The sequence below is a fragment of the Variovorax sp. YR634 genome, assembly GCF_900106655.1.
Taxonomy (GTDB): Bacteria; Pseudomonadota; Gammaproteobacteria; order Burkholderiales; family Burkholderiaceae_C; genus Variovorax.
In genome coordinates, this window is the sequence record NZ_FNOL01000001.1 from 113,772 (window position 1) to 226,263 (window position 112,492).

At 66.5% G+C, this 112,492-nt stretch carries 104 protein-coding genes (2 of these 104 only partly in view); 58 read left to right on the forward strand and 46 right to left on the reverse strand.

Features of this window, described 5'->3' with window-relative positions:
- The 18 genes from BLV60_RS00515 to gspG form a co-directional block, all read right to left on the reverse strand.
- Positions 1 to 1,018, reverse strand: partial view of an 8-oxoguanine deaminase gene (locus BLV60_RS00515; RefSeq protein WP_093048272.1) — the 5' portion only. It extends 377 nt beyond the left edge of the window; 1,018 of the gene's 1,395 nt are visible here — the first part of the coding sequence; it begins with the start codon at positions 1,016 to 1,018; its stop codon lies off the left edge, out of view.
- Positions 1,019 to 1,038: 20 nt separating this feature from the next.
- Positions 1,039 to 3,297: a phosphocholine-specific phospholipase C gene (locus BLV60_RS00520; RefSeq protein WP_093048275.1), complete on the reverse strand. Its 2,259-nt coding sequence runs from the start codon at positions 3,295 to 3,297 to the stop codon at positions 1,039 to 1,041.
- A gap of 28 nt (positions 3,298 to 3,325) precedes the next feature.
- Complete coding sequence (locus BLV60_RS34270; protein ID WP_176928683.1) at positions 3,326 to 3,499, reverse strand: hypothetical protein; 174 nt, start codon at positions 3,497 to 3,499, stop codon at positions 3,326 to 3,328.
- Between the two features lie 129 nt (positions 3,500 to 3,628).
- The gene (locus BLV60_RS00525; RefSeq protein ID WP_093050274.1) at positions 3,629 to 5,872 is read right to left on the reverse strand and encodes a phosphocholine-specific phospholipase C; all 2,244 of its coding nucleotides are present in this window, start codon (positions 5,870 to 5,872) and stop codon (positions 3,629 to 3,631) included.
- A 108-nt stretch (positions 5,873 to 5,980) separates the two neighbouring features.
- On the reverse strand, positions 5,981 to 8,266 hold the full coding sequence (locus tag BLV60_RS00530; protein ID WP_093048278.1) for a phosphocholine-specific phospholipase C: 2,286 nt from the start codon (positions 8,264 to 8,266) through the stop codon (positions 5,981 to 5,983).
- Positions 8,267 to 8,286: 20 nt separating this feature from the next.
- Positions 8,287 to 8,463, reverse strand: a complete 177-nt coding sequence (locus tag BLV60_RS34275; RefSeq protein ID WP_176928684.1) for a hypothetical protein — start codon at positions 8,461 to 8,463, stop codon at positions 8,287 to 8,289.
- Positions 8,464 to 8,666: 203 nt separating this feature from the next.
- Positions 8,667 to 9,566 carry a 5'-nucleotidase gene (locus tag BLV60_RS00535; RefSeq protein ID WP_056509256.1) on the reverse strand — a complete coding sequence of 300 codons (900 nt, stop codon included), beginning with the start codon at positions 9,564 to 9,566 and terminating at the stop codon, positions 8,667 to 8,669.
- Between the two features lie 124 nt (positions 9,567 to 9,690).
- Positions 9,691 to 10,929, reverse strand: a complete 1,239-nt coding sequence (gene gspF / locus BLV60_RS00540; RefSeq protein WP_093048281.1) for a type II secretion system inner membrane protein GspF — start codon at positions 10,927 to 10,929, stop codon at positions 9,691 to 9,693.
- Between the two features lie 18 nt (positions 10,930 to 10,947).
- Complete coding sequence (locus BLV60_RS00545) at positions 10,948 to 12,339, reverse strand: GspE/PulE family protein (RefSeq protein WP_093048284.1); 1,392 nt, start codon at positions 12,337 to 12,339, stop codon at positions 10,948 to 10,950.
- 16 nt (positions 12,340 to 12,355) lie between these two features.
- Positions 12,356 to 14,656 carry a type II secretion system secretin GspD gene (gene gspD / locus BLV60_RS00550; protein ID WP_093048286.1) on the reverse strand — a complete coding sequence of 767 codons (2,301 nt, stop codon included), beginning with the start codon at positions 14,654 to 14,656 and terminating at the stop codon, positions 12,356 to 12,358.
- Between the two features lie 5 nt (positions 14,657 to 14,661).
- Entirely contained in the window at positions 14,662 to 15,462 is an 801-nt protein-coding gene (gspN, locus tag BLV60_RS00555) for a type II secretion system protein N (RefSeq protein ID WP_093048289.1), read from the reverse strand.
- Between the two features lie 22 nt (positions 15,463 to 15,484).
- Positions 15,485 to 16,033, reverse strand: coding sequence for a type II secretion system protein GspM (gene gspM, locus BLV60_RS00560; RefSeq protein ID WP_093048292.1), 549 nt, complete (start codon positions 16,031 to 16,033; stop codon positions 15,485 to 15,487).
- On the reverse strand, positions 16,030 to 17,241 hold the full coding sequence (gene gspL / locus BLV60_RS00565; protein ID WP_093048295.1) for a type II secretion system protein GspL: 1,212 nt from the start codon (positions 17,239 to 17,241) through the stop codon (positions 16,030 to 16,032). Before gspL ends, gspM begins: the two co-directional genes overlap by 4 nt.
- A gap of 126 nt (positions 17,242 to 17,367) precedes the next feature.
- Complete coding sequence (gspK, locus tag BLV60_RS00570; protein ID WP_093048298.1) at positions 17,368 to 18,354, reverse strand: type II secretion system minor pseudopilin GspK; 987 nt, start codon at positions 18,352 to 18,354, stop codon at positions 17,368 to 17,370.
- The gene (locus BLV60_RS00575) at positions 18,351 to 19,037 is read right to left on the reverse strand and encodes a PulJ/GspJ family protein (RefSeq protein WP_093048300.1); all 687 of its coding nucleotides are present in this window, start codon (positions 19,035 to 19,037) and stop codon (positions 18,351 to 18,353) included. The genes gspK and BLV60_RS00575 overlap by 4 nt, the downstream gene beginning before the upstream one ends.
- Complete coding sequence (gene gspI / locus BLV60_RS00580) at positions 19,037 to 19,420, reverse strand: type II secretion system minor pseudopilin GspI (protein WP_093048303.1); 384 nt, start codon at positions 19,418 to 19,420, stop codon at positions 19,037 to 19,039. The genes BLV60_RS00575 and gspI overlap by 1 nt, the downstream gene beginning before the upstream one ends.
- Entirely contained in the window at positions 19,417 to 19,929 is a 513-nt protein-coding gene (locus BLV60_RS00585) for a prepilin-type N-terminal cleavage/methylation domain-containing protein (protein ID WP_093048305.1), read from the reverse strand. Before BLV60_RS00585 ends, gspI begins: the two co-directional genes overlap by 4 nt.
- Entirely contained in the window at positions 19,904 to 20,344 is a 441-nt protein-coding gene (gspG, locus tag BLV60_RS00590) for a type II secretion system major pseudopilin GspG (RefSeq protein WP_093048308.1), read from the reverse strand. Before gspG ends, BLV60_RS00585 begins: the two co-directional genes overlap by 26 nt.
- 50 nt (positions 20,345 to 20,394) lie before the next feature.
- Here gspG and BLV60_RS00595 point away from each other — a divergent pair, with 50 nt between their 5' ends.
- A complete protein-coding gene (locus BLV60_RS00595; RefSeq protein ID WP_093048311.1) occupies positions 20,395 to 21,027 on the forward strand; it encodes a type II secretion system protein N in 633 nt (210 codons plus the stop codon).
- Between the two features lie 50 nt (positions 21,028 to 21,077).
- Here BLV60_RS00595 and ilvA read toward each other — a convergent pair whose 3' ends face one another.
- Entirely contained in the window at positions 21,078 to 22,688 is a 1,611-nt protein-coding gene (gene ilvA, locus BLV60_RS00600) for a threonine ammonia-lyase, biosynthetic (protein WP_093048314.1), read from the reverse strand.
- 50 nt (positions 22,689 to 22,738) lie between these two features.
- Here ilvA and BLV60_RS00605 point away from each other — a divergent pair, with 50 nt between their 5' ends.
- Complete coding sequence (locus BLV60_RS00605; protein ID WP_093048317.1) at positions 22,739 to 23,869, forward strand: hypothetical protein; 1,131 nt, start codon at positions 22,739 to 22,741, stop codon at positions 23,867 to 23,869.
- 106 nt (positions 23,870 to 23,975) lie between these two features.
- Here the strand turns inward: BLV60_RS00605 and BLV60_RS00610 are convergent, their stop codons facing one another.
- Positions 23,976 to 25,163 carry a porin gene (locus BLV60_RS00610; RefSeq protein ID WP_093048321.1) on the reverse strand — a complete coding sequence of 396 codons (1,188 nt, stop codon included), beginning with the start codon at positions 25,161 to 25,163 and terminating at the stop codon, positions 23,976 to 23,978.
- 271 nt (positions 25,164 to 25,434) lie between these two features.
- Here BLV60_RS00610 and BLV60_RS00615 point away from each other — a divergent pair, with 271 nt between their 5' ends.
- Positions 25,435 to 25,884 carry an OsmC family protein gene (locus BLV60_RS00615; protein WP_007834112.1) on the forward strand — a complete coding sequence of 150 codons (450 nt, stop codon included), beginning with the start codon at positions 25,435 to 25,437 and terminating at the stop codon, positions 25,882 to 25,884.
- Positions 25,885 to 25,894: 10 nt separating this feature from the next.
- Here the strand turns inward: BLV60_RS00615 and coq7 are convergent, their stop codons facing one another.
- On the reverse strand, positions 25,895 to 26,524 hold the full coding sequence (gene coq7 / locus BLV60_RS00620) for a 2-polyprenyl-3-methyl-6-methoxy-1,4-benzoquinone monooxygenase (RefSeq protein ID WP_093048324.1): 630 nt from the start codon (positions 26,522 to 26,524) through the stop codon (positions 25,895 to 25,897).
- Positions 26,525 to 26,806: 282 nt separating this feature from the next.
- On the opposite strand from coq7, the gene BLV60_RS00625 reads away from it, so the two are divergent.
- The 10 genes from BLV60_RS00625 (at position 26,807) to ygiD (ending at position 37,948) form a co-directional block, all read left to right on the forward strand.
- A complete protein-coding gene (locus BLV60_RS00625; protein ID WP_093048327.1) occupies positions 26,807 to 28,069 on the forward strand; it encodes a porin in 1,263 nt (420 codons plus the stop codon).
- Positions 28,070 to 28,245: 176 nt separating this feature from the next.
- Positions 28,246 to 29,226 carry an ABC transporter permease gene (locus BLV60_RS00630; protein WP_093048330.1) on the forward strand — a complete coding sequence of 327 codons (981 nt, stop codon included), beginning with the start codon at positions 28,246 to 28,248 and terminating at the stop codon, positions 29,224 to 29,226.
- A gap of 1 nt (position 29,227) precedes the next feature.
- Entirely contained in the window at positions 29,228 to 30,499 is a 1,272-nt protein-coding gene (locus tag BLV60_RS00635; RefSeq protein WP_093048333.1) for a M20 aminoacylase family protein, read from the forward strand.
- Positions 30,500 to 30,530: 31 nt separating this feature from the next.
- Entirely contained in the window at positions 30,531 to 32,114 is a 1,584-nt protein-coding gene (locus tag BLV60_RS00640) for an ABC transporter substrate-binding protein (protein WP_093048336.1), read from the forward strand.
- 71 nt (positions 32,115 to 32,185) lie between these two features.
- Positions 32,186 to 33,097 (forward strand): ABC transporter permease, encoded by a 912-nt coding sequence (locus BLV60_RS00645; RefSeq protein WP_093048339.1) that lies wholly within the window; start codon positions 32,186 to 32,188, stop codon positions 33,095 to 33,097.
- Between the two features lie 25 nt (positions 33,098 to 33,122).
- On the forward strand, positions 33,123 to 34,193 hold the full coding sequence (locus BLV60_RS00650) for an ABC transporter ATP-binding protein (RefSeq protein ID WP_093048342.1): 1,071 nt from the start codon (positions 33,123 to 33,125) through the stop codon (positions 34,191 to 34,193).
- A complete protein-coding gene (locus BLV60_RS00655; protein WP_093048345.1) occupies positions 34,190 to 35,185 on the forward strand; it encodes an ABC transporter ATP-binding protein in 996 nt (331 codons plus the stop codon). Before BLV60_RS00650 ends, BLV60_RS00655 begins: the two co-directional genes overlap by 4 nt.
- A gap of 94 nt (positions 35,186 to 35,279) precedes the next feature.
- On the forward strand, positions 35,280 to 35,459 hold the full coding sequence (locus BLV60_RS00660; RefSeq protein ID WP_093048348.1) for a DUF3311 domain-containing protein: 180 nt from the start codon (positions 35,280 to 35,282) through the stop codon (positions 35,457 to 35,459).
- The gene (gene mctP, locus BLV60_RS00665) at positions 35,459 to 36,964 is read left to right on the forward strand and encodes a monocarboxylate uptake permease MctP (RefSeq protein ID WP_093050277.1); all 1,506 of its coding nucleotides are present in this window, start codon (positions 35,459 to 35,461) and stop codon (positions 36,962 to 36,964) included. The genes BLV60_RS00660 and mctP overlap by 1 nt, the downstream gene beginning before the upstream one ends.
- 75 nt (positions 36,965 to 37,039) lie before the next feature.
- Positions 37,040 to 37,948 carry a 4,5-DOPA-extradiol-dioxygenase gene (ygiD, locus tag BLV60_RS00670; protein ID WP_093050280.1) on the forward strand — a complete coding sequence of 303 codons (909 nt, stop codon included), beginning with the start codon at positions 37,040 to 37,042 and terminating at the stop codon, positions 37,946 to 37,948.
- 18 nt (positions 37,949 to 37,966) lie between these two features.
- On the opposite strand, the gene zwf is transcribed toward ygiD, so the two are convergent.
- On the reverse strand, positions 37,967 to 39,439 hold the full coding sequence (gene zwf / locus BLV60_RS00675; RefSeq protein WP_093048351.1) for a glucose-6-phosphate dehydrogenase: 1,473 nt from the start codon (positions 39,437 to 39,439) through the stop codon (positions 37,967 to 37,969).
- Between the two features lie 165 nt (positions 39,440 to 39,604).
- Between zwf and BLV60_RS00680 the strand changes: the two genes are divergently transcribed.
- From BLV60_RS00680 to BLV60_RS00695, 4 genes are read left to right on the forward strand one after another with little or no spacing between them, the layout of a single operon-like run.
- Positions 39,605 to 40,618: an ABC transporter substrate-binding protein gene (locus tag BLV60_RS00680; RefSeq protein ID WP_093048353.1), complete on the forward strand. Its 1,014-nt coding sequence runs from the start codon at positions 39,605 to 39,607 to the stop codon at positions 40,616 to 40,618.
- Positions 40,619 to 42,880 (forward strand): ABC transporter permease, encoded by a 2,262-nt coding sequence (locus BLV60_RS00685; protein WP_093048356.1) that lies wholly within the window; start codon positions 40,619 to 40,621, stop codon positions 42,878 to 42,880.
- Positions 42,881 to 42,896: 16 nt separating this feature from the next.
- On the forward strand, positions 42,897 to 43,949 hold the full coding sequence (locus BLV60_RS00690) for an ABC transporter ATP-binding protein (protein WP_093048359.1): 1,053 nt from the start codon (positions 42,897 to 42,899) through the stop codon (positions 43,947 to 43,949).
- A gap of 12 nt (positions 43,950 to 43,961) precedes the next feature.
- Positions 43,962 to 44,624 carry an HAD family hydrolase gene (locus BLV60_RS00695; RefSeq protein WP_093048360.1) on the forward strand — a complete coding sequence of 221 codons (663 nt, stop codon included), beginning with the start codon at positions 43,962 to 43,964 and terminating at the stop codon, positions 44,622 to 44,624.
- Here BLV60_RS00695 and BLV60_RS00700 read toward each other — a convergent pair.
- Positions 44,570 to 45,238, reverse strand: a complete 669-nt coding sequence (locus tag BLV60_RS00700; RefSeq protein ID WP_093048363.1) for a lipocalin family protein — start codon at positions 45,236 to 45,238, stop codon at positions 44,570 to 44,572. The genes BLV60_RS00695 and BLV60_RS00700 overlap by 55 nt on opposite strands.
- A 242-nt stretch (positions 45,239 to 45,480) precedes the next feature.
- On the opposite strand from BLV60_RS00700, the gene tal reads away from it, so the two are divergent.
- The 3 genes from tal (at position 45,481) to BLV60_RS00715 (ending at position 48,465) form a co-directional block, all read left to right on the forward strand.
- The gene (tal, locus tag BLV60_RS00705) at positions 45,481 to 46,437 is read left to right on the forward strand and encodes a transaldolase (RefSeq protein ID WP_093048365.1); all 957 of its coding nucleotides are present in this window, start codon (positions 45,481 to 45,483) and stop codon (positions 46,435 to 46,437) included.
- A 2-nt stretch (positions 46,438 to 46,439) separates the two neighbouring features.
- Positions 46,440 to 47,993, forward strand: coding sequence for a glucose-6-phosphate isomerase (gene pgi, locus BLV60_RS00710; protein WP_093048368.1), 1,554 nt, complete (start codon positions 46,440 to 46,442; stop codon positions 47,991 to 47,993).
- Positions 47,994 to 48,132: 139 nt separating this feature from the next.
- Complete coding sequence (locus BLV60_RS00715; protein WP_093048371.1) at positions 48,133 to 48,465, forward strand: DUF805 domain-containing protein; 333 nt, start codon at positions 48,133 to 48,135, stop codon at positions 48,463 to 48,465.
- Positions 48,466 to 48,520: 55 nt separating this feature from the next.
- Here BLV60_RS00715 and BLV60_RS00720 read toward each other — a convergent pair whose 3' ends face one another.
- Positions 48,521 to 49,582 carry a 4-hydroxythreonine-4-phosphate dehydrogenase PdxA gene (locus BLV60_RS00720; RefSeq protein WP_093048374.1) on the reverse strand — a complete coding sequence of 354 codons (1,062 nt, stop codon included), beginning with the start codon at positions 49,580 to 49,582 and terminating at the stop codon, positions 48,521 to 48,523.
- Positions 49,583 to 49,626: 44 nt separating this feature from the next.
- Entirely contained in the window at positions 49,627 to 50,604 is a 978-nt protein-coding gene (locus BLV60_RS00725) for a Bug family tripartite tricarboxylate transporter substrate binding protein (RefSeq protein WP_093048377.1), read from the reverse strand.
- Between the two features lie 92 nt (positions 50,605 to 50,696).
- On the opposite strand from BLV60_RS00725, the gene BLV60_RS00730 reads away from it, so the two are divergent.
- The 11 genes from BLV60_RS00730 to xylB all read left to right on the forward strand — a co-directional run bounded on the left by BLV60_RS00730 (position 50,697) and on the right by xylB (position 62,419).
- Positions 50,697 to 51,626 carry a LysR family transcriptional regulator gene (locus BLV60_RS00730; RefSeq protein ID WP_176928685.1) on the forward strand — a complete coding sequence of 310 codons (930 nt, stop codon included), beginning with the start codon at positions 50,697 to 50,699 and terminating at the stop codon, positions 51,624 to 51,626.
- Between the two features lie 175 nt (positions 51,627 to 51,801).
- Positions 51,802 to 53,112, forward strand: coding sequence for an ABC transporter substrate-binding protein (locus BLV60_RS00735; RefSeq protein ID WP_093048379.1), 1,311 nt, complete (start codon positions 51,802 to 51,804; stop codon positions 53,110 to 53,112).
- Between the two features lie 147 nt (positions 53,113 to 53,259).
- Positions 53,260 to 54,117, forward strand: a complete 858-nt coding sequence (locus BLV60_RS00740; RefSeq protein WP_093048382.1) for a carbohydrate ABC transporter permease — start codon at positions 53,260 to 53,262, stop codon at positions 54,115 to 54,117.
- Positions 54,118 to 54,130: 13 nt separating this feature from the next.
- Complete coding sequence (locus tag BLV60_RS00745) at positions 54,131 to 54,964, forward strand: carbohydrate ABC transporter permease (RefSeq protein WP_093048385.1); 834 nt, start codon at positions 54,131 to 54,133, stop codon at positions 54,962 to 54,964.
- Between the two features lie 17 nt (positions 54,965 to 54,981).
- Positions 54,982 to 56,022, forward strand: coding sequence for an ABC transporter ATP-binding protein (locus BLV60_RS00750; RefSeq protein ID WP_093048388.1), 1,041 nt, complete (start codon positions 54,982 to 54,984; stop codon positions 56,020 to 56,022).
- 82 nt (positions 56,023 to 56,104) lie between these two features.
- Entirely contained in the window at positions 56,105 to 57,493 is a 1,389-nt protein-coding gene (gene dalD, locus BLV60_RS00755; protein ID WP_093050286.1) for a D-arabinitol 4-dehydrogenase, read from the forward strand.
- On the forward strand, positions 57,490 to 58,281 hold the full coding sequence (locus tag BLV60_RS00760; protein WP_093048391.1) for an L-iditol 2-dehydrogenase: 792 nt from the start codon (positions 57,490 to 57,492) through the stop codon (positions 58,279 to 58,281). The genes dalD and BLV60_RS00760 overlap by 4 nt, the downstream gene beginning before the upstream one ends.
- A gap of 1 nt (position 58,282) precedes the next feature.
- On the forward strand, positions 58,283 to 58,954 hold the full coding sequence (locus BLV60_RS00765) for a transaldolase family protein (RefSeq protein WP_093048394.1): 672 nt from the start codon (positions 58,283 to 58,285) through the stop codon (positions 58,952 to 58,954).
- A 17-nt stretch (positions 58,955 to 58,971) separates the two neighbouring features.
- Positions 58,972 to 59,946 carry a carbohydrate kinase family protein gene (locus BLV60_RS00770; RefSeq protein ID WP_093050289.1) on the forward strand — a complete coding sequence of 325 codons (975 nt, stop codon included), beginning with the start codon at positions 58,972 to 58,974 and terminating at the stop codon, positions 59,944 to 59,946.
- Positions 59,947 to 59,960: 14 nt separating this feature from the next.
- Complete coding sequence (locus BLV60_RS00775; protein WP_093048397.1) at positions 59,961 to 60,917, forward strand: AraC family transcriptional regulator; 957 nt, start codon at positions 59,961 to 59,963, stop codon at positions 60,915 to 60,917.
- Positions 60,918 to 60,946: 29 nt separating this feature from the next.
- Positions 60,947 to 62,419, forward strand: a complete 1,473-nt coding sequence (gene xylB, locus BLV60_RS00780; RefSeq protein ID WP_093048400.1) for a xylulokinase — start codon at positions 60,947 to 60,949, stop codon at positions 62,417 to 62,419.
- A gap of 71 nt (positions 62,420 to 62,490) precedes the next feature.
- Here xylB and groL read toward each other — a convergent pair whose 3' ends face one another.
- The 3 genes from groL to BLV60_RS00795 form a co-directional block, all read right to left on the reverse strand.
- Positions 62,491 to 64,143, reverse strand: coding sequence for a chaperonin GroEL (groL, locus tag BLV60_RS00785; protein WP_093048403.1), 1,653 nt, complete (start codon positions 64,141 to 64,143; stop codon positions 62,491 to 62,493).
- Positions 64,144 to 64,172: 29 nt separating this feature from the next.
- The gene (locus tag BLV60_RS00790; RefSeq protein ID WP_007835162.1) at positions 64,173 to 64,463 is read right to left on the reverse strand and encodes a co-chaperone GroES; all 291 of its coding nucleotides are present in this window, start codon (positions 64,461 to 64,463) and stop codon (positions 64,173 to 64,175) included.
- 177 nt (positions 64,464 to 64,640) lie between these two features.
- Positions 64,641 to 65,591, reverse strand: a complete 951-nt coding sequence (locus BLV60_RS00795; RefSeq protein WP_093048406.1) for a LysR family transcriptional regulator — start codon at positions 65,589 to 65,591, stop codon at positions 64,641 to 64,643.
- 144 nt (positions 65,592 to 65,735) lie between these two features.
- Here BLV60_RS00795 and BLV60_RS00800 point away from each other — a divergent pair, with 144 nt between their 5' ends.
- Positions 65,736 to 66,473, forward strand: a complete 738-nt coding sequence (locus tag BLV60_RS00800) for an SDR family NAD(P)-dependent oxidoreductase (protein WP_093048408.1) — start codon at positions 65,736 to 65,738, stop codon at positions 66,471 to 66,473.
- 41 nt (positions 66,474 to 66,514) lie between these two features.
- Positions 66,515 to 66,754 (forward strand): tautomerase family protein, encoded by a 240-nt coding sequence (locus BLV60_RS00805; protein ID WP_093048411.1) that lies wholly within the window; start codon positions 66,515 to 66,517, stop codon positions 66,752 to 66,754.
- Here BLV60_RS00805 and BLV60_RS00810 read toward each other — a convergent pair.
- From BLV60_RS00810 to BLV60_RS00840, 7 genes are all read right to left on the reverse strand, one after another.
- Positions 66,723 to 68,561 (reverse strand): phospholipase D-like domain-containing protein, encoded by a 1,839-nt coding sequence (locus BLV60_RS00810; RefSeq protein WP_093048413.1) that lies wholly within the window; start codon positions 68,559 to 68,561, stop codon positions 66,723 to 66,725. The two genes, BLV60_RS00805 and BLV60_RS00810, sit on opposite strands and share 32 nt — an antisense overlap.
- 122 nt (positions 68,562 to 68,683) lie before the next feature.
- On the reverse strand, positions 68,684 to 69,682 hold the full coding sequence (locus BLV60_RS00815; protein ID WP_093048416.1) for a Bug family tripartite tricarboxylate transporter substrate binding protein: 999 nt from the start codon (positions 69,680 to 69,682) through the stop codon (positions 68,684 to 68,686).
- A gap of 59 nt (positions 69,683 to 69,741) precedes the next feature.
- Positions 69,742 to 70,098, reverse strand: a complete 357-nt coding sequence (locus BLV60_RS00820) for a cupin domain-containing protein (RefSeq protein WP_093048419.1) — start codon at positions 70,096 to 70,098, stop codon at positions 69,742 to 69,744.
- 20 nt (positions 70,099 to 70,118) lie between these two features.
- Entirely contained in the window at positions 70,119 to 71,126 is a 1,008-nt protein-coding gene (locus BLV60_RS00825) for a quinone oxidoreductase family protein (protein ID WP_176928686.1), read from the reverse strand.
- A 3-nt stretch (positions 71,127 to 71,129) separates the two neighbouring features.
- Complete coding sequence (locus BLV60_RS00830; RefSeq protein WP_093048422.1) at positions 71,130 to 72,017, reverse strand: beta-keto acid cleavage family enzyme; 888 nt, start codon at positions 72,015 to 72,017, stop codon at positions 71,130 to 71,132.
- The gene (locus BLV60_RS00835) at positions 72,014 to 72,778 is read right to left on the reverse strand and encodes an SDR family NAD(P)-dependent oxidoreductase (protein WP_093048424.1); all 765 of its coding nucleotides are present in this window, start codon (positions 72,776 to 72,778) and stop codon (positions 72,014 to 72,016) included. Before BLV60_RS00835 ends, BLV60_RS00830 begins: the two co-directional genes overlap by 4 nt.
- Positions 72,779 to 72,800: 22 nt before the next feature.
- Positions 72,801 to 73,667, reverse strand: a complete 867-nt coding sequence (locus BLV60_RS00840; RefSeq protein WP_093048427.1) for a dioxygenase family protein — start codon at positions 73,665 to 73,667, stop codon at positions 72,801 to 72,803.
- 151 nt (positions 73,668 to 73,818) lie between these two features.
- On the opposite strand from BLV60_RS00840, the gene BLV60_RS00845 reads away from it, so the two are divergent.
- From BLV60_RS00845 to BLV60_RS00855, 3 genes are all read left to right on the forward strand, one after another.
- On the forward strand, positions 73,819 to 74,850 hold the full coding sequence (locus BLV60_RS00845) for a LacI family DNA-binding transcriptional regulator (protein ID WP_093048430.1): 1,032 nt from the start codon (positions 73,819 to 73,821) through the stop codon (positions 74,848 to 74,850).
- Between the two features lie 139 nt (positions 74,851 to 74,989).
- Complete coding sequence (locus tag BLV60_RS00850) at positions 74,990 to 76,732, forward strand: ABC transporter permease (RefSeq protein ID WP_093048433.1); 1,743 nt, start codon at positions 74,990 to 74,992, stop codon at positions 76,730 to 76,732.
- Positions 76,733 to 76,734: 2 nt separating this feature from the next.
- Positions 76,735 to 78,087 (forward strand): ABC transporter ATP-binding protein, encoded by a 1,353-nt coding sequence (locus BLV60_RS00855; protein WP_093048436.1) that lies wholly within the window; start codon positions 76,735 to 76,737, stop codon positions 78,085 to 78,087.
- Positions 78,088 to 78,108: 21 nt separating this feature from the next.
- Here the strand turns inward: BLV60_RS00855 and BLV60_RS00860 are convergent, their stop codons facing one another.
- The 4 genes from BLV60_RS00860 to BLV60_RS00875 are packed head-to-tail and all read right to left on the reverse strand — an operon-like array spanning position 78,109 to position 81,195.
- The gene (locus tag BLV60_RS00860) at positions 78,109 to 78,519 is read right to left on the reverse strand and encodes a DUF3830 family protein (protein WP_093048441.1); all 411 of its coding nucleotides are present in this window, start codon (positions 78,517 to 78,519) and stop codon (positions 78,109 to 78,111) included.
- Between the two features lie 31 nt (positions 78,520 to 78,550).
- On the reverse strand, positions 78,551 to 79,333 hold the full coding sequence (locus tag BLV60_RS00865; RefSeq protein WP_093048444.1) for an amino acid ABC transporter ATP-binding protein: 783 nt from the start codon (positions 79,331 to 79,333) through the stop codon (positions 78,551 to 78,553).
- A 9-nt stretch (positions 79,334 to 79,342) separates the two neighbouring features.
- Entirely contained in the window at positions 79,343 to 80,236 is an 894-nt protein-coding gene (locus tag BLV60_RS00870) for a dihydrodipicolinate synthase family protein (RefSeq protein WP_093048447.1), read from the reverse strand.
- Between the two features lie 20 nt (positions 80,237 to 80,256).
- A complete protein-coding gene (locus tag BLV60_RS00875; RefSeq protein ID WP_176928687.1) occupies positions 80,257 to 81,195 on the reverse strand; it encodes a dihydrodipicolinate synthase family protein in 939 nt (312 codons plus the stop codon).
- A gap of 175 nt (positions 81,196 to 81,370) precedes the next feature.
- On the opposite strand from BLV60_RS00875, the gene BLV60_RS00880 reads away from it, so the two are divergent.
- From BLV60_RS00880 to BLV60_RS00925, 10 genes are all read left to right on the forward strand, one after another.
- The gene (locus BLV60_RS00880) at positions 81,371 to 82,381 is read left to right on the forward strand and encodes a LacI family DNA-binding transcriptional regulator (protein WP_093048453.1); all 1,011 of its coding nucleotides are present in this window, start codon (positions 81,371 to 81,373) and stop codon (positions 82,379 to 82,381) included.
- Between the two features lie 17 nt (positions 82,382 to 82,398).
- Positions 82,399 to 82,785, forward strand: a complete 387-nt coding sequence (locus tag BLV60_RS00885; RefSeq protein ID WP_093048456.1) for a tautomerase family protein — start codon at positions 82,399 to 82,401, stop codon at positions 82,783 to 82,785.
- A 23-nt stretch (positions 82,786 to 82,808) separates the two neighbouring features.
- Positions 82,809 to 83,951: an acyl-CoA dehydrogenase family protein gene (locus tag BLV60_RS00890; RefSeq protein WP_093048458.1), complete on the forward strand. Its 1,143-nt coding sequence runs from the start codon at positions 82,809 to 82,811 to the stop codon at positions 83,949 to 83,951.
- 10 nt (positions 83,952 to 83,961) lie between these two features.
- Positions 83,962 to 85,563: an acyl CoA:acetate/3-ketoacid CoA transferase gene (locus tag BLV60_RS00895; protein ID WP_093048460.1), complete on the forward strand. Its 1,602-nt coding sequence runs from the start codon at positions 83,962 to 83,964 to the stop codon at positions 85,561 to 85,563.
- A complete protein-coding gene (locus BLV60_RS00900) occupies positions 85,560 to 86,021 on the forward strand; it encodes a MaoC family dehydratase (protein WP_093048463.1) in 462 nt (153 codons plus the stop codon). Before BLV60_RS00895 ends, BLV60_RS00900 begins: the two co-directional genes overlap by 4 nt.
- Before the next feature lie 64 nt (positions 86,022 to 86,085).
- On the forward strand, positions 86,086 to 86,922 hold the full coding sequence (locus BLV60_RS00905) for an ABC transporter substrate-binding protein (RefSeq protein ID WP_218132207.1): 837 nt from the start codon (positions 86,086 to 86,088) through the stop codon (positions 86,920 to 86,922).
- A 22-nt stretch (positions 86,923 to 86,944) separates the two neighbouring features.
- Positions 86,945 to 87,625, forward strand: a complete 681-nt coding sequence (locus BLV60_RS00910; protein WP_093048470.1) for an amino acid ABC transporter permease — start codon at positions 86,945 to 86,947, stop codon at positions 87,623 to 87,625.
- Positions 87,626 to 87,643: 18 nt separating this feature from the next.
- Positions 87,644 to 89,071, forward strand: a complete 1,428-nt coding sequence (gene hydA / locus BLV60_RS00915) for a dihydropyrimidinase (RefSeq protein WP_093048473.1) — start codon at positions 87,644 to 87,646, stop codon at positions 89,069 to 89,071.
- A 66-nt stretch (positions 89,072 to 89,137) separates the two neighbouring features.
- A complete protein-coding gene (locus BLV60_RS00920) occupies positions 89,138 to 90,130 on the forward strand; it encodes a zinc-binding alcohol dehydrogenase family protein (protein ID WP_218132208.1) in 993 nt (330 codons plus the stop codon).
- 117 nt (positions 90,131 to 90,247) lie between these two features.
- Positions 90,248 to 90,778 carry an RBBP9/YdeN family alpha/beta hydrolase gene (locus BLV60_RS00925; protein ID WP_093048476.1) on the forward strand — a complete coding sequence of 177 codons (531 nt, stop codon included), beginning with the start codon at positions 90,248 to 90,250 and terminating at the stop codon, positions 90,776 to 90,778.
- A gap of 12 nt (positions 90,779 to 90,790) precedes the next feature.
- On the opposite strand, the gene BLV60_RS00930 is transcribed toward BLV60_RS00925, so the two are convergent.
- Positions 90,791 to 92,392, reverse strand: coding sequence for a phospholipase D family protein (locus tag BLV60_RS00930; protein ID WP_093048479.1), 1,602 nt, complete (start codon positions 92,390 to 92,392; stop codon positions 90,791 to 90,793).
- A gap of 182 nt (positions 92,393 to 92,574) precedes the next feature.
- Between BLV60_RS00930 and BLV60_RS00935 the strand changes: the two genes are divergently transcribed.
- From BLV60_RS00935 to BLV60_RS00950, 4 genes are all read left to right on the forward strand, one after another.
- Positions 92,575 to 94,650 carry a TonB-dependent siderophore receptor gene (locus tag BLV60_RS00935; protein ID WP_256328777.1) on the forward strand — a complete coding sequence of 692 codons (2,076 nt, stop codon included), beginning with the start codon at positions 92,575 to 92,577 and terminating at the stop codon, positions 94,648 to 94,650.
- A gap of 30 nt (positions 94,651 to 94,680) precedes the next feature.
- Complete coding sequence (locus BLV60_RS00940; RefSeq protein WP_093048482.1) at positions 94,681 to 95,871, forward strand: PepSY-associated TM helix domain-containing protein; 1,191 nt, start codon at positions 94,681 to 94,683, stop codon at positions 95,869 to 95,871.
- The gene (locus BLV60_RS00945; protein ID WP_093048485.1) at positions 95,868 to 96,065 is read left to right on the forward strand and encodes a hypothetical protein; all 198 of its coding nucleotides are present in this window, start codon (positions 95,868 to 95,870) and stop codon (positions 96,063 to 96,065) included. The genes BLV60_RS00940 and BLV60_RS00945 overlap by 4 nt, the downstream gene beginning before the upstream one ends.
- Before the next feature lie 63 nt (positions 96,066 to 96,128).
- Positions 96,129 to 98,267 carry a TonB-dependent receptor gene (locus BLV60_RS00950; RefSeq protein WP_093048488.1) on the forward strand — a complete coding sequence of 713 codons (2,139 nt, stop codon included), beginning with the start codon at positions 96,129 to 96,131 and terminating at the stop codon, positions 98,265 to 98,267.
- 21 nt (positions 98,268 to 98,288) lie between these two features.
- Here the strand turns inward: BLV60_RS00950 and metK are convergent, their stop codons facing one another.
- Positions 98,289 to 99,473 carry a methionine adenosyltransferase gene (metK, locus tag BLV60_RS00955; protein ID WP_093050301.1) on the reverse strand — a complete coding sequence of 395 codons (1,185 nt, stop codon included), beginning with the start codon at positions 99,471 to 99,473 and terminating at the stop codon, positions 98,289 to 98,291.
- A 220-nt stretch (positions 99,474 to 99,693) separates the two neighbouring features.
- On the opposite strand from metK, the gene BLV60_RS00960 reads away from it, so the two are divergent.
- Positions 99,694 to 100,584 carry a lysophospholipid acyltransferase family protein gene (locus BLV60_RS00960; RefSeq protein WP_093048491.1) on the forward strand — a complete coding sequence of 297 codons (891 nt, stop codon included), beginning with the start codon at positions 99,694 to 99,696 and terminating at the stop codon, positions 100,582 to 100,584.
- The gene (locus BLV60_RS00965) at positions 100,581 to 101,465 is read left to right on the forward strand and encodes an LpxL/LpxP family acyltransferase (protein ID WP_093048494.1); all 885 of its coding nucleotides are present in this window, start codon (positions 100,581 to 100,583) and stop codon (positions 101,463 to 101,465) included. The genes BLV60_RS00960 and BLV60_RS00965 overlap by 4 nt, the downstream gene beginning before the upstream one ends.
- On the opposite strand, the gene BLV60_RS00970 is transcribed toward BLV60_RS00965, so the two are convergent.
- A complete protein-coding gene (locus BLV60_RS00970) occupies positions 101,459 to 102,373 on the reverse strand; it encodes an alpha/beta fold hydrolase (protein WP_093048499.1) in 915 nt (304 codons plus the stop codon). The two genes, BLV60_RS00965 and BLV60_RS00970, sit on opposite strands and share 7 nt — an antisense overlap.
- Before the next feature lie 85 nt (positions 102,374 to 102,458).
- On the reverse strand, positions 102,459 to 103,208 hold the full coding sequence (yihA, locus tag BLV60_RS00975; RefSeq protein WP_093048504.1) for a ribosome biogenesis GTP-binding protein YihA/YsxC: 750 nt from the start codon (positions 103,206 to 103,208) through the stop codon (positions 102,459 to 102,461).
- 72 nt (positions 103,209 to 103,280) lie between these two features.
- Here yihA and BLV60_RS00980 point away from each other — a divergent pair, with 72 nt between their 5' ends.
- The 5 genes from BLV60_RS00980 (at position 103,281) to BLV60_RS01000 (ending at position 109,398) form a co-directional block, all read left to right on the forward strand.
- Complete coding sequence (locus tag BLV60_RS00980; protein WP_093048506.1) at positions 103,281 to 103,961, forward strand: c-type cytochrome; 681 nt, start codon at positions 103,281 to 103,283, stop codon at positions 103,959 to 103,961.
- 119 nt (positions 103,962 to 104,080) lie between these two features.
- Positions 104,081 to 106,252, forward strand: coding sequence for a cytochrome c biogenesis protein ResB (locus tag BLV60_RS00985; RefSeq protein WP_093048509.1), 2,172 nt, complete (start codon positions 104,081 to 104,083; stop codon positions 106,250 to 106,252).
- Positions 106,249 to 107,565 carry a c-type cytochrome biogenesis protein CcsB gene (gene ccsB / locus BLV60_RS00990; protein WP_093048512.1) on the forward strand — a complete coding sequence of 439 codons (1,317 nt, stop codon included), beginning with the start codon at positions 106,249 to 106,251 and terminating at the stop codon, positions 107,563 to 107,565. Before BLV60_RS00985 ends, ccsB begins: the two co-directional genes overlap by 4 nt.
- A 116-nt stretch (positions 107,566 to 107,681) precedes the next feature.
- Positions 107,682 to 108,704, forward strand: a complete 1,023-nt coding sequence (gene msrP / locus BLV60_RS00995) for a protein-methionine-sulfoxide reductase catalytic subunit MsrP (RefSeq protein ID WP_093048515.1) — start codon at positions 107,682 to 107,684, stop codon at positions 108,702 to 108,704.
- A 28-nt stretch (positions 108,705 to 108,732) separates the two neighbouring features.
- Positions 108,733 to 109,398 carry a protein-methionine-sulfoxide reductase heme-binding subunit MsrQ gene (locus BLV60_RS01000; protein WP_093048518.1) on the forward strand — a complete coding sequence of 222 codons (666 nt, stop codon included), beginning with the start codon at positions 108,733 to 108,735 and terminating at the stop codon, positions 109,396 to 109,398.
- Between the two features lie 10 nt (positions 109,399 to 109,408).
- Here the strand turns inward: BLV60_RS01000 and lysA are convergent, their stop codons facing one another.
- Both lysA and BLV60_RS34580 read right to left on the reverse strand, forming a co-directional pair.
- A complete protein-coding gene (lysA, locus tag BLV60_RS01005) occupies positions 109,409 to 110,683 on the reverse strand; it encodes a diaminopimelate decarboxylase (protein WP_371127343.1) in 1,275 nt (424 codons plus the stop codon).
- A gap of 8 nt (positions 110,684 to 110,691) precedes the next feature.
- Entirely contained in the window at positions 110,692 to 110,982 is a 291-nt protein-coding gene (locus BLV60_RS34580) for an LPS translocon maturation chaperone LptM (RefSeq protein ID WP_093048524.1), read from the reverse strand.
- A gap of 12 nt (positions 110,983 to 110,994) precedes the next feature.
- On the opposite strand from BLV60_RS34580, the gene cyaY reads away from it, so the two are divergent.
- On the forward strand, positions 110,995 to 111,327 hold the full coding sequence (cyaY, locus tag BLV60_RS01015) for an iron donor protein CyaY (protein ID WP_093048527.1): 333 nt from the start codon (positions 110,995 to 110,997) through the stop codon (positions 111,325 to 111,327).
- Between the two features lie 16 nt (positions 111,328 to 111,343).
- Here cyaY and BLV60_RS01020 read toward each other — a convergent pair whose 3' ends face one another.
- Positions 111,344 to 112,492, reverse strand: the final stretch of a protein-coding gene (locus BLV60_RS01020) for a penicillin-binding protein 1A (RefSeq protein ID WP_093048530.1). The gene runs 1,260 nt beyond the window's last position; the window shows 1,149 of its 2,409 coding nt (coding positions 1,261–2,409); its start codon lies beyond the right edge, outside the window; it ends in the stop codon at positions 111,344 to 111,346.

Consider the following 112,492-nt stretch of genomic DNA (forward strand, 5'->3'; position numbering starts at 1 on the left):
CGCCCAGCATGTGCGCGCCGTCGTTCGACGCGCTGCCGTCCACGCCCAGCCCCACGGGCACGCCCGCGCGGCGCATTGCGCCGATGGGCGCGATGCCCGAGGCCAGCCGCATGTTGGAGCAAGGGCAGTGCGCCACGCCGGTGCCGGTGCGGCCGAACAGCGCGATGCCGGCCTCGTCGAGCTTCACGCAGTGCGCGTGCCACACGTCGCGGCCGACCCAGCCGAGGTCTTCGGCGTACTCGGCCGGCGTCATGCCGAACTTCTCGCGCGAATAGGCCACGTCGTTGTCGTTCTCGGCCAGGTGCGTGTGCAGCGACACGCCGCGCTCACGCGCCAGCTCGGCCGAAAGCCGCATCAGGTCGCGCGACACCGAGAACGGAGAACACGGCGCGAGCACGATGCGGCGCATCGAATGGCGCGACGCGTCGTGCCAGCGGCCGATGAGCCGTTCGCTGTCGCGCAGGATGGCTTCTTCGGTCTCTACCACCTCATCGGGCGGCAGGCCGCCTGCGCTGCGGCCCACGCTCATGCTGCCGCGCGCTGCGTGAAAGCGCATGCCCATGGCGTCCGCCGCCTCGATCGAATCGTCGAGCTTCGAGCCGTTGGGAAACAGGTAGAGATGGTCGCTGGTGGTGGTGCAGCCGGAGAGCATCAGCTCGGCCATCGCGGTCTGCGTCGACACGCGGATCATCTCGGGCGTGAGGCGTGCCCACAGCAGGTACAGGTTGGTGAGCCAGCCGAACAGCTCGGCGTCTTGCGCCTCCGGCACGGCGCGGGTGAGGCTCTGGTACATGTGGTGGTGCGTGTTGACCAGGCCCGGCATCACCACATGGCCGTGCATGTCGATGGCCTCGGCCTGGCCGTTGCGCAGGGCGTCGTGATACGCGATGGGAAGGTCGGCCGTGGGGCCTGCCCAGGCCACCGCGGGCCCGTCGCACACCACGGCGCCGTCGGCGATCTCACGCCGGGCGGCGTCCATGGTGAGCAGAACGTCGGCATGTCGAAGAATCATCAGCATGCCGGCATTCTTGCCGGGGCTCAGAGGTCGGGCAAGCCCATGGCCGGATCGCTCACCGTGTGCTTGCCGGTTTCGACGCGGCCGGCGAAGCGGCGGTAGTAGGCTGGATCTGCATCGCAGGTGACGGCGAAGTCGTACCACTGGCCGCTGGCTGCGAGATCCCAGTGCTGGTCGACGCTGGCGCCGCCGTTCACCGTCGCGGTCCACGGCCCGTCTGTACGGTAGGCCTTGGCGACGATGGTGAGCTTGCACGTTGCCTTGCCGTCGTTGCGCATGTTCAGGTAGACATTGCCGTTGGCGATGTCGTAGCACACGCGCACCTCGGGCTGCGCCGCATCGCCCGCGCGCAGCGTGTTGAGGTTGCCCTTGAAGTGACGGTGAAAGCCGTTGGGACCGAGCACCCACAGGTCGTAGAGGCCGGCGTCGTCGGCCATTGCGGCCCAGGTGTCGTCGAGCTTCTTGCCCGCTTCGACCATGTAGCGGCGCGGCAGGCGGTCGAGGTGGCGCTTGTCGTAGACGTGGAACACGGCAGCCGCCTTGCCGGTGTTGAGGAACAGCAACTGCAGCTTGCCGTTGACCACGTCGGCCTTGGCGCTGGTGTGCAGTTCGTACGGCAGGGCGCGCGAGGGGCGCGTGCCGATGGGCTGCTTCGGCAACTGCGGATCGAGCGGCAGCGGCACCTGCGTCAGCGCTTCCTGGTCGAGGCGCAGCTTGTCGGCCTCGGTCCTGTTCTTGCGGCCGGTGAGCGTGGGCAGGGCCTCGCTGTTGGGCGTCGCGAAGTTGAAGGCGCTCGTGAGGTCGCCGCACACGGCGCGGCGGTAGGGCGAGATGTTGGGCTCCTTCACGCCGAAGCGCGCTTCGATGAAGCGCAGCACCGAGGTGTGGTCGAACACCTGTGAGTTGACCCAGCCGCCGCGGCTCCATGGCGAGAGAACGTACAGCGGCACGCGCGGGCCGGGGCCGAACACGCGGCCGTCGGGTGCAGGCTGCGAACTGCTGCCTTCCGGTGGCTGCTGCGTGAAGTACTCGTGTGCCAGGTCGGCATCGGCGAGCGTCGTCTTGCCCGCGGCGGCGCTCCTGGAGTCGATGGGGTTGATCAGCGATGGCGCTGACGGCGACGGCACATGGTCGAAGTAGCCGTCGTTCTCGTCGAAGTTGACCAGCACCACGGTCTTGCTCCAGACCTCCGGCACGGCTGTCAGCGCGTCCAGTATTTCCTGCAGGAACCAGGCGCCTTGCACCGGGCTGGATGGGCCGGGGTGTTCGCAATAGATGGACGGGGCGTTGATCCAGCTCACCTGCGGCAGGCGGCCGGCCTTGATGTCGCTGCGGAACGCATCCAGGTACTCCTCCGGCTTGTTGCCCGGCAAGGTGTTGGCGATGCCCTTGTAGAGCGGGTTGCCCGGGTTGTCGCTGGCGGGGTCGTAGGCGTGATAGGGCGTTGCCTGGCCGCTGTTGGAATAGGGCGCGTTGGGAGCGCCGCCGCTGGAGACCGGGAAAGGGGATGCCCGGTTGGCGCGCCTGAACTGGCGGAAGGCGCCGAGCATGTTGTCGCCCCATTCGTCGGGCATGTTCTGGTAGCAGATCCAGCTCACGCCTGCGTCTTCGAGCCGCTCGGCATAGGTCTTCCACGTGTAGCCGGTGTTCACGGCGGAAGCGCGTCCGTCGAGCCAGTCCCACTCGTTGTTGACGAAGGCAACGTTCTGCGCGGTCGAGCCGTTGGTGCCTGTCAGGTGGAAGGAGCGGTTGGCGTCCGTTCCGGTGTGCATGGCGCAGTGGTAGCTGTCGCAGAGCGTGAAGGCGTTGGCCAGCGAGAACTGGAACGGCACTTCCGCTTCCTTGAAGTAGCCCATGGCTGCGCTGGTCTTGTAGCGCGGCCATTGGGAGAGGCGGCCGCCGTCCCATGCTTCCTGGCTGTCGAGCCACTCGTGCGGCGTGCCGCTCACCCGCTGCGCGTTGCCCTTGGTCTGGTCGAGGTGGTAGGGCAGCACGAGCTTGCCATCGGCATCGCTCTGTTGCCACACGTTGCGCCCGCCCGGCAGCGGAACGGTGAAGCGGTCACCGAAGCCGCGCACGCCCGGCAGCGTGCCGAAGTAGTGGTCGAAGGAGCGGTTTTCCTGCATCAGCACGACGATGTGCTCGACGTCCTGGATGGTGCCGGTCTTGTTGTTGGCCGGAATGGCGAGTGCGCGGCGGATGCTGGGCGGGAAGGCGCTGAGCGAGAGGGCGGCAAGGCCGGTGGTGGCCGTGCCGGTGAGGAATTTGCGGCGTGAATTCATGGGCAGCTTGTTGTGGTTCTTCGGGCGATCAGGGAGCGCAGCGCTTTTCGGGCTTGACGCCCGTATCCGGTGGGGGTGTCGTGGTGTCCGGTGTGGGCAGGCCGGCGAAGCCGCCACCGTCGCTGCCGCCGCATGCGGAGAACGCGCAGGCAATGAAGAGCAGCGCGCACGCGAGATGCGTGCGCGAAGTGATGAATCGCATGGGGAGATCCTCTCGATGTTGTGCGCCGAGGCTAGGAAGCCCGGGTGACATCGAGATGAACCCTTCGATGCCGAGGTGTAAGCGCGCGTTGCGCGCGCTTCACGCCTCGTCATCGATGCATGGCGAGGCTCAGAGGTCGGCCATGCCCATCGCGGGGTCGCTTACCGTGTGCTTGCCGGTTTCCACGCGGCCGGCGAAGCGGCGGTAGTAGGCCGGGTCGGCGTCGCAGGTGACTGCGAAGTCGTACCACTGGCCGCTGTTCGCAAGCTCCCAGTGCTGGTCTACGTTGGCGCCGCCGTTCACGCTCGCAGTCCACGGGCCGTCTGTGCGGTAGGCCTTGGCGGTGATGGTGAACTTGCAAGTCGCCTTGCCGTCGTTGCGCATGTTCAGGTAGACATTGCCGTTGGTGATGTCGTAGCACACGCGTACTTCGGGTGCAGCGTTGCTCGTGCCCAGCGCATTCACATTGCCCTTGAACTGTCGATGGAAGCCGTTGGGACCGAGCACCCACAGGTCATAGAGGCCGTTGTCTCCGGCGGCGGGCGTCCAGGTGTCGTCGAGCGTCTTGCCCGCCTCGACCATGTAGCGGCGCGGCAGGCGATCGAGATGCTTCTTGTCGTACACGTGGAAGACTGCCGCGGCCTTGCCGGTGTTGGCGAACAGCAGCTGCAGCTTGCCGCCGGTCGCGTCGACCTTGGCGCTTGTGTGCAGCTCGTAGGGCAAGGCGCGCGAGGGCCGCGTACCCGTGGCCTGCTGCGGCAATTGCGCGTTGGCCGGCGGCACCACCTGCGGCAGCACGTCCTGGTCGGCGCGGACCTTGTCGGCCTCGGCCTTGGTGCGGCTGCCCGCGAGCACCGGCAGCACCTCGGTGTTGGGCGTCGCGAAGTTGAAGGCGCTCGTGAGATCGCCGCACACCGCGCGGCGGAACGGGCTGATGTTGTCCTCCTTCACGCCGAAGCGCGCCTCGACGAAGCGCAGCACCGAGGTGTGGTCGAACACCTGCGAGTTGACCCAGCCGCCGCGGCTCCACGGCGAGATCACGTACATCGGCACGCGCATGCCGGGGCCGTACACGTTGCCGTCGGGCGTGGGCTGCGCGGTGGGAATGCCGGGCGGCGCGGGGTGCGTGAAGTACTCGTAGCTCATGTCCTGCGCAGGCAGCGTGCTCTTGCCAGCGAGCGTCGATGCATCGGGGTTGGGCGAAGGCGCGGAGGGCGAGGGCACGTGGTCGAAGTAGCCGTCGTTCTCGTCAAAGTTCACGAAGAGCACCGTCTTGCTCCACACCTCGGGCACGGCGGTGAGCGCGTCCAGCACCTGCTGGACGTACCAGGCGCCCTGCACCGGGCTCGACGGGCCGGGGTGCTCGGAGTACACGTCGGGCGGAATCACCCACGACACCTGCGGCAGCCGGCCGTTCTTCACGTCGGCGCGGAACGCATCCATGATCGCACCCGCGTCGAAGGCGGCCTGATCGGCCACCGGCAGCGTGTTGGCCGTGCCCTTGTAGAGCGGGTTGCCCACGTCGTCGCCGGGCGCGTAGGCCGGCGACGCGCCTTGCGGCAGCGAGGTGCTCACCGGCTTGCCCGAAGCTTCGTTCGCCTTGCGGTAGGGCTTGAAGCCCAGCAGCGGGTTGCAGCCATAGTTGTTGGGAATGTTCTGGTAGACCATCCAGCTGACGTTGGCCTCCTGCAACCGCTCGGCGTAGGTCTTCCATTCGTAGCCTTCGGTCGACGGGCCGGTCGAGCTCCAGGCATTGACGTTGTTCACGTAGGCCACGTTGGCGCAGGTGGGGCCGTTGGTGCCGGTCCAGTGGAAGGAGCGGTTGGCGTGCGTGCCGGTGTGCATCGCGCAGTGGTAGTCGTCGCAGATCGTGAAGGCATTGGCCAGCGCGAACTGGAACGGCAATTCGGCTTCCTTCAGGTAGCCCATCGACTGCAGGTAGGGCGTCTTGCCGGCCTTCTTGTAGCGCGGCCACTGGTACATGCGCCCGCCGTCCCAGGCGTTGTGCGCATCGACCCAGGTGTGCGGCGTGCTCGACACGCGCTGGGCGCTGCCCTTCGTGCTGTCGAGGTAGTAGGGCAGCACCACGTTGCCGGCGTCGTCGAGCTGCTGCCAGACCTTGCGGTCAGCAGGAAGCGGAATGGTGAAGCGGTCGCCGAAGCCGCGCACGCCCATGAGCGTGCCGAAGTAGTGGTCGAAGGCGCGGTTCTCCTGCATCAGGATGACGATGTGCTCGACGTCCTTGATGGTGCCCGTGGCGTTGTTGGCCGGTATGGCCAGCGCGCGGCGAATGCTGGGTGGGAACGCGCTGAGCGCGAGGGCGGCGGCGCCCGTGGTGGCGGTGCTGGTGAGAAATTTGCGGCGTGATGTCATGGGTGTGTTGTTGTGGTTCTTCATGGACGGGGTCAGGGGCACAGGCCGTGATGATGAGCGCAGGCACGAGGTGCTTGCGCTCATCCTCTCATCGGAATGTATCGGCGCTCAGAGGTCGGCCATGCCCATGGCCGGGTCGCTCACCGTGTGCTTGCCCGTTTCGACACGGCCTGCGAAGCGGCGGTAGTAGGCCGGATCTGCATCGCACGTGACTGCGAAGTCGTACCACTGGCCGCTGCTCGCAAGCTCCCAGTGCTGGTCGACGCTGGCGCCGCCGTTCACCGTCGCGGTCCATGGGCCATCGTTGCGATAGGCCTTGGCGTTGATGGTGAACCGGCACGCCGTCTTGCCGTCGTTGCGCATGCTCAGGTAGACGTTGCCGTTGGCGATGTCGTAGCACACGCGAACCTCGGGCGTTGCATTGCTGGTGCGCAGTGCGTTGAGGTTGCCCTTGAAGTGGCGATGAAAGCCGTTGGGCCCGAGCACCCACAGGTCGTAGGCGCCGCCGTCATCGGTCATCGCGGCCCAGGTGTCGTCGAGCATCTTGCCGGCCTCGACCATGTAGCGGCGCGGCAGGCGATCGAGATGCAGCTTGTCGTACACATGGAACACGGCCGCGGCCTTGCCGGTGTTGGAGAACAGCAGCTGCAGCTTGCCGTTGACCACGTCGGCCTTGGCGCTGGTGTGCAGTTCGTACGGCAGGGCGCGCGAGGGGCGGGTGCCGGTGGGCTGGCGCGGCAGCGCGGGCGTGGAGGGCAGCGGCACCTGCGCCAGTGCTTCCTGGTCGAGGCGCAACTGATCTGCTTCGGCCTGGGTCTTGCGGCCCGCGAGCGTGGGCAGCACTTCGCTGTTGGGCGTTGCGAAGTTGAAGGCGCTGGTCAGGTCGCCGGCAATCGCGCGGCGGAACGGCGAGATGTTCGTTTCCTTCACGCCGAATCGCGCTTCAAGAAAACGCAGCACCGAGGTGTGGTCGAACACCTGCGAGTTGACCCAGCCGCCGCGGCTCCATGGCGAGATGACGTACATCGGCACGCGCGGGCCGGGGCCGTAGACGCGGCCGTCCGGCTGGGGCACGCCGCTGGGTGTGCCGGGCACCAGCGGGTGGTTGTAGCGCTCGAACGCGACATCGGCGTCGCCGAGCGTGGTCTTGCCCGCTGCGCTCTTGTCGGGGTTGATCGACGGCGCGGAAGGCGACGGCACGTGGTCGAAGTAGCCATCGTTCTCGTCGAAGTTGACGATGAACACCGTCTTGCTCCACACGTCGGGCGATGCGGTGAGCGCATCAAGCACCTGCTGGATGTACCAGGCGCCCTGCACGGGGCTCGAAGGTCCGGGGTGCTCGGAGTAATCGGCGGGAGCGACGATCCACGACACCTGCGCGAGCTTGCCGCTGGCCACGTCCTGCTTGAACGCGCCGAGCAGGCCGCCGTCGGGCATGGTGTTGGCGATGCCCTTGTAGAGCGGGTTGCCCGCATCGTCGCTGGCGGGGTCGCAGGCCGGCAGCGTCGTGCCCACGGGCGGGCTGGCGTCGCCGTCGTAGCGCTCGTTGTTCTTGCCTGAAGCCTTGTTGGCCACCCGGTATTGCTGGAAGCCGGCCAGCGGGTTGTCGGTGAAGTTGTCGGGCAGGTTCTGGTAGACGATCCAGCTGACCTTGGCGTCCTGCAGGCGCTCCGGGTAGGTCTTCCAGTTGCAGCCGAAGGTGGTCGAATCGACACCGGGGTTGTCGGTGGGGTCCCATGGAAACCGCAGGTTCTCCCAGGTGTTGTCCACCGAGGCGACGCCCGCCACGCCGGCGCTGGTCTGGCCCGAGGGGCCGTTGGTGCCGCTCCAGTGGAACAGGCGGTTGGAGTTGGTGCCGGTGTGCATGCCGCAGTGGTAGCTGTCGCACACGGTGAAGGCGTTGGCCAGTGCGTACTGGAACTGCAGTTCAGCCTCTTGCAGATAGCCCATCGATTGCGTGAAGGGCGCCGTGCCGGTGGCCTTGTACTTCGGCCATTGGTTGAGGCGCCCGCCGTCCCAGGCGTTCTGCGCGTCGAGCCAGCTGTGCGGCGTGCCGCTGACGCGTTGCGCGTTGCCCAGGGTCTGGTCGAGGTGATACGGCAGCACCACCTTGCCGTCGGCGTCGCTCTGTTCCCACACGCGGCGCCCGCCGATCAGCGGAATGGCGAAGCGGTCGCCGAAGCCGCGCACGCCCATGAGCATGCCGAAGTAGTGGTCGAACGAACGGTTCTCCTGCATCAGGATCACGACGTGCTCGACGTCCTGGATGGTGCCGGTCTTGTTGTTGGCCGGAATGGCGAGCGCGCGGCGGATGCTCGGCGGAAATGCAGAGAGCGCGAGGGCGGCGGCGCCAGTCGTGGCTGTGCCCGTGAGGAATTTGCGGCGGGAGGTCATTGATTAGTTCCTGGCGGCGCTCAGGGCGCGCAGCGCATCTCGGGCTTCGGAGTGTTGTCGGGCGGGGTGGGTGTGGTCGGCGTCGTCGGCGTGCCGCCGAAGAAGCCGCCGCCACCGCTGCCACCACCGCACGCAGAGAGCACGCAGGCCAGGAACAGCACGGGCGCAAGCCGCGTGCTGAGAAAAAGAAGTCGCATGGATCGGTCCTTTGTTATGTGGTTCTGGAAGGCGCGGGGGAGAGGCGCACCTGGGCCACGAGACTAGGGAGAACCCGTTACCGACTGGTTAACTTGGGATGACGCAGAGAAGTCAGGTGCGTGACAACGCACTGCCCAAGGCAGCGTCAGGATCGGCGAAATGACGGCGCGGCGCGGCCTGGCGCCGCGTTCAAGCGCAGCGCTCAGGGCTCGTTGCTGATACCGCTGGATACATGCCCGGCGGGCACATGGCGCGAGGCCGCATCGACGTGACCGGTCTGGTCGTCGAAGAAGAAGTCGGGCTCGAACTCGCGCAGGAACTCGCCCTTGGGCAGGCCGCCGAGGAACATGGCCTCGTCGACGCGGATGTTCCACTTCATGAGCGTGCGGATCGCGCGCTCGTGCGCCGGCGCGCTGCGCGCAGTGACGAGCGCGGTGCGGATGCGCATCTGCGCATTGCCGGCCATCTGCAGCCGATGCAGCGCCATCAGCAGCGGCTTGAACGGCCCTTCGGGCAAGGGCAGGTCGGCCTTGCTGAGCTCGTGGGCCTGGAAGGCGTCGAGCCCTTCGGCCTGGAACACGCGCTCGGCCTCGTCCGAGAACAGCACCGCATCGCCGTCGAAGGCAATGCGCACTTCGTTCGGCCAGGCGTCGCTGGCCTTTACCGATTCGACCAGCACGCGCGCGGCCGGAAAGCCGGCGATGAGCGCCTCGCGCACGTCCTGCGCGTTGACCGACAGGAACAGGTGCGCGCGCAGTGGGCGCAGGTAGCCGAAGGGCGGTCGGCCCTGTGTGAACACGCCGCGCTGCAGCTTGATGTCGGCGGCCGCGCTCGACTTGAAGATGCGCATGCCCGAGACCGGGTCGTTGCGCGAAAGAATCACCACCTCGACGCGCTGCACGCCGTCTTCGTTGAAGCGCAGCAGCTTGCGGATCAGCGAATACGCAATGCCCGGCGCGGCCGGCACGTCGATGCGGTCGAGCTGCAGCTTCATGTAGCCCTCGTTGTCCCCGGCCTCGAAGATCTTGTTTTCTTCTTCGAGGTTGAACAGGGCACGCGAGGAGATCGCGACCACGAGCTTGTCTTCGAGAGTCACAGGCATGGCGTTTCCCCATGGACCTGACTTATTCCAGCAGGTGCGCCGCGCACGGCCGCCCGAAGCGGCCGCACCGCCCCCGGCAAGGGGGTTGGAGGCCACACGAAGTGGGCAAGCCTGGGGGTGTGCTTCATTTCACGAACTGGTTCAACTGGATGATAGGCAGCATCACCGCCAGAACAATCAGCATCACCACCCCGCCCATCGCCACGATGAGCAGCGGCTCCAGGATGGTTGCCAGATGCATCGCGCGGCGCTGCACTTCGGCGCTGAGCTGATTGGCCGCGCGTTGCAGCATCAGCGGCAGGGTGCCGGTCTGCTCGCCGAGGCGCGCGAACATCGACACCAGGCCCGGAAAGCGCTTCTTCTGCGCCAGCGCCGAGGCCAGCGGCGCGCCTTCGCGCACCAGCACCAGCGCGTCGAGCGCGTCGGCGCGCATCGCGCGGTTGCTCAGCGTCTCGGAAGCCGCCTGCAGCGCACGCAGGATCGGCACGCCTGCCGTGGCCAGCATGGCGAGCGTGCTCGCGAAGCGCGCTGCGTTGTAGCCACGCGCGAGCTTTCCGACCAGCGGCAGCTTGAGCCAGACGGCATCGAACTTCAGGCGGAAGGCCTCCTGCGCCAGCGCCAGCCGCGCGCCGATGGCCGCGAGCACGACGGCGCACAGCATCCACCAGCCATAGTTGCGCACGCCCGCGCTCAGCGACAGCATCACGGTGGTGAGAAAGGGCAGCGAGCGCTTGGTGCCCGCAAAAACCTGCGCCACCTGCGGCACCACGTAGCTCACGAGGAAGATCACGATCACGATCGCCACCAGCGTGACGATGGCCGGGTACAGCGCCGCGCCGATCAGCTTCTGCTGCAGCGCCTGGCGTTCTTCGAGGTCGTCGGCAAGGCGGTCGAGCACGAGGCCGAGGTTGCCGCTCTGTTCGCCGGCGCCGATCACGGCCGTGTAGATGGGCGAGAACTCGCGCGGATGCGCCGACAGCGCACGCGCGAACGGCGAGCCCGCGTTGACTTCGGCGCGCAGGGACGCGACCAGATTGCGCTGCTGCTCTGACTCGGCTTCGTCGGTGAGTGCCGTGAGCGCGCGTTCCAGCGGCAGGCCCGACGAGACGAGGCCCGCGAGTTGCCGCGTCCACACCGCGAGGCCGGTGGAATTGAAGACGCGCTTGCCGCCGCCGAGCCAGCGGCTGAGGGTGCTGCGCTGGCCGGTGCCGTTGACGTGGTCGCTGCCGACCGGCTTGACCGACAGCGGAATGAGCGCCTGCGCCCGCAGCAGGCTGCGCGCGCTGCGTGCGGTGTCGGCCTCGAGCACGCCTTCGCGGCTCTGGCCGCTGGCGTCGATGGCTTCGAAGGAATAGGCGGGCATGGGGAGCGCCGGGGCGGCTTAGTCTCGCGTGACGCGCAGCAACTCGGCGCGCGAAGTGACGCCGGCCTGCACCAGCCGTTCGCCGTCTTCGCGCATCAGGCGCAGGCCGCCGCGCGCGCCGGCCTTGAGCAGTTCGCTCTCGGCCGCCTTGCTGTGGATCAGGCCCTGCACGGTTTCGTCCGCCACCAGCAGCTCGAAGATGCCGGTGCGGCCCTGGTAGCCGGTCTGGCCGCACACTTCGCAGCCCGCGCCGGCGCACACCGTGCACACCTTGCGCACGAGGCGCTGCGCGAGCACGCCGAGCAGAGACGAGCTCAGAAGAAAAGGTTCCACGCCCATGTCGGTCAGGCGCGTGACGGCGCTGACGGAATCATTCGTGTGCAGCGTTGCGAGCACAAGGTGACCGGTCAGCGAGGCCTGGATGGCGATCTGCGCGGTCTCGAAGTCGCGGATTTCGCCGATCATGATGACGTCAGGGTCCTGCCGCAGGATCGCGCGCAGGGCCTTGGCGAAGGTGAGTTCGATCTTGGCGTTGATCTGCGTCTGGCCCACGCCCGGCAGCTCGTACTCGATGGGGTCTTCCACCGTCATGATGTTGCTGCGGCTCGCGTCGAGCCGGGCCAGCGCGGCGTACAGCGTGGTGGTCTTGCCCGAGCCCGTGGGGCCGGTCACGAGAATGATGCCGTGCGGCTGCGAGATGAGCTTTTCGAAGCGCTCCAGCGTGTCGCCCTGCATGCCCACCGATTCGAGCGTGAGCTTCGATTCGCTCTTGTCCAGGAGGCGCAGCACCGCGCGTTCGCCGTGCGCGCTCGGCAGCGTCGACACCCGCACGTCGACCGCGCGCGTGCCGATGCGCAAGGAGATGCGCCCGTCCTGCGGCAGCCGCTTTTCGGAGATGTCGAGGTCGGCCATGATCTTCAGGCGCGAGATCAGCGCGGCGTGCAGCGCGCGGTTGGGCTGCACCACCTCGCGCAGCGTGCCGTCGATGCGAAAACGCACGGACGAGGTGCGCTCGTAGGGCTCGATGTGGATGTCGCTCGCACCGTCGCGCGCGGCCTGCGTGAGCAGCGCGTTCAGCATGCGGATGATGGGCGCGTCGCCAGCGCTTGCCAGCAAGTCTTCGACCGCGGGCAGCTCCTGCATCATGCGCGAGAGGTCGGCGTCGTTCTGCACCTCGCTCACCACCGCGGCGGCGCTCGACTCGCCCTGCGCGTACGCCGCGCTGATGCGCTGCGCCAGCGCGCCGTCGGCCAGCACCTCGAAGGCCTGCACGCCGTACTTGCGCGACACCTCGCCGACCGCGCTGCGCGCCGGGTGGCTCGACATCCACAGCGTGTAGCGGCCGTCGTCGGTCTCCTCGAGCAAAAGCTGCTGGCTGCGTGCAAAGGCGTAGGGCAGGGGGTAGCGCATGGACATCAGGACAGTATCAAGGCAGTTCGCGCGTGCTCACGGGGTCGGCGGTCGGCGGCAGGGCGCCGCGCAGGGCGCTTGGCGCCAGCTTGCGGTTGTCGGCGGGCAGCGCGGGCGGCGGGATCAGTTGGGTGCCTTGCTCGCGCAGGCCGCCCCGGCTGTTGCTGCTGGTGCCCAACGGCGGCGACTCCGGCAGCACGGGCGCGGCATTCACGTTGCGCAGCATCACGTTGTCGGTGTTGGGCTGGGTCGCCTGCTGCAGGCCACGGATCTGGTCGTAGCGATCGAATGCGAAGGCTTCGGTCGCCGTGGCGTCGCGCATCACCACCGGGCGCAGGAACATCATCAGGTTGTTCTTGACGCGCGAGCGGTTCTCGCTCTTGAACAGGTTGCCGACCACCGGGATGTCGCCGGCGAACGGCACCTTTTCAGTGTTGGTGCCGTAGGTATCCGACAGCAGGCCGCCGAGCATGACGAGCCCGCCGTCTTCCACCAGCACGCTGGATTCGAGCGAGCGCTTGTTGGTGGTGGGGCCGTTGGGGTCGGTGGTGGTGCCGGGCGCGACGTTCGAGATCTCCTGGAAGATCGTCATCTTCACGGTGCCGTTCTCGTTGATGGTCGGACGCACGCGCAGGGTGAGGCCGACGTCCTTGCGCTCGACGGTGGTGAACGGGTTCACGCCCACCGAGCCCGAGGTGCTGGCGTAGGAGCCGGTCGGGAACGGCACGTTCTGGCCGATGACGATCTTGGCTTCTTCGTTGTCCAGCGTCAGCAGGTTGGGCGTCGAGAGCACGTTGGCGTCGTTGTCGTTGCTGAAGAAATTCGCCACTGCGCCCAGGATGTATTGGCCACCGATCTTGCCGGCAATGCCGAGGTTCAGGCCGGGCTGGATCGACGTTGCAAGGCCGGAGGCATCCTTGGTGGCCAGCGCCTGGGTCAGAGCCAGGATGTTGCCGCCGTTGAGGGTGGAGTTGGTGCCGATGACGGCGTTGTTGCCCAGCGCGCTTTGCCACTGCACGCCGAACTTGGCGGCCTTGGTGGCGTTGACCTCGACGATCAGCGCCTCGATCATGACCTGCGCGCGCCGGCCGTCGAGCTTGTCGATCACGGCGCGCATCTGGCGGTACTGCGGCTCGGGCGCGGTGATGATCAGCGAGTTGGTCGTCGGGTCAGCCTGGATCTGGCCGCCGGTCGAGGGCTGGTTGGCGTTGTTGAGCGGCGCGTTGGCGGCGGCCGAGCCACCGCTCTGGTTGCCGCCGCTGTTCAGGTTCACCTGCATGGCCTGCGGCGCGCTCTGCTGGGGCGCCGCGCCGCCACCCGCGGCACCGGCAGCGCCTGGCGTGGTGTTCTGCTGGTTCGCCGCCATCGCGGCGCGCAGCGTGGCCGCGAGGCGCACCGCGTCTGCGTTCTTCAGGTAGACCACGTAGATGTTGCCGGCCAGGCCGTTGCTGCTTTCCGTCGGCGGGCGGTCGAGCTTCTCGACCAGCGTGCGCACCAGCGCCACGCGTGCCGGGTTGGCCGCGCGCAAGATCAGCGAGTTGCTGCGCGGGTCGGCCATGAGCGTGGTGCGGAACGACGCATCGGTCGCACCGGGTGCGGCGCCGCCCGGGGCGCCGGAGCCGCCGCCGTCGACCAGGCGCTGCACCAGCGGCACCATGTCGGTGGCAACCGAGTGCCTGAGCTGGATGACCTCGATGTCGGACGCATTCGGCACGTCGAGCGACGCGATGATGCGCGCCAGCCGGCGCATGTTGTCGGCGTAGTCGGTGATCACGAGCGAGTTGTTGCCCGGGTTCACGTTGATGGTGTTGTTCGGCGGAATCAGCGGGCGCAGCACCGGCAGCAGGTTGTTCGGCGACTCGTAGTTGAGCCGGAAGATCTGCGTGACGATCTGGTTGCTGCCGCTGGACGCCGTGGCGCTGATGGAGGTGTTGACGGTGCTGCTCTGCAGCTTGGCGTCGGCCTCGGGCACCACCTTGTAGAGGCCGTCGGCTTCCACTACCGCGAAGCCCTGCAGGCGCAGCGCCGAGGCGAACTGGTTGAAGGCGGCGGCTGGCTGGATGGCGCGGTCGGTGACGAGGTTCATCGTGCCCTTGACGCGCGGGTCGACCACCACGTCGCGGCCCGTGACCACCGCCATGGTGCGGGCCACGGCCTCGATGTCGGCGTTGGAGAAGTTCAGCGTGATCGGCTCGCCGCGGCGCGGCGCATCGCCGGTCTGCGCGAACGCGGCGGGGGCACCCTGCAGGAACGTGGCGGCGATCAGCACGCGCACGGCGAGTGCGACGGTGCCGTTCGAAAACAGTGGCTTCATCATGAGGATCAACCCAGGGTGATGATCGAACGCGCGTTCTCGCGCCGTCCGATGATGTTCAACAAATTGGAAAGCGCGTCTTCGCGGCCGGGGGCGGCACTGGCTTCGCCGTTGAAGCGGAAGGAAGTGCCGTTCCAGCTGCCGCTGCCGTTCAGTTCGAGGCTGCCCTCGCGCGTGCTGAGCAGCAGCGTGGGGCGGGTGCCGCCTTCGAGTGAGAGCCGGTAGCTGCCCATCGGCCGCAGGGTCGACAGGCTGGAGGAAACATCGGTGGCGTCGAGCGTGGCCTGGCCTGCAACGCGCAGCGCGGGGCCGTCCCACTGCATAGAGAAGGCCTTGGTGGACAGGTCGAGCGCGCCTTCGAGCTTGAGCGTGTTCCAGGGCGCGCCCAGACCGGTGAGCAGGGTGGCGGGCCAGCGCGAGCGGCTGTCCTGCCATGCGAGCTGCATGCCGCCGGCGCGCGGGCTGGCCTTGAGTTCGAGCGGCTGCGCGGCGCAGCAGGGCAGGTCGAGGCTGGCGGCGATGCCGCTCCAGCCCGGGCGCATGCGCCAGTGCAGCAGGCCGGGCAGCGACACCGCCTGCGCGCCGCCGGCGCCGCTGGCGAAGACCACGGCGGCCGTGCCGTTCCAGACGGTGCCGCGCGGGTTGGCCAGCACGAGGCGGCCATGGCTCCAGTTCGACAGCGCCGCCGCGAGCCAGCGCGCCGGCGCGAACAGCACCACCGCCAGCAGCGCGCCGACCGTGATGCCGAGCAGGGCCCAGCGCCAGCCGCGGTGCGGCCGGGGTTCGGAGATCGGAGGGCGGGTCAGCATGCGGGCCTGTTGCTCATCGCGCTCATCGCGCCGCGGGCAGCGCCATGACGACGGTGCCGTCCCAGCGGACCTGCGGCGTCTTCGGCGCGTCCTTTGCGCCGGGCGGCGGTGTGGCCGGCGCTGCGGTCGGCGCGCGGGTCAGGTGGACTTCGCGCGGCACGGCATGCGCGTTGCCGCGGGCCTGGCCGAGCCATTGGGCGACGGTGGCAGCGGGCGCGGACCGCAGCGAGACGGCGGCAGCGCCGTCGCCGCCGGTCGTCACGAGCTGCGCGTTGCCGGCGCCGAAGCTGTCGCGCACCGAGGTCTCGAGCGCGCGCAGCGCGTCGTCGCGGTTCAGGCGCGGCTGCGATTGCAGTGCCTTCGCGCGGTTCTGCAAGGTGGCCATCTGCTGCAACTGCGCATCGAGTTGCGCATGTTCGGCCGGTGCCGCGGCCAGCGTGCGCAGCGCGGGGGCGAGCGCAATCCACCAAAGCAAGGCCAGTGCCACGAGCGCGGCGGCGGCGTAGACCATGCGGCGCTCGCGCACCTCCAGGGTGGCCCAGTGGGCCTTGAGCTGTTCGCTGAAATTCATCGGTTGGCCTCGGCCTGCACCAGCAGGAGGTCGCCTTCGGTACGCACGTTGTAGCCGCGCGGCGCCAGCGCGCCGGTGATCTGCGAGACCTCCGACGGCTGCAGCCCGAGGCCGCGCAGGCGCAACTGCCCGGCGCCGTAGTCGACCGCGCTCGGCACCTTGCCGGGCGGCAGGTTGGCGGCGAGCGCGCCGACCATGGGTTCGAAGTCGCTGCCCGCCACGTCGCCCACGGCCTGCTGCAGTGCGGCAACTTCGCGCTGCATCTGCACCGGCGCGTCGACCACGATCTTCACCGAGGGGAAGGTTTGGGTCAGCATGGCCTTGGCGGCCTGCCGTTTCGATTCGAGCGCACTGCGCTCCTTCCAGGCCCAGGCGTTGAGTCCGATCAGCTGGGTCAGCAGCAGCACGACCACGCCCCAGCGCGCGGCGCGCCACTCGGGCGCATAGCGCAGCGTTTGCAGGACCGATGCGAATTTCTTGCCGGCGCGTGCGCGGCCGGTTGCGGCGAGGTCGAACTGCGCGAGCTCCCAGGGCGTGCGCGCGGCCTGCAGCCAGCGCTGCGGCGATTGCACGATGGGCACGCGGCGCTCGAGCAACTGCTCGGCCGCTTCGGCCACGGCGGGCTCGGTGGTGATGACGGCGGTGTCCAGCGGCAGGCCGCCCGACAGGGCCAGCCCCGCGCCGGCCAGCGGCAGCGAGACCACGCCGTCGGCGTCGCACACCGTGAGCTGCGGCGCCTCGGGCTCGCCCGTGACCAGCAGCAGCGGCGGGCCGTCGACCGGCTGCGGCGCGAATTCAGGGACGATGCGCACCACGCGACGGCCGGCCGCTTCGAGCCCTTGCACGACGCTGCGCAGCCAGATGCGGTTGCAGGCCGCGACCCACACGGGCGCGCCGGCCTTGGCGTCGGGTTCGAGCGCGAAGTGCAGGGCTTCGGGTTCGTCGAGCAGGTGTTCTTCGAGCAGGCCGTCGAGCACCGCGCGCAGCTTCGACGCGCTGCCCATGCTGCCCTTGGGCAGCGTGACGCGGTGCCACGAGAGCGCGACGGAAGGAATGCCGAGCATGACCTCGGCGCTCGAGGGCAGGAGCGCCAGCAACGCACGGCCCTGGTTGCGCAATGCAATGCCGTCGTCGCCTGCCTGGGCCCAGTCGTACTCGCCCGCGGCATCGGCCGGAGGGAGGGGGGCAATGAGCAGCAGGGGAGTCATGTGGATCTTGGAAAAGCCGGTGATTGTAGGTGCGCGTCTGACAGGCTGACGCTCTTGTTTCGATAGCGTGTTGCGCAGACGCCATGCGCGTTCGAAGGCTTTTTGTCTACAAATAGGGCATCGAAATCAGGGTTTGACCGTAGTGTCCGTTGCGCCGGCGCCGCGGGTGCGCCAGATCGTCGTTACCGTGACACCGTTGCGCTGTAGAAGCGAGCGCTCCTCGACGTAGGTGCGCTCCAGCCGCAGCCTGCCGTAGACCTCGAAGTACTGCGTGCCCACGCCGTGCTGCGCTGCATTGAAGGGCGCGCTGCCGCTGGGCAGCGCGGCGTTGGCGGCGGCAATGTCCTTGAAGAAGGCGCGCGTGCGGCGCTCCACAAGTTGGCGCGCGCTGGCGATATTGAGCGACTCCATGCTGGCGCTGATGGCTTCGGCGCTCGCGGTGTTGAGGTTGAGCGTGGTCTTCACCGGCAGGATCGTCACGTACGGTTCGAGCGCGGCGGCGGTCGAGGGCGACAGGCCCAGCCACACCAGCTGCGAGACCTGCTGCGGCATCAGCGGCGCGGCGCTGGGATCGCCGCCGTCGCTGCCGTCGGTCGCGGTGCCCGTGGCAAGGGCGGCCACCAGGCCCGTGGTCATCCGGCTGAGCTCCGACGCCGGCAGGCCCAGCAGGTTGAACAGCCGGGTGAAGGTGGCGACGCTGGCGGGCACCGGCTTGCCGTTGTCGACCAGCGACAGCACGTTGAGCTTGGACTGCGCATCGACGATGCGGCCCGAGAGGAAGGCATCGGGCAGTCCTTCGAGGCTGTCGCTCGACACGTTCTTGTCGGCGGCCAGGAAGCTCGTGAGCCGCGCTTCCTCGAGCGGCACGGCCCAGGGCTCTGCCAGGTTGTCGGGGCCGCCGGTGCGGCCGTCTTCGCTGAGGATCAGGCGCGACCAGTCGAGCGCGCCGACCAGCACCCAGGCAGCCTGCACGCGCGCTCGCTCGGCGCCTTCGACCTCGGCCGCGCGCCATTGCTGCCACAGCGCCGCGGCGGCGAAGGTGGCCACGAGCATCACGGTCAGCATCGCGGCGAGCAGGGCGGCGCCGGACTGGCGCTTCTTTGTGGCCGTCATGATGATTTCGCCGATCCGACGGTCGGCTTGACCCAGTCGCGCGTGAGCGTGCCCGAGAGGCCGTCTCCGGGCGGCAGCGTGATGACGAGGCGCACGCCGTCGGGCATGGCGACGACGGGGCCCGCGGGGTTGTTGGGGTTGGGCACGACGGTAGGCAGCTGGCTGGCCGGCACCCAGGTGTTGTCGCGGAAGAAATAGAGCTGCCAGTTGCTGGCTGGCACCAGCGGCACGTCGCTGTAGCCGCCTCCGGCCGCGCTCGCGCCGCCGTCCTGTGCCCAGGCGGCGGCGAAGTTCCAGGCCTGCTGCCATTCGCCGCGCGTGGTGAAGGGCTGCGATTGCCAGCGCCGCCAGCGCACGCCGTCGGAGCCGGACTTCAGCATCCAGGCCACAACCTGCACCGAAGGCGCCGCGTCGTCGCTGCCACGGCGCGTGAGCCGCAACACTCGGCCGTCCCAGTCGATCGGGCGGGTCTGCGCGAGCGTGGTCACGGCGTCGAGGTCGGCGCTCCACTGCGCGAGCGTGGCCTGCAGCGTGAGGACGGCGTCGGCGCGCTGCTGGTTCTGCGTGGTGGCGCGGGACATGCTGTCCAGCCCGCGCCAGCTGATGAGCGAGAGCAGGGCCATCACCGCGATGGCGACCAGCAGTTCGATCAGCGTGAAGCCGCGGGACCTGGAGACGAGCATCAGTACCTCCCCACGATGGTGGAGATGCGCAGGATCGGCGCGTCGGCTTCGTCGCGCACCTGCACGTCGACGCGCCGGAAATTCGGGTTCAGCGTGGACGTGGTCGAAGTGGTCACGTTGAACGAGACGCCGGCCTGCAGGCAGATGGAGCCCGAGTCGCCGATTGCCGGCATTTGCCGCGACAGGCGAGCCTTGGCGAGTTCGTTCTCGGCGCACAGGTCGGCCAGCACGAGATCGGACTGGCGCTGTGCATTGCGCGTGAGCGACATCGTGGCCTGCGAACCCGCGGCCAGCGCCAGCGCGACGATGCCGAGCGCGATCAGCACTTCGATCAGCGTGAAGCCGGCGATGCGAGAGGACGGGGCAGGGCGTCGCGCGCTCATTGCACGGCTGATACGGTGAAGGGGCGCACCCCGTCGGTCGCGATGCGCAACGCGCGCGCGGGCGGGCCGGCGGAATAGAGCATGACCTGCTGCGCCGCGATGATCGGATCGGGCCCGAGCTGCAGCGCGGGAACCAGCGTGCCGTTGGCGAGAGAGGCCTGAGCTGTGATGCCCTCGGCGGCCCAGTTGGCGGGCAATGCGCCAGGCGGGAGGCCGTCGAACACGAAGCTGCCTTCGACGGGCCGCCACCGCACCACGATGCCGCTGGCGCGCGACTGGGCACGGGCCGATTCGAGCAGGGCGGCGAGCCGGTCGGCTTCGCGGTCGAGCTTGGCGGCGTTGGTGTCGCGTATCGCGAAGCTGACGGCGGCGGTAGCGATCGCGATGATGGCGATCACCACGATCAGCTCCAGCAGCGTGAAGCCGCGGGCCGGGTGGATGTGGGGGCGTGGATACCGGTTGCGGCGCAGCGCGCCCGAGCCGCTATTGCCAGCTGCCGATGTCGGCATTCTTGCCCTCGCCGCCGCTTTGGCCGTCGGCGCCGAACGAGAGCACGTCGATCTCGCCCTTGATGCCCGGGTTCATGTACTGGTACGGATGGCCCCAAGGGTCGTTAGGCAGCTTCTCGACGTAGGCCTTCCAGTTGGGTGCGGCCGGACCAGTGGTCGGGCGCGTGAGCAGCGCCTGCAGACCCTGCTCGGCGGTGGGGTAGCGCTGGTTGTCCAGGCGGTAGAGCTTGAGCGCCTGCATCAGGTTGTTGATGTCGGTGCGGGCGGCCGTCACGCGGGCGTCGTCGGCGCGCTCGATCACGTTCGGCACGATGAGCGCCGCCAGCACGCCGATGATGACCAGCACGACCATCAGTTCGATCAGCGTGAAGCCGCGTTGGGCGGTGCGGGTGGCGGCACGGAGGAATTTGTTCATAGCTTGGGCGGACATGATTCGGAAAGCGCGCTGCATGATAATCCGCAGCCATGACAAGTCCCTACTCAGCCGCTCGCTGGCATGCCCCACTTGCAACGACGGGGCTTTGGGCGCTGGCGGCCGGTGCCGCGGTGTTCTGGGCGCTGCGCCTGGCTTCGCCGACCGACGCCGTGGCGGCGGCCGCGACGATGCCGCGGCCTTCGGTGACGGCCGATTCGGATGCGGTGGCCCGGCTGCTGGGCGTGCTGCCTGCGTCACGCACGGCCCAGGTGGCGCCCGAGGCGGCCAGCCGCTTTGCGCTGTCGGGTGTGGTGGCCGACCCTTCGAAGCAGGGGGCCGCGTTGATCTCCATCGACGGCAAGCCGCCGCGGCCGTTCCGTGTCGGTTCGTCGGTCGGCGACAACTACGTGCTGCAGTCGGTGGGCCTGCGCTCGGCGACCATCGGCACGCAGGCCGACGGCCCGGCGGCGTTCACGCTGCAATTGCCGGTGCGTGCGCCGATCAGCGTTTCCAGCCCCGGGTTGCCGGCAGTGCCTATGTCTGCGCCGACCGGGCCTCTGCCTGCGACGATGCCAGCCGTGGTGGCTCCGCCGCAGTTGCCGCAGCAACAGCAGCAACCGGGTGGCCCACTGTCGCAACCTGCTGCTATGGCACCGCCGCCGCAACAGGCGCCCGCGCAGTAGCAGCGGACAGTTGAACGATCGAAGCCGGCCTTGAGCCGGCTTCTGCTTTTTCAGGCCTGCAGAAAGAGCCGGTACGCCGGGTTGGCCGTTTCCTCGACGTAGGGATAGCCCAGCGTTTCGAGGAAGGCGTCGAACTCGGCGCCTTCGCCGGCCGGCACCTGCAGGCCCACGAGGATGCGGCCGTAGTCGGCGCCCTGGTTGCGGTAGTGGAACAGGCTGATGTTCCAGTTCGGCTGCATCAGGCTCAGGAACTTGAGCAGCGCGCCGGGACGCTCGGGAAACACGAAGCGCAGCAGGCGCTCGTCATGCGCGAGGCCAGTGCGTCCGCCCACGAGGTGCCGCAGATGCTCCTTCGCAAGCTCGTCATGGGTGAGGTCGAGCGTGTTGAATCCGTGCTCGTCGAAGGTCCGCGCGATGAAGGCCGACTCGCCGCGCGCCGAGGTTGTGAGACCGACGAACACATGCGCCTTGGCTGCATCGCTTATGCGGTAGTTGAACTCGGTCACGTTGCGAGGTGCGCCGCCGCCCGTGGCTTCGGCGTCGCTCGCGGGCATCTCGCCGATCAGCTCGCAGAAGCGGCGGAAGCTGCCGCGCTCTTCGGGCATGGTGACGGCGAACAACGCCTCGCGCTCTTCACCGACTTCGGCGCGTTCGGCGACGAAACGCAGCCGGTCGAAATTCATGTTGGCGCCGCACAGAATGGCTGCATAGGTCTCGCCGTGGCGACCGTGCTGGGCAACGTATTCCTTGATGGCCGCGACCGCCAGCGCACCGGCCGGCTCGACGATGCTGCGCGTGTCCACGAAGATGTCCTTGATGGCGGCGCACACGGCGTCGGTGTCGACGGCGATGTATTCGTCGACCAGCTCGCTGGCGATGCGGAAGGTTTCCTCGCCGACCAGCTTGACCGCCGTGCCGTCGGAGAACAGGCCGACGTCGGGCAGGTTCACGCGCTGATGAGCCGCGACCGATTGCATCATTGCGTCGGAGTCGTTCATCTGCACGCCGATCACCTTGATCTCGGGTCGCACGGCCTTGATGTAGTTGGCCACGCCGGAGATCAAGCCGCCTCCGCCGATTGCGACGAACACCGCATCGAGCGGGCCCTGGTGCTGTCGCAGGATTTCCATTGCGATGGTGCCCTGGCCTGCGATGACATCGGGGTCGTCGAAGGGATGCACGAAGGTCAGGTTTTGCTGCGCCTGCAATTCGAGCGCGTGCAGATAGGCATCCGAATAGCTGTCGCCATGCAACACGATTTCGCCGCCGAAACCACGCACCGCATCGATTTTCAGTTTGGGTGTGGTCACCGGCATCACGATCACCGCGCGCGTGCCGAGCTTGCGCGCACCCAATGCAACGCCTTGCGCGTGATTTCCAGCTGATGCGCAAATTACGCCGCTTGCCAATTGAGCAGCACTCAGATGCGCCATCTTGTTATAGGCGCCGCGCAGTTTGAAGCTGAAGACCGGTTGCTGGTCTTCGCGCTTGAGCAGCACGGTGTTGCCGAGCCGTTCGCTGAGCGCGCGCGCCTTCTCGAGCGCGGATTCGACGGCAACGTCATAGACCCGGGCGTTAAGTATTTTTCTGAGATAGTCGGCGGGCGTGAGCGCCGGATTAACAGGCGCATTGCGCACGATTTTTTCCATGGGAGTTTTCATTTGCTAACTGTTGATGATAAGAGGCATCGGGATTGCATGCGAGATATGACATGGACACAAATGTCATAAACCTCTTCGGCAAAGCTCCAGCTGCAAATGATTCGGGATTTTTTGGACGTACCTATCCCGCGATTCATCCGACCGCCAATCAATTTACAAATGAGCAGAATCTGTTATCAATTTCTGTCAGTGACCTTTCGAAAGGGCTGATGCAGGCGGAGGCTGCGCGCGTTCAGCGAAAAGAAATTGGGCGTGCCACATGGCAGGTGATGGGCAACAGATTGCGTGCGCACATCGTTCCGTTGCTCGGCGACGTGTCGGCGCAGTCGTTTGCAACCGCCGACGCGCAACGCTTGATCGATCACCTCGGAGAGCAGGGCTTCACCAGCACGACGATTGCCCAGTACCTGGTGCTGTTGCGCAAGGTGGTGATGCACGGCGTGCACATCGGTGTACTTCGCGATGCGCCTCCTTTTCCGAAGGTCAAGGTGCGCAGCCAGCCGCGCGGCAGCTTCAGCGTTGCGGAGTACCGGACGATCATCAAGACCGCGCGCAGCTTGCGCGGGCACTCGCATCCGGTGCTCGATCAACTCGCGGCCGGAGAACGTTTCTGGATTGCGCGCGAGCTGCTCGTCATGCCGGACGAGTTGCCCTGGCTGATCCGCTGGATGGTGAACACCTTCGTGCGTCCGAGCGACATCAAGCTCATGAAGCACAGGCACATCGAGGTCGTGCGCGGCAAGCACGTCTATCTTCGGATGAACCTGCCGGAGACCAAGCGGCACAGTCAGCCCATCGTGAGTCTGTGTCCTGCGGTGCGGGTCTATGAATGCTTGCTCGCTTATCGTGGCGAGCATGGGTATGGCGGAGCGGAGGACTACATCTTCCTGCCGCAGTTGAAGAACCGCGAGCATGCGCTGGCGGTGCTCAACTTCTTCTTTCACTGGGTGCTCGAAAAGGCGGGGCTTGAGAAAGGGCCACTGGGCCAGTCGAGGACGCTCTACTGCCTGCGTCATACCGCGATCACGCTGCGGCTCTTGTACGGGCAAGGGATCGACATGCTGACCTTGGCACGCAATGCGCGCACGAGCGTCAATATGGTCGAGCGTTTCTACGCATCGGTGTTGAGCGGAGAAATGAATGTGGGGCTGCTGCAAAGCCGGCGTAGCCGGGCGAGCTGAGAAAAAGAGAGAGAAAGGACAAAAAGCCGCCCGGCGTGAGCCGGGCGACTTGAGGCTTTGCTGATTCGAACTGGCAAGAGCCAGCATCGGGATCAAACGAGGAAGATCAGAACGCGTGACGGATGCCGAAGTCGTAGCCCGTCGAGGTCTTCGGCGTGAACACGCCGGCAGCCGCGTTGTAGAAAGCCGGGCCACCCACGGTCAATGCCGCACCGTTCTTGTTGCTCACGCGAGCAACCGTGGCGTAAAGGGCCGTGCGCTTCGACAGGTTGTGCACGTAACCAAGTGCCAGCTTGTTGGCCTTCGGGTCGCGTCGGGTGGCCGACAGGTTGTCGTCGTACTTGACAGCCGAGTAGGACGCTCGGATCAGGCCTGCACCAACTGGCACAGTCAGGCCAAGTAGATAGCCGTTCAGATCGACGTCGGGGCGACCGCCGGCGATCGGCCGGTTTTTGTAGTCACGCGAGTTCTCGGCACGCGAAAGTTCGCCGAACAGCTTCACGGGGCCGAAGTCATACGAGGCACCCAGGTTGAAGATGTTTACCGAGTCAGTGGTGCCAGCGTAGTACTGATCGCCAACCGTGCTGTTGCCGTAGGCCACTGCGACGTCCAGAGGACCGTTTGCGTAGCCGAAGCGACCACCGATGTAACGGCCTGCGCGGCTCTTCGAGGTTGAGCTGTCCGCCGGGGTGAAGCCGCCGTTGCTGTACTTGTCGTTCTCGTGGAACGCATACATCACCTGGCCGTAAAAGCCGCCAAGGTTCGGTGGCAGGAAGTAGCCGATCGAATTGCTGGCGCGAGAGTAGTTCTGGTTGCCGCCGAAGCCGCCGGTGTCCTTGGCGCCGTAGGTCACGGCGTTGAAGCCGTTGGCCGTGTTGATCAGGTTGGAGCCAACGCCGTTGGTGCCGAACGGATCGAAGACGGTGTCGTTCCAGAACGTCGGGGTGTAGTCGCGACCCAGGCGGAGTTCGCCGAAACCACCCGACAGACTCACGGTCGAGCGACGAACGAAGGTTGCGAGGCCGGTGGCGCCGTCGTCATTGGTGATGGGGGCTTCGAGCCAGAAGCTGGCTGCCAGGCCGCCCCCCAGGTCTTCCGTACCACGGAAGCCCAGGCGGCTCGAGTTGTAACCCGAGTTGGCCAGCGCCGTGCGGCTGACCTTCACGCTGCCCAGATTCGTGGGCCTCAGGTCGCGCGAACTGGACGAGTAACCGCTGATCGACGCGTCGACCACACCAAACAGAGTGACGGACGACTGAGCCGAGGCAACACCGGCAACAGCCAGGGCAGCCAGAGCAACTGCCCTTTCGGTGCGAAAACTAGAGTGGCGGCAAGGCCGGTGAGGGTGGCCTGGAAAGAAAAAAGCCCCGAGCTTTGCAGCTCGGGGCTAAATCCACCAATTGGAAGGGTGGAGGAGACAACTGGGTGCGCATACGTTTGCGCAATGAAATAAAGTATATCGACTGTTTGTTGCGTTGCAACAAGCGAGTGATGCTTTTCCCACACACAAATGGATGTCGGCGTGCATTTTTGCCCGACATCCCAGACCTGGAACTCCGAAAACCATGGAATGCACAGTAAGTTGGACCGGTGACGCAGGCACGCGATCGGCCATGGGCTTCGTTGCCGAGACGGGCAGCGGCCATGTCCTGATGATGGATGGCGCACCGGATGCCGCAAAGCCCGAGAACGGCGGACAGAACCTCGCGGCGCGGCCGATGGAGACCGTTCTTGCCGGCACCGGGGGATGCACTGCCTACGATGTCGTGCTCATACTGAAGCGCGGACGCCATCGCGTCGAGCGCTGCAGCGTCAAGCTGACCAGCGAGCGCGCCGAAAAGGACCCCAAGGTCTTCACGAAGATCCACATGCACTTCACCGTGGCGGGCAAGGGAATTCCGGCCTCTGCCGTGGAGCGCGCAATCGCACTGAGTCACGAAACGTATTGCTCCGCCAGCATCATGCTGGCGAAGACAGCCGAAATCACCACCAGTTTCGACCTGATCGAAACCTGAGCCAAGTGGCCTAGATGCGGTGCGCCAGCGTGGTCATCACGCGGGAAGCCACGCGCATCAGGGCCTTGGCCGGTGCCGGGAGCTCCGCCGCGCCGGCGTCGACAGCCTGCGACGCATGACGGGCTTCGTCTAGCTTCATCTGCTCGACCACTGCCTTGGATGCGCTGTCTCCGGACGGAAGGCGATCGAGGTGGCTGTCCAGGTGGGCCTCCACCTGACGCTCCGTCTCTGCGACGAATCCCAGACTCAATGGGTCTCCGAGGCGGCCTGCGACGAGGCCGAGGCCGAAAGCGCCTGCGTACCAGAGAGGATTCAGGATCGACGGGCGCGCCCCCAACTCGTCAAGGCGTTGCCGGGTCCAGGCCAGGTGATCGGTTTCCTCGTGCGCCGCTTCGAGGAAATGGGCGCGCAGCGCAGGATCGCGTGTCACCGCTGCCTGGGCTGTGTAAAGCGCCTGTGCGCAGACTTCACCCACATGATTCACCCGCATCAGCGCGCCGGCTTCCCGACGTTCCGCTTCACTCATTTCACCCGGTGCCTGCGAGGGGGCGGGCGTCGCCCGCGTGGCATGGGGGCGGGCAAAAAGCGTGCGCAATGCCGCGTCTGCCGCGGTCAGAACAGGGTCGATCATGAGCGTCATGCGCCTATTTGAACCCACATGCGAAATGCCATGCCGGAGCCTCGTCATATTTCACATAGTGGTGCGCAGAGGGGTCTAAGTCCTTTGTTGCAAGCGTGCAACGAAACGCGCGAGCCATCCAAGATTTCGGGCGAATTGTTTTGCCCTGCCGCAGCGGCTCTGGTGCAATAGCATCAACTTCCCAAAAGGAGGTTGGCCCGGGGTCCGGTGGGAGCACAAAAGTGCCAGTCACGGTGAGCCCTTCGCACCGGAGCCCTATGTTTAACCTTGGAGAAACTTGCAATGAAAAAATCTCTAGTTGCTCTGGCTGCCCTGGCTGTTGCCGGTGTTGCCTCGGCTCAGTCGTCCGTCACGCTGTTTGGTGTGGTCGACGCGTCGATCAGCGGCTATTCGAACACCGCCCGCGACAACCGCGCGACCGTGTTCCCCAACGCTTTCGGTATCCCCACGTACCTGAACCAAGGTTCGGTCAAGACCAGCCGCACGGCTCTGGCTAACTCGGGTTACAACTCGAGCCGCCTGGGCTTCCGTGGTACGGAAGACCTCGGTGGCGGCCTGGCAGCCAGCTTCTGGCTCGAAGCCCCGATCACCAATGACGACGGCCAAGAAGGCGTCGCGACGTTTGCTCGTCGTGCGACCGTGAGCCTGTCGGGTGGTTTCGGTGAAGTTCGCCTGGGTCGTGACTACACCGCCACGTTCTGGAACGACACCGTGTTCGATCCGTTCGGCACCAACGGCGTTGGCACCAACCTGATCTTCTCGTCCAGCGCTCTGCTCGGCGCCTTCGGCACCCCCGCAGCCTCGACCGGCGCCGCCACGAACGTCGGCTCCAGCAACTACGTTCGCGCAAGCAACGTCGTTGGCTACTTCCTGCCGCCGAACCTGGGTGGTTTCTACGGTCAAGTGCAGTACGGCTTTGCTGAAAAGACCAAGTACGACTCGGGCATCTTCACGCCTAACGTGGCCAACAGCCAGCGTCAAGGTCGTTACGTCGGTGGCCGCTTCGGCTACGCCAACGGTCCTCTGGACGTTGCGCTGGCTTATGGCAGCAGCACCGTGGGTGACGACTACTACGCCGGCACGACCACCAAGACCAACACGCTGAACCTGGGCGCTTCGTATGACTTCGGTCCCGTGAAGCTGTTCGGTGAACTGTCGAAGGTCAAGAACAAGGTTGACTACGAAGTGACGCCGCTGGCTGGTGGTCGTCCTGACGTCGACGTGACTGGTTACCTGCTCGGCGCTACCGTGCCGGTCGGTGCTGGCCTGATCCGCGCTTCGTGGTCGCACGTCAAGTACGACAACAACCTGCCGTTCAACCCGTTCGGTGTGAACAACCCCGATCCGAAGGCTAACAAGCTGGCTCTGGGCTACGTGCACAACCTGTCGAAGCGCACGGCTCTGTACGCAACGATCGCTCGCGTCAGCAACAAGAACGGTGCTGGCCTGACGGTTGGCGGCCCGGCCTTCTACAACAACACGGCTGGCGCCTTCACCCCGAAGAGCTCCACCGGCTACGACTTCGGTATCCGTCACGCTTTCTAATTTGACGCTGGCGTAAGCCAGCTTCGAATCAAAAGCTCGAAAGCCACTCGACGAAAGTCGAGTGGCTTTTTTTCGTCTGGACACTCTTGGGGAAACCACGAGGCGCACCCCCGGGGAACCACCGTGCGGGCACGCACCTTGCACTGCTAGCATGCCCCGTTCACTCCGCTCGATGAATGATTGCCTTTGTACTGCGCCGCCTGATCCAGGCCGTGATCGTGATGATCGCGGTCGCGTTCATCGCCTTTCTCCTCTTCCAATACGTCGGCGACCCCGTCGTGTTCCTGCTGGGGCAGGACGCCAAGCCCGAGCAGATCCGCGAACTGCGCGCCGCATTGGGGCTCGACCAGCCCTTCTTCGTGCAGTTCTGGCACTTCCTCGTCAACGCTGCACAAGGTGAGTTCGGCCTGAGCCTGCGCCAGGGCGCGAAGGTGTCGCGACTCATCGGCGAGCGCTTCCCCGCCACGCTTGAACTCGCGCTCGTCGCGGCCGTGCTGGCGCTGTTCATCGGCATTCCGATGGGCGTGTACACCGCATTGCGCCGCGGTACCTTCATGAGCCAGGTGTTCATGACCGTGTCGCTGCTTGGCGTGTCCTTGCCCACCTTCCTGATCGGCATCCTGCTGATCCTCGTCTTCGCCGTGACGCTGGGGTGGTTCCCGAGCTTCGGGCGCGGCGAGACCGTGAAGCTTGGCTGGTGGACCAGCGGCCTCTTCAGTGCCGACGGCTGGCAGCACATCGTGCTGCCAGCGGTGACGCTGGCGATCTTCCAGCTCACGCTGATCATGCGGCTGGTGCGCGCCGAGATGCTCGAGGTGCTGCGCACCGACTACATCAAGTTCGCGCGTGCGCGGGGCCTGACGAACCGCGCCATCCACTTCGGCCATGCGCTCAAGAACACGCTGGTGCCCGTGATGACCATCACCGGCCTGCAGCTCGGCGGCCTGATTGCCTTCGCGATCATCACCGAGTCGGTGTTCCAGTGGCCCGGCATGGGCCTGTTGTTCATCCAGGCCGTGACCTTCGCCGACATTCCGGTGATGGCGGCCTACCTGTGCCTCATCGCCCTGATCTTCGTGGTGATCAACCTCGTGGTCGATCTGCTGTACTTCGTGGTCGATCCGCGATTGCGCGTTGGCAAGGCGGGAGGGCACTGACATGACGACAGCGACAGCAGAGGCCCCGCGCCTCAAGGCCTCCGGCCGCGCGTTCGCGCACATTGCGAACTTCTATCCCGAGATCACGGCCTTCCGCCGCGACCTGCACGCACACCCCGAGCTCGGCTTCGAGGAGGTCTACACCTCCGGCCGCGTGCGCGAGGCCCTGCGCGCCTGCGGTGTCGACGAGATCCACGAGGGCATCGGCAAGACCGGCGTGGTCGGCGTCATCCGCGGGCGTTCGACGGCCAGCGGCCGCATGATCGGCCTGCGCGCCGACATGGACGCGCTGCCCATGCGCGAAGACAACGACTTCGGCTGGCGCTCCGCCAGCGAGGGCCTCATGCACGGCTGCGGCCACGACGGCCACACTGCCATGCTGGTCGGCGCCGCGCGCTACCTGGCCGAGACGCGCGACTTCGACGGCACCGCCGTGCTCATCTTCCAGCCCGGCGAAGAGGGCTGCGCCGGCGCGCGCGTGATGATCGAGGACGGCCTGTTCGACCGCTTCCCGGTCAACGCCGTCTACGCGATGCACAACTGGCCCGCCATGCCGGCCGGCACCGTCGGCATCAACCGCGGCGCGATGATGGCCGCGGCCGACCGCATCACCATCAGCATCAAGGGCAAGGGCGGCCATGGCGCGCACGCCTACCAGACCGTCGACCCCGTGATCGTCGCGGCGCACATCATTACGGCCGCCCAGACCATCGTTTCGCGCAACGTGCGCCCGATCGACGCTGCCGTCATCAGCATCTGCGCGATGCAGGCCGGCGATCTCGGCGCGATGAGCGTGGTGCCGGGCGAGGCCACGCTGGTCGGCACCGTGCGCACCTTCAGCGCGCGCGTGCAGGCGCAGATCGAGCAGCGGCTGAACGAGCTGTGCGCGGCCATTGCCTCGGGCTTCGGCGCCAGCGCCAGCATCAAATATGAGCGCATCTACCCCGCCACCATCAACACCGCGCCCGAGGCCATGTTCGCGGCCGATGTGGCCGAGTCGCTGGTGGGTGCGAAGAATGTCGAGCGCAGCATGGAGCCCAGCATGGGCGCCGAAGACTTCTCTTTCATGCTGCAGAAGAAAGCCGGCGCCTACCTGCGCATCGGCCAGGACGTGCGCGACGGCGCCTACCTGCACAACAGCCGCTACGACTTCAATGACGAGATCCTGCCGCTTGGCGCCGCGCTGCATGCCGGCCTGATCGAGCAGGGCATGCCGCTTGCCGTTACCCGCGGTGCGCAGCCAGGGAGAGCCGCCGCTACCGCGGCGACGTGATGTGTTTGATTCCAACCCGAGGAGTGTTCCCATGAGTTTCAAGAAAAGTGTGGCTGCGGCCGCCGTTTTGTGCGCCCTGAGCGCCGTCAGCATGGTCGCCGGCGCGCAGACCATCCGCATCGCGAACCAGGGGGACGCGCTATCGCTGGACCCGCACTCGCTCAACGAATCGCTACAGCTGAGCGTGACCGCCAACGTCTATGAAACCCTCGTGGGCCGCAACAAGGACCTGAGCCTTGCACCGCTGCTGGCCACCAGCTGGAAGCAGACCTCGCCGAATGTCTGGCGCTTCGAACTGCGCAAGGGCGTGACCTTCCACGACGGCACCCCGTTCTCCGCCGACGACGTGGTGTTCAGCTTTGCGCGCGCCCAGGGCGACGGCTCCGACTTGCGCGCCACGCTGAGCGACATCAAGGCCGTGCGCAAGGTCGGCGACCTCGCCGTCGAGATCGAAACCAACGGCCCCTTCCCCATCCTGCCCGACGTGATCTCGCTCACCATGATCATGAGCAAGAAGTGGTGCGAGGAAAACCAGGCCACCAAGCCGGTGGATCGTCGCAAGGGCATCGAGAACACCGCCTCGTTCAAGGCCAACGGCACCGGCCCGTTCCGTGTGCGCGAACGCCAGCCCAACGTGCGCACCGTGTTCACGCGCAACGGCACCTACTGGGGCAAGATCGACGGCAACGCGCAGGAGATCATCTTCACGCCCATCGCCAACCCGGCTACCCGCGTGGCCGCACTGGTCTCGGGTGAAGTCGACGTGATGGAGCCCGTGCCGGTGCAGGACATCGCCCGCATCAACGCCGCGCCCAACGCCCGCGTCATCACCGGCCCCGAGATGCGCACCATCTTCCTGGGCATGGACCAGAAGCGCGACGAGCTGCAGTACTCGAACATCAAGGGCAAGAACCCGTTCAAGGACAAGCGCGTTCGCCAGGCCTTCTACCAGGCCATCGACATCGTCGGCATCCAGAAGACCGTGATGCGCGGCGCCTCCAAGCCCACCGGCCTTCTGGTCGGCCCCGGCATCAACGGCTGGACCGCCGAGCAGGACAAGCGCTTGCCCTACGACGTCGAGGCCGCCAAGAAGCTGCTGACCGAAGCCGGCTACCCCAACGGCTTCGAAGTGTCGCTGAACTGCCCGAACGACCGCTACGTGAACGACGGCCAGATCTGCCAGAGCGTTGCCTCCAACCTCGCGAAGATCGGCGTCAAGATCAACCTCGTGGCCGAGACCAAGGGCACCTACTTCCCGAAGGTGCTGCGCCGCGACACCAGCTTCTACATGCTGGGCTGGACCCCGACCACCTACGACTCGCACAATGCGCTGAGCTCGCTCACCTCCTGCCCCGATGACAAGGGCACCGGCCAGTTCAACCTGGGTGCGTACTGCAACCCCAAGCTCGACGAGCTGACCAAGAAGATCCAGTCCGAGAGCGACAAGGCCAAGCGCAACGAGCTGATCAAGGAGGCGTTCAAGATGCACGCCGACGACATCGGCCACTTGCCGCTGCATCAGCAGTCGCTGGCCTGGGGCGTGAGCAAGAAGGTCGAGCTGGTGCAGCTGGCCGACAACTTCATGTACTTCAAGTGGATGAGCATCAAGCCGTGATCCCGCTGGCCGCCCGCAAGGCGGCCTGACCATGGGCCCGCTTCTTGCGGGCCCATTCCTTTTGCCTCACGATGAAAAAAACACTCGCCCGTTGGCTCGACAGCGATGTCGGCTACAGCTTTCGCACATCGCCCGTGGCCATTGGCGCGGCGCTGATCGCGCTGGTCTGCGTGGTCTGCGCGGTGTTCGCCGGATGGGTGTCGCCGCACAACCCCTTCGACCTCGCCACCCTCGAGCTCAGCGACGCGCGCCTGCCGCCCGCATGGAGCGCCGAAGGTTCGGCCAAGTACCTGCTGGGCACCGATGACCAGGGCCGCGACATTCTCTCGGCCGTCATCTACGGCGCACGCATCTCGCTGATCGTCGGCCTGGTGTCGGTGGTGCTGTCGGTGGCGGTCGGCGTGGTGCTGGGCCTGCTCGCCGGCTTCTTCGGCGGCTGGCTCGACTCCTTCCTCATGCGCGTGTGCGACGTGATGCTGTCGTTTCCGCCCATCCTGGTGGCACTGCTCATTGCCGGCGTCGGCCGCGCGCTCTTTCCCGGCGCGCACGAGTCGCTGGCCTTCGGCGTGCTGATTATTTCCATCTCGCTGACCGGCTGGGTGCAGTACGCGCGCACGGTGCGCGGCTCCACGCTGGTGGAGCGCAACAAGGAATATGTGCAGGCCGCGCGCGTCACCGGCGTGGCGCCTATGCGCATCATGCTGCGCCACGTGCTGCCCAACGTGATGGGGCCGGTGATGGTGCTGGCCACGATCCAGGTGGCCACGGCCATCATCACCGAGGCCACGCTGTCGTTCCTCGGCGTCGGCGTGCCGCCGACTTCGCCTTCGCTGGGCACGCTCATCAGCATCGGCAACCAGTACCTGTTCTCGGGCGAATGGTGGATCACGGTGTTTCCGGGCCTGATGCTGGTGCTGATCGCACTCAGCGTGAACCTGCTTGGCGACTGGCTGCGCGACGCGCTCAACCCTCGTCTGCGCTGAAGAGAAAGATAAGGAGAACGCCACCATGACGCTGCTCCAGGTCAAAGACCTCGTCGTCGAATTTCCGCACCGCCGCGGCACGCTGCGTGCGCTCGACCGCATTTCATTCGACATCGCGCCCGGCGAAATCCTCGGCGTGGTGGGCGAATCGGGCGCCGGCAAGTCGCTCACCGGCGCGGCCATCATCGGCCTGCTCGAACCGCCGGGCCGTGTGGCCGGTGGCGAGATCCTGCTGGAGGGCCAGCGCATCGACAACCTCGGCTTCGACGCGATGCGGCCCATTCGCGGCCGCAAGATCGGCGCGATCTTCCAGGACCCGCTGACTTCGCTGAACCCGCTCTACACCGTGGGCCGGCAGCTGATAGAAACCATTCGCGCCCACTTGCCCGTGACCGAGAGTGAAGCGCGCAAGCGGGCCATCGGCCTGCTGCAGGACACCGGCATTCCCGCCGCCGAGCAGCGCATCGACCACTTCCCGCACCAGTTCTCGGGTGGCATGCGGCAGCGCGTGGTGATCGCATTGGCGCTTGCAGCTGAGCCGAAGCTCATCGTGGCCGACGAGCCGACCACCGCGCTCGACGTGTCGATCCAGGCGCAGATCATTCAACTGCTCAAGCAGGTCTGCAAGGACCGCGGCGCAGCGGTGATGTTGATTACGCACGACATGGGCGTGATCGCCGAAACCTGCGACCGCGTGGCCGTGATGTATGCGGGCCGCATCGCCGAAATCGGCCCGGTGCACGAAGTGATCCACCAGCCTGCGCACCCCTACACCTCGGGCCTGATGGCATCGATTCCCGACATGACGAGCGACCGCGAGAGGCTCAACCAGATCGACGGTGCAATGCCGCGGCTCAACGCCATCCCCACTGGCTGTGCCTACAACCCGCGTTGCCCGCGCACCTTTGCGCGCTGCCTCACCGAGCGGCCGGAGCTCATGCACGCCGGTGCCACGCGCGCTGCCTGCTGGCTGCACGATGCCGCCGATCCGCATGCCGGCCAGGCCGAGATCGCGGCAAGGCATCACGACGCACTGGCGGCCGGCGAACGCGCCACGCCCGAAGCGGCCGAACCCATCGTGGAGGTGACGCGATGAGCGAACCGCTCGTGGTCGCACACGACCTCGCCCGCACCTTCGACGTCTCGCCGCCCTGGCTCAACCGCGTGCTCGAACGCAAGCCGCGCGTGCTGCTGCATGCGGTCGACGGCGTGAGCTTTTCCATCGAGCGCGGCAAGACGCTGGCGTTGGTAGGCGAATCGGGCTGCGGCAAAAGCACCGTGGCGCGCCTGCTGGTGGGCCTCTACGCGCCCACGCGCGGCGGCCTGCAGTTCGACGGGCAGGACGCGCACGCCGCGTTCAAGACCCCCGAAGGCCGCAAGCTGCGCCGCCGCATTCAGATGATCTTCCAGGACCCCTACGCGAGCCTCAACCCGCGCTGGATCGTCGAGGACATCATCGGCGAGCCGCTGCGCGAGCACGACATCCTGAGCGACAAGGCCGCGCTGCGCGAGCGCGTGGGCGAACTGCTCAAGTCGGTCGGCCTCTCGCCGCTGGACATGAGCAAGTACCCGCACCAGTTCTCGGGCGGCCAGCGCCAGCGCATCTCGATTGCGCGCGCGCTCGCCACGCAGCCCGAGTTCCTGGTGTGCGACGAGCCCACCTCGGCGCTCGACGTGAGCGTGCAGGCGCAGGTGCTCAACATCATGAAGGACCTGCAGCGCGAGCAGGGCCTGACCTATCTCTTCATCTCGCACAACCTCGCCGTGGTGCGCCACGTGGCCGACCAGGTCGGCGTGATGTACCTGGGCCGGCTGGTCGAGGTGGCCGACAAGCAGAAGCTGTTCTCGGCGCCGCAGCATCCATACACCCGCATGCTGCTCGATGCCATTCCGCAGATGAAGCACACGGGGCGCCAGCGCACGCCGGTGCAGGGCGAAGTGCCGAACCCGCTGAACCCGCCCACGGGCTGCGCCTTTCACCCGCGCTGCCCGCATGCGAATGCGCGCTGTTCTTCCGAGCGCCCGAAGCTGCTGAGCATCAAGGGCGTGCAAGTCGCTTGCCATGCGGCCGAGGAGGGCCGTATCTAGCACGGCCGCTTAATCCGGGTCGGCGCCGCGTGTTCGGCTTCAGGTCTATAACTCCTTGGTGCTTTCGTAAAAATCACACCAAGGAGAACAGCACATGTGGGCCTTGCTCTTGTTGCCCTTCATCGGGCTTCTGTGGCTGCCGTTCTACAACAGCCCCTTGCCGGAGCTGTTCGGCTTTCCTTTCTTCTACTGGTACCAGCTGCTGTGGGTGCCGATCACCGCGCTGCTGATCTGGATCGTCTACCGCAACGGGTATGAAGAGGGAGACGAATGATGGGCGGCCAGATCAACTGGACCGCGCTGTCGGTCTTCGTCTTCTTCTTCGTGCTGGTCACCGTGATGGGCTTCTGGGCCTCGCGCTGGCAGAGCGGCGGCGCCAAGGGCAAGGGCGCGCACCTCGACGAGTGGGGCCTGGGCGGGCGCAACTTCGGCACCTGGATCACCTGGTTCCTGGTGGGCGGCGACTTCTACACCGCCTACACCGTGATCGCCGTGCCGGCGCTGGTGTACGCCGTGGGTGCCTACGGCTTCTTCGCGCTGCCGTACACCATCCTCGTGTACCCCATCGTCTTCATCATCATGCCGAAGCTCTGGCATGCCGCGCACAAGGCCGGGCACGTGACTGCCGCCGACGTGGTGTACGGCCGCTACGGCTCGCGCGCGCTGGAGCTGGCCATTGCCGTGACCGGCGTGGTCGCGACCATGCCCTACATCGCGCTGCAACTGGTCGGCATGGAGGTGGTCATCAAGGCGCTGGGGCTCACGGGCGAGCTGCCGCTGGCGGCGGCCTTCGTGATCCTGGCGCTCTACACCTACTCGGCGGGGCTGCGCGCGCCGGCGCTCATCGCGTTCGTGAAGGACCTGATGATCTACATCGTGGTGCTGGTGGCCGTGGTGCTTGTGCCCATGAAGCTCGGCGGCTACGGCAGCGTGTTCCACGCGGCCGGCGATGCCTTCGCGGCCAAGGGCGGCGCGACCGGGCTCACGCTCAAGCCGGCGCAGTACCTGCCGTACGCGAGCCTGGCGCTGGGCTCGGCGCTCGCGGCCTTCATGTACCCGCACACGCTCACCGGCATCTTCGCGGCCAAGAGCGCCAACACCATCCGCAAGAATGCCGTCTTCCTGCCGGCGTACACGGTGCTGCTGGGGCTCATCGCGCTGCTGGGCTACATGGCCTATGCAGCCCATCTCACGGTGAAGAGCAACAACGACGTGGTGCCGGCGCTCTTCAATGCGCTGTTCCCGTCGTGGTTCGCGGGCTTCGCGTTCGCGGCCATCGCCATCGGCGCGCTGGTGCCGGCGGCGGTGATGTCGATCGGCGCGGCCAATCTGTTCACGCGCAACTTCTGGAAAGCCTACGTGCGGCCCGACGTCACGCCGGCGGGCGAGGCCAAGGTCGCGAAGATCGTGTCGCTGGTGGTCAAGCTGGGGGCGCTGGTGTTCATCCTGTTCCTGCCCACGCAGTTCGCGCTCGACCTGCAACTGCTGGGTGGCCTGTGGATCCTGCAGACCTTCCCGGCGGTGGTGTTCGGCCTGTTCTTCGGCTGGTTCCGTGCACCGGCGCTGCTGGCGGGCTGGGCTGTGGGGCTGCTCGGCGGCAGCTGGCTGGCGTTCTCGGACGGCATCAAGCCGGTGCACACCTTCGTGATCGGCGATGGCAGCTACACGCTCTACACCGGGCTGGCGGCGCTGGTGCTCAACATCGTGGTCGCGGTGGTGGTGCAACTCGTGGTCAAGGGAGCGCCGCTGCGCGAGGCACCGGTGCTCGCGAGGAAGTAGGCCAGAACCATCGATCTTCGAAAAAGTGTGCGCAAAGGCACCGCCTTGCGCCGAAAACTGTTGCAGAGTGCCGCCATGCCAATGACGACAACGCTTGCAACCTCCGAACTGGGCCGCCGCGGCTTCCTGATGGGCACTGCCCTTGGCGCGACTGCGGTGCTGGCCTCGCTGGCCTGCAGCGTGCAAGCCGCGGATGCACCTACGCGCCGCATGCCGGTCGTCTTCATTGGCCACGGCTCACCGATGAACGCCATCAGCGACAACGCCTTCACGCGCCGGCTGTCTGCATGGGGCCGCGAGCTGCCCCGGCCGTCGGCCATCCTCAGCGTGTCGGCGCACTGGCTCAGCCGCGGTGCCACCGGTGTCGGCATGCAGACGAGGCCGAAGACGATCCACGATTTCGGCGGCTTCCCGCAGGCGCTGTTCGACATCGAATACCCGGCGCCGGGTCACCCCGCGCTTGCCCAGGAGACCGTCGGCGTGGTGAAGCAGACGCCGGTGATCGCCACCGAGCAATGGGGCCTCGACCACGGCACGTGGTCGGTGCTGAAGCACCTGTACCCCAAGGCCGACATTCCCGTGTTCCAGCTCAGCATCGACTACGACAAGCCGGCCGCCTTCCACTACGCGGTGGGCCGCGACCTCGCCGCGCTGCGCGACAAGGGCGTGCTGGTGATGGGCAGCGGCAACGTGGTGCACAACCTGCGCGCTACCGACCGCGGAACGCCCGACGGGCCCAGCGCAAGCCGGCCATGGGCACAGTCGTTCGACGATGCGGTGAAGTCTGCACTTGCGGGCCGTGACGACCGCGCACTGGTCGACTACGCGAAGCTGGAAGGCGCATCGACCGCCGTGGCGATGCCCGATCACTATTACCCGTTTCTCTACGCCCTCGGCGCCGCCGGGAGCGGCGAGCGCGCGAAGACGATCTACGAGGGATTCCAGTCGGGCACGCTCAGCATGCGTTGCCTGCAGTTCGGCTGAGCGCGACCGAAGCGGGCGTTACTGCTCTTCGCCCCAGGCGAAGCCGTCGCGCGCAATCATCGCGCTGGACGCGCTCGGGCCCCAGGTGCCAGCCGCATAGGGGCGCGGGCCGCCGTCCGATTCCCAGCTGTCGATCAGCGGCTCGACCCAGCGCCATGCTTCTTCCTGCTCGTCGCTGCGCACGAACAGGTTCAGGCGGCCATCGATCACGTCGAGCAGCAGGCGCTCGTAGGCGCCTACGCGTTCGGCGCCGAAGCGCTTGTCGAAGTCGAGGTCGAGCTGCACCGGCGCCAGTTGCGCGGCCGCGCTCTGGTTGCCGTTGGTGCGCTGCCGGTTGTCCTGCGCCTGCGCGAGCATGTGAAGCTCCAGCCCGTCCTTGGGCTGCAGGTTGATCACCAGCTTGTTGACGTTGCCCGCCGGTGCCCGGTAGATGGCATGCGGCGTGGGCCTGAAGTTGACCTCGATGCGCGCGTCGCGCGAAGCCAGCCGCTTGCCGGTGCGGATGTAGAAGGGCACGCCGGCCCAGCGCCAGTTGGCGATTTCGGTGCGCAGCGCCACGAAGGTCTCGGTGCGGCTGTCCGGGTTCACGCCCGGCTCGTCGCGGTAGCCCTGCACCCGCTCGCCGTAGGCCGTGCCGGCCGTGTACTGGCCGCGCACCGTGTGCAGGCCCAGGCTCTCGGGCGTCCAGGGCTTGAGGGCGCGCAGCACCTTGAGCTTTTCGTCGCGGATGGCGTCGGCGTGCGAGTTGATCGGCGGCTCCATGGCCACGGCGCACAGCAGCTGCAGCGCGTGGTTCTGCACCATGTCGCGCAGCGCGCCGGTCTGGTCGTAGAAGGCGCCGCGCTTTTCCACGCCCAGGTCTTCGGCAATGGTGATCTGGATGTTGGAGATGTGCTCGCGGCGCCAGATGGGCTCGAACAGCGCATTGCCGAAGCGCATGGCGAACAGGTTCTGCACCGAAGGCTTGCCGAGGTAGTGGTCGATGCGAAAGACCTGCTTTTCTTCGAGCACCTTGCCGACGGCGGAGTTGATGGCGCGGTTGGAAGCCAGGTCGTGGCCCAGCGGCTTCTCAAGCACGATGCGGGTCCTGGAGCCATTGAGCCCGGCCGCCGCGATCTGCTCGACCACCTGGGTGAAGAGCGCGGGCGCCGTGGCCACGTACATCACCACCGTCTTGGCGTCGCGCTGGTTGAGCAGGCTCGCCAGGCGGGCATAGTCGTCGGGCTTCGAGAGGTCCATGCGCAGGTAGTGCAGCATGGAGGCGAACTTCTCGAATTCCTCCGGTGAAGGCCGCTTGGCGCCTTCGACCGCCTTGAAGCGCGACTGGATCAGTTCCCGGTACTGGTCGTCCGACAGGTCGTCCCGCGCCACGCCGACGATGCGGCCGTCAGGTGGCAGACTGCCGTGCCGGAATGCCTGGAACAGCGCGGGCATCAGCTTGCGCCACGCGAGATCGCCAGTACCGCCGAACAGAACGAGATCGAAGCTCATGAGAAAACTTTCCTTTGTCTGAGTGCCGAGGCAGGCTGCAGGCGTCGCTGATGCGACATGCGCCAGTCGCGATGGTACTTGTACCGATTCGAGAGACCTGTACTAAAGCTACGCTGCCCCATGGCCGCGAGGCCTTTTTTTATTGCACAGAGGTGGAGGGACCCAATGAAGAGCAAGATTCTCACCGCAGCCGTGCTGCTCGGCCTGTCGGCCGCCGCGTCGGCCCAGACCGTCAACGTGATCTGCTCGGTCCAGGCCGAGTGGTGCAACGTGATTTCCACCGTCTATGCCCGTACCACCGGCGTGCGCATCAACATGGCGCTCAAGGGCTCGGGCGAGGCGCTGGCCCAGCTGATTGCCGAGAAGGACAACCCCAAGACCGACATCTGGTTCGGCGGCACCGGCGACCCGCACCTGCAGGCGGCCGAGCAGGGGCTCACGCTCGAATACAAGTCGCCCACGCTGTCGCAGCTGCACCCCTGGGCCCAGCAGCAGGCCAAGCAGTCGGGCTACAAGACGGTCGGCATCTATTCGGGCCCGCTGGGCTTCGGCTACAACCCCGAGCTGCTGGCCAAGAAGAAGCTGCCGGTGCCCAAGACCTGGGCCGACCTGCTCAAGCCCGAGTACAAGGGCGACATCCAGGTGGCCAACCCCGCATCGAGCGGCACGGCCTACACCATGATCGCCACGCTGGTGCAGATGATGGGCGAGGACAAGGCCTTCGACTACCTCAAGGCGCTGCACAAGAACGTGGGCCAGTACACCCGCTCCGGTACCGGCCCGATCAAGGCGGTGGCGCGTGGCGAAACCGCCATCTCCATCAGCTTCGTGCATGACGGCCCCGGCGAGAAGATGCAGGGCTTTCCGGTCGAGACCATCACGCCGAGTGATGGCACGGGCGCCGAGATCGGCTCCATGAGCATCATCAAGGGCGCGCGCAACCTCGACGCCGCCAAGAAGTTCTACGAATGGGCACTGACGCCCGCCGCGCAGGAGCTGGGCGCCGCCAACAAGCAGTTCCAACTGCCGAGCAACATCAACGCCAAGCTCGACCCGCGCATCCCGGACTTCAAGAAGATCAAGTTCATCAACTACGACTACGCCAAGTACGGTGCCAGTGCCGAGCGCCGCCGCCTGATTGCGCGCTGGGAAAAAGACGTCAATTCGCTGCCGCGCTAAGTGGACGCGCGTTCAGTCGCTGAAGGCGCGCCGGTCAATCCGGCGTCGCTGGCTGCCATCCGGCGCTCGCGGCGCTGGATCTGGGCGTGGGTCGCGCTGGGCTTTGCTGCGTACCTGCTGCTGCCCTGGTATGCGATCCAGGATGCCACTTGGTACGAGGCCGTTCCGCAGGTCTTCGGTCAGGCGGAGGGTGCCAACGGCCTGATGCAGGCGGCTACGCAGGGCCGCAGCTGGCTCTTCATCGGCCTTGCGGGGCTGGTGATGTGCGCCGTGGGCGCGTGGCTGCCGGCGGGGCGGGCACAAGGGCGCTGGCTGCTGGCGGGCGGCGCGATCGGTGCCATCGGGCTTGCCGTCACGGGCTTTGCCATCGGCGCGCGGGGCTGGAGCTTTGCGGCGCTCAACGCGCAGTTCGGCGAGCTGGCCATCAACCAGTTCGGCATCGGCGCGGGCGGCTTCGTGGCGCTCACCGCGCTGGTGCTGCTGGCGGCCTTCGGCATTGCGCGGCTGGGCCTCTTCAAGGGCGACCTGTTCGTGTCTGCCGCGGTCATCGGCTGCGGCGTGCTGATGGCGCTGTTCATTGCCTATCCGGTGAGCAAGGCGTTGTCCGGTGCGTTCTTCAATGAGGACGGGCAGTGGTCGATCACCGCGTTCGTCGCGCGCGTGTTCACCGAGCGCATCTGGGGCCTTGGCTGCCTCTCCGGCGGCGTGCGCTGCGGCGTGGCGTGGAACACGCTGGTGCTGGCCCTGCTCACGGCGGCCGGCACCACCTTCCTCGGCACGCTGATGGCGCTGATGGCCGAGCGCGGCAGCAAGCGCGGGCAGGGCGCGCTGCGGGTGCTGGCGCTGCTGCCGATCATCACGCCGCCCTTCGTGGTGGGCCTCGGGCTCATCTTGCTGTTCGGCCGCGCCGGCATCGTCAACCAGGTGCTGGAGAACGTGTTCGGCATCGAGCCCACGCGCTGGTTCTACGGCATGCCGGGCGTGCTGGTGGCGCAGCTGTTCGCGTTCACGCCCATCGCCTTCATGATCATGCGCGGCGTGGTGCAGGGCATTGCGCCCAGCCTCGAGGAAGCCGCGCAAATGCTGCGCGCCGACCGCCGCCGCACCTTCTTCACCATCACGCTGCCGCTCTTGAAGCCGGGGCTGGCCAACGCCTTCCTGGTGGGCTTCATCGAGAGCATTGCCGACTTCGGCAACCCGGTGGTGGTGGGCGGGCAGTTCTCGGTGCTGTCGACCGACATCTTCTTTGCCATCGTCGGCGCGCAGTACGACCAGGGCCGCGCGGCCTCGCTGGCCTGGGTGCTCACGCTGTTCGCGCTCGGCGTGTTCGCGCTGCAGCGCGGCGTGCTGGGCAAGCAGAACTACACCACCGTGAGCGGCAAGGGCGACGCTGGCATCGCGATGGCGCTGCCCGACGGCGTGCGCCGCACCATCTACTGCATCGCCTTGCCTTGGATCGCGTTCACCGCCGTGGTGTACCTGTTCGCCTTCGCGGGCGGCTTCGTGCAGACCTGGGGACGCGACTACAGCTTCACGCTGAACCACTTCAAGAACGCCTTTGCGCTCGAGTGGGGGCAGTTCGGGCTGGTGTGGGCCGGCACCGCGTGGAACTCGCTGATCACCACGCTCAAGCTGGCGGGCATCTCGGCGCCCATTACCGCGGCGCTGGGCCTGCTGATTGCGTGGCTGCTGGCGCGCAACGAGTTCAGGGGGCAGGGGCTGTTCGAGTTCGGTGCGTTGCTGGCCTTTGCGATTCCGGGCACGGTGCTGGGCGTGAGCTACATCCTGGCTTTCAACGTGCCGCCTTTCGAGCTCACGGGCACGGGGCTCATCATCGTGCTGTGCTTCATGTTCCGGAACCTGCCGGTGGGCGTGCGGGCCGGCACGGCGGCCTTCAAGCAGCTCGACCGCTCGCTCGACGAGGCTTCGCTGATGCTGCGCGCCTCGACCTCGCAGACGCTCTTCAAGGTGGTGCTGCCGCTGCTCAAGCCCGCGCTGGTGGCCGCGCTGGTCTACAGCTTCGTGCGCGCCATGACGACGGTGAGCGCGGTGATCTTCCTGGTCACGGCCGAGAACGAACTGGCGACCACCTACATCATCGGCCGCGTCGGCAACGGCGACTACGGCATCGCGCTGGCGTACTGCACGGTGCTCATGATCCTGATGTCGCTGGCCATTGCGCTGGTGCAGTGGGTGGTTGGGGAGCGCAAGCTTGGGCGGCGCAAGGCGGGTGTGCCGGTCGTGCCCGCGCCCGTGCATTGAAACGAGAGAAGAATCCATGAGCAACGGCATCGAATTCCGCAACGTCACCAAGCGCTACGGCGCGGACAAGAACGCGCCGCTGGCCGTCAAGGGCATCAGCTTCGAAGTACCGGTAGGCACGCTTACCACCATCCTCGGGCCCTCGGGCTGCGGCAAGACGACCACGCTGCGGATGATCGCTGGGCTCGAATCGCCGACCTCGGGCTCGATCTTCATGGGCGGGCGAGACGTCACCACGCTCGGCCCGGCCGAGCGCAACGTCAGCATGATGTTCCAGAGCTACGCGCTGTTCCCGCACATGAATGTGATCGAGAACGTGAGCTACGGCCTGCGCATGAGCGGTGTGAAGAAAGACGAGGCCACGTCGCGGGCGCGCGAGGCGCTGCGGGGCGTGGGGCTGGTCGGCTTCGACGAGCGCCTGCCCAGCGAGCTTTCGGGCGGCCAGCAGCAGCGCGTGGCGCTGGCGCGTGCGCTGGTGCTCGAACCGGCGGTGCTGCTGTTCGACGAGCCGCTGTCGAACCTCGATGCCCGGCTGCGCCGCGAGATGCGCGAGGAAATCCGCTCGCTGCAGCAGCGGCTGAAGCTCACGGTGGCCTACGTCACGCACGACCAGAGCGAGGCGCTGGCCGTGAGCGACCAGATCATCGTGATGGACCACGGCGTGATTGCCCAGCGCGGCACGCCCGAGCAACTCTACGGGCGGCCCGAGAGCGAGTTCGTCGCCGGTTTCATGGGCGAGGCGATGGTGTTTCCCGCCACGGCGCAAGCCGACGGCAGCGTGGCGCTCGGCCCGCTGCGCCTGCAGCCGCGCTACGCGGTGGCGCCCGGCACGGTGAAGGTGGCGGTGCGGCCCGAAGCCTGGCAGATCGGCGCCATTGGCGCGGCGGACGGCCTTCCGGCCACGCTGCGCAAGGCCGCCTACCTCGGCAGCTTCTACGAATACGGCTTCGACACCACACTGGGGCCGGTCTTCGTGGTGTCGACCGACCTGTCCCGCCCGCTGGCTGCCGGCGCGCAGGCCACGCTGTCCCTGGGAGCCCATGGCGTGAGCGTGGTGCCCGGCGCATGAAACAATGGCGCCATGAACGTGGTTTTCGACTTGGGCGCCGTGCTGTTCGCATGGGAGCCCACACGGCTGGTACAGGCCCATCTCTCCCAACACGCACCCACTGAAGCCGCCGCGGCCGCCTTGGGCAGGGCGCTTTTCCATCACGACGACTGGACGGGTTTCGACTGCGGCACCCGCACGCTGGACGACGCCATCGCCCGCATGACGGCGCGGCTTTCGCTGCCGGCCGAGCCGCTTCACACCATGCTCGAAGGGCTGGGCGAGCGGCTGGAGCCCATCGGCGTCACGGTCGACATGCTCGAACAGCTGATTGCCCACCGCGAAGCCGGCCAGCCGCTGCGCCTGTACTACCTGTCGAACATGCCCGCGCCGTACGCCCGCGCCATCGAGCGCAAGCACGCCTTCATGCAGCGCTTCGACGGCGGCGTGTTCTCGGGGGACGTGAAGTTCCTCAAGCCCGAACGCGAGATCTACGAAGTGCTGGCGATGCGCTACCGCCTCGATCCGGCACAGACCGTGTTCATCGACGATTCGGCCGCCAACGTGGAGGCGGCGCGTGCCTTCGGCTGGCACGCCATTCATTGCACCGCGCCGGCCGTGCTGCCTTCGCAGCTGCAGCGCTACCTGCCGGTGAGCACCACCTTGTCGGTGTCGAACCCCAGGCTGCGGGCGTAGTCCAGTTCAGCGCGCAGCACGGCCTCGTCGAGGCGTGGCGCGCGCGACAGCACCCACAGGTATTGGCGGTCGGGCGTGCCGACCAGCGAAACCTGATAGTCGCGGTCGAGCTTCAGGATCCAGTAGTCGCCCCAGACCATCGGCAGCCAGCCGAGCCACGCTGGCGCAAATCGCACCTGGAGGCGGCCTGCGCCAGGCTGGCCTGCCACCGGCACCACGCGGGCAGCGCCGACGGCCTCGTCGAAGTTGCCGTCTTCCCGCACGCAGCGATTGAGCACCTGCACGGCGCCCCCAGGCTGCGGGGTGTATTCGGCGACCACGGGGCCGGCACATTGTTTCTGGAAGCGGTTCGGCAGGCGGGCCTGCTCGTGCCAGATGCCCGCATAGCGCTGCAGATCGACCGGCGCCACCACCTGCAGCGGCGCGCGCATCAGCGGTGCGCCGTCAGCCGGGCCGGCCGGCCGGGCGCGTGCGGTGCGCGCCGCGTCCATGGCGAACCAGGTGGCCACGCCGCCCACGACGAAGGCCGTGGCCATTGCGCCGATCGCATTGCTGGTGCGGCGGTCGTCGAAAGGCCGGACGGTGGTGGCGTCGGCGCGCGTGCGAGGGGTCATGAGGCACTCCTGAGGGATGAAGACATTCGGCGTAAAACTTAGGCTAGCCAAGGGCAGGGCACGCGCCCGTCAGCCACGGACCACAGGCGGTGTAGGGCGGGGAGGCCGGAGAGCGGCGACAACCACACGGGCATCAGGCCGATGGAGCCGCGTGAAAACCCGTGCTACGGTGCGCATGAAAACATCGGCCGACGCGCAACTGCGTGCAGGACTTGTCACAACCCGCACTGGATAATGATTTCATGAACCAACTCGATGCCCTCCGCCAATGGACCACCGTCGTCGCCGACACCGGTGACTTCAAGCAGCTCAGCGTTTCCAAGCCACAGGACGCGACCACCAATCCCTCGCTGATCCTCAAGGCCGTGCAGAAGCCCGAATACCGGCCGCTGCTCGACGAGACAGTGAAGAAGCACGCGGGCAAGCCGCTCGACGAGGTCATCGACCGCCTGCTCGTGCGCTTCGGCACCGAAATCCTCTCGATCATCCCGGGCCGCGTGTCGACCGAAGTCGACGCCCGCCTGTCCTTCGACACGGCCGCGACCATTGCGCGCGGCGAGCGCATCGTGGCGCTCTACAAGGCCGAAGGCATCGACACCGAAAAACGCCTGCTCATCAAGGTGGCCTCCACCTGGGAAGGCATCGAGGCGGCGCGCGCCCTGGAGCAGAAGGGCATTCGCACCAACCTCACGCTGCTGTTCTCGTTCGCGCAGGCCGTGGCCTGCGGCGCTGCGGGCGTGCAGCTCATCTCGCCCTTCGTGGGCCGCATCTACGACTGGTACAAGAAGTCCGCCGGCGCCAAGTGGGACGAGGCTGCGAGCGCCGGCGCGAACGACCCCGGCGTGAAGTCGGTGCGCGAAATCTTCAACTACTACAAGCAGCACGGCATCAAGACCGAAGTCATGGGCGCGAGCTTCCGCAATGTGGGACAGATCCAGGCGCTCGCCGGCTGCGACCTGCTGACCATCAGCCCCGAGCTGCTGGCCGAGCTGGCCGCCAGCAACGAGCCGCTGCAGCACGCGCTCGACGCCAAGGCTGCAACTGGCGGCGACGTCGCCAAGGTCAGCTACGACGAGGCGGGCTTCCGCTTTGCCCTGAACGAAGACGCCATGGCCACCGAGAAGCTCGCCGAAGGCATCCGCGCCTTCGCGGCCGACGCCGTGAAGCTCGAAAAGCTCATGCAGGAAAGCGGCAAATAAACATGGCCATGACCCTTCGCTGCGATCGTGCGCCGGCCTGGGCGCAATTGCAGTCCAGCTTCGAAATCGCGGGCCGCCAGTTCGACGTGCGCCATGCCTTCGTCGACGACGCGGGCCGCTTCGCCCGCTTCAGCCAGGAGGCGCCGTATGTCTTCGCCGACCTGTCGAAGAACCTGATCGACGCGCGCACCGAAGAGCTGCTGCTCGAGCTGGCCCGCGAGTGCGGCCTCGAGGCTCACCGCGACGCCATGTTCGCCGGCGAGCACATCAACAACACCGAAGACCGCGCCGTGCTGCACACGCTGCTGCGCGCGCCGGCCGATGCGCCGACCGGCCCGAAGACCGCGCACGAGCTGCGCGAAGTGCACGCCACGCTCGACGCGATGCTGGCCTATGCCGAGAAGGTGCGCGCCGACCACACGATCACCGACGTGGTCAACATCGGTATCGGCGGCTCCGACCTCGGCCCGCAGATGGCGGTGCTGGCGCTGGCCGAGTTCGCCGCGCCGGGCAAGCGCTTTCACTTCGTCTCGAACGTCGACGGCCATGAGCTGGCGGGCGTGCTGCAGGGCCTCGCGCCCGAGCACACGCTGTTCCTCATTGCCTCGAAGACCTTCACCACGGCCGAGACGATGACCAATGCGCTTTCTGCCAAGCGCTGGTACGAGCAATCGGGCGGCACCGACATCGCGGGCCACTTCGCGGCGCTCACCACCAATGTGGAAGCGGCGAAGAAGTTCGGCATCGACACCACCTTCGGCTTCTGGGACTGGGTGGGCGGCCGCTATTCGCTGTGGTCGGCCATCGGCCTGCCGATTGCGCTGGCCATTGGCGCCGACGGCTTCCGCCGGCTGCTGGCGGGCGCGCATGCAATGGACGAGCACTTCCGCACCGCACCGCTCGCGCAGAACCTGCCGGTGCGGCTGGGCCTGCTCGACGTCTGGTATCGCAACTTCCACAAGTTCACGAGCCGCAGCATCGCGCCGTACCACAGCGCGCTGAAGCGCGTGCCGGCCTACCTGCAGCAGCTCGAGATGGAAAGCAATGGCAAGCAGGTCGATGCCAGCGGCAAGCCGGTGGCCTTCGGCACTTCGCCGGTGTTGTGGGGCGAGCCCGGCACCAACGGGCAGCACGCCTACTTCCAGATGCTGCACCAGGGCACAGACGTGATCCCGCTCGAATTCGTGGCGGTGCGCGATGCCTCTCACGACCTCGAAGGCCATCACCCCAAGCTGCTGGCCAATGCGCTCGCGCAGGCGCAGGCGCTGATGGTGGGCAAGCTCGACGAGGGCGGCCACAAGAACTTTCCCGGCAACCGGCCGAGCACTTTCTTCGTGTTTGAAAAACTCACGCCCGAATCGCTGGGTGCCTTTCTTGCGATGTACGAGCACCGCGTGTTCACCAGCGGTGCGCTGTGGGGTATCAACAGCTTCGACCAGTGGGGCGTGGAGCTCGGCAAGGTGCTCGCAAAGGACATCGAACCGCGCCTCGCCTCGGGCGACGTCATGGGGCTCGATGCATCGACCGCGGGCCTGCTGAAGCGGCTGGGCAGCTGAATCGGGCCGTTGGCAAGCCAATTCATAACCCGTTTGTTTGCAGGCCGGCTATCGCTTCTAGCCGAGTTTGCCGTTGAAAGACGCATCTATATGATGGCCCGGGGAAATTTCCCTGGGACCAATCAAGAGGAGTCGATCAATGAATTTTCAAACAGCGGTCAAGACCTGTCTGAACAAGTACGTGGATTTCAGCGGGCGCGCCTCGCGCTCGGAGTTCTGGTGGTTCGTGCTTGGACAGCTGGTCATTCTCATCGTGGCAAGCCTGATCCATCGGTTCGTGTACGGCATCGCGGCCCTGGCCCTGCTGCTGCCCGCGCTGGCCGTGGGAGCGCGCCGCCTGCACGACATCGGCAAGAGCGGCTGGTTTCTGCTGCTGGCGCTCATTCCGCTCGTCAACCTCGTGCTGATCTATTTCTACGTGCAGCCGACGCAACCCGAGTCGAACAGCTACGGCGAACCACCGACCGCCTGAGTTTTTAAAAAAGGGCCGCGCAAGCGGCCCTTTTTGTTTGGTCCTGCCGAGAGACTCACGCAGTTACTGCCTGTGCGGCCGTGCGCGCCGGCGCGCCGCTCGCCATGCGCACACACAGGTCGAAGGCCTGCTGCAGCCCTTCGATCTTTGCAATGCCCTGGCCCGCGATGTCGAAGGCACTGCCGCTGGCCGACGTGGCCACCGGCACCGGCAGGCCACCGTGCAGCGTCACGCCCTGCTCGAAGCCCATGAGCTTCATCGCGATCTGGCCCTGGTCGTGGTACATCGACACCACCGCATCGACGTCGCCGCGCCGTGCGCCGATGAACACCGTGTCGGGCGAGAACGGGCCGCGCGCGTCGAAGCCCTCGGCGCGCAGCTGTTCGACGGCGGGCGCGATGATCTCGATTTCTTCCATGCCGATGGAGCCCCCGTCGCCCGCGTGCGGGTTGAGCCCCGTCACCGCGATGCGCGGATGCGCCACGCCCGCGCGGCGCAGCGCCGACGCGATGATCTTCACGGCGTCGCTCACGCCTTGCACGGTGATGTGGCTCGCCACGTCCTTCAGCGGAATGTGCGAGGTCACGCGCGAGGTCCAGAGCGATCCTGTGAGATTGAACTCGCAGACGAAGCCCGTCACCGCAAAGCGCTCCTGCATGTAGCGCAGTTCGTCTTCATGCACGAGGCCGCCCAGGCGCAGCGAATGCTTGTTGAGCGGCGCAAAGAGAATGCCTTCGGCCTGCCCGCGCCGCACCGCCAGCGTGGCCAGCTCCAGCGCCTCGAACGAGGCCCGGCCTGACTGTTCATTCGACTCTCCCATCACCGGCTCAAGGCCCTCCATCCAGTCGCGCGTGAGCAGGCTGGGGCGGCCGTCTTCGAAGCGCAGCGCGTCGAGGTTCTCGACCTGCAGCGGGTCCAGCTTCACGCCCGCCGCGCGCTCGCCGGCGGCCAGCACGATCGGGTCGGCAATCAGCAGCACGCGCGCTGCGTCCAGGTTGCGATGGCGCGCCAGCAGCTTCACGGCCATTTCAGGGCCGACGCCGCTGGGGTCGCCCAGCAGCACGACGATGCGGGGTTTGGCGGAGATCACGCTCGAGGTCTTGGTAGTGGTGGACATGGTGTGGCTCGGATGCAAGTTGAATGAAAAGGGAGCGGGCCGGCTCATTCGGCCTTGATGTTGGCGTCGCGCACGAGCTGGCCGTAGTGGTCGAACTCCTGCCTGTTCATTGCCGCGAAGGGCTCGCCGGTGAGCGCGCCGGGCTCGCCGCCCAGGGCCTTGATGCGCGTCTGCACGTCGGCCAGCTTCAGCGTGCGCGTGAGCTCGGCGCTCAGCCGCTCGACCGCGGGGCGCGGCGTGCCGGCCGTGACGTAGAGGCCGTACCAGGTGGACACGTCGGCGCCCTTGATGCCCTGCTCGGCCAGCGTGGGCACGTCGGGCAACTCGGGCGAGCGCTGCGGCGCACTCACGGCCAATGCGCGGAACTTGCCGGCCTTGATCTGGCCCATGGCTGAGGAGGTGCTGTCGAACATCATGTCGACCTCGCCCGCGATGATGTCGATGTGCGCCTGCGAGCTGCCCTTGTAGGGCACGTGGATCGACTTCATGCCGGTGGCCAGGTTGAAGGCCTCGCCGCCCACGTGCTGCGTGCTGCCGATGCCCGACGAGGCGTACTTGAATCCGCCCGGCTTGGCCGCCATGGCCGTCACCAGGTCCTTCACCGACTTGTAGGGCGAGCTGGCCGACACCACCAGCACGTTGGGCATCACTGCCACCAGGCCCACGGGCTGCAGGTCTTTCAGCGGGTCGTACTTGAGCTTGAGGATGTGCGGTGCCACCGCCTGCGCCGTGTTGGTGGCCAGCAGCAGCGTGGCGCCGTCGGCCGGCGCGCGGGCGGTGAGTTCGCCGGCAATGGTGTTGGAGGCGCCGGGCCGGTTCTCGACCACCACGGTTTGCTTGAGCGCGGGCGAGAACTTGTCGGCCAGCACGCGCGCCAGGATGTCGGTGCCGCCGCCGGGAGAGGCGCCGACCATGATGCGCATCGGCTTGTCGGGGTAGCTCGACTGCGCACCGGCCGCTGACACGGCCAGCAGGGCGGCTGCAGCCAGCCCCGCCGCGCGGGCGAGAGAGGGAAATTTCATCGGGTGTCTCCTGCTTGTAATGAGCCCGAGCGTACGGAGCTTCTCCCTCGCGATCCAATCGTAAAAGCCTGAAGCTCCATATACTTTTGCATATGACTTCCGGACTGACCGATGCCTCGCTGATGCTCCACGTGCGGCCGCGCCAGCTGTTGCTGCTGGCCCGGCTCGATGCCCATCGCCACCTCGGCCGGGCGGCCGAGGCCATGAACATCAGCCAGCCTGCCGCCACCAAGCTGCTGCAGCAACTCGAAGATTCACTCGGCGAGAAGCTCTTCGAGCGCCTGGCGCGCGGCATGGAGCCCACGCCCTACGGCGACATCCTCATCCGCTACGCGCGCCGCGTGCTCAGCGACTTCGGCACCGCCCGCGAGGAGATGCTGGCCCTGCGCTCGGGCCTGAGCGGTGCCCTGCGCGTGGGCAGCGTGCCAGGTGCTGTGCCCGAACTGCTGGCGCCGGCGCTGGTGGAGTACCGCCGCCGCCACCCGCAGGTGGCCGTGTCGGTGGTGGTGGAGACCAGCGACGTGATCCAGGCGCAGCTGGAGCAGGGCGATGTCGATCTCGTGCTGGGCCGTCTCACCGAGAGCCATGACGAGGCGAAGTACGCGAGCGTGCCGCTGCTAGGCGAGTCGATGGTGGTCGTGGTGCGCACCGCGCACCCGGTGTTCGAGCGCGCCACCGTCACGCTGGCCGGCATGGCGAACTGGTCGTGGGTGCTGCAGCCGCCGGGCTCGCCGCAGCGCGGGCGCTTCGAGGCGGCGATGCGCGAGGCCGGCATCCAGGCGCGGCTCGACATCATCGAAACGGCATCGCCCATCGCCATTACCGCCTTGCTGGAGAACTCCGATATGGCGGCCGTGATGCCCGCCTCGCAGGCCAACCACTACGCCCGATTGGGCGTGCTGCGCACCGTGCCGGTGGAGCTGCCGGTGCGCGTGCCGCCGATCTGCCTGATCACGCGGGAAGACCGGGCGCTGTCGCCGGCGGCCGCACAGTTCCGCCGTCAGCTGCTGGGCGGCGCCTGAGGCCTTTGGGATGCTGTTTTCCATGCTGTATTGCATCAACTAGGGAATTCACTAGCCAACTGGTGCATGAAAGTACTGGTGGTGGCTATCGAAGTACCAAAACTGCAAGCACGTTTCTCCAGAATCCGGCCACGGCGACCCGACAAGAGGGCGTCGCTCACCTCTAGGAGACAACATGAAGCGTTTTCTGAAAGCGGGCCTCGTCCTCGCACTCATCGGCTCGGGCGTCGTGTCCCAGGCCGCCACCGAACTCGTGATCGCGACCGTGAACAACGGCCACATGATCGAGATGCAGAAGCTCACGCCCTTCTTCGAAAAAGCGAACCCCGACATCAAGCTCAAGTGGGTCACGCTGGAAGAAGGCACGCTGCGCCAGCGCGTGACCACCGACATCGCCACCAAGGGCGGCCAGTTCGACGTGATGACCATTGGCCTGTACGAGACGCCGATCTGGTCGAAGAAGGGCTGGCTCAAGCCCATTGCCACCGATGCCGCCTATGACATCGACGACCTGCTGCCCGCCATCCGCGACGGCCTGTCGACCGACGGCAAGCTCTACGCCGCGCCCTTCTACGGCGAGAGCTCGATGCTCATGTACCGCAAGGACCTGGCCGACAAGGTGGGCGTGAAGTTCTCGGACCAGCCGACCTGGGCGCAGGTGAAGGAGTTCGCCGACAAGGCCAACGACCCGAAGGCGGGCGTGTACGGCATGTGCCTGCGCGGCAAGCCGGGCTGGGGCGACAACATGGCCTTCCTGACCACGCTGGTCAACACCAACGGCGGCCAGTGGTTCGACATGCAGTGGAAGCCGCAGATCGACACCAAGGCCTGGAAGGACGCGATCACCTTCTACGTCGACATGATGAAGAAGGACGGCCCTCCGGGCGCATCGGCCAACAGCTTCAACGAGAACCTTGCCCTCTTCAACGAAGGCAAGTGCGCGGCCTGGGTCGACGCGACCATCGCGGCCTCGTTCATCAGCGACCCGAAGCAGTCGAAGGTGGCCGACAAGGTGGCCTTCGCGCAGGCACCGACCGCCTCCACGCCGAAGGGCGCCAACTGGCTGTGGTCGTGGAACCTCGCCATTCCGGCCAGCTCGACCAAGGACGACGCGGCGCAGAAGTTCATCAAGTGGGCCACCTCCAAGGAATACATCAACCTCGTGGCCAAGGAAACCGGCTGGGCCTCGGTGCCGACAGGCACGCGCAAGTCGACCTACGCGAACCCCGAGTTCCAGAAGGTCGCCAAGTTCGCCGCTGCAGAGAAGAAGGCGATCGACAGCGCGAACCTCACCGACAGCACCTTGCCGAAGTCGCCGTACGTCGGCGTGCAGTACGCGGCCATTCCTGAGTTCCAGGCCATCGGCGTGGCGGTGGGCCAGCAGATGAGCGCGGCGCTGTCGGGCAAGGTCACTGTGGACCAGGCGCTGAAGACTTCGCAGACCGCAGCCGAGCGTGAGATGAAGAAGGCCGGGTACTACAAGTAAGTCTTCGGGCTTGCTCCCTCCCCCGCTGGGGAGGGTAGGGGTGGGGGCTCGCGGCGCATCGTTCGGTGCCGCGCCTGATCGGGCAGCCCCCATCCCAGCCTTCCCCCAGCGGGGGGAGGAGCCAGGGACCACAAGAAGGGATACCTCATGAAAAGACTCCTGCCCCGCGCCCTCATGGCGCCCGCGGTGCTCACGCTCTTCCTCTGGATGATCGTGCCGCTCGTGATGACGTTGTACTTCTCGTTCGTCAACTACAACCTCATGCAGCCCGGTGAACGCACCTTCGCGGGCATCGAGAACTTTCACTACTTCATCACCGACCCGGACTTCTGGCCGGCCACGTGGAACACGCTGCTGCTGATCGGCAGCGTGATCGTCATCACGGTGGTGTTCGGCGTGCTGCTCGCACTGCTGGTGAACGAGCCCTTTCCGGGGCGCGGCATCGTGCGGGTGCTGCTGATCTCGCCGTTCTTCGTCATGCCCGCGGTCAATGCGCTGCTGTGGAAGCACATGATGATGAACCCCATCTACGGCGTGCTGGCCGACGTGTGGCGCGCCTTCGGCGCACAGCCGGTCGACTGGCTCACCGACGTGCCGCTGCTGTCGGTGATCATCATGGTGGCCTGGCAGTGGCTGCCTTTTGCCTGCCTGATCTTCATCACTTCGCTGCAGTCGCTCGACCGCGAGCAGATGGAAGCCGCGCGCATGGACGGCGCGAGCTCGTTCCAGCGCTTCTTCTATCTCACCATTCCGCACCTCGCGCGCCCCATGGCGGTGGTGATCATGATCGAGATGATCTTCCTGCTCAGCGTGTTCGCCGAGATTGCCATCACCACCAACGGCGGCCCGGGCAACGAGAGCACGAACATGACCTACATGATCTTCAAGCAGTCGCTCATGAACTTCGACGTGGGCGTGGCCTCGGCCGGCGCGCTGTTCGCGGTGGTGCTGGCCAACATCGTGGCCGTGTTCCTCATCCGGATCATCGGCAAGAACCTCGACTGAGGAGCAACACGCCATGCAACAACAAGCCCCCAGCAACTTCCTGCCCCAGGCCATTCGCACCGTGGGCGCGTGGGCCGTCACGCTGCTGCTGTTCTTTCCGCTCGGCTGGCTGTTCCTCACGGCCTTCAAGACTGAGCTGCAGGCCATCCACGTGCCGCCGCTGTTCATCTTCGAGCCCACGCTCGGCAACTTCAGCGAAGTGCAGCGCCGCAGCGACTACCTGCTGTACGCGCGCAACTCGCTCATCACCAGCCTGGGCTCGACCATCCTCGGCCTGCTGATCGCGGCGCCCGCCGCGTACTCGATGGCCTTCTTCCGCACGAAGAAGACGCGCGACATCCTGATGTGGATGCTCTCCACCAAGATGATGCCGGCAGTGGGCGCGCTGGTGCCCATCTACGTGATCGCGCAGACCGCGGGCATGCTGGATTCGCTCACCGCGCTGACCATCGTGTTCACGCTGTCGAACCTGCCGATCATGGTGTGGATGCTCTACAGCGCCTACAAAGATATTCCGCCCGAGATCCTGGAGGCCGCGCGCATGGACGGCGCCAACCTCTGGACCGAGTTCCGCCACGTCGTGATGCCGCTGTCGGTGGGCGGGCTCGCATCGACCGGCCTTCTGTGCCTGGTGCTGAGCTGGAACGAGGCCTTCTGGGCATTGAACCTCACCTCCGCCAAGGCCGGCACGCTGGCCACGCTGATCGCCTCGTACTCCAGCCCCGAGGGCCTGTTCTGGGCCAAGTTGTCGGCGGCTTCGCTGATGGCCATTGCGCCCATCGTCGTGTTCGGCTGGTTCAGCCAGAAGCAACTGGTGCAAGGCCTGACCTTCGGCGCCGTCAAGTAAAGAAAGGGAGACATCTCATGGCCTACCTCGAACTCAAGAACATCAAGAAGAGCTTTGGTGAAGTCAACATCATCAAGGGCGTCGACCTGCAGATCCAGAAGGGCGAGTTCATCGTCTTCGTCGGGCCTTCGGGCTGCGGCAAGTCGACGCTGCTGCGGCTGATTGCCGGGCTCGAGCCCATCACCAGCGGCAACCTGCTGCTCGACGGCAAGGACATCACCTGGGCGCCTTCTGGCAAGCGCGACCTTGCGATGGTGTTCCAGAGCTACGCGCTCTATCCGCACATGAGCGTGTACGACAACATGTCGTTCGCGCTGAAGCTCGCGGGTGTGTCCAAGAGCGAGATCAAGACCAAGGTCGATCATGCGGCGAAGACGCTCAACCTCACTCAGTACCTCGACCGCACGCCCAAGGACCTGTCGGGCGGCCAGCGCCAGCGCGTGGCCATCGGCCGCGCCATCGTGCGCGCGCCCAAGGTGTTCCTGTTCGACGAGCCGCTGTCGAACCTCGACGCGGCGCTGCGCGGCAACACGCGGGTCGAAATCCACAAGCTGCACCGCGCACTCGGTGCGACCACCATCTACGTGACGCACGACCAGGTCGAGGCCATGACGCTGGCCGACCGCGTGGTGGTGCTGAAAGACGGGCTCATCGAGCAGGTCGGCACGCCGCTGGAGCTGTACGACCACCCGGCCAACCAGTTCGTCGCGCAGTTCATCGGCATGCCGTCGATGAACATGGTGGCCGCCAATGCCATTCCCAGCTTCTCGGCCGCCACCGGCGGCAAGCTGCCAGCCGACGGCTTTCTGGGCGTGCGCCCCGAGGGCCTGCGCGTGCATCCGAAGCAGGGCGCGCCGGTGAGCGACGTGCAGGGCCGCGTCGAGCTGATCGAGGCGCTGGGCGCCGACACGCTCATCCACGTCGACGTGGGCGGCGTGCCGCTCATCGCACGGCAGAACGACCGCACGCCGCTGCAGGCCGGCGACGACGTGGCCGTGGAGCTCGACCCGTCGGTGCTGCATCTCTTCAACCGCGAAGGCCGTTCGGTCGCCGCGTGACCTTCATTTTTCTTCTACCGTCTTTTCAACGGACATTCCCGTGACCATCGCGCAAATTCCACCGGCTCTCACGGAGTTCACGGTGCTTCACCTGGGCCTTGGCTCATTCCACCGCGCCCACCAGGCGGTGTACCTGCAGAGGCTGATCGACGCGGGCGACACCCGCTGGTCGCTCTCGGGCGCCAACATCCGGCCGGACATGGCCGATGTGGTTGCTGCACTGCAGGCGCAGGGCGGGCGCTACACGCTCGAAACCGTGTCCCCGGCAGGCGAGTACCGCTACGAGGAGGTCGAAGCCATCCGCGAAGTGCTGCCGTGGGAGCGCTCGCTGGCCGGCGTGATCGCGCGCGGTGCGGCGCCGTCAACACGCATCGTGTCGTTCACCGTGACCGAGGCGGGCTACTACCTCGACGACAAGGGCAAGCTCGACCTGTCATTCGGCGACCTGGCGACCGATGTCGAACGCGCGCGCCGTGGCGAGTCCGGCGGCGACGGAGTGACCATCTACGGCGCCGTCTGCGCGATCCTGCGCGCGCGCAAGGCCGCCAATGCCGGCGCGGTCACGCTGCTGAACTGCGACAACCTGCGCCACAACGGCGACCGCTTCCGCGCCGGGCTGCTGGAGTTCATCGAACTGGCGGGCGATGCCGTTCTGCTGGCATGGGTCAACGCGAACACGCGCTGCCCGAACGCGATGGTCGACCGCATCACCCCGCGCCCGCCGCCCGAACTGCGCGCACGTGTGAAGGCCGCCACGGGCCGCGACGATGCGGCAGCCGTTACCGGCGAGAGCTTCATCCAGTGGGTCATCGAAGACAACTTCGCGGCCGGGCGCCCTGATTGGGGCCGCGTGGGCGTGGAGCTGGTCGAATCGGTGCAGCCTTACGAAGAGGCCAAGATCCGCATCCTCAACGCCACGCACAGTTGCATCGCCTGGGCGGGCACGCTGGTGGGGCTGAACTTCATCCACGAAGGCACGCACAACGCGGCCATTCGCAAGATGGCGTTCGACTACGTCACCGACGACGTCATCCCCTGCCTGAGCCCGAGCCCTATCGACCTTGCGGCGTACCGCGACGTGGTGCTCGACCGCTTCGGCAACCCCGCCATCCGCGACACCAACCAGCGCGTGGCGGCGGACGGCTTCTCGAAGATCCCGGGCTTCATCGCACCGACCGTGCGCGAGCGCCTGGCGGCGGGCCAGCCCGTCGACAGCGTGGCGATGCTGCCGGCGCTGTTTCTCGCGTTCCTGCAGTGCTGGCACAAGGGCGCGCTGCCCTACGCCTATCAGGACCAGGGCATGGACGAGGCCGTGGCTCACGCGATCTGCGATGCGGCCGACCCGGTCGCTGCGCTGTGCTCGGACGCGGGCCTGTGGGGAAACATCGCCGCCGACGCCCGGCTGATCGATGCCGTGCGCCGGGCCGCCGAACGCGTCGCGCGCTTCGTCGCTGCGGAAAGCCGACCATGACGAGCGGGCGCCTGCAGAACCGGCATGTGCTGCTGACCGGCGCGGGCGGCGGCATCGGCTTGGCCGTGGCGCAGGCCTGCATCGCCGAAGGCGCACGCTGCACCGTGATCGACCGCGCCACCGCCGCGCCGGAAGCCGTGCGCACGCTGCAGCAAGAGCACCCCGATAAGCTCGCCTACATTGCGGCCGACGTCACCGATACGCAGGCCATTGCGCACATGCTGGCCGAGGCGCAGGTGGCCTTCGGGCCGATCCACACGCTGTTCAACAACGCAGCGGTGTTCGACCTGGCGCCGCTGCTCGACAGCGATGAAGCGTCATTCGACAGGCTCTTCGCGGTCAACGTGAAGGGTATGTTCTTCGTGATGCAGGCCGTGCTGCGCCACATGGTCGAAGCCGGCACGCAGGGTGCATCGGTCATCAACATGGCATCGCAGGCAGGGCGCCGCGGCGAGGCGCTGGTGTCTCACTACTGCGCGACCAAGGCGGCCGTCATCAGCTACACGCAGAGCGCTGCGCTGGCCATGGCGCCACACGGCATCCGCGTCAATGGCATTGCGCCCGGTGTGGTCGATACGCCGATGTGGGACCATGTCGACAGCCTGTTCGCCAAGGCCGAAGGGCTGCCGCCCGGAGAGAAGAAGCGGCAGGTCGGGCTGGCGGTGCCTCTCGGGCGCATGGGCGTGCCGGGCGACATCGCGGGGGCGGCGGTATTTCTTGCCAGCGACGAGGCGCGCTACATCACGGCGCAGACTTTGAATGTCGATGGCGGTAACGTGATGAGCTGAGATGAGCGAAGACTTCCACCTGTACCTCGACAGCGCCGACCTGACAGAGCTGCAGGCCTGCCTGCCGCACCCCGTAGTGCACGGTGTGACAACGAACCCCACGCTGCTGCAGCGCGCAGGCATCGGCCGCACCGAAGTGCCGGGCCTGCTCAAGCGCTGCATCGAACTAGGCGCACGCCAAGTACAGGCGCAGGTGTATTCGGGCGAAGTCGACGCCATGCTCGAAGACGCACAAGCACTGCTCCCGCAATTCGACAGCAGCCAACTGGTCATCAAGATTCCCGCCACGCGCCAGGGCCTCGACGCCGGCGCGCGGCTCATCGCGCAGGGCGTGTCCGTCACCTTCACTGCCGTGTATGCGCCCGAGCAGGCGCACTTCGCGGCGCAACTGGGTGCGGCCTACGCAGCGCCATACCTCGGGCGGCTCGATGACTCCGGCATCAACGGCCTGGCGCTGATCGGGCAGATGCAGTCGCTGGTCGCGCGGCGGCCCTCGTCGGGCACGCGGCTGCTGGTGGCCAGCATCCGCTCGCGCGAGGCTTATCTTTCATTGCTGGGGCTCGGCGTGGGGGCCATCACCATCCCGCCGCGCCTTTTTGCCGAACTGCTCGACCATCCCGCCACGCTGGCCGCCGAACGCGGCTTCCTGGCCGACGCGCGCGCCTTGCCGTGATCCAGAATCCAGACACCATGCGCATTGCACTCACGGGCGAAGCCCTCATCGATTTCACCGCCAGCGAGGCGGGCACCCTGGCTTTCCTCGGGCACGAGGGCGGCTCGCCGCTCAACACCGCGGTGGCCTGCGCGCGGCTCGGGCAGCCGACCGGTTTTCTCACGCAGTTGTCGACCGACCTCTTTGGCGAACGGCTGATGGGCTTCCTGCAACGTAACGGCGTGGACACCAGCTTCATTCTGCGAAGCAACGCACCCTCGACGCTGGCCTTTGTCGAGCGCACGCCGCAGACCAACCGCTACGCCTTCTATACACGCGGCAGTGCCGACGCCACCTGGGCGCCCGAGCCGCTGCCGCAGTTGCCGGCGGAATGCCGCTTTCTGCACTTCGGCTCGATCTCGCTGCTGCAGGACCCGGCCGCCACGCGCATCACCGACCTCGTCGCAGCGAACAGGGAGCGTTGCGTGATCGTGTTCGACCCCAACGTACGGCCCAGCCTGATCACGGACATGGCGGCGTACCGCGCGCGCGTCACCGGCTGGTTCGCCATGGCCGACCTGGTCAAGCTCAGCGACGAAGACGCTGCGCTGCTCGCGCCCGGCCAGCAGGTCGATGCGCTGGCCGCCGAGTGCCTGAAGGCCGGCGCGCGCGCCGTGATCGTCACGCGCGGCGGCGACGGCGCAACGCTCTGGCGCACGGGGCACGAGCCGTTGACCGTGGCCGCGCCGCGCGTCACGGTGGTCGACACCATCGGCGCGGGAGACACCTTCACGGCCGGGTTGTCCGTGTCGCTGCTCGCGCATGGCGTGGAGCGGCCGGCGCAGCTCGGCGAGCTGGGCGACGACGCATGGCGCGAAGTGATGAGCTTCGCCGCCACCGCCGCCGCCCTCAACTGCACCCGCGAGGGTGCCGATCCACCGACGCTGGAGGCGGTTCACGCCGCCCTGGCGAAGGCACAAAATACCGCTGTTGCTGCTGCTTCCCGGCCCTGAGCCGGGCTGCCATCATGACGACGTCCACCCGAAAGCGTTCGATTCCCCGTCAGCGCCAGCCCGAGCTGGAGCGCGACTTCACGCGTTCCCCCTCGCTGGGTTACGAGACCCCCGAAGAAACCGGCCTGGTGCGCTGCCTCGCGCACGGCTTTCCGAGCCCGCTGGTGCGATGGCACTTCCATGAAGACTACGAGCTGCACCTGATCACCGAGACATCGGGCAAGGCCTTCATCGGCGACTGGATCGGGCCGTTCCAGCCCGGGCACCTGGTGCTGTGCGGGCCGCGGCTGCCGCACAACTGGATCTCGCTCGACGTGCCCGAAGGCGGCGCCGCGGGACGCGACCGGGTGATCCAGTTCCGACACGAGCCCATCGAGCACGCGGCATCCCAGATTCCCGAGCTGCGCGAGGTAATGCACCTGCTGGAGCGGGCGCGCCACGGCATCGAATTCTTCGGCATGTCGGAGAACGCGCAGGCGCACTGGGACAGCATCAAGGCCGCGCGCGGCGTGCGGCGCCTGAGCCTGTTCCTCGACTTCATGGCCGACCTGGCGCAATGCACCGACTACCGGCTGCTGTCGAGCGTGCAGATGCAGGGCGCACAGGGCGCAGACGGCGACGCGCAGGTCGACCAGATCAACGGCATCGTCAACCGCATCACCAACAACATGGCCGACCCGATCTCGATGTCGGACGTGGCGGCCGAGCTGGGCATGAGCGAGAGCCGCTTCAGCCGCTTCTTCAGGCGCTCCACCGGCAACAGCTTTACCGATTTCGTCAACCGCGTGCGCATCAACAGCGCCTGCCACCTGCTGATGCAGACCGATCACTACGTGACCGACATCTGCTACCAGGTGGGCTTCAACAACGTGGCGAACTTCAACCGGCGCTTCCTTGAAATCAAGGGCATGACGCCGAGCGAATTCCGCCGGCAGGCCGACACGCGCTTCGGCAGCGGCGTCTCTTCCTGAGCACGCAGCAGAAAACCAGGGGGCTCATCTTGTATCTGGGACTCGACCTCGGCACGTCCGAGCTCAAGGCGCTTTTGCTCGCCGACGACCACCGCATCGTGGGCGTGGCCCGCGCACCGCTCACGGTCGAACGGCCGCAACCGTTGTGGTCGGAGCAGGCGCCGCAGCAGTGGTGGCATGCGCTCGAAGAGGTGATGCGCGCGCTCGGCAAGTCGCATCCCGAAGAGCTTGCGGCGGTGCGTGCGATCGGCCTGTCGGGCCAGATGCACGGCGCCACGCTGCTCGACGAAGCGGGCCAGGTGCTGCGCCCCGCGATTCTCTGGAACGACGGGCGCAGTGGCGCGCAGTGCGAAGCGCTTGCGCGTGCCGTACCGCGGCTCGGCGAGATCGCGGGCAACCTGGCGATGCCAGGATTCACTGCGCCCAAGCTGCTGTGGGTGCGTGAGCACGAGCCCGAAGTTTTCAGCCGCGTTGCGCGCGTGCTGCTGCCGAAGGACTGGCTGCGCTTCATGCTCAGCGGCGAGGCGGTCAGCGAGATGTCGGACGCGGCCGGCACGCTGTGGCTCGACGTGGGTGCGCGCGACTGGTCCGATGAATTGCTCGCTGCCACCGGGCTCACGCGTGCGCACATGCCGCGCCTGGTCGAGGGCAGCGAGGTGTCGGCGCAGCTCAAGCCCGAGCTTGCGGCGCGCTGGGGCGTGGGTGGCGGCGGTGCGGTGCTGATTGCCGGCGGTGCTGGCGATAACGCGGCCAGCGCGGTCGGCATGGGGCTGGTCGAGCCGGGGCAGGGTTTTGTGTCGCTCGGCACATCGGGTGTGGTGTTCGTGTCCACCGACCGCTTCTTGCCGAACCCCGCGCAGGCGATGCACGCCTTCTGCCATGCGTTGCCGAAGCGCTGGCACCAGATGTCGGTGATGCTCTCGGCCGCGAGCGCGGTGAGCTGGGCGGCAAAGACCTTCCGGTTCGCCGATGAAGCCGCGCTGCTCGAAGCGGCGGCGTCCATCTCGCTGGCGCAGCGCGAGCGCTGCCCGCTGTTCCTGCCGTATCTCTCGGGCGAACGCTCGCCGCACAACAACCCCAATGCGCAGGGCGTGCTGTTCGGGCTGACGCATGCACACGGTCCGGCGGAAATCGCCTACGCCGTGGTCGAGGGCGTGAGCTTCGGGCTGCGCGATGGCTTCGACACCCTGCGGCTGCCGGCCGACATGCCGCTGCGCGAAGTGGCGCTGGTGGGCGGTGGTGCACGCAGCGTGTGGTGGGGCCAGTTGCTGGCCGACATCTTCCAGGTGCCGCTGACGCTCTATGCGGGCAGCGAGACGGGCGGGGCGTTGGGGGCAGCGCGGCTGGCGTGGCTGGCCGATGGAGGCGCGGTGGCCGAAGTGTGCAAGCTGCCGCCGGTGCAGCAGCAGTTGATTCCGTCGACCGAAGGAGCCGCTGTGCATAGCGCGCGCCACACACGCTTTCAGGTGCTCTATGCGGCGCTGCGAGACCAGTTCCAGTAGCTGACACAGGCAATAAAAAAGGGCCGCTTTCGCGGCCCTTCTTCTTTTGGTGAGCAGTGCTCAGCCGGGCATTACATGCCCATGCCGCCCATTCCGCCCATGCCGCCCATGTCGGGCATGCCGCCGCCGGCGCCAGACTCGTCCTTGGGCGCGTCAGCGACCATGGCTTCGGTCGTCAGCAGCAGCGAGGACACCGAAGCGGCGTTCTGCAGTGCGGTGCGGGTGACCTTCGTCGGGTCCAGGATGCCCAGTTCGAGCATGTCGCCGTACGTGTCGTTCGCAGCGTTGAAGCCGTAGTTGCCCTTGCCGGCCAACACAGCGTTCACCACCACCGAGGCTTCGCCGCCGGCGTTGTTCACGATTTCGCGCAGGGGAGCTTCGATGGCCTTGAGCACCAGCTTGATGCCGGCTTCCTGGTCGGCGTTGTCGCCCTTGACCGACTCGCCCACGGCTTGCTTGGCACGCAGCAGAGCCACGCCGCCGCCAGCCACGACGCCTTCTTCCACTGCAGCGCGGGTAGCGTGCAGGGCGTCTTCGACGCGAGCCTTCTTTTCCTTCATTTCGACTTCGGTGGCAGCGCCAACCTTGATCACTGCAACGCCGCCGGCCAGCTTGGCCACGCGCTCTTGCAGCTTTTCACGGTCGTAGTCGCTCGTGGCTTCTTCGATCTGCACGCGCACTTGCTTCACGCGGGCTTCGATGTCGCCAGCGGCACCGGCGCCGTCGATGATGATCGTGTTTTCCTTGCCCACTTCGATGCGCTTGGCTTGGCCCAGGTCGGCCAGCGTCACCTTTTCGAGCGTCAGGCCCACTTCTTCAGCGATGACCTTGCCGCCCGTCAGGATGGCGATGTCTTCCAGCATGGCCTTGCGGCGGTCGCCGAAGCCAGGAGCCTTGACAGCCACGACCTTCAGGATGCCGCGGATCGTGTTCACGACCAGCGTAGCCAGGGCTTCGCCTTCGACTTCTTCGGCAATGATCAGCAGCGGACGGCCAGCCTTGGCGACTTGTTCCAGCGTGGGGAGCAGGTCACGGATGTTGCTGATCTTCTTGTCGAACAGCAGCACGAAGGGGTTGTCGAGCAGCGCCGATTGCTTCTCGGGGTTGTTGATGAAGTAGGGCGACAGGTAGCCGCGGTCGAACTGCATGCCTTCGACGACGTCGAGTTCGCTGTCCAGCGACTTGCCGTCTTCCACGGTGATCACGCCTTCCTTGCCGACCTTGTCCATCGCGTCAGCGATGAGCTTGCCGATGGTTTCGTCGCTGTTGGCCGAGATCGAGCCGACTTGAGCGATTTCCTTCGATGTGGTGGTGGGCTTGGAAGCCTTCTTCAGCTCGGCGACCAGGGCCGTGACAGCCTTGTCGATGCCGCGCTTCAGGTCCATCGGGTTCATGCCGGCAGCCACCAGCTTGAAACCTTCGCGAACGATGGCTTGTGCCAGCACGGTCGCGGTGGTGGTGCCGTCACCGGCGTTGTCCGAAGTCTTGGAAGCCACTTCCTTCACGAGCTGGGCGCCCATGTTCTGCAGCTTGTCCTTGAGTTCGATTTCCTTGGCGACCGACACACCGTCCTTGGTGACGGTGGGGGCGCCGAACGAGCGCTCGAGCACCACGTTGCGGCCCTTGGGGCCCAGGGTCACCTTGACTGCGTTGGCCAGGATGTTGACACCCTCGACCATGCGTGCGCGGGCTTCACCGCCGAAGACTACGTCTTTTGCTGCCATGTTTGTTTACTCCGAATGGGATGTTTGAATTACTTCTCGACGACCGCGAACAGGTCGTCTTCCTTCATGACGAGCAATTCGTCACCGCCGACCTTGACGGTCTGGCCGCTGTACTTGCCGAACAGGACGCGGTCGCCGACCTTGACGGTCAGTGCGGCCAGTTCGCCCTTGTCGTTGCGCTTGCCCGGGCCCACGGCCAGGACTTCACCCTGATCGGGCTTTTCAGCGGCTGCGTCGGGGATGACGATGCCGGAGGCGGTCTTGGTTTCGCTGTCAACACGCTTGACGATCACGCGATCGGCCAAAGGACGAAGTTTCATTGCATCTCCTGGATGTATGGATAAGAAACGGGTTTTGGGGTCGGGTGCCGGACCGGAGGCCGGCAGCCCATCGACTGGAAGCGAGGGCTGTTAGCACTCATCAGCAGCGAGTGCTAATCATAAGGGCAATCGGTGGGCTTTCAAGTGACAGGGGCTGCCGCCGGTGCGTAACGGATCTCACGCCCGGCCCGCCAAGCCGCCGCCAGACACGCCCGCCGCATCCGCCCGGTGGCCCATCAGGAAGTCCACGAAGGTGCGCACGCGCAGCGGCGCGAACCGCAACTTGGGATACAGCAGGTTGTAGGGCCGGGACCGGCCGCCGAAGGGCTTGAGCACTTCGACCAGTCGTCCCTGGCGCAAGTCTTCCTCGACCACGAAGCGATAGGCCTGGAAGATGCCCGCGCCATGCCGGGCCAGCGTAACCCCGGCCAGGACGTCGTCCGAACAGGCGTAGCCGCCGGAGGTGAGCATTTCGACGTCCTGGCCGTCCTGACGGCACAGCCAGGGGATGGTGCGGCCGCTGCTGGGCAGCTCGAACTGGATGCATTCGTGGGTCTGCAGGTCGTCCAGGGTCCGGGGTTCCCCGTGCCGGCGCAGGTAGTCCGGGGCTGCGACGAGCACGAGTTCGGCGTCCTCGAGATGGCGAGCAACCAGGGTCGAGTCGGCTGGCGCGCGCACACGCACGGCAAGGTCGTACCCCTCCGCGGCGAAGTCGATGTTGCGGTTGCTGACGTGAACCTCGACCCGGATGTCCGGGTAGCGCGCCCTGAACTCCGGCAGCAGCGGCAGCAGCCGGTAGTGCCCGTAGGTGGTGGGAACGCTGATCCGCAGCAGGCCGCTTGGCGTGATCTGCTGGCCGCTGACCTGGCGTTCGGCCTCCACCAACTGGTTGAGCGCCTGGCGGCATTGCTCGTAATAGGCCTGGCCCGCCTCGCTCAGCCGTATCTGCCGTGTCGTGCGCAGGAAGAGGCGCACGCCGAGGCGTTCTTCCAGCCTGCCCACCGTCCTGCTTACGGCGGCGGGCGTCACGCCCGCAACGGCGGCTGCGGCGGTGAACCCCTCTTGCTCGGCTGCAAGACAGAAAAGCTCCAGGCTTCCCAGCAGCAGGTCGTCGAACTGGCGATTCATGATTGATTACATGGAGTAAAGACTAAAAATGCTTCGATCATCTTTATCAACTTGAAGGTCGTCAATACAGTTGATCCCAGAGGCGAGAGCCTCCATGAACCTGAACCAACTGCCTCCGCTTTGACCACCCGAAAGGAAACCATCATGAAGACCCAACCCAAGACGATCGTGATCACCGGCGCCTCGAGCGGCATCGGCCTGGCCCTGGCCGGCGCGTACCTGCAGCGCGGCGACAACGTCGTCGGCAACGCCCGCAGCGCCGAACGCCTGCAACAGGCATCCGTGTCGCTCGGTTCGCCCGACAACTTCCTGGGCGTTGCCGGCGACGTCGCCGACCCCGTCGTCGGCGATCTGCTGGTGCGGCGTGCCATCGAGCGCTTCGGGCACGTGGACGTGCTCGTCAACAACGCCGGATTCTTCAACGCCAAGCAGTTCATCCAGTACACGCCGGACGAGCTGGAAGCCCTGGTGAGCACCAACCTGAAGGGTTTCGTCTATCCGTCGCAGGCGGCAGTCCGCCACATGGTCGAGCGCAAGGCGGGCCACATCATCAGCATCACGGCAAGCCTTGCCTCGCAGCCCAACCAGGCCGTGCCGGCCGTGCTGCCGCTGCTGATCAAGGGCGGCATCAACCAGGCGACGAAGGCGCTGGCGCTGGAACTGGCGCCGCACAACATCCAGGTGACGGCGGTGGCGCCGGGCATCGTGGACACGCCGATGTACACGAAGGAAATGCATGGCTTCCTCAACACGCTGCAGCCGGCAGGCCGCATCGGCACGGTGCAGGAAATCGTCGACGCGGTTCTCTACCTGAGCGACGCCAGCTTCACGACCGGCATCGTGCTGCCCGTGGACGGCGGCATGGGCACCGGCAAGTGGTGAGCGAAGCAGCGAAGCATCGACAACGAACCCCGGAGAACGCCATGCCCTACATCCGCATCGAAATCACCCGCGAAGGCACCACGCTCGACCAGAAGAAGCAGCTGATCGCCGAGGCCACCGAGATGATGGTGCGCGTCCTGAACAAGGATCCTGCCTCGACCTTTGTCGTGATCGACGAATACGACACCGACAACTGGGGCCAGCACGGCCGCACGATCACCGAGGTGCGCCGCGAGCAGACGCTTGCTGCTACTGCACCGCCGCGTCCATCCAGAACTTGAGCTGCGGGTTCTTGAGCCGACCCTTCTTGTCGTAGTACTTGCCCAGCCATTCCTCCGGCGTGCTTTTGAGTTCCAGCGCGTCCTTCTGGCCGCCAAGCTGCTTGAACCAGAAGCGGGAGGAGAAGTGGTCGTAGACGTCCAGGATGCGGGTCGCATAGGCCATCGCGAGCTTCTTGTTGCCGCGCACGATCAGCAGGTTCTCGTCGTTGTCGAACGATGCCTTGTGCCCCAGGTTGTGGCTGCCGGTGGCAACGACGCAGTCGTCGTCGAAGGGGTCGATCACCACGACCTTGTCGTGAATGATCGCGAAGCCGGCATTGAGGATTTCCTTCTTCCAGCCATCGGGCACCTTGAAGTCGAAGGCCTCGGCTCCGAAAACGCGCGGGTCCTGGAGCACGGGCGGTTTCTTCTCGCCCTTCTTCCTGGCGGGCGGAGTCATGCCCTTGAGCTCGTAATAGAAGCCTTCCGAGGCCGACTTGTTCGTCACGCATCCGCGCACGAACAGCTTCTTGTTCTTGCTCGCGGCCTGGGCTGTCCAGTTCGCGATGCTGGGGCTGCCCGGATAGAAGGCGAGAAAGAGCACGGAGTGGCTGGCGCCCGCGATCAGCTGGGCAAGGTCCTTCATGTCCGGCGGGCGCTTCTCGGTTGCCGGGTTCTTGCCGCGCGCCTTCGGCGTGTTCGGCGAAAACCAGCTGTGAGCCGCCGCTCCATCGTCCAGTGTCAGCGCCGAGCCCTTCGACGCCCACTTGCGAAGCGCGGCGCCCTGCAAGGCTTTCGGATCGTCCGCGGCCTCGTCGGTGTCCTTGGCGAGCTCTTTCCAGTACGCCAGATAGCGCTTGGCGAGCGCATCGTTGTCGATGACGATGGAATTGTTGGTCTGGGTGCACAGGCCGGTGGCCGTCCAGTTGGTGGAGCCGGTGAACACCGCCTTCGGCTTGCCCTTGGAGTCGACGTAGACCAGGAACTTGTTATGGGCGATATGGCCGTTGGACATGATGCGGTTGTGAATCTCCGCAGCGGTGCCAGTCAGGGTTTCGCGCGCTTGCTCGTTGCCATCGACCTTCACGGTCTTGATCTTGGTCTTGCCGGTCTTGGGGTTGGTCACCTTCTCCGGTTTGCCGTCCTCGCCCAGCACTTCCTCGTCTTCCTTGGAGTCGCCCAGGACGATGTGGAGGCGTTCGCCCAGCCCTGCGAGCCAGCCGATCAGCTGCGGGTCCTTGAGTTCGTAGAGCGCCGCGTAGATCTTGCCCTTGCCGTCGGCGCGCGCAAGAAACTCCTGGATGGCCTCGATCATGTCGCCCGAGAGGCTCTCGCGGAGCTTGCTCTTGTCGCCGGGGTCCGAGACCTTCGCGATCAGCGAGTCCTTCATGTCCTTGGAGCCGAGCGCGCGCGCGACGCGCTGCGTGGAGATCAATCCGCGGTTGAAGTAGACGCTCAGCTTGTCGTCGATCACCGGGGTGATCTCCACCTCGTTAGTCAGCAGGATCGGCAGCTTCGCCATGGGCTGGAGCTTTCCCGGGGCGCCCTCCAGCGGCACGATCTTGTAGCGGAAGATCCTGTTCTTGTTCTTCTCGGCTTCGAGACGCGCGTAAGGATCTTTCCAGTAGAACTTCTGGATCGGAAGTTCCTCGGTGGTCCATTTCTTGGGTGTGATGCCCTTGAACCTCGCCTGGCCTGGCAGGGGCGTCTCACGGCCGTGCTGGTCGATGCGGTAGACCGCGAATCCCATGCAGCCATCCGGCTTCTTGCCGTAGCTCCACGCGACCATGATCACCTCGTTGTTGGCGAAAGCCACGGCGTTCTGCATGAGTCCCCTCCACGTTCCGGTAGCGGCCGATTGGATGTCGACTTCGAGAGTGCGCTGGCCACGGCCGCCTCCCGCGCGGGAGTATCGCGGGATCGATCGGGCTCATCAATGGCATTTCTGTGTCAGTCCACCTTGATGCTCGCAGCCTTGACCACCTGCTGCGCCTTGGCGGTTTCGTCGACGATGAACTTGTTGAACTGTGCCGATGGCATCGTGAACGGCTCGGCGCCGAGCTTCTCCAGCCGCTCTTTCAGCTCGGGCGACACCATGATCTTCGCGACCTCGGCCTGAAGCCGCTCCACCACGGGCTGCGGCGTCTTTGCCGGAGCGAAGAGGCCGACCCAGAACAAATACGCCGAACCTGGCACGCCGGCTTCCACGGTGGTTGGGGCATCGGGCAAGGCGGGCGAGCGTTGGGCGGTTCCCACGGCCAGCGCCTGCAGCTTGCCGCTCTTGATGAGCGGCAGCGCCGACACCATCGGCGCGAAGAACCAGTCGACGCGGCCCGACATCACTTCGGTCATCGCCTCGGGCGTGCCGCGGAAGGGCACGTGCTGCGCATCGAGCCCGGCCGCGAGGCGGAACACCTCCGCGTTCATGTGCGTGGCCGAGCCGTTGCCAGCCGATCCGTAGTTGAAGCTGCCCGGCTTTGCCTTGACCTTCGCGACCAGGTCCTGCACGTTCGTGAAATGCGCGGGCGCGGTCACCAGCACGTTGGGCAGGCTCGCCATCGGCGTGATGCCGGTGAAGTCCTTGATCGTGTCGTACGACAGGCCCTTGTAGATCCATGGATTCACGAGGTGCCCCGCTGAATGCACCAGCAGCGTGTACCCGTCGGCCGGTGACTTGGCCGTGATGGCCGCGCCCAGGGTTCCGCCCGCGCCGGGCTTGTTGTCGACGATCACGCTCGTGCCCAGCGCCGGCCCGAGCTTCTCGGCCACGAGGCGCGCGACGATGTCGGTGCCGCTGCCTGCCGTGAACGGCACCACCAGCTTGATCGGCTGCGTGCCCGGCCATGCGCCCTGCGCGAGCGCGCCGTTGCTGCCCAGCGTGCAGGCCGCGAGCGCCGCGGCCACGGTGAGTGCCTGTCGGCGGCTCCAGGGGAAAGTCTTCTTCTTCATGCGTCTTGTCTCCGTTGATTTGTTCGATGAGCAATGAATGACCGAAGGGGGTGCGAGCGCTAGGCCGGTGGCGCATTCGGCATCACCAACGCCACCAGCACCGGGCGGTTGCTGCGGTTTTCGAGCTGCCGCTTCTCGCCGGGTGCGAAGAGGCAGCTGTCGTACTGCTCGAGCACGTCTTCCTGGTGCACGCCGTCGGTCTCACCGACCACATGGAGCTGGCCTTCGAGCACGAGGTAGAGCTTTTCCATCGGCGAGCCGTCGAGCCCGGTGTGGCCGCCGGGCAAGATCTGGCTCATGCCCATCCACATCTGCGTGGAGGGCCCGGCTTCCTTGCCCTGCAGGCGCAGGCAACGCATGTCGAAGTGGTTGGGCGCCTCGTAGTGCGGCGCTTCGTTGAAACGGGTCACGTGCATGGCGGGTGTTCCTTGCGGTTTCAGGGGCGCAGCACGACGCGGTCGGTGCTGCCCGACAGCACCAGCCGGTAGGCATCGATGGCTTCGTCGAGCGTGAAGTGGCGCGCCACGGGAAAGGGCTTCAGCGTGCCGCGCTCGAAGCCCTCGCGCATCGCGTCGAGCTGCGCGGTGGAGGCGACGCAGTCCATCGCAAGCGAGTCGATGCCCACGAAGGTGTGCATGCCGCGGTAGAACGCGAAGATGTCGAAGGGCACCGCGCGGTCGTGCGTGGCAATGAAGATCTGCGTCGCGCCCTTGGCCATCGCCTTGTTGGCGGCCTCGAAGTAGGCGCTCCCCACGGTGTTGTAGACGATGTGCGCGCCGCGCCCGTCGGTGAGTTCGCGCACTTGCGCGCCCACGTCGGCGTGCTGGCGCGCGTCGATCACGTCGACCGGCCCGTTCGCGAATCCCTCGAAGGGCCCGGCGTGCCGCTGCACTGCGATCACCCGCGCGCCAGCCTGCGAAGCGAGTTGCACCGCCGCCTGCCCGACCTTTCCGTTGGCGCCGAGCACCAGCACAGTCTGTCCCGCCTGCGGCATGCCGCTGCGGCGAAAGCCTTCGTAGGCGGTGACGAAGGGCACGCCCACCGCACCGGCTTCGTCCATCGAAATGCCCCGAGGCTTTGCGCGCAGCGCCGCTTCGGGCAGCACCAGGTAGCGCGCATGCGAGCCGTCGCGCGTGATGCCCACGTCGCCGCCCGAGCCGTAGACCTCGCGGCCGATCCACTCGGCGGGACCACTCACCACGGTGCCTGCGAAGTCGCGGCCCGGGGTGCGTGGCCAGACAGCCTGCGGCATGATGCCCAGCGTCGCTTTCACGTCGCTCGGGTTCACCGCGGCGGCGGCGATGCGCACCACGGCGTGGCCGGGTGGAGGCGTGGGTTCCGGCTGCGGCGCGGCCTCGAGCCGCAGCGCGTCGAGGTTGGCGGCCTTCTCGCTCACGCGCAATGCGCGGGATGCGTGGGTGGTGTGCATGGCTGCGACGCTCATCGTTCAGCCTCTCGCTTCCGGCAAGCCCAGCATGGTGCGCGCCTCGCGCGGGTTGGCGATCTCGCCGCCCAGGCTCAGCAGGATGTCGCGCGCCTTCGCCACCAGCTGCGCATTGCTCTCGGCCAGCACGCCCTTCTCCAGGTAGATGTTGTCCTCCATGCCCACGCGCACATGGCCGCCCAGCAGCCAGGCCTGCGCGACGATCGGAAACTCCATGCGGCCGATGCCGAAAGCGCTCCAGAAGGCGCCGCGCGGCAGCATGTTGCGCGCGTAGAGCAGCGTCTCGGGTGTGGGCGCAAAGCCGTACTTCACGCCGAGCACGAAGGTCCACATCGCGGGGCCGTCGAGCGTGCCGTCGGCGATGAGGTCGAGTGCGAGGTTGATGTCGCCCGAATCGAAGATCTCCAGCTCGGGCTTCACGCCGGCCTCGCGGATCACCTTCGCCATGCGTCGTACGTTCTTCGGCGTGTTCATCACCACGTCGGGGCCGGAGTTCATGGTGTTGAGGTCGAGCGAGCACACGTCTGGCTTGATCAGCGCGATGTGCTCCACGCGCTTTTCCGGCGGCAGCAGCGTGGTGCCGGGCGCGGCGATCTTCGGGTCGTCCTCGCTCGGAATGAAGCGCCCGCCGGGGCCGGTCGTGAGGTTGATGATCAGCTCGCGGTTCCCGCGGCGGATGCGGTTGACCACCTCGCGGTAGAGCTCGATTTCCATCGAGGGTTTGCCGGTTTCGGGATGGCGCACATGGATGTGCACCTGCGCCGCGCCGGCCTCGGCCGCGGCCAGGCATTCGTCGGCAATCTGCACCGGCGTGATCGGCAGGTGCGGCGTCTGCTCCGGCTTCACGAGGTTGCCCGTGACGGCGCATGTGATGAGGGTCTTCGGGTTCACAGGTGACGCCCTCCGTCGACCACGATGCGCGTGCCGGTGACGAAGCGCATCGTCGTCGCGAGCGCTTCTACGGTGGCCGCCACGTCGTCGGGCTTGCCGATGCGCCCGAGCGGCGTGGTGCTCGCCATCTTGTTCGCGAACTCCGCGCCGCGGCCGGGCACGAAGCCCGACTCCACCGCGCCCGGCGACACCGAAACGACGCGCACCGCCGGTGCCAGTGCTTTGGCCAGCGCGTCGCCGACCACGTCCAGCCCGGCCTTCGCCGCGACGTACGCGAGGTTGCTGCCCACGCCGGTGAAGCCCGCGATGGACGAGATGTTGACCACGAGCCCATCGCCGCTGGCCTTGAGCATCGGCGCAAAGGCGCGGATGGTCGCGAACACGCCGCGGAAGTTGGCGCGCACGATGTCGTCGATGAGCTCGTCGGTCAGCGCGTCGAGGTCACCGGCGGGAACGGGCTGCGTATGGCCCGCGCTGTTGACCAGGATGTCGCAGCGGCCATGCGTGGCTTTCACCTCTGCGGCAGCGGCCTGCAGGCTTGGCGTGTCGACGATGTCGGCGCGGATCGCGCCGTGGCGCTGTGCTTGCGCAGAGGGCAGGGCGGCAGCACGCGCAGTCGCATCGTCGCCCTTGCGGTGCAGCAGTACGCAGGTAGCGCCGAGCGCTGCGAGGCGAGTGGCCGTCGCATAGCCGATGGCGCCGAGGCCACCGGTGATGACAGCGACCTTGCCGTCGAGTCTGGAAACAGGATCGAAGCTCATGGGATGAAGAGGAGTTGAGGAATCAAGGAATCGGCGGCCGGGGGAACTTCATCTCGCCCGGCTCGAGCTGGAAGTCGTACTGCAGCGTGGCGGTCTTGCCGTCGGGCGCGAGCGCGAAGCGGCCGATCAGCCGGCGCGTCACACCGAAGGTCGGGTCGCTCTCCAGGTTCTCGTCGTCATCGGCGAACACCTGCGTGATCAGCACCTTGTGGCCCGGCTTGCTCACCATGAAGTGCAGGTGAGCGGGCCGGTTCGGATGGCGCTGTTGCGCGCGCAGCAGCACACCGCAGGGTCCATCGGTAGGCACCGGGTAGCCCGCCGGCCGCACGCTGCGGAAGTGAAAGCGTCCCTCGGCATCAGTGCTGAAGCGGCCGCGCAGGTTCATGTCTTCCTGCTCGGGGTCCTGGTTCTCGTAGAGACCGATGGGCGAGGCCTGCCACACGTCGACCGTGGCGTCGGCCACAGGCTGGCCCTGTGCGTCGCGCACCGTGCCTGTCACCGCGAGCGGAATGCCCGGCGTGCCTGAGCGCGCGATGTTGTCGCCCGGTGCGCAGGCCGGCGAGTTCGCGCGCCAGAACGGGCCGAGCAGCGCGGCCGGCGATTCGCCGTGCGGGTCCTGGTTGTTCTGCAGCGCCACCACGGTGGAGACGCCGAGGATGTCTGCCGCCAGCACCACTTCGTTCTTGGTTTCGCCGGTGGCCTGGCCGATGGCGACGATGAATTCGAGCGCCTGCTCGAATTCTTCCTCGGTCAGCTTCACCTCCTGGACGAAGGCATGCAGGTGGCGGGTGAGCGCATCCATCACGGTGCGCAGCCGTGGGTCGGGCGTTCGCTTCATGGCGTCGAGCGCGAAGCCCAGCACCGAGTCGGGGGAGGTGGCGATGTTCATGGTGAGTCTCGTGCAATCTGCGTGATTCATGCAATCGTTTGCACGATATTACGCCAGATCGTCGAAAAGTAAAATGACCACATTCCGCAGGTCATGAATAGGAAAAGCCGCCCCAAGCACCTGACACGCACGACAATCGTTTGCACAAATCATGAGCACCAGCCCGACTTCCTCCCCCGTGACCATCCGCGATGTCGCCCGTGCCGCCGGCGTGCATGTGTCGACCGTCTCGCGCGCGCTCAGCCCCGAGAAGCGTTCGTTGATCAGCGACGAGGTGCTGCGCGTGGTGGAAGAAGCGGCGCAGCGCCTGGGCTACCGGCCCAACCGCGCGGCCTCCGCGCTGCGCACCGGGCGCACCCACACCATCGGCGTGTTGGTGCCCGACATCACGAACGCGGTGTTCCCGCCGATCCTCCAGGGCATCGAGGCCAGCGCGGCGGCTCGTGGCTACTTCGTCTTCGTCACCAATGTGGTCGACCCCACGCTCGCGCGGCCGGTGCTCGAACGCATGCTGGCGCAGCGCGTCGACGGCGTGATCCTGGCCACCGCCACGCGCGACGACCCGCTGGTCGACTTCGCCGTCAAGGCCGGCCTGACCACCGTGCTGGTCAACCGCGCCGATGAAACCGGCCGCCTGCCGGCCGTGGTCAGCGACGACCGGCTCGCGATGAAGCTCGCGGTCGACCACCTCGTGGGCCTGGGCCACAAGCGCATCGCGCATCTCGCGGGGCCGCAGAACATTCCCACCGGCGTGGGCCGCTCGCTGGGCGTGGAGCAGGCCTTGCGCGACCACCGCATGAAGCCGTTCCGCGTGGTCGAGTGCGCGAGCTACAGCCGCGAGGCGGGTGCGGTCGCAATGAAGCAGATGCTCGCAGCCGGTGCCGCGCCTCAGGCGGTGGTGTGCTGCAACGACCTCGTCGCGCTGGGCGCCTACGACGCGCTGCGCGAGGCGGGACTGCGCGTGCCGCAGGACATCTCGGTCACCGGCCACAACGACATGCCGCTGGTGGACATGGTCGATCCGCCGCTCACCACCATCCGCCTGCCGCACCGCGAACTCGGCTGGCGCTCGGCCGAGATGCTGTTCGCGGAGATCGACGGGGCCGCGATGTCGGCGTCGACCGTGGTGCTGAGGCCGGAGCTGGTGGTGCGCAAGTCGACGCGCGCGCCGGCTGCGCGCTGATCAGGGAGTCCCGTCCAGGAATTTGCGCCCTTTTTGCGCGCTGCGCGATAGGCTTCCCGCTCATGACCAGATTCCCGTTTGATCGTCCAGGCACGAGAATGGCCGGCAGCCCTTTCATTGACAAGAGTTACCGCCCTGCATGAAAAGCACCGCCCCGCAGCTCACCGTCACTGAAGAACGCCGCGCATTCGGCTGGGTCGATGCCCTGGTCATGCTGGCCTTGCTGGGTTTGTTCTGGAGCGCATTGCACTTCGGCAAGGGCATGCTGGTGCATTTCGATCCGGCCGCGGTGCCGCAGGTCGACAACTCGCCGAGCCTGATTCCGTACTACGCGGGCCGCACGCTGATGCGCATGTGGATCGCCTTCGGCTTCTCGCTGTTCTTCGCCATTTCCGTGGGCTACCTTGCGGCAAAGAACCGGACTGCGCGCGCCTTCATCCTGCCGGCGCTCGACGTGCTGCAGTCGGTGCCGGTGCTGGGGTTCCTGTCGGCAACGGTGACGGGTTTCATGGCGCTGTTTCCCGGCAGCCTGCTCGGCGTGGAGTGCGCGGCGATCTTCGCCATCTTCACCGGGCAGGTGTGGAACATGGCCTTCGGTTTCTATCACTCGATGGTCACCGTTCCCACCGATATGCAGGAGGCCGCGTCGACCTACGGCCTGACCCGCTGGCAGCGCTTCAGGACGGTCGAGCTGCCGGCATCGGCGCACAGCCTGATCTGGAATTCGATGATGTCCTTCGGCGGCGGCTGGTTCTTCGTTGCGCAGAGCGAAGCCATCAGCGTGATGAACAAGGACATCAAGCTGCCGGGCCTGGGCTCGTACATGGTGCAGGCGATCTCGAACGGCGACAGGACGGCCGCGCTGTGGGCGGTGGTGGCCATGATCGTGTTGATCCTGGCCAGCGACCAGCTGGTCTGGCGCCCTCTGCTGGCGTGGGCGGACAAGTTCAAGATCGAGCTGACGGGGTCGACGACCCCGGCGACCTCGTGGGTCTACAACCTGCTGCGCGGCGCCTACCTGTTCACCTGGATCAGCGAGCGCCTCTGGCGCCCGTTGCTGGACAAGGTGTTCCAGGCGCGGGCTCCAATGGCGCGAATGCCGGTGAGGCTGAAGGCGTCGTGGAAGAAGCTGCTCTGGCGGGTGGTGGGCATCGTGCTTTCCATCTGGATCGGCATCGAGCTTCTCAGGGCCGTGGCGGCGGCCACTGCCGCGCTGCACGGTGCGCTGTCCTTGGCCGACTTTGGCCACATCGTCTGGCTCGGCTTTCTTACGGCCCTGCGCGTCGCCGCCATGACAGTCCTGGCCACGCTGATCTGGACGCCGGTCGGTGTGTGGATCGGGTTCCAGCCGCGCGTTGCGCGATTCGCCCAGCCGTTGGCGCAGATCGGTGCGTCGTTTCCCGTGAACATGACGTTCCCGATCGTCGTCGGCTTCTTCGTGGCCAGCCACATCAGCCTCAACTGGGGCAGCATCCTGCTCATTGCCATGGGCACGCAGTGGTACATCCTGTTCAACGTGATCGCCGGCGCCATGGCGATTCCGAACGACCTGAAGGAAGCCGGGCGCGTCTACGGCCTGCGCCGCTGGAGCCTGTGGCGCACCCTGATCCTGCCGGCCATCTTTCCGTTCTGGGTGACGGGCGCCTGCACGGCCGCCGGAGGTGCATGGAACGCCAGCATCGTGGCCGAGCTCGCCACATGGGGCGGCACGAGCCTGCAGGCGGATGGTCTTGGCGCGTACATCGCCAACGTCACCAAGACGGGCGATACGCCATTGATCATCGCGAGCATCGGCGTGATGTCGATCTTCGTCGTGCTGATGAACAAGCTCATCTGGCGCCGGCTGTATGCCTTTGCCGAGCGCCGATTCAGATTGGACTGAACATGAACACTCCCACGCCCTCATTGAAGGAGCCGCCCGTGCCGGTGGCCGAGCTCCGTGCCGTCACCAAGACGTTCATGACTGCAGGAAACCATGAACTCAAGGTGCTCGACAACATCGACCTGGCCGTCAGCGAAGGCGAGTTTCTTGCGCTGCTGGGACAGTCCGGCTCGGGCAAGTCGACGATCCTGCGTTGCCTCACGGGCCTGATCGTGCCGACCTCGGGCCGGGCGCTGGCCAACGGCAAGCCGCTCAACGGCGTGAATCCCGATGCCTCGGTGGTCTTCCAGACTTTCGCGCTCTACCCGTGGCTCACCGTCGAGCAGAACGTGGCGGTGGGCCTGATGGCCAGAAAGATCGGCCGCGCCGAGCGCGACGCGGCTGTCGATCGGGCGATCGAGCTCATCGGCCTGGGCAACTACCACTCGGCCTTTCCGCGCGAGCTGTCGGGCGGCATGAGGCAGCGGGTGGGCATTGCGCGTGCGCTGGTTTCGCAGCCCAAGCTGCTGTGCCTGGACGAGGCCTTCAGTGCGCTGGATGTATTGACCGCAGAGAACCTGCGGCAGGAACTGATCAGCCTGTGGCGCGACCCGGACGGCGACCTCAGCTCGGTCTTCATGGTCACGCACAACATCGAAGAGGCGGTGGAAATGGCCACGCGCATCGTGGTCGTGTTTCCGCGCCCGGGACGCATCGGCCTTGTGCTGGAGAACAAGCTGCCCTATCCGCGCGACAGCAAGGACCCCGAGTTCCAGCGGCTGGTCAGCGTGATCCACGAGTGCATCACCACGATGACGCTGCCCGACCTGCCGCCGGAGACGCCCGTGAAGGGGGAGCCCATCTCACGTGCGCGCACCCGGATGGAATCGATCCCGCTGGTGCCGGTGGGGCAGATCCTCGGGCTGATGAGCATCCTCAGCGACTCGCCGGACCTGTCCAACATCTACGACATTTCCGACGAGATCGGCAAGGAGTTCGGCGAGACGATCGCCATTCTCAAGGCGGCCGAGATCCTCGAGTTGATCGATACGCCGCGGCAGGAGGTGCGCTTCACGGAGCTCGGCCGGAAGTTCGTTGCTGCCGACCGGCTCGGAAAGCGCGCGATCTTCGAGGAGCAGGTCTTCAAGCTGCGGTTGTTCCACATCATCATCGCGCTGCTCAAGGAATACGAAGAAGTCGAGGCCGAGCGCGTCATCAAGGACATCGGCAGCGCCTTGCCGTACGACAACCCGGAGAAGATCTTCGAGACGATGATCGCCTGGGGTCGCTACGCGGGCCTGATGGACTACAACGCCAAGACCGGCATGGTGTTCGTGCCGGAAGACGGGGATGCGGTCGAAGACGCGCACATCTGACGACCGCTGCGGCTGCTCAAGTCAAAGCAGCTCGAACGCGATGTCCTGCGCGCCTTCCCACAGCACCTTCCTGCCGAGCGCGCGCAGCTGCTCCTTGCCTTCCACGATCGTCAGGAAGTGGTTGCCCGCAAGCGGCCCCATCTTGCTGGCGAAGCTGCAGCTGCCGTAGGCCAGGATGATTTCGGTCTCGCTGTAGCCACCGGGGTAGAACAGGATGTCGCCGACCGAAGGATGGCTGGTGTGGTTCTCGAAGCCGACGCCCAGTTCGAAGTCGCCCAGCGGAATCCAGCAGCCCTCGCCGCTCCAGCGCACGTGGATGATCTTCTGCCTGTAGGGCAGCAGCCTGGTGAACGCCTCCACGGTCTTGGGTGCTTCGGGATTCGTTTCCGCGATGAAGCGCAAGCCCGCCGCTTCGATGCCAATTCTTGCCATGAGTGATTGAAGAAAAGTAAGTAAGGGTTGATCAGTGCAGCAGCTGGCTCAGGAAGAGCCGGGTGCGCTCGTGTTTCGGGTTGTTGAAGAACTCCTTCGGCTCTGCCTGTTCGACGATGGTGCCCTGGTCCATGAAGATCACGCGGTTGGCAACCTGGCGCGCGAAGTTCATCTCGTGCGTGACCGACAGCATGGTCATGCCGTCGTCGGCGAGCGAGACCATGGTGTCCAGCACCTCCTTGACCATTTCGGGGTCGAGCGCCGAGGTCGGTTCGTCGAACAGCATGACCTTGGGGCCCATGCACAGAGCACGCGCGATGGCCACGCGCTGCTGCTGGCCGCCTGAAAGCTGCGACGGATATTTGTTGGCCTGCTCCGGAATGCGCACGCGCTCCAGGTACGACATGGCCACTTCCTTCGCTTCCTTTGGCGTGTACTTCTTGCTCCACACCGGCGCGAGCGTGCAGTTCTCGAGGATGGTGAGATGCGGGAACAGGTTGAAGTGCTGGAACACCATGCCGACGTCGCGCCGCACCGCGTCGATGCGACGCATGTCAGCGGTGAGCTCGGCGCGGTTCACCACGATCTGCCCCTGCTGATGCTCTTCGAGCCGGTTGATGCAGCGCAGCAGCGTCGACTTGCCCGAGCCCGAAGGCCCGCAGATCACGATGCGTTCGCCGCGCTGCACTTCGAGGTCGATGTCGCGCAGCACCTGGAAGTCGCCGTACCACTTCTGCACGCCGACCATGCGGATGACGAGTTCGGCCCGGTTGTCTGTGGTCGACGCGGGCGTGTCCGGTTGCAAGGCGCTCATGGGAATACCTCAGGCGGTGGTGGTTCGGATCTTCAGGCCGAGTTCGTCGACCAGGCGCTTGGCCGCGGCGATGCCCTCGGCGCCCATAGGCAGACGCGGCGGGCGCGGCGCGCCGACCGGCAGGCCCATGGCCGCGAGCAGGGCCTTGGTGCCCGCCACGTACGACTGGCCGGCAACGAAGTCGATCATCGGAAAGTGCTTGAACGCCAGCTCGCGCGCCTCGGCCAGCTGGCCGGCCATGACGAGGTCGTACAGGCGCGCCATTTCGCCCGGAGCGCCGTTGGACGGCACTGCGGCCCAGCCCACTGCGCCCTCGACATACGACTCGAAGCCCATGATGCCGCCGAACACCGCCATGCGGCCGTCCGACAGCCGCATGATGTCGCGCACGCGGGTCACTTCCAGCGTCGATTCCTTGATGTAGCGGCAGTTGTCGATCTGCGAGAGCCGTGCCACCAGCGGCGGCTTCAGGTCGACGTTGGCAACGGCCGGGTTGTTGTAGACCATGATCGGAATGCCGATGGCGTCGGAGATGGTCTTGTAGTGCAGGAACAGTTCGTCGTCGGTGGGGGTGCAGTAGAAGGGCGGCAGCACCATCACGCCGTCGGCGCCCTGCGCCTCGGCGCGGCGGCTCAGGCGCACGGCGGCGCGCGTGTCTTCGGCGGTGGTGCCGATCAGCACCGGCACGCGGCCGGCGGCGCGGTCGATCACCGTCTTGGCGACAAGCTCGATCTCGTCGTCGGACATCGACATGAATTCACCCGTCGAGCCGAGCGGGATCAGGCCGTGGATGCCGGATTCGATCTGCCAGTCGACATAGCGCTCGAGCGTGGGCACGTCGACCGCGCCGTCGGCGTCGAAGGGCGTGACCATGATGGTGTAGGTGCCGCGGAAATCAGCCATGGGACAGGTTGTTCAGTAGGTCAATGGGTGGAGGAAGGCAGCAGGCCCGAGGCCACCAGTGCTGCGCGGATGCGCGCCGTGTCGTCGGCCGGCACGGGCAGCAGCGGCGGGCGTGGGTCCGGATGGGGCAGCCGGCCGAGAAGATGCAGCGCAGTCTTCATGCGGTTGTGGGCGTCGAGGTAGGGCGCGCGATAGAAGGCCCGGCACAGCGGCACCAGCCGATCGTTGACCGCACGTGCGGCAGCCAGGTCGCCGCGTGCGACGGCTTCGTGCAGCGCCACCAGCAGCGGGGCTGCCACGCTGCCCAGGCCCGACAGGATGCCGTCGGCGCCATAGGTCAGGGAAGCGAACAGCCAGCTGTTGCTGCTGCTCAGCAGCGTGACCGGGCGAGGCAGCGCGCGCAGGGCCCGGAGGTTGTCTTCGTAGAGCTCGGGAACGTCGCTGCCTTCCTTCACCGCCACGATGGCAGGCACGTCCAGGCAAAGCTGCGCCAACGTCTCGGTGGAGAACGCGAGGCCCGAGGCGCGCGACAGCTGGAACAGCACGATGGGCAGGCTGCTCGCACCGGCCACCTCGCTCACGAAGCGACGGGCCATGTCGGGCCGCGCGCCCGCGCCCTGCGCGAACACCGCGGGCGGAAACAGCAACAGGGCCGAGGCTCCGGCCTGCGCCGCATCCTGCGCCAGCGCGCAGGCGTAGCGGGTGTCGTCGGCCACCACGCCGGCCACCACGGGCACGCCGCCGGCCGCGCCCGCCGCAACGCTCACCACCTGGGCGCGCTCCGCGCGATCGAGCGACGTCGCCTCGCCCGCATGCCCGTTGACCACCACCGCGCACACGCCGGGCGTGCCGGCCACGTCGCGCACATGGGCGGCCAGCGCGTCGTCGTCGACGCGGCCGTCCGGGGTGAAGGGGGTGAGCGTGGCGGGCCAGATGCCGCCGACTCCGGAAATGTGCATGGCCATCCTGGGTTGGGTCGCTGAAGCCGGCAGTATGCAAGAAAATTGGAAACGATTGCAATAATCCCGACCAGACCGCATGGGTTGCAGTTTTCTTCTTGACTACAGTCCTTATGAAAACCTACGATAAAAATATGCAAACGTTTACAAGAAACTGCTCTAGCGAGGCCAGGCCATGGCGGTAACGCTGCGCGACGTGGCCCGTGCCGCCGACGTTTCCATTGCCACGGCCTCCCGTGCGCTGGCCGGCTCCAGCCTGACCAACCATGCGACGCAGCGGCACGTGATCCAGGTCGCCGCCGCCCTCGGCTACCGCACCAACACCTTCGCCCGGGCGCTGAAAACCAAGCGCTCGCGGCTCATCGGCCTCACCGTGCACAACCTGGAGAACGCCTCGTTCCAGGTGCTCGCCTCGGTGGTGCAGACGCGCATGCAGGCGCTCGGCTACCAGGTCATCCTGAGCATCAGCGCCGACGACCCCGAGCAGGAACGCGACATCTTCAAGACCCTGGTCGACCACAGCGTCGACGGCCTGATCGCCGTGCCCAACGGTGCCAACGGCGCCCAACTGCTGGCCATGGAGCACGCCGACATCCCGGTGATCTGCGCGGTGCGCCGCGTCGAGGGCGCCACGCTCGAATCGGTGCTCGCGGGCGACCTCGACGGCGCCTATGCCGGCACCAAGCACCTGCTCGACCTCGGTCACCGGCGCATCGGCCTGATCGTGGGCATGAGCGACACCACCTCCGGCAAGGAGCGCCTCGCGGGCTACAAGCGGGCCATGCAGGAAGCGGGCCTGCCCATCGATCCGGCGCTGATCCAGGCCGGCCGCTATGCGCCCGAGACCGGCGTGGTGGCCGCCAACGCGCTGCTGTCGATGCCCACGCCGCCCTCGGCCCTGTTCGTGGCCAACCACGAGTCCTCGCTCGGCGTGCTGCGCGTGGTGTCGGAGCGCGGGCTGCTGATTCCCGACGACCTCTCGCTGCTGTTCTACGAAGACTCGCCCTGGTTCGAGTGGCAGCGCCCCGCCATCAGCGTGGTGGACAGCGGCGCCTTTGAGATGGCCAACCTCGCGGTCGACCGGCTGGTGCAGCGTCTCTCCGGCGTGGCCAACAGCGGCCGCGAATACCGCGTCGGCTCGCGGCTGATACAGCGCGCCTCCTGCCGCGCCGTCGAAGCGCACTGAAACAACCTCTCCCCGACATGCCCTATCTCGAAATCCTGGCGCCCAGCGCCCCCGAAACCCGCAAGCGCACCGCCAGCCGCGCGCTGACCGACGGCGTCGTCACGTCGTTCGGCGTCGAGCCCTCGACCGTGACCCTGTACTTCATGCCCATCGCGCCCCACGACTATGCCCACGAGGGCCAGTTGGGCCACGACGGCGGGGGAGAGGGCACGCGCGTGTTCGTCAAGGTGCACGCCTACCGCCGCACGCCCGCCCAGCGTCGCGCCTTGGCCGCCGCCATCACGCCCGCGCTGGCTACCTGCTTCACCACCGGCAGCCACAACGTGGCCGTCTATTTCCTCGACCGCGAACAGGACGAAGTCGCGCACGACGGCCACCTGGCCAGCGACGAAGCCGAGCAGTAACCCGATCACACCGCCTGAAGACCATGACCCATTTCCTCACCGAAGACCAGATCTCGCTGCGCGACACCGCGCGCCGTTTCGCCGAGGGCGAAGTGCTGCCGCGCGCCGCGGCCATCGACCGCGAAGACAAGTTCGACCGCGTGCTGTACCGCGGCATGGCCGAGCTCGGGCTGTTCGGCGTGAGCCTGCCCGAAGTGGCCGGCGGCTCGGGCTTCGACACCGTCAGCACCTGCCTCGTGATGGAAGAGCTGGCGCGCTGCTCGGGCGCCATCGGCAACGCGTTCGCGATTCCCGTCGAGGCGGCGCTGTTCCTGCACCACCACGGCAACGAGAGCCAGAAGGCGCTGATCCCCGGCATCCTCGACGGCTCCATCGTCATGGCTACCGCCATGTCGGAGCCCGACTTCGGCTCCGACGTGGCCAGCATCACCACCACCGCGCGCGCCGTGGAAGACGGCTGGGTACTCAACGGCACCAAGGCCTGGGTCACGCTCGGCGGCGTGGCCGATCGCATCATGGTGTTCGCGCGCACCGGCAAGGAAGCCGGCCACAAGTCGATCAGCTGCTTCATGGTCGATGCACACCAGGCCGGCGTGAGCCGCGGCAAGAACGAAGAGCTGCTCGGCATGCACGGACTGGAAGACTGCCAGATCGTGCTGCAGGACGTGCACGTGCCCAAGACGGCGCTCATCGGCGCCGAGAACCAGGCTTTCAAGACGGCCATGGGCAACTTCAACTTCAGCCGCCTGCTGATGTCGTCCATGGCGCTCGGCATGGCGCAGGCCGCGATGGAAGACGCCGTGGCCTACGCCACCACGCGCAAGCAGTTCGGCGAGCCGATCATGAACTTCCAGGCCATCCAGTTCATGGTGGCCGACATGGCGACCGACATTGCCGCGGCGCGCCTGCTGATCCACCACGGCGCGCGGCTGCAGGACGCCGGCCACTCCATCGCCAAGGAAGGCGCGCAGGCCAAGCTCTTCACCACCGACATGGCGATGCGCCACGTGTCGAACGCGCTGCAGATCCACGGTGGCAACGGCTACTCGCGCGACTACCGCATCGAGCGCATCTTCCGCGACGTGCGCCTGGCGCAGATCTACGAAGGCACCAACCAGATCCAGCGCCTGATCATCTCGCGCCAGGTCGTGAAAGAACTGGCTTGAGGACGCGGCCATGATCGACTGCATCACCCCCGACGCCGCCGCCGCGCTGCTGCGCGATGGCGACATGGTGCTGGCTGGCGGCAACGGTGGTTCGGGCGTGCCCGAAGCCGTGTTCGAAGCCATCGAGCGGCGCTTCACTGCCGGCGACGGCCCGCACGACCTCACGCTGTTCCACGTTACCGGCGTGGGCGCGCTCACCGAAAAGGGGATGTGCCACTTCGCGCACCCGGGCCTGGTGCGCCGCGTGATCGGCGGCAACTTCGGCATGCAGCTGCCGTTCATGAAGATGATCCTCGCGCAGGACGTGGAGGCCTACAACTTCCCGCAGGGCGTGATGACGCACCTGTGCCGCGCGATGGCGGGCCGCCAGCCCGGCGTGCTCACGCACGTGGGCCTCGAAACCTACATGGACCCGCGCCAGGACGGCGGCCGCATGAATGCCCGCACCACCGAGGCGCTGGTCGAACTGGTGCACGTGGCCGACCGCGACTGGCTGTTCTACCGCGCGCCCGGCGTGCCGAACGTGGCGCTCATCCGTGGCACCTCGGCCGACGAAGACGGCTACGTGAGCATGGAGCACGAAGCCACCGCGCGCGAAGACCTCTCGATGGCGCAGGCCGTGCACAACGCCGGCGGCATCGTCATCTGCCAGGTCAAGCGCATCGTCAAGCGCGGCACGCTGCATCCGCACATGGTGAAGATCCCGGGCTTCCTGATCGATCACTTCGTGGTCGAGCCCGAGCAGATGCAGACCTACACCACGCGCTACGACCCGGCGCGCTGCGGCGAGATCGTGGTGCCCGCTTCGAGCATCGTGCCAGACCCGCTCGACGTGCGCCGCGTGGTGGCAAGGCGCGCGGCCTTCGAGCTGCGCCCGCGCGACGTGGTGAACCTCGGCGTGGGCATCTCCGCGATGATTCCCAACGTGGCCTCGGAAGAAGGCATTGCCGACCTGATCACGCTCACGGTCGAGTCGGGCGTGGTTGGCGGCGTGCCCGGTCATGCGCGCGAGTTCGGCACCTCGGTCAACCCGCGCGCGATCCTCGACCAGTCGTACCAGTTCGACTTCTACGACGGTGGCGGCCTGAGCTGTGCGTTTCTTTCGTTCGCGCAGGTCGACCCACAGGGCAACGTCAACGTCACGCGCTTCGGCAAGCGCTACGACGGCGCGGGCGGCTTCATCAACATCACGCAGAACACGCAGCGGCTGGTGTTCAACGGTTCGCTCACTGGGGGCGACTTCGACATCGGCGTGGCCGACGGCGAACTCAAGATCCGCCGCGACGGTGCATTCAAGAAGTTCGTGCCGGCGGTCGATCAGATCAGCTTCTCGGGGCGGCTCGCGCGAGAGCGAGGCCAGCAAGTGAGCTTCGTGACCGACCGCGCCGTGTTCGAACTCGAAGCCGACGGGCTCGTGCTCACCGAGATCGCACCAGGCGTGCGACTGAAGGAAGACGTGCTCGAGAAGATCGGCTTCGAGGTGCGCGTCAGCGAGCAACTGCGCACCATGGACGCACGCATCTTCCGCAACGGCCCCATGGGCGTGCACGACGAGTTCATTGCGAAGGCACCACGCCATGCTGGCAACGCGGCGCAAGGAGAGCGGGCATGAGTGACGTGTATTTCGAAGACGTGGTGATAGGCGCAGAACTGCGCAGCGAAAGCCACGTCGTGAGTGCCGAGGACATCGGCCGCTTCTGCGATCTCACACACGACCACCATCCATTGCATACCGATGCGGACTACGCGCAGTCGCGCGGCTTTCCGGGCGTCATTGCGCACGGGCTGTTCGGTCTCTCGCTGATGGAGGGGCTGAAGACCGCATTGAAGATTTACGAGAACAGTTCCATCGCTTCGCTCGGTTGGGATCAGGTCCGGTTCTTGCGACCTGTTGTTGCAGGCGATGCGGTGCACATGGTGTTCCGCTTCACCGACAAACGTCTTTCGTCGCGCGGTGGCCGCGGCGTGGTGACCGAGAGCCTGCAGCTCGTCAACCAGCGCGCGGAGCCCGTGATCGAGGCCGTGCACGTGGCGCTGGTTGCATGTCGACAAGCGACCCAGGCGGCCTGACTTCGATTACCCGAGTTCTTCTCTTTCTTTCCTTCCCTGTCTTCAACGAAAGCATCTCATGCACATGATCAAACTATCCCTGGGTTTCATCGTCGGCCTCGTGCTGAGCGGCTCGGTCCTTGCCCAGACCTGCACACCCAAAGTCTCCGCCGAACACCTGACCGCACCCGGCAAGCTCCAGATGTCCACCAACCCCACGCTGCCGCCGCAGCAGTTCGTCGACAGCAAGGGCGAGTTGCAGGGGCTGAACATCGAGCTTGGCCGCGCCGTTGCAAAGCAGCTGTGCCTCGAACCCGTCTTCGTGCGCATGGACATGCCGCCGATGGTGCCCGCGCTGCAGGCCGGCCGCTTCGACGTGATCAACACCGGCCTGTTCTGGACCGAGGAGCGCTCCAAGCTCATGTTCCAGGTGCCGTACGGCCAGCAGTCGATGAGCATCTACACCGTGCCGAACAGCAAGCTCGCGCTGACCAAGTTCGAAGACCTCTCGGGGCACGTCGTCGGTATCGAGACCGGTACGTATGCCGAGCGCAAGTCGCGCGAATCGAACGCAGCCATGGTCGCCAAGGGCATGGCGCCTATCGACTTCCGCACCTTTGCAACGGCCTCCGAAACCACGGCCGCGCTGCGCGCCGGCCAGCTGGAAGCGGGCATCAACATCGACGAGACGGCCATTGCCTTCGAGGAGCGCGGCATCGTCAAGATCCGCGCGAGCGGCCTCTACGGCACCGACATCACGCTGTCGTTCCGCGATCGCGCGGTTGCCGAAGCCGTGGCGCAGGCCCTGACCGACCTGAAGGCCGACGGCACCTACGACAAGCTGTTCGACAAGTTCCGCATGACGCGCCTGAAGGACACCACGAAGTTCGCGATCCGCGGCCCCGGCCCGTCGCCGAAGTAAGCAGGTTGAAGAGGGCCCGGCCGTGTTCAATTTCGATGCCTTCCTGTCCTACTTCGTCAACCCGTTCCTCCTCGGGGGCGTGGGCATCACGATCGGACTGACCATCGCGACCATCGTGATCGGTCTGGCCCTGGCGCTGCCACTGGCGCTGGGCAGCATGTCTTCGCATCGATTGTTGTCGGCGCCGGCGCGCTTCTACATCTGGGTGTTTCGCGGCACGCCGCTGCTGGTGCAGATCGTCATCATCTACACCGGGCTGCCGCAGCTGGGCCTTCGCTTCGACGTGTTGACCTCCGCAGTGCTGGCGCTGAGCCTGAACGAAGCGGCGTACCTGTCGGAGACCATTCGCGGCGGCTTCTCCGCCATCGCGAAGGGGCAAATCGAAGCGGCCAAGGCGTTGAGCCTTTCGCGCTTCGCGACCTTGCGGCTGGTGACCCTGCCGCAGGTTTTGCGGGTGATCATTCCGCCACTGGGCAATTCGGTGAACGGGCTGCTCAAGGCAACCTCGCTGGCGTCGGTGATCTCGATGGAAGAGCTGATGCGCCGCGCCCAGGTGCTCATGCAGGAAAAATTCGAAGTGCTCGAACTCTATTGCGTCGCGGCCTGCTTCTACCTGGTGCTGACCACGCTCTGGGACCGTGTGCAGGTGCGGCTGGAGCGCCACTACGGCAGGGGCTATGCGGCTGCGCGTGGCGCGGCCTGAACCGGATTCATCTGAACCATGTCCACTTCAACCTCCGACTTTGATCTTGTCGTGCGCAATGCGCGCGTCGTCACCGCTTCAGACACCTTCGATTGCGACATCGGCATCAGCGGAGGGCGCATCGTGCAGCTTGGGGCGAAGCTCGGCCCCGCCGCGCGCGAGATCGATGCGGCCGGCCGCACGGTAACGCCCGGTGGCGTGGATGCCCATTGCCATCTCGACCAGCCGATGCCACCCCCCACGCGCAACGCCGATGACTTCGACACCGGAACGCGTTCGGCGGCTTGCGGAGGCACGACGACCGTGATTCCGTTCGCCGCGCAGCAGAAGGGCCAGTCGCTGCGCGCTGCGGTCGAGGACTATCGTGGCCGCGCCGCCGGCAAGGCCCACGTCGACTACGCCTTCCACCTGATCGTGAGCGACCCGACGCCCACGGTGCTGAAGGAAGAGCTGCCGGCGCTGATCAAGGAAGGCTTCACGTCTTTCAAGATCTACATGACCTACGACGACATGAAGCTCGACGACGGCCAGATCCTCGACGTGCTGGCGGTGGCGCGCGAACACGGCGCAATGGCGATGCTGCATGCCGAGAACTCCGACTGCATCGAGTGGCTGACCAAGCGGCTCGAGGCCGCAGGCCGCACCGCGCCGCGCTTTCACGCGCATGCGCGGCCGATGCTGGTGGAGCGCGAGGCGACGCACCGCGCCATTGCGCTGGCCGAACTGGTCGATGTGCCGATCCTGATCGTGCACGTGTCGGGCCGCGAAGCCGTCGAGCAGATCCGCTGGGCGCGTGCGCATGGCCTGAACGTGTTCGCCGAGACCTGCCCGCAGTACCTGTTCCTCACCGCTGAAGACCTGGGCATCGACGACAGCTACAAGGGCGCGAAGTGCGTGTGCAGCCCGCCACCGCGTGACAAGGCCAACCAGCAGGTGATCTGGGACGGACTCAACGACGGGCTCTTCACCGTGTTCTCGTCTGACCATGCGCCGTTCAAGTACGACGCACCGGAAGGCAAGAAGCCCGGTGGCGAAGAGGTCGCGTTCCGCCACATTCCCAACGGCATTCCGGGCATCGAGACGCGCATGCCGCTGCTGTGGTCCGAAGGCGTGCTCTCGGGCCGGATGACGGCCAACCGTTTTGTCGAGCTCACGGCCGCGGGCCCGGCCAAGGCCTACGGTCTGCATCCGCGCAAGGGAACGATCGCGGTGGGTTCCGATGCAGACATCGTGATCTGGGACGAACGCGACTTCGTGCTGAAGAACGAGCAGCTGCACCATGAGGTCGACTACACGCCCTACGAAGGCATGCGGCTGAAGGCCTGGCCCGGCGTGACGCTGAGCCGTGGCGAGGTGGTGTGGGACGGCAGCAGCTTTCATTCGCACCGGGGGCGCGGCGAACTGCTGGCCTGCGGCGTGCCGACGTTGATGCCCAGGCGTCGTTGAGATCAAACCAATAAGATGCGCCACTGCAACGCGGTGGCGCCCTCGATGCCATCGCAGGAGAGGACGATGAGCGAATCCGCGAACAAGACCATGCGAGCCATCGTGCTGGACGCACCCGGGCCGCCCGAGGCGCTGCACTATCGCGAGCTGCCCATACCGACGCCGCTCAAGGGGCAGGTTCTCATCAAGGTCCGTGCGTTCGGGCTCAACCGGTCGGAGCTTCATACGCGGCTGGGGCTGGCGGAAGGCGTGACCTTCCCCCGGGTATTGGGCATCGAAGCCTGCGGGCAGGTCGCCCAGTGCCCCGGAGGCGAGTTCGCGGTCGACCAGCAAGTGGTTGCAGTGATGGGGAACATGGGACGCACCTACGACGGCGGCTATGCCGAGTACACCTGCGTGCCGGCCAGCCAGGTGATTCCATTCAAGAGCACGCTTCCCTGGAGCACACTCGGCGCCGTGCCCGAGATGCTGCAGACGGCCTATGGCTCGCTGGTCAGCGCGCTCGATGCGCAACCTGGCCAATCGATCCTGGTGCGGGGCGGGACTTCGTCGGTTGGCCTGGCGACTGCCATTCTGGCCAGGCAGCGCGGCCTCGTGGTCTTCTCGACAACGCGCAACGCTGCAAAGCGGGATGTGCTCACGGCTGCCGGGGTCGACCACGTGATCGTCGATGACGGCGATGTGGCTTCGCAGGTCCGGAAGATCCTGCCGGGTGGCGTGGATCTCGCACTGGAGTTGGTCGGCACGCCTGCGTTGCCCGACACCTTGCGGGCGGTTCGGCCCAGGGGCGTCGTCTGCTTCACCGGGATGCTGTCGAACGAGTGGCTGGTCAAGGACTTCTATCCGATCGGCTACCTGAAGAACCTCGTGCGGCTTTGCGCGTACTCCGGCGATGCCTCCGACCTGCCTGCCTCGGTGCTTCAGGACTTTCTCGACGGCGTGAGCGCGGGCAAGCTCAGCGTGCCCATCGACCATGTGTACGGCTTCGACGAGATCGTCGAAGCTCACACGAAGATGGAGAGCAACAGTGCGGCCGGCAAACTGGTGGTGGTCGTGTAGCAGACCGCATTGCCGATGACTTGAAGGTTTTCGGCTGCGTCTTCGAATGCCTTGCTCTTCCGGCTGAGGTGTCGCGCTTCATAGACTGAAGCGCATCGCTCAACGGGAGAACCGCGAATGAAAAATCCAGTCTTTGTCGTGCCTGGGCACGGCAATTCAGGCCCTGCGCATTGGCAGAGCATCTGGCAGTCGACTCGACCGGAATGGCTCCGGTTACAGGTCGATGACTGGGATCGGGCGGTTTGCGACGACTGGGTCTCGGCGTTGGAGCAACAAGCTGGCGGATTGGGCAGCGATCTTGTGGTCGTGGCGCACAGCCTGGGCTGCCTGGCCGTGGTGCACTGGGCGATGCGGTGCACGCCCCGGATTCGAGGCGCATTGCTCGTCGCAGTCCCCGACCCTCAGGCGGCGGCCTATCCTGCGGAAACGTCGTTGGGGTTCGAGCCACTGCCGTCCGCCCGACTGCCGTTTCCGAGCATCGTGGTTGCCAGCAATGACGATCCGTATGGCAGCACGGCTTACGCGAGCGAGCGTGCACGCGCCTGGGGCAGCGAGTTCGTCGAGGTGGGAGCGCGTGGGCACATCAACGCTGCCAGCGGCCTCGGCGACTGGCCCGAGGGCTACCGCCTGTTGCAGCGCTTGCTCTGAACCGGGCGCTGCCTACAGCTGGTCCGTGGGCACGAACCACGAGAACAGCAGCAGCTGCAGCCGCGTCAGCATGCTCGAGTCCGGCTCGCTGTCGAGCACCTCGTTGTCGACGTCGCCGGTGCCGACCCATTGCACGTTCTGGCCATCGGGCTTGAGCGTGACGCGGTAGACGCCTTCGATGTCGTCGAGCTGGTAGGCGAAGAGCAGCGCCTGCGTCAGGTCGAAGCTGCGCACGCGCACGCCGAACTCGGTGTTGAGCCGGGCGGAACGCGGGTCGAGGTTCATCGAGCCGAGCAGCACCCACTGCCGGTCGACCAGTGCCAGCTTGGCGTGCAGGCGGCCGCGCGCCTTCTTGAGCAGGTCGCGGAACTGGCCGCTGCGCCGCAGTTGCTGGGTGCTGACCTCGTACAGGTTCACGCCCAGCTTGAGCATGTCGACGCGGTAGCGGTTGTAGTTGATGTTGACCAGTGGCTCGTCGCTGTCGGCCAGCGAGTTGGTGATGACGGTGATGTTCACGCCGTGGTCGCGGCCCATGCGGATGCGCTCCATGCCCTCGTCGCCGGGAATGAAGTAGGGCGAGATCACCACCACGTTCGACTGGGCCGTGGCCAGCATTTCGTGAAAGCGCTGCGCCAGCGACTCCGTGGGATGCGCCATGACGCCCAGTGCCTTGTTGGGGCTGTCGGCGGAGGCATGGGCCTCGGCGCGCATCCACTTGGCCTCGTCGATGTTGGCGAGCTGGGCGGCCAGTGGCGGGTCGCCGAGCAGGTCGGTGGCGGCCAGCGGGTCGGGCGGCGGTGCATGGGCGGGAGAGGTCGCCTCTTCGAAGTCCGCTTTGAGTTGCTGCGGCGTGCGGCTGGTGCTGGCCACCCGCTGCAGGGGGTAGACCACGTCGCTGTTCCAGTAGGTGTCGAAGATGGCGGCGGACTCGGGGACCACCGGGCCGGCCAGCAGCACCTCGAAATCGATGAAGTTCGCGCTCTCGCTGCGCAGGAAGTATTCATCGGCCAGGTTGCGGCCGCCCGCGATGGCCATGGCGCCGTCGGCCACGAACAGCTTGTTGTGCATGCGGTGGTTGAGCCGCCTGAAGTCGGAGAAGAACTCCAGCCAGCGCCCCGACGAATGGTCGCGCGCATTCACGAAGGGGTTGAACAGCCGGATCTCGGCATTGGGCTCGGCGGCAAGGCCCAGCAGCAGGCGGTCCATGCCGGCCGTGTAGAAGTCGTCGAGCAGCAGCCGCACGCGCACGCCGCGCCGGGCCGCATTGCGCATTTCGCGCAGCAGCAGGCGGCCGGTCTTGTCGTTGCCGAGCTGGTAGGTCTGGATGTCGAGCGACGACTTGGCGCGCCGCATCAACTCCAGCCGCGCATCGAGCGCGAAAGACGCTTCGATCAGCGGCCGCATGCTGGTCAGGCCGTCGGGCGGGGAATTGAGGCTGACGGCCGCGCGGCCGAGCTCGGTGGCGGGCGAGGCCGCAATGGCCAGCGTCGGCGGTTCGGGCGTGCGCGGCGGGAGGCCGGCGCAGCCGGTCAGCGCAATGGCAGTCGCAAGGACCATCAGCCGCAAAGCCGGACCGCGCAGCGCGGGAAACAGAAAGGCAATGAGCTTGAGCATGAGGGCTGCCAACGCACGGGAAGCGTGCGGGCGGCATGGTAGCCGGTTCACCCCTAACCCGAAGACGTAATTTCGCAACGCAACGCCCTTCACTCAGGGCGGTGATTGGAGGAAGCGGAAATTTGTCACGACTAAAATGCGAATCGTTCGTATTAATCAAAATTTCGAGGAGTGGAGCAGGAATGAAGAGGTTGGTGCTGATGGGGTGCCTGGCGATTTCCACACAGCACCAGGTGCTGGCCCAGACGACGAATGCGGGCTCGCTGCCCGAAGTGCGGGTCGACGCGAATGCCGAAGCCGAGACGGCGACCACGCCGGTGATCGGCTACCGCGCGAAAAATGCGGTCACCGCCACCAAGACCGACACGCCGCTGTCGGAAACGCCCCAGTCCGTGACCGTGATCACGCGCGACCAGATGGTCGACCAGGGCGCGATCAACGTGCAGGACGCGCTCAACTACGCGGCCGGCGTGCGCTCCGACGCCTACGGCCTCGATTCGCGAACCGACTCCGTGCGGGTGCGAGGCGCTTACCCCGACGTCTACCTCGACGGCCTGCGCCAGGCCTACGGCTACTACACCAGCACCACCCGCACCGAGCCCTACACGCTGGAGCGGCTCGAAGTGCTGCGCGGCCCCTCGGGCATGCTGTTCGGTGCCGGCACGGCCGCCGGCGTGGTCAACATGGTCAGCAAGCGGCCGCTGCAGGAGGCCCAGCGCGAAGTGGGCGTGCAGTTCGGCAGCTTCGGCCGCAAGCAGATCCAGGCCGACCTCACCGGCCCGCTGAACGCTGACGGCTCCCTGTCGTACCGCCTGATCGCGCTGCAGCGCAAGTCCGACACGCAGGTCGACTACGTGCCCGACGACCGCAGCGTGATTGCGCCTTCGCTGACCTGGCGGCCCAACGCCATGACCTCGCTGACGCTGCAAGGCCTCTGGCAGAAGGACAAGAGCGGCAGCAGCTCGCAGTTCCTGCCCTGGGAGGGCACCTTGCTGCCGAACCCGAACGGACGTCTTCCAAGCAGCCGCTTCATCGGCGAACCGGGTGACTACTACGACAGCGAGCGCAAGACCTTCGGCTGGCAGTTCGAGCACAAGTTCAACGACAGCTGGACGCTGCGCCAGAACTTCCGCTACGCGCGCAACGAAAACGACAACCGCTACCACTACGGCGGCGCGTTCGCGGGGGCCGAAAGCTGGGATGCCACTGACCCGATCTTCAAGCGCGTGCTGGGCCGCTACTACGACAGCTCGCTCACGCGCAACCGCACGCAGACGCTCGACAACCACGTCGAGGGCCACTTCCAGACCGGCGCCCTGAAGCACACGCTGCTCGTGGGTGCGGACTTCGCACGCCAGCGCGAGAACGTCTGGGTCGGCACGACCTTCGACACCATCGACGTCTATGCGCCGGTCTACGGCCATCTCGACGAGCCCGTGCGCGACGCGCGGCCACGCACCCGCCAGCGCCAGACGGGCGTCTATCTGCAGGACCAGATCAAGCTCGACAACTGGATCCTGGTGGCGGGCCTGCGGCACGACAGGGCCGTGTCCAGCGCCGCCGGCAGCAACGACGAGAAGAGCAGCGCCACCACCAAGCGCCTCGGCCTGATGTACGCCTCGCCCTCTGGCTGGTCTCCGTACCTGAGCTACAGCGAGTCGTTCACGCCGCAGGCTGCGCGCGAAGGCCGCATCTTCAGTCCGCTGCGCGGCGAGCAATGGGAGGTGGGCGTGAAATACGAGCCCAAGGACCGCGCCCTGGCCTTCAGCGCCGCGGTGTACGACCTGCGCGAGAAGAACCAGATCTCCGAGCCGCAGCCCAAGGTGTTCACGCAGCTCGGCGAAACCAAGACCCGCGGCGTGGAGCTGGAAGCCAAGGGCTCGATCGGCCCGAACCTCGACCTGATCGCCCACTACAACTACACAGACGCCGATGCGCTGATCGAGGGCCTGCCCAAGCACCAGGCGAGCGTCTGGGCCAAGTACAAGTTCTCGGTCGGCGGCGTGAGCGGCTTCTCGGCCGGTGCCGGGCTGCGCATGATGAGTTCGTTCCGCGACATGCAGTCGGGCGTGGGCCCGCGCATACCGGGTGTTGCGCTGGCTGACCTCGTGTTCGCCTACGAGACCGCCGCCTGGCGCTATGCGCTCAACATCAACAACGTGACGGACAAGGTCTACTTCAGCACTTGCCTGTCGCGTGGCGACTGCTGGTACGGCTCGCGCCGCAACATCGTCGCAAGCGCCACCTACCGTTTCTAGAATCCCTTTCTCCATCAGAGCCACCACGACATGAACAGCCGAAAGATCAAGACCTGGGCCTGGGTGCACAAGTGGAGCAGCCTCGTGTGCACGGTGTTCATGCTGCTGCTGTGCATCACGGGGCTGCCGCTGATCTTCCACCACGAGATCGGCCACCTGCTCGGCACCGAGGTCGAGGCGCCGAAGATGCCGGCGGGCACGCCGCACATCAGCCTCGATCGCGTGCTCGACATCGCGAAGGCGAAGCACCCAGACCGCGTGGTGCAGTTCGCCTCGCAGCCCGAGGACGACGACGGCCTGTGGTTCGTCACGCTCACGCCCACGCCGGAAGCCACGGACGACTTCAAGTCGGTCGCGGTCGATGCGCGCACGGGCGAGGTGCTCGCGCAGCCCAAGTTCGACGAAGGCTTCATGTACGTGATGTTCAAGCTGCACGTCGACCTCTTTGCCGGGCTGCCGGGCAAGCTGTTCCTCGGCTTCATGGGCCTGCTGCTGCTGGTGGCCGTCGTCTCGGGCGTGGTGCTGTATTCGCCCTTCATGCGCAAGCTCGACTTCGGCACGGTGCGGCGCGAGAAGCGGCCACGCCTGAAGTGGCTCGACCTGCACAACCTGCTGGGCATCGTCACGCTGGTGTGGGTGTTCGTGGTGGGCGCCACCGGCATGATCAACACGTGGGCCGACCTGCTCATCAAGTACTGGCAGTACGACCAGCTCAGCGCACTTCTCACTCCTTACAAGAACGAGCCCATCGTGGCGGTGAACGAACGCGGCTCGGTGCAGCGCTCGATGGACGCCGCGATGCAGAAGGCGCCCGGCACGAAGCTGTCGTTCATCGCGTTCCCGGGCACGTCGTTCTCGAGCCCGCATCACACCACCTTCTTCCTGCGTGGCAACGAGCCCTTCACTTCGAAGCTCTTCCAGCCGGTGCTGGTCGACGCCAAAACGGCGCAGGTGACCGCGTCGCCGAAGCTGCCGTGGTACCTCTGGGCGCTGCTGGTGTCGCAGCCGCTGCACTTCGGCGACTACGGCGGCATGCCGATGCAGATCATCTGGGCGCTGCTCGACATAGCGACCATCATCGTGCTGGGCAGCGGGCTGTATCTCTGGCTCAAGCGGGGCAACCCCGTGCCTGCATCCAGCAAGAAGACGGCTGCGCATGAGCAGCATGCGCCTGCCACCCCGCAGGGCGAGCCGGCTCCGGCGATGAAGGTTCAGGCATGAAGCCGCATCAACACCATCAAAGCTTCTGGCGCATGTGGGGCTGGCCGATCGTGCTCGGCCTGCTGACCACCTTCGGGCTGATCTCGGCACTCTTCAGCGATGGCGGGCTGGGCGACATCCTGGCCTGGATCGCACTGGGCATTCCGTGCGTGGTGGGCGCCTGGTATGGCTGGCGCAAGGCGCCGGAGCGCTAGTTTTCCCTGAGAGTCGCGCCACCGCGACACGCGTAACTGGTGCGCCGAAGCAGAATCGGCGCGATGAAACCTGCGCCCGTTGCCGCCGCCTGCCTTCTCTTGCTGGGTGTTCCGCTGGCCGCGCAGGCCCAGCAGGAGCCATCGGCCGATCCTGACACCAGCGGCGCGCGTCTGCGCGAGATCACTGTCTCCACGCCACGCGGCGAAGTCGCGCCTTTCAACGTGCCAGGCTCGGTAGACCGTGTCGATGGCGACGAGATGCGCGACAGCCGCCTGCAGGTCAATCTTTCGGAAAGCCTCGGAGCGGTGCCGGGGCTGCAGGTGCAGAACCGGCTGAACTACGCGCAGGACCTGCAGCTGTCGATCCGTGGCTTCGGCGCGCGCTCGACCTTCGGCGTGCGTGGCGTGCGGCTGTATGTCGATGGCATTCCCGCGACCTTGCCCGATGGCCAGGGGCAGACTTCGAACATCGACATCGGCTCGCTGGACCGGGTCGAGGTTCTGCGCGGGCCGTTCTCGGCGCTGTATGGCAACTCGTCGGGTGGCGTGGTGCAGGCATTCACCGCTTCGGGCGAGGGCGCGCCGCGGTTGGCGTACTCGCTCGCGGGTGGCAGCTTCGGCACCTGGCGGCAGTCGCTGCAACTGAGCGGATCGCAGGGGGCGGTGGACTATCTGCTCGACGCGAGCCGCTTCCACACCGACGGCTGGCGCGAGCACAGCGCGGCGCGGCGCGACATCGCCAACGGCAAGCTCGGCATCGCGCTGGACAACGGCGACAAGCTGACGCTGATCTTCAACAGCGTGCGCATCGACGCGCAGGACCCGCTGGGCCTCACGGCCGACCAGTACGCCCTGGCACCGCGCAACGCCCCGCTGGCCACGCAGTACGACACCCGCAAGACGGTCGAGCAGACGCAGGCCGGTCTGCTCTACGAGCACCGCATCGACGCGCAGCAGGGGCTGCGCCTCATGGTCTACGGCGGCGAGCGCAAGACCACGCAGTTCCAGTCGATCCCGCCATCTGCGCAGCAGAGCCCGCTGCACGCGGGCGGCGTGATCGACCTGTCGCGGCAGTACGGCGGCGTTGACTTGCGCTGGAACGCCGCGCTTACGCTGGCCGACCGGCCCTTCGACGTGGTGGCGGGCCTGGCCTACGACAGCCTGCGCGAAAAGCGGCGTGGCTACGAGAACTACCTCGGGCCGGTTTCAGCGCCGGTGCTCGGCGTGCAGGGGCGGCTCAGGCGCAACGAGCTCAACGAAGCCTGGAACCTCGATCCTTACGCGCAAGCCACCTGGCGCTTTACCGACCGCTGGACGCTCGAAGCCGGCGTGCGCCGCAGCAGCGTGCATTTCAGCTCGCAGGACCGCTACATCGTCGGGGCGAACCGCGACGACAGTGGCAGCGCGCGCTACAGCAAGACACTGCCGGTGGCTTCGCTGCGCTACCAGGCGACTCCGGACCTGGCGCTGTACGGCTCCATCGGTCGCGGCTTCGAGACGCCGACGCTGAACGAGCTTTCTTATCGGGCGAACGGCGCGAGCGGGCTCAACTTTGCGCTGCGGCCGTCGGTCAACGACAGCATCGAGGTCGGGGCCAAGGCGCGGCTTGCCGGCGGCCTGCTGACGGCGGCGCTGTTCCAGACCCGCACGCGCGACGAGATCGTTACGGACACCAACGTCGGCGGCCGCGCCACTTTCCAGAACGCGGGCCGCACCAGGCGCAACGGCTTCGAGCTGGGTTGGCAGCACGAGACTGCGAATCACTGGCGCACGCAGCTGGCCTACACATGGCTGGACGCGACGTATCGCGATGCCTTCTGTTCACCGTCTCCGTGCGCGGCTGCAAACACCGTAGCGGCGGGCAATCGCATTCCGGGCATTGCGCGGCAATCGTTGTTCGCATCGCTGGGCTGGGTGCCGCCCGAGGGCTGGCGCGCCGGCGTCGAGATGCGTGCGCTGGGCCGAATGCAGGCCAACGACGTCAACACCGCGAGCGCGCCGGGCTATGCCGTCGCGGCGGTGTATGCGGGCTATCTGAAGAAATGGGAGCGTTGGGAGTTCAACGCTTTCGCGCGTGTCGACAACCTGTTCGACCGGCGCTACGTGGGCTCGGTCATCGTCAACGAGGGCAATGCGCGCTATTACGAGCCTGCGCCGGGCCGCAACTGGACGGTGGGTTTGAGCGGCGCTTACCGCTTCTGACCCACCGCCGTTTCTTGCTTCTTACTTGAGGCCGGCAGCTGCGCGCAGTGCGGGCGCCTGCGTCGTCGCTTCCCAGGTGAACTCGGGCTCTTCGCGGCCGAAGTGGCCGTAGGCGGCGGTCTTCTGGTAGATCGGGCGCAGCAGGTCGAGCATCTGGATGATGCCCTTCGGACGCAGGTCGAAGTGCTCGCGCACGAGTTCGGCGATCTTGTCGTCGGGGATCACACCGGTGCCTTCGGTGTAGACCGTGATGTTCATCGGCTGGGCCACGCCGATGGCGTACGCCACCTGGATCTGGCACTGGCGCGCCAGGCCGGCGGCCACGATGTTCTTGGCCACGTAGCGCGCGGCATAGGCAGCCGAGCGGTCGACCTTCGACGGGTCCTTGCCGGAGAACGCACCGCCGCCGTGCGGGCAGGCGCCGCCGTAGGTGTCGACGATGATCTTGCGGCCGGTGAGGCCGCAGTCGCCCTGCGGGCCGCCGATGACGAAGCGGCCGGTCGGGTTGATCAGGTAGCGCGTGTCCTTGAGCCACTCCTTGGGCAGCACCGGCTTGATGATCTCCTCGATGATGGCTTCGTTGAACGAGGCCTTCATCTTGGTCGAGGTTTCGCTCTGGTCGGGGCTGTGCTGGGTGGAGAGCACCACGGTGTCGATGCTGTGCGGCTTGCCGTCCACGTAGCGCATCGTGACCTGGCTCTTGGCGTCGGGGCGCAGGAAGGGCAGGCGGCCGTCCTTGCGCAGCTGGGCCTGGCGCTCGACGAGGCGGTGCGCGTAGTAGATGGGCGCGGGCATCAGCTCGGGCGTTTCGTCGCAGGCGTAGCCGAACATCAGGCCCTGGTCGCCGGCGCCGGTGTTCAGGTGGTCGTCGCTGGCATGGTCCACGCCCTGGGCGATGTCGTTGGACTGCTTGTCGTAGCAGACCATCACGGCGCAACCCTTGTAGTCGATGCCGTACTCGGTGTTGTCGTAGCCGATGCGCTTGATGGTGTCGCGCGCCACCTGGATGTAGTCGACGTGCGCGTTGGTCGTGATTTCGCCAGCTAGCACGACCAGGCCGGTGTTGGTCAGCGTCTCGGCGGCCACGCGGCTGCGAGGGTCCTGCTCGAAGATCGCGTCCAGGATCGCATCCGAGATCTGGTCGGCTACCTTGTCAGGGTGGCCTTCGGAAACCGATTCGGAAGTGAAGAGGAAATCGTTCGCCATTTGTTCAAACTCCTTGAAGTGGTTGGCGCGTTGCCAACTCTGCGGAGCCATGGCGAACGCTTTAGCAGATGCCGATGAATCGGCCGGGGCACAATCGCTTTGCGCTTGTGTTTGTCGCCCTGCAAGTTGTTCCGTAACTCGGCGACAATTTGCATTCTATTCGAGCCGCGCAATACCATGCGCGCGCGTCCGTTTTTTGACCCCCTCCCTCCCGTTTTCAATGATCACCCTGTTCCGCCTGCTTGCCCGCGTGCCGATGCCGTTGATGCATCGACTCGGCGCCATGCTGGGCTGGCTGGTCTGGTGGAGCGCGCCGGACTACCGCCGCCGCTTCAAGGCCAACGCCGAGAGCGCGGGCTTCGCCCCCGACCAGTACCGTCCCGCCATTGCCGCCGCCGGCAAGATGGCTTCCGAGCTGCCCTGGCTCTGGCTGCGCCCTCAGGGCCAGACCGTGCTGCACCGTGTGGTGCGCTGGGAGGGCGTCGAGGCCTTCGAGGCGGCCATGCAGGCCAAAAAGGGCGTGATCCTGGTGGCGCCGCATCTCGGCAGCTGGGAGATGTGCGGCCAGGCCATCGGCGAGCGCTTTCTCGCGGCCTACGGGCCGATCACGGCGCTGTTTCGCCCCGCGCGCAAGAAATGGATGGCCGACCTGATCGCCGCCGGCTCGCGCGACCGGCCCGGCCTGCAGACGCTGCCTACCAACAACAGCGGCGTGCGCGGCCTGATCCGTACGCTGCGCGGCGGGGGCTACACCGGCATCCTGCCTGACCAGGTGCCGCCGTTGGGGCAGGGCGTATGGGCGCCGTTCCTGGGGCGCCCGGCCTACACCATGACCTTGCTTCCCCGCCTCGCGCAACAGACCGGCGCGGCCTGCTTCCTGAGCGTGTGCGAGCGCCTGCCGAACGGCGCGGGCTACGTGATCCGCTTCGAACCCATCGTCGGCACGGCGCTGACCGACCCGTCGGCCTCCATCGAGGACGCGGCCGCGGCCATGAACGACGCCATCGGCCGGCTGATCCACAGCCTGCCGGGCCAGTACGTGTGGGACTACGCCCGTTACAAGGAGCCGCGCGCCGAGCGCGTGGCTGCTGCCGCCGGGGAGGCCGCATGAGCCTCGGTTCCCGACTCGGCATTGGCTTCATGCGCGTGATTGCGCCGCTGCCGTTGCCGCTCGTACGCGGCTTTGGCGCATTCCTCGGCCGTATCCTCCACACCGTCGCCGTGCCGCGGCGGCGAGTGGTCGATACCAACCTGGCGGTCTGCTTCCCCGAGAAATCGGAGGCCGAGCGCCGCGCTATCGCGCGCGAGACCTTCGTCTACGTGGCGCAGTCATGGCTGGACCGCAGCTGGCTATGGCATGCGCCCGAAAAGGTGGTGGCGAGCCGGCTCAAGGTGGTCGGGGCCGCTTCGGAGATCCGCGAGATCGCCGACGGCGACGAGCCGATGATCCTGTTCGCGCCGCATTTCTACGGCCTCGACGCCGCGGCCACCGCGCTGACCATGCACACGGCGCGCCCCTCGGCCACCATCTACACGACCCAGCGCGACCCGATGGTCGATGCCTGGATCCGCGAAGGCCGCACCCGCTTCGGCGACGTGGCGGCGCTCAACCGGGTGGACGGTATCAAGCCGGTGCTGCAGGGCCTGCGCAAGGGCGGCCTGCTGTACCTGCTGCCCGACATGGACTTCGGGCGCGACCAGACCATCTTCGTGCCGTTCTACGGCGTGCAGGCGGCCACCGTGCCCTCGCTGTCGCGATTCGCGCGGCTGGGCAAGGCCAAGGTGGTGCCGGTGGTGTCGAAGCTCACGCCCGGGGGCTACGAGATCGAGATCCTGCCGACCTGGCAGAACTTTCCGACCGACGACGTCGAGGCCGACACCACGCTCATGAACACGCGGCTGCAGGGTTACATCGACACGATGCCTGCCCAGTACTACTGGGTGCATCGGCGGTTCAAGACCCGCCCGGAGGGCGAGGCTCCTATTTACTGAGCGCGCTGAAGGAAGCCTTCGATCTCGCGGGCGACCAGCTGTGGTTGCTCGTGCACGATCCAGTGGGTCGCGTTCGGCACCTTTTTCACCTCGAGCTTCGGCACATAGTCTTCCAGCCCTTCGAGCAGCCCGGGCAGCAGCGCCGCGTCGTCGAGCGCCCAGAACACGAAGGTCGGCACGTCCACCGTGAGCCGTTCGCGCGGCAGCACGGGGATGCTGTCGATGGTCTGGCCCGGCAGCGGCGGCTTCATCGGCGTCACGCGGTAGAGGTTGCAGGCGCCCGTGAGGCCCGCACTCCAGACTTCGCGGTACTTCTGCTTCACTTCTTCGGTGAGCCAGCCGAAGCCGTCCGGGCCGGCCTTCATCAGCAGGAAGAAGGGCCACATGCGCTTGAAGTCGTCGGCCGCGAGCAGCGCCTCGGCGTCGGGGCGCGCGAGGAAGTTCATGTAGGCGCTCGCTTGCTGCTGCTCCGCGCTGTTGCGCAGTTCGCGGGTGAAGGTGCCCGGGTGCGGCGAATTGATGATGACCAGCTTGCCGACCTGCTGCGGGAAAGCGTTGGCGTAGCCCCAGGCAAAGGCGCCGCCCCAGTCGTGAGCCACCAGCGCGGCCATGGTGCCATCGGCGCTTTCGGTCGCGACGAGCTGCTGGATGTCCTGAATCAGCAGGTGAGCCTTGTAGGCCGCTACTTCCGTCGGCGCGCTCGACTTTTCGAAACCGCGCAGGTTGGGCGCCACGCAGCGGTAGCCGCCGTGGGCGGGGTCCGCGAAGTAGTCGAGCAGCTCGTCCCAGATGAACGCGGCCTCGGGGAAGCCGTGGAGGAACACCATCAGCGGCTGGCCCGGCTTGCCGGCGGCGCGGCAGCTCAGGGTGGTGCCGTTGGGCAGGCTGCGTTGGAAGGTCTCGATCATGCTTCTTGTCTCCTTGGGTTGACTGTCGCTATTGTTTTGATAGTGAACTGCGCAGATGGGACGGTCGGTACAGCCTGTTTTGTGATCAGGCCTCTTCTGGCTCCGCCGGTGGCTCCGATGGCGTTGCCGGTGCGGCAGCCCCATCCGGATGCACCCAGCGCCACAGCAGCTCGGCTGCTTCGCCAACGCCTTGCTTCTTCAAGGCCGAGAACAGTTTCACCTCGCCGCCGCCGGCGTTCAGTCGCGTAATGGACAGCACCTTGGCGGCTTCGCTGCGCGTGAGCTTGTCGGACTTGGTCAGCAGCACGAGGAACTTGAGGCCCTGTTCCACGCGCGGGCGGATCACGTCGAGCAGGATCTCGTCGAGCTCGGTCAGGCCATGGCGCGGGTCGCACATCAGCACCACGCCGCGCAGGCTTTCGCGCGTCATCAGGTAGTTGCCCATCACGCGCTGCCAGCGCAGCTTGGCTTCGCGCGGAACGGCCGCATAGCCGTAGCCGGGCAGGTCGGCCAGCACCGCGTCGTCTACCTTCTGCTTGCCGATGCCGAACAGGTTGATGTGCTGGGTGCGGCCAGGCGTCTTGGAGGCGAAGGCCAGGCGCGTCTGCTGCGTGAGGGTGTTGATGGCGGTCGACTTGCCTGCGTTGGAGCGGCCGACGAAGGCGATCTCGGGCAGGTCGACGGGGGGCAGATGCTCCAGCTGGGGGGCGCTGGTGAGGAAGTGGGCGGTGTGCAGCCAGCCGAGCGCAACGCGCTCGCGTTCAGCGACCTGGGGGTCCGCGGCGGGGGCCGCGCGGGGAGGATAGGCAGCGGGCTTGGCGCGCGGGGAGGGCATCTACGGACTTTCGAAACAAGACCCACATTGTAGAATCGTGAGGTTTTGCGCCATAAATTCGAAGCCCCCGATATGAAGTTGTTTGCCAATATTCTGCTTGCAGCCCTCGTGGGCATCGCATCCAGCGCGAGTTTTGCAGCCGATGAACACGCGGCTGCTCCGGCCGCGGCGCCTGCAAAACCGGCCAAGCCGGACCCCGCCAAGGGGGACACGCTGTTCAATGCGAGCACTCCAACAGTGCAGAGCTGCGCCTCGTGCCACAACGCCGACGGCAACTCGACCATCGCGGCCAACCCCAAGCTGGCGCAACAGCATCCCGAATACATCCTCAAGCAGCTGGAAGACTTCAAGTCCGGCAAGCGCAAGAACAGCGTCATGAGTCCCATGGCCGCGAACCTCAGCGACCAGGACATGCGCGACATCGCCTGGTTCGTGGCCTCGAAGAAGGTCAAGACCGGCTTCTCGAAGAGCAAGGACACCGTGGCCTTGGGCGAGAAGATCTACCGCGGTGGTATTGGTGAGCGCTCCATCCCCGCCTGCGCCGGCTGCCACAGCCCCAACGGCGCCGGCTTGCCCGCTCAATACCCGCGCCTGGGCGGCCAGAACGCCGACTACACCGTGGCCCAGCTCAAGGCCTTCCGTGGCGACAGCACCCCGGTGCGTACCAACAGCGGCCCCATGACCGGCGTCGCTGCCAAGCTCAACGACCGCGAAATTGCCGCCGTGGCGGACTACATCGCCGGCTTGCGCTGATGACGATGCGCTCCAGAGCGTGAACTAACCGCCGACAACAACCCCAAACAAAGGGCGGGCCGATCCAGCAGGATGGCCCGCCTTTTTGCTTTCTTCCCTTCTTCCCTTACCTTCGCCCGATGTCCGTCTCCACCCATGGCCTTCGCGTTCATCGCGGCCCGCACATGCTTCGCGCTGCGGTGGAGCTGTTTTCGTCGATGCGCTTCGCGATCGCGCTGCTCACCATCATCTGCATCGCGTCGATCATCGGCACCGTGCTCAAGCAGCACGAGCCGATCAACAACTACATCAACCAGTTCGGTCCGTTCTGGGCCGAACTGTTCCGCGCGGCGCGGCTCGACTCCATCTACAGCGCCTGGTGGTTCCTGCTGATCCTGCTGTTCCTTGTGATCAGCACCACGCTGTGTATTGCGCGCAACACGCCGCGCATCCTGGTCGACCTCAAGACCTTCAAGGAAGACATCCGTGCGCAGAGCCTGAAGGCCTTCGGCCAGCGTGCTGAGAACCGGCTCGGTGAAACGCCCGAAGCAGCGGCCAACCGCATCGGGCAACTGCTGGTGAGCGGCGGCTGGAAGGTCAAGCTGCAGCAGCGCGAGGCCGTCGACGGCAGCCGGCCGACCTCCGCAGGCTGGATGGTCGCGGCGCGCGCCGGCGGCGCCCACAAGCTCGGCTACATCGCGGCCCACAGCGCGATCGTGCTGGTGTGCATCGGCGGCCTGCTCGACGGCGACCTCGTGGTGCGCGCGCAGACCTGGTTCAACGGCAAGAGCGTGTTCACCGGTGGCGGCATGATCGCCGACGTGGCGCCAGAGCACCGCCTGTCCGCCAGCAACCCGACCTTCCGCGGCAACATCCTCGTGCCCGAAGGCGGGCAAGGCAGCGTGGCCATCCTGAACCAGTCCGACGGCGTGCTGCTGCAGGAGCTGCCGTTCTCCATCGAGCTGAAGAAGTTCATCGTCGACTACTACTCGACCGGCATGCCCAAGCTCTTCGCGAGCGAGGTGGTGCTGCACGACCGCGAGACCGGCGAGCAGGTGCCCGCGCGCATCGAGGTCAACCACCCGGCCAGCTACAAGGGCGTGGAGATCTACCAGTCGAGCTTCGACGATGGCGGCTCCAAGGTGAAGCTCAAGGCGGTGCCGATGGCGGCCGCTGCCAAGTCTTTCGAAGTGGAAGGCATCATCGGCGGCCCGAGTACCGAGATCACCAACGGCAAGGACAAGCTCACGCTCGAATACGCCGCGCTGCGGGTGATCAACGTCGAGAACTTCGCCGACGCCGGCGCCATGGGCAGCGGCGCCGACGTGCGCAAGGTCGACCTGCGCCACGACATCGAATCGCGCCTGGGCGCCGCCAACAAGACCAACAAGCCGAAGGTGCTGCGCAACATCGGCCCGAGCATCGGCTACAAGCTGCGCGATGCCGCCGGCCAGGCGCGCGAGTATCAAAACTACATGGTGCCGGTCGACACCGGCGACGGCCAGCCGGTGTTCCTGCTCGGCATGCGCGAGAAGCCCGAAGACCCGTTCCGCTACCTGCGCGTGCCGGCCGACGAGCAGGGCTCGATGGATGGTTTCGTGCGCATGCGCGCTGCACTCGGCGACGCCGACACCCGCGCGCGTGCCATCGAGCGCTACATCGCCAAGGCGACCGACCCCAAGCGTCCTGAAATGGCCGAGCAGCTGCGCGTGTCGGCCGCGCGCGCGCTGGCGCTGTTCTCGGGCAGCGAGCGTGCCAAGGCCGACGCAACCACCGTAGGCGGCTGGCAGGCGATTGCAGAGTTCATGGAAGTCAACGTGCCCGAGGCCGAGCGCGAGCGCGCAGGCGGCGTGCTGGTACGCATCCTGAACGATGTGCTGTTCGAAGTGCTCAACCTGAGCCGCGAAGGCGCCGGCCTGGCCGCGCTGCCGAACGACGAGAAGTCGCAGGCCTACCTGACCCAGGCCGTGCTGGCCATCAGCGACGCGCACTTCTACCCGGCCCCGGTCGCGATGATGATGACCGACTTCACCCAGGTGCAGGCCAGCGTGTTCCAGGTGGCGCGCGCCCCTGGCAAGAACGTCGTCTATCTGGGCTGTCTGTTGCTGATCGTCGGGATTTTTGCCATGCTGTACGTCCGTGAGCGGCGCCTCTGGGTGTGGCTGACGCCCGATGGCAACGGGACCGACGGTGCCACGGCGGCCACGATGGCGTTCTCGGTCAATCGCAAGACCATGGACAGCGACCGCGAATTCGAGCACCTCAAGCACAAGCTGCTCGCCCTGAACAAGACAGAACCCGAGACACCATGAACACCACGACCCTCACGCTCAATGAAAGCTGGCTCTCGCGCCGCAACCTGTTCGACTGGGTGTTTGCGGCGCTGGTGCTGGCCGGCGGCCTGTTCGCGTTCGCGCGCTATGCGGGGTCGATGGACTATTACGAGAAGCCGATCCTCGTCGCCGCGGTGATCGCGATGATCTCCATCGGCTGGTTCTGGCGGCCGTTGCGCGTGCTGGCCATCGTGGTGGCCGCGGCGTCGCTGCTGGCCATCGCGTCGTACCAGGGCGACCTGGCACGCGCCGACACGGTGTTCTGGCTCAAGTACTTTTTGTCGAGCCAGTCGGCCATCCTCTGGATGAGCGTGCTGTTCTTCATGGGTACGCTGTTCTACTGGCTCGGCTTCTTCGGCGGCAAGCAGTCGGATGCTTTCGACATGATCGGCTCGCGCCTGACCTGGGCTGCAGTGACGATGGCGCTGATCGGCACCATGGTGCGCTGGTATGAAAGCCACCTGCTCGGCCCGGACATCGGCCACATCCCGGTCAGCAACCTGTACGAAGTGTTCGTGCTGTTCTGCTGGCTGACGGCCACGTTCTACCTTTACTTCGAAGAGCGCTACAACACGCGCGCGCTCGGCGCCTTCGTGATGCTGGTCGTCAGCGCAGCGGTCGGCTTTCTGCTCTGGTACACGATCGTGCGCGAGGCGCATGAAATCCAGCCGCTGGTGCCTGCACTGCAGAGCTGGTGGATGAAGCTGCACGTGCCGGCCAACTTCATCGGCTACGGCACCTTCGCGCTGTCGGCCATGGTCGCCTTCGCCTATCTCATCAAGGAGCAGGCCAACGAGACGCGCTGGTACAAGCTCACGCCGATCTGGCTGCTGGGCGTGGCGCTGTGCTTCGTGCCGGTGGCGTTCCGCCAGCGCGTGCAGGAAGCTGGCGGCAGCTACTGGGTGGTCTATGCAGGCATCTCGGCGCTGATCGCGGCGGGCATCCTGCTGGGGCGCAAGCGCATCGCGGCGCGCCTGCCGGCCAACGACGTGCTCGACGACGTCATGTACAAGTCGATCACCGTCGGCTTCGCCTTCTTCACCATCGCCACCGTACTGGGCGCCCTGTGGGCCGCCGATGCCTGGGGCGGCTACTGGAGCTGGGACCCGAAGGAAACCTGGGCGCTGATCGTCTGGCTCAACTACGCGGCCTGGCTGCACATGCGGCTCGTGAAGGGCCTGCGCGGCACCGTGGCGGCCTGGTGGGCATTGGGCGGGCTGGCGGTCACCACTTTCGCCTTCCTTGGCGTGAACATGTTCCTGAGCGGGCTGCACAGCTACGGCACGCTGTAGACGCAAGCTTGCGGTCTTTCGCGAAGAATTGAAACCGCGCGCCGCGATGGCGCGTAACCAAATCAGGGTTGGTCACGAACTACCCTGAGCACAACGATTCACGCGAAAGGCCTGTCATGTCGTTCCATCCCCGCCCGATCCGTCGCAACAGCAGCAGCGACAACGGCTTCACCCACCCGCTGTCGAGCGAGATCACGCCGCGCGCCGCCTACGAAAGCCGGCGCGACATGCTGAAGCTCATGGCAGGTGGCGCGGCAGGGGCGGCGCTGGCCGGTTTTGCCTCGCGCGAAGCGTGGGCTCAGGCCGAGCGCCCCAACAAGCTCGCGCCGCTGCCGGGCGCCAAGTCGGCGGTGCCGGGGGCCATGTCGATGGAAAAGCTCACCGACTACAAGGACGCGTCGACCTACAACAACTATTACGAGTTCGGCACCGACAAGGCCGATCCGGCCAAGAATGCCGGCACGCTGAAGACGCGGCCGTGGACCGTGGAGGTCGAAGGCCTGGTCAAGAAGCCGGGCAAGTACGGCATCGAAGACCTGCTCAAGCTCAGCGCGCAGGAAGAGCGCATCTACCGCCTGCGATGTGTCGAAGGCTGGTCGATGGTCATTCCGTGGGTCGGCTATTCGCTGGCCGAGCTGATCAAGAAGGTCGAGCCGCAGGGCAATGCCAAATTCGTCGAGTTCGTGACGTTGGCCGACCCCAAGACCATGCCCTTCGTGGGCTCGCGCGTGCTCGACTGGCCCTACACCGAAGGCCTGCGCATGGACGAAGCGATGCATCCGCTCACGCTGCTTGCCTTCGGCATGTACGGCGAGGTGCTGCCCAACCAGAACGGCGCACCGGTGCGCCTGGTGGTGCCGTGGAAGTACGGTTTCAAGTCGGCCAAGTCGATCGTGAAGATCCGCTTCGTCGAAAAGGAACCGAGCACGGCGTGGAACAAGGCTGCGGCCAACGAGTACGGCTTCTATTCGAACGTGAACCCGAACGTCGACCACCCGCGCTGGAGCCAGGCGACCGAGCGCCGCATCGGCGACGGCGGCGGCCTGTTCGCCAAGCGGCGCAAGACCGAGATGTTCAACGGCTACGAAGCCCAGGTCGGCCAGCTCTATGCGGGCATGGACCTGAAGAAGAACTACTGAGCTTGCCTCTGCACCCGGCCATCGCTCCATGAACAAGCTGCTCATGCATCCGGCGACCAAGCCGGTCATCTTCTTGCTGTGCCTGCTGCCGTTCGCGCGGCTGGCCTACGGCGCGTTCACGGACGGGCTCGGCGCCAACCCTGCCGAGTTCCTGATCCGTGCCACCGGCGACTGGACGCTGCGCTTCATCTGCATCGTGCTGGCAGTGACGCCGCTGCGCGTCATCAGCAAGTGGAACGCGCTTGCGCGCTACCGGCGCATGCTCGGCCTGTTCGCCTACTTCTACGTGGTGCTGCACCTGCTGTGCTACAGCTGGTTCGACATGGGTTTCGAGTGGGGCGACATTGCCAAGGACATCGCGAAGCGACCGTTCATCCTGGTGGGCTTCTCGGCCTTCGTGCTGCTGACGCCGCTGGCGGCCACGTCGTTCAATCGCGCGATCAAGGCGATGGGCGCGAAGCGCTGGCAGATGCTGCACAAGCTGGTCTACGTGATCGCGGGCCTGGGCCTGCTGCACTTCTTCTGGATGCGCGCGGGCAAGAACAACTTCGCCGAAGTGTTCATCTACGTTGCGATCATCGGGGTGCTGCTTGCGTGGCGCGTGTGGAATTTTGCGAGCAAGCGCAAGGCGAAGCCGGCAGCAGGGGCAACAGGCGCGGTGCGCAACAGCGAGAAGCCGCTGCGCACCAACTGACAGACGGCAATCAGCCGTCGATCTCGCTGCGCAGTTGGTCTTCCATCGTCTCGCGACGGCGGATCAGCCTGGCGCTGGCGCCACTTACCAGCACCTCGGCGGCACGGCCGCGCGTGTTGTAGTTGCTGGACATGCTCATGCAGTACGCGCCCGCCGACAGCACCGCCAGCAGGTCGCCCGCCACCACGTTGAGCGCGCGGTCGCGGCCGATCCAGTCGCCGCTTTCGCAGACCGGGCCGACCACGTCGTAGGTCGGCGCGTCGCCAGCGCGCGTGCGCACCGGCACGATGCGCTGGAAGGCCTGGTACATCGCGGGGCGCGGCAGGTCGTTCATGGCCGCGTCGACGATGCAGAAGTTCTTGTCCTCGCCGGGCTTGGTGTAGAGCACCTCGGTCACGCACACGCCGGCATTGCCGACCAGCGAGCGTCCGGGCTCGATCACCAGTTTGCGCTGGCCGAAGCCGCGCGCGTCCAGCTTGGCGAGCAGCTGCTGCCACAGCGCATCGGCCTTGGGCGGCACTTCGCCGTTGTAGTCGATGCCCAGGCCGCCGCCGAAGTCCAGGTGATGGATCGGCACGCCGGCCGCTTCGATTGCCTCGACCAGGTCGAGCACGCGATCGCAGGCGTCGAGGTAGGGCGAGGCTTCGGTGATCTGCGAGCCGATGTGGCAGTCGATACCGACCACTTCCAGGCCCGGCAGCCTTGCAGCATGCCGGTAGGCTTCGACCGCGCGATCGTGCGCGATGCCGAACTTGTTGCCCTTGAGGCCGGTGGAGATGTACGGATGCGTCTTCGGATCGACGTTCGGATTGATGCGAATGCTGATGGGCGCGCGCTTGCCTTCGGCCATCGCCACTTCGTTGAGCACGTCGAGTTCGGCTTCGCTCTCGACGTTGAAGCAGGCGATGCCGGCAGCGAGGGCTTCGCGCATTTCCGCGCGGGTCTTGCCGACGCCCGAGAAGATGATCTTCTTCGGATCGGCGCCCACGGCCAGAACGCGAGCCAGTTCGCCGCCCGAGACGATGTCGAAGCCGCAGCCTGCTTCCGCGAAAACGCGCAGCACGCCGAGCGACGAATTGGCCTTCATTGCATAGCAAATCAGCGCATCGCGACCTTCGAAGCCGCGCTGGTAGGCCGCCAGGGCGTCCAGCATCCACTGCTTCGAGTAGACGAAAAGAGGGGTGCCGTGCTCGCGGGCCAGCGCGTCGAGCGCAACGCCTTCGACGTGCAGCGCGCCATCGCGTTCTGCGATGTGCGGCTGGCCGGGGAGGACGGGGGATGTGATATCGGCGCTCACTTGCGCGGTTCCGTGCTGTTGCTCGCCGGTGCGCTGGCAGCGGCGGCCGGTGCACTCGCGGCAGCCGCTGGTGCGGGCGCAGCCTCGCTGGAGGAGGGTGACGACCGCAAGCTTTCGGGTGTCATCAGCTGCGGCAACGTGGCTCGTCCGGCGGCGGCAGGATCGGTCGGCAGGTACAGCGCACCGCGCTGTCCGCAAGCAACCAGACCGGCAGCGCCTGCGACGAGGCAGACCATGAGCGCAGCGCGGGCGCGGGTGCTCACTAGAATTTGGCGAACGTTCAACATAGCGAAATTGTAATGACCGACACCGAGTACATGGACCGCGCCGAAGCCGCGCTCGCCGCCATCGAGCAAGGCTGCGACCGCATCAACGATGCGACCGACGCTGACATCGACAACCAGAGGGTGGGCGGGATGATCACGATTTCATTTCGCAACGGCAGTCAGTTGATCGTGAATCTGCAAAAGCCCCTGCAGGAAATCTGGCTTGCCGCGCGCTCTGGCGGCTACCACTACCGCCATAACGGCCAAGTCTGGGTCGATACCAAGACCGGGGAAGAATTCTTCGGCAACCTGTCGCGCGAGGCGACCCTGCAGGCAGGCCAGCCGCTGGCGTTCGCGGCTGCCTGATTCTGCGTCTCCGCCGTCAGTTGCGGAAAAGATCGAGGATGCGGTTGCGCTCCTCGGGCGGGGCCGGCGGGCTCACCGGGGCGCCGGTCAGGGCTTCCGCTGGCGCTGCAGGCGTGGACTCCACGCCCAGGCTTGCCACTCCGCGTCCCGGCGCGTAGTCGTCGTAGTACCACTCGCCGCCGACGCTGACGATGCCTGAAGGCGGGTTGGCCGACAGCTCTGTCACCGGCACGCCCTTAATGGCGGTTTCCATATAGGTGATCCAGATCGGCAGGCTCAGGCCGCCGCCGGTTTCGCGGTCGCCCAGGTTGCGCGGTGTGTCGTAGCCGATCCACGAGATGGCCGTCATGGTCGGCTGGAAGCCGGCGAACCAGGCATCGAGCGAGTCGTTGGTGGTGCCGGTCTTGCCGTACAGGTCGGGGCGCTTGAGCATGGCCTGTGCCTTGGCAGCGGTGCCGGCGCGAGCCACGGAATTCAGCAGCGTGTCCATGATGAAGGCGTTGCGCTGGGGAATGGCGCGCAGCGATTCGTTGAGCAGCGGCGGCTGCTTGTCGACCAGCACCTTGTCCTTGTGGTCGGTGATGCGGGTCACGAGGTAGGGGTTGACGCGGTAGCCGCCGTTGGCGAACACCGAATAGCCCACCGCCATCTGCATCGGCGTGACCGAGCCCGCGCCCAGTGCCATGGGCAGGTAGGCCGGGTGCTTGTCCTTGTCGAAGCCGAAGTTGGTGATCCACTCCTGCGCGTAGCGCGTGCCGATGGACTGCAGGATGCGGATCGACACGAGATTCTTCGACTTCATCAGCGCGGTGCGCATCGACATCGGACCGTCGTAGCCGCCGCCGTAGTTCTTGGGCTCCCAGGGCTGGCCGCCGGTGGTGCCGGCGTCGAAGAAGAGGGGGCCGTCGTTGATGACGGTGGCCGGGGTGAAGCCCTTTTCAAGCGCCGCGGAATAGATGAAAGGCTTGAAGCTCGAACCCGGCTGGCGCCAGGCCTGCGTCACGTGGTTGAACTTGTTCTTGCCGAAATCGAAGCCGCCGACCAGTGCCTTGATGGCGCCGTCACGCGGGTCCATGGCGACGAAGGCACCTTCCACCTCGGGCAGCTGCGTGATTTCCCAGGTGTTCTTGGGCGTCTTCACCACGCGAATGACCGCGCCGCGGCG

Bases quoted from the DNA above. Each gene is read 5' to 3' on its own strand.
- BLV60_RS00795 (WP_093048406.1), bottom strand. From the start codon at position 65,591: ATGAATCGCCAGTTCGACGACCTGCTGCTGGGAAGCCTGGAGCTTTTC.
- BLV60_RS00715 (WP_093048371.1), top strand. From the start codon at position 48,133: ATGAATTTTCAAACAGCGGTCAAGACCTGTCTGAACAAGTACGTGGAT.
- gspN (WP_093048289.1), bottom strand. From the start codon at position 15,462: ATGCTGACCCGCCCTCCGATCTCCGAACCCCGGCCGCACCGCGGCTGG.
- BLV60_RS00815 (WP_093048416.1), bottom strand. From the start codon at position 69,682: ATGAAGAAGAAGACTTTCCCCTGGAGCCGCCGACAGGCACTCACCGTG.
- gspG (WP_093048308.1), bottom strand. From the start codon at position 20,344: ATGAACAAATTCCTCCGTGCCGCCACCCGCACCGCCCAACGCGGCTTC.
- BLV60_RS00740 (WP_093048382.1), top strand. From the start codon at position 53,260: ATGAAAAGACTCCTGCCCCGCGCCCTCATGGCGCCCGCGGTGCTCACG.
- BLV60_RS00800 (WP_093048408.1), top strand. From the start codon at position 65,736: ATGAAGACCCAACCCAAGACGATCGTGATCACCGGCGCCTCGAGCGGC.
- BLV60_RS00745 (WP_093048385.1), top strand. From the start codon at position 54,131: ATGCAACAACAAGCCCCCAGCAACTTCCTGCCCCAGGCCATTCGCACC.
- BLV60_RS00525 (WP_093050274.1), bottom strand. From the start codon at position 5,872: ATGACATCACGCCGCAAATTTCTCACCAGCACCGCCACCACGGGCGCC.
- ilvA (WP_093048314.1), bottom strand. From the start codon at position 22,688: ATGAAAACTCCCATGGAAAAAATCGTGCGCAATGCGCCTGTTAATCCG.
- BLV60_RS00905 (WP_218132207.1), top strand. From the start codon at position 86,086: ATGATCAAACTATCCCTGGGTTTCATCGTCGGCCTCGTGCTGAGCGGC.
- BLV60_RS00535 (WP_056509256.1), bottom strand. From the start codon at position 9,566: ATGCCTGTGACTCTCGAAGACAAGCTCGTGGTCGCGATCTCCTCGCGT.
- BLV60_RS00960 (WP_093048491.1), top strand. From the start codon at position 99,694: ATGATCACCCTGTTCCGCCTGCTTGCCCGCGTGCCGATGCCGTTGATG.
- pgi (WP_093048368.1), top strand. From the start codon at position 46,440: ATGGCCATGACCCTTCGCTGCGATCGTGCGCCGGCCTGGGCGCAATTG.
- zwf (WP_093048351.1), bottom strand. From the start codon at position 39,439: ATGAGCTTCGATCTCGTTCTGTTCGGCGGTACTGGCGATCTCGCGTGG.
- BLV60_RS00890 (WP_093048458.1), top strand. From the start codon at position 82,809: ATGACCCATTTCCTCACCGAAGACCAGATCTCGCTGCGCGACACCGCG.
- BLV60_RS34270 (WP_176928683.1), bottom strand. From the start codon at position 3,499: ATGCGATTCATCACTTCGCGCACGCATCTCGCGTGCGCGCTGCTCTTC.
- BLV60_RS00935 (WP_256328777.1), top strand. From the start codon at position 92,575: ATGAAGAGGTTGGTGCTGATGGGGTGCCTGGCGATTTCCACACAGCAC.
- gspM (WP_093048292.1), bottom strand. From the start codon at position 16,033: ATGAATTTCAGCGAACAGCTCAAGGCCCACTGGGCCACCCTGGAGGTG.
- BLV60_RS00545 (WP_093048284.1), bottom strand. From the start codon at position 12,339: ATGCGCTACCCCCTGCCCTACGCCTTTGCACGCAGCCAGCAGCTTTTG.
- BLV60_RS00865 (WP_093048444.1), bottom strand. From the start codon at position 79,333: ATGAGCGCCTTGCAACCGGACACGCCCGCGTCGACCACAGACAACCGG.
- BLV60_RS00760 (WP_093048391.1), top strand. From the start codon at position 57,490: ATGACGAGCGGGCGCCTGCAGAACCGGCATGTGCTGCTGACCGGCGCG.
- BLV60_RS00810 (WP_093048413.1), bottom strand. From the start codon at position 68,561: ATGCAGAACGCCGTGGCTTTCGCCAACAACGAGGTGATCATGGTCGCG.
- BLV60_RS00980 (WP_093048506.1), top strand. From the start codon at position 103,281: ATGAAGTTGTTTGCCAATATTCTGCTTGCAGCCCTCGTGGGCATCGCA.
- gspK (WP_093048298.1), bottom strand. From the start codon at position 18,354: ATGACGGCCACAAAGAAGCGCCAGTCCGGCGCCGCCCTGCTCGCCGCG.
- coq7 (WP_093048324.1), bottom strand. From the start codon at position 26,524: ATGACGCTCATGATCGACCCTGTTCTGACCGCGGCAGACGCGGCATTG.
- BLV60_RS00650 (WP_093048342.1), top strand. From the start codon at position 33,123: ATGACGCTGCTCCAGGTCAAAGACCTCGTCGTCGAATTTCCGCACCGC.
- BLV60_RS00520 (WP_093048275.1), bottom strand. From the start codon at position 3,297: ATGAATTCACGCCGCAAATTCCTCACCGGCACGGCCACCACCGGCCTT.
- BLV60_RS00640 (WP_093048336.1), top strand. From the start codon at position 30,531: ATGAGTTTCAAGAAAAGTGTGGCTGCGGCCGCCGTTTTGTGCGCCCTG.
- BLV60_RS00680 (WP_093048353.1), top strand. From the start codon at position 39,605: ATGAAGAGCAAGATTCTCACCGCAGCCGTGCTGCTCGGCCTGTCGGCC.
- ccsB (WP_093048512.1), top strand. From the start codon at position 106,249: ATGAACACCACGACCCTCACGCTCAATGAAAGCTGGCTCTCGCGCCGC.
- gspL (WP_093048295.1), bottom strand. From the start codon at position 17,241: ATGACTCCCCTGCTGCTCATTGCCCCCCTCCCTCCGGCCGATGCCGCG.
- BLV60_RS00695 (WP_093048360.1), top strand. From the start codon at position 43,962: ATGAACGTGGTTTTCGACTTGGGCGCCGTGCTGTTCGCATGGGAGCCC.
- BLV60_RS00885 (WP_093048456.1), top strand. From the start codon at position 82,399: ATGCCCTATCTCGAAATCCTGGCGCCCAGCGCCCCCGAAACCCGCAAG.
- gspF (WP_093048281.1), bottom strand. From the start codon at position 10,929: ATGCCCGCCTATTCCTTCGAAGCCATCGACGCCAGCGGCCAGAGCCGC.
- BLV60_RS00730 (WP_176928685.1), top strand. From the start codon at position 50,697: ATGACTTCCGGACTGACCGATGCCTCGCTGATGCTCCACGTGCGGCCG.
- BLV60_RS00575 (WP_093048300.1), bottom strand. From the start codon at position 19,037: ATGCTCGTCTCCAGGTCCCGCGGCTTCACGCTGATCGAACTGCTGGTC.
- BLV60_RS01000 (WP_093048518.1), top strand. From the start codon at position 108,733: ATGAACAAGCTGCTCATGCATCCGGCGACCAAGCCGGTCATCTTCTTG.
- BLV60_RS00820 (WP_093048419.1), bottom strand. From the start codon at position 70,098: ATGCACGTGACCCGTTTCAACGAAGCGCCGCACTACGAGGCGCCCAAC.
- BLV60_RS00725 (WP_093048377.1), bottom strand. From the start codon at position 50,604: ATGAAATTTCCCTCTCTCGCCCGCGCGGCGGGGCTGGCTGCAGCCGCC.
- BLV60_RS00720 (WP_093048374.1), bottom strand. From the start codon at position 49,582: ATGTCCACCACTACCAAGACCTCGAGCGTGATCTCCGCCAAACCCCGC.
- BLV60_RS00875 (WP_176928687.1), bottom strand. From the start codon at position 81,195: ATGCACATTTCCGGAGTCGGCGGCATCTGGCCCGCCACGCTCACCCCC.
- BLV60_RS00840 (WP_093048427.1), bottom strand. From the start codon at position 73,667: ATGAACATCGCCACCTCCCCCGACTCGGTGCTGGGCTTCGCGCTCGAC.
- hydA (WP_093048473.1), top strand. From the start codon at position 87,644: ATGTCCACTTCAACCTCCGACTTTGATCTTGTCGTGCGCAATGCGCGC.
- BLV60_RS00900 (WP_093048463.1), top strand. From the start codon at position 85,560: ATGAGTGACGTGTATTTCGAAGACGTGGTGATAGGCGCAGAACTGCGC.
- BLV60_RS00880 (WP_093048453.1), top strand. From the start codon at position 81,371: ATGGCGGTAACGCTGCGCGACGTGGCCCGTGCCGCCGACGTTTCCATT.
- BLV60_RS00530 (WP_093048278.1), bottom strand. From the start codon at position 8,266: ATGACCTCCCGCCGCAAATTCCTCACGGGCACAGCCACGACTGGCGCC.
- BLV60_RS00870 (WP_093048447.1), bottom strand. From the start codon at position 80,236: ATGGCTGATTTCCGCGGCACCTACACCATCATGGTCACGCCCTTCGAC.
- BLV60_RS00985 (WP_093048509.1), top strand. From the start codon at position 104,081: ATGTCCGTCTCCACCCATGGCCTTCGCGTTCATCGCGGCCCGCACATG.
- msrP (WP_093048515.1), top strand. From the start codon at position 107,682: ATGTCGTTCCATCCCCGCCCGATCCGTCGCAACAGCAGCAGCGACAAC.
- BLV60_RS00750 (WP_093048388.1), top strand. From the start codon at position 54,982: ATGGCCTACCTCGAACTCAAGAACATCAAGAAGAGCTTTGGTGAAGTC.
- BLV60_RS00855 (WP_093048436.1), top strand. From the start codon at position 76,735: ATGAACACTCCCACGCCCTCATTGAAGGAGCCGCCCGTGCCGGTGGCC.
- BLV60_RS00805 (WP_093048411.1), top strand. From the start codon at position 66,515: ATGCCCTACATCCGCATCGAAATCACCCGCGAAGGCACCACGCTCGAC.
- groL (WP_093048403.1), bottom strand. From the start codon at position 64,143: ATGGCAGCAAAAGACGTAGTCTTCGGCGGTGAAGCCCGCGCACGCATG.
- BLV60_RS00930 (WP_093048479.1), bottom strand. From the start codon at position 92,392: ATGCTCAAGCTCATTGCCTTTCTGTTTCCCGCGCTGCGCGGTCCGGCT.
- BLV60_RS00945 (WP_093048485.1), top strand. From the start codon at position 95,868: ATGAAGCCGCATCAACACCATCAAAGCTTCTGGCGCATGTGGGGCTGG.
- BLV60_RS00850 (WP_093048433.1), top strand. From the start codon at position 74,990: ATGAAAAGCACCGCCCCGCAGCTCACCGTCACTGAAGAACGCCGCGCA.
- BLV60_RS00970 (WP_093048499.1), bottom strand. From the start codon at position 102,373: ATGATCGAGACCTTCCAACGCAGCCTGCCCAACGGCACCACCCTGAGC.
- BLV60_RS00645 (WP_093048339.1), top strand. From the start codon at position 32,186: ATGAAAAAAACACTCGCCCGTTGGCTCGACAGCGATGTCGGCTACAGC.
- BLV60_RS00690 (WP_093048359.1), top strand. From the start codon at position 42,897: ATGAGCAACGGCATCGAATTCCGCAACGTCACCAAGCGCTACGGCGCG.
- metK (WP_093050301.1), bottom strand. From the start codon at position 99,473: ATGGCGAACGATTTCCTCTTCACTTCCGAATCGGTTTCCGAAGGCCAC.
- gspI (WP_093048303.1), bottom strand. From the start codon at position 19,420: ATGAGCGCGCGACGCCCTGCCCCGTCCTCTCGCATCGCCGGCTTCACG.
- BLV60_RS00585 (WP_093048305.1), bottom strand. From the start codon at position 19,929: ATGCCGACATCGGCAGCTGGCAATAGCGGCTCGGGCGCGCTGCGCCGC.
- BLV60_RS00825 (WP_176928686.1), bottom strand. From the start codon at position 71,126: ATGAGCGTCGCAGCCATGCACACCACCCACGCATCCCGCGCATTGCGC.
- BLV60_RS00605 (WP_093048317.1), top strand. From the start codon at position 22,739: ATGGACACAAATGTCATAAACCTCTTCGGCAAAGCTCCAGCTGCAAAT.
- BLV60_RS34275 (WP_176928684.1), bottom strand. From the start codon at position 8,463: ATGCGACTTCTTTTTCTCAGCACGCGGCTTGCGCCCGTGCTGTTCCTG.
- BLV60_RS00860 (WP_093048441.1), bottom strand. From the start codon at position 78,519: ATGGCAAGAATTGGCATCGAAGCGGCGGGCTTGCGCTTCATCGCGGAA.
- BLV60_RS00700 (WP_093048363.1), bottom strand. From the start codon at position 45,238: ATGACCCCTCGCACGCGCGCCGACGCCACCACCGTCCGGCCTTTCGAC.
- BLV60_RS00655 (WP_093048345.1), top strand. From the start codon at position 34,190: ATGAGCGAACCGCTCGTGGTCGCACACGACCTCGCCCGCACCTTCGAC.
- BLV60_RS00765 (WP_093048394.1), top strand. From the start codon at position 58,283: ATGAGCGAAGACTTCCACCTGTACCTCGACAGCGCCGACCTGACAGAG.
- BLV60_RS00925 (WP_093048476.1), top strand. From the start codon at position 90,248: ATGAAAAATCCAGTCTTTGTCGTGCCTGGGCACGGCAATTCAGGCCCT.
- gspD (WP_093048286.1), bottom strand. From the start codon at position 14,656: ATGATGAAGCCACTGTTTTCGAACGGCACCGTCGCACTCGCCGTGCGC.
- BLV60_RS00920 (WP_218132208.1), top strand. From the start codon at position 89,138: ATGAGCGAATCCGCGAACAAGACCATGCGAGCCATCGTGCTGGACGCA.
- BLV60_RS00625 (WP_093048327.1), top strand. From the start codon at position 26,807: ATGAAAAAATCTCTAGTTGCTCTGGCTGCCCTGGCTGTTGCCGGTGTT.
- BLV60_RS00735 (WP_093048379.1), top strand. From the start codon at position 51,802: ATGAAGCGTTTTCTGAAAGCGGGCCTCGTCCTCGCACTCATCGGCTCG.
- mctP (WP_093050277.1), top strand. From the start codon at position 35,459: ATGGGCGGCCAGATCAACTGGACCGCGCTGTCGGTCTTCGTCTTCTTC.
- BLV60_RS00950 (WP_093048488.1), top strand. From the start codon at position 96,129: ATGAAACCTGCGCCCGTTGCCGCCGCCTGCCTTCTCTTGCTGGGTGTT.
- BLV60_RS00835 (WP_093048424.1), bottom strand. From the start codon at position 72,778: ATGAGCTTCGATCCTGTTTCCAGACTCGACGGCAAGGTCGCTGTCATC.
- BLV60_RS00615 (WP_007834112.1), top strand. From the start codon at position 25,435: ATGGAATGCACAGTAAGTTGGACCGGTGACGCAGGCACGCGATCGGCC.
- BLV60_RS00775 (WP_093048397.1), top strand. From the start codon at position 59,961: ATGACGACGTCCACCCGAAAGCGTTCGATTCCCCGTCAGCGCCAGCCC.
- cyaY (WP_093048527.1), top strand. From the start codon at position 110,995: ATGACCGACACCGAGTACATGGACCGCGCCGAAGCCGCGCTCGCCGCC.
- BLV60_RS00660 (WP_093048348.1), top strand. From the start codon at position 35,280: ATGTGGGCCTTGCTCTTGTTGCCCTTCATCGGGCTTCTGTGGCTGCCG.
- BLV60_RS00790 (WP_007835162.1), bottom strand. From the start codon at position 64,463: ATGAAACTTCGTCCTTTGGCCGATCGCGTGATCGTCAAGCGTGTTGAC.
- BLV60_RS00940 (WP_093048482.1), top strand. From the start codon at position 94,681: ATGAACAGCCGAAAGATCAAGACCTGGGCCTGGGTGCACAAGTGGAGC.
- ygiD (WP_093050280.1), top strand. From the start codon at position 37,040: ATGCCAATGACGACAACGCTTGCAACCTCCGAACTGGGCCGCCGCGGC.
- BLV60_RS00595 (WP_093048311.1), top strand. From the start codon at position 20,395: ATGACAAGTCCCTACTCAGCCGCTCGCTGGCATGCCCCACTTGCAACG.
- BLV60_RS00895 (WP_093048460.1), top strand. From the start codon at position 83,962: ATGATCGACTGCATCACCCCCGACGCCGCCGCCGCGCTGCTGCGCGAT.
- BLV60_RS00630 (WP_093048330.1), top strand. From the start codon at position 28,246: ATGATTGCCTTTGTACTGCGCCGCCTGATCCAGGCCGTGATCGTGATG.
- BLV60_RS00770 (WP_093050289.1), top strand. From the start codon at position 58,972: ATGCGCATTGCACTCACGGGCGAAGCCCTCATCGATTTCACCGCCAGC.
- yihA (WP_093048504.1), bottom strand. From the start codon at position 103,208: ATGCCCTCCCCGCGCGCCAAGCCCGCTGCCTATCCTCCCCGCGCGGCC.
- BLV60_RS00635 (WP_093048333.1), top strand. From the start codon at position 29,228: ATGACGACAGCGACAGCAGAGGCCCCGCGCCTCAAGGCCTCCGGCCGC.
- BLV60_RS00845 (WP_093048430.1), top strand. From the start codon at position 73,819: ATGAGCACCAGCCCGACTTCCTCCCCCGTGACCATCCGCGATGTCGCC.
- tal (WP_093048365.1), top strand. From the start codon at position 45,481: ATGAACCAACTCGATGCCCTCCGCCAATGGACCACCGTCGTCGCCGAC.
- BLV60_RS34580 (WP_093048524.1), bottom strand. From the start codon at position 110,982: ATGTTGAACGTTCGCCAAATTCTAGTGAGCACCCGCGCCCGCGCTGCG.
- BLV60_RS00965 (WP_093048494.1), top strand. From the start codon at position 100,581: ATGAGCCTCGGTTCCCGACTCGGCATTGGCTTCATGCGCGTGATTGCG.